At 47.1% G+C, this 115,343-nt stretch carries 104 protein-coding genes, 1 pseudogene and 1 riboswitch; of the genes and pseudogenes, 85 read left to right on the top strand and 20 right to left on the bottom strand.

The window, feature by feature from the left end:
- Window positions 1–145 precede the first annotated feature (145 nt).
- On the top strand, window positions 146–904 hold the full coding sequence (locus AC0YNT_RS15500; protein WP_475805421.1) for a cyclase family protein: 759 nt from the start codon (window positions 146–148) through the stop codon (window positions 902–904).
- A gap of 27 nt (window positions 905–931) precedes the next feature.
- The gene (locus AC0YNT_RS15495; protein WP_475805420.1) at window positions 932–2,143 is read left to right on the top strand and encodes a winged helix-turn-helix domain-containing protein; all 1,212 of its coding nucleotides are present in this window, start codon (window positions 932–934) and stop codon (window positions 2,141–2,143) included.
- 81 nt (window positions 2,144–2,224) lie between these two features.
- Here the strand turns inward: AC0YNT_RS15495 and AC0YNT_RS15490 are convergent, their stop codons facing one another.
- Entirely contained in the window at window positions 2,225–2,491 is a 267-nt protein-coding gene (locus tag AC0YNT_RS15490) for a hypothetical protein (RefSeq protein WP_475805419.1), read from the bottom strand.
- A 267-nt stretch (window positions 2,492–2,758) separates the two neighbouring features.
- Between AC0YNT_RS15490 and AC0YNT_RS15485 the strand changes: the two genes are divergently transcribed.
- From AC0YNT_RS15485 to AC0YNT_RS15460, 6 genes are all read left to right on the top strand, one after another.
- Window positions 2,759–5,830 carry an NHL repeat-containing protein gene (locus tag AC0YNT_RS15485; RefSeq protein ID WP_475805418.1) on the top strand — a complete coding sequence of 1,024 codons (3,072 nt, stop codon included), beginning with the start codon at window positions 2,759–2,761 and terminating at the stop codon, window positions 5,828–5,830.
- The gene (locus AC0YNT_RS15480) at window positions 5,827–7,743 is read left to right on the top strand and encodes a pentapeptide repeat-containing protein (RefSeq protein ID WP_475805417.1); all 1,917 of its coding nucleotides are present in this window, start codon (window positions 5,827–5,829) and stop codon (window positions 7,741–7,743) included. Before AC0YNT_RS15485 ends, AC0YNT_RS15480 begins: the two co-directional genes overlap by 4 nt.
- Before the next feature lie 191 nt (window positions 7,744–7,934).
- A complete protein-coding gene (locus AC0YNT_RS15475; protein ID WP_475805416.1) occupies window positions 7,935–8,735 on the top strand; it encodes a methyltransferase domain-containing protein in 801 nt (266 codons plus the stop codon).
- A 92-nt stretch (window positions 8,736–8,827) separates the two neighbouring features.
- On the top strand, window positions 8,828–9,898 hold the full coding sequence (gene splB / locus AC0YNT_RS15470) for a spore photoproduct lyase (protein ID WP_475805415.1): 1,071 nt from the start codon (window positions 8,828–8,830) through the stop codon (window positions 9,896–9,898).
- A gap of 227 nt (window positions 9,899–10,125) precedes the next feature.
- Window positions 10,126–12,768 carry an NPCBM/NEW2 domain-containing protein gene (locus AC0YNT_RS15465; protein ID WP_475805716.1) on the top strand — a complete coding sequence of 881 codons (2,643 nt, stop codon included), beginning with the start codon at window positions 10,126–10,128 and terminating at the stop codon, window positions 12,766–12,768.
- A gap of 203 nt (window positions 12,769–12,971) precedes the next feature.
- The gene (locus tag AC0YNT_RS15460) at window positions 12,972–16,172 is read left to right on the top strand and encodes a fibronectin type III domain-containing protein (RefSeq protein WP_475805414.1); all 3,201 of its coding nucleotides are present in this window, start codon (window positions 12,972–12,974) and stop codon (window positions 16,170–16,172) included.
- Between the two features lie 71 nt (window positions 16,173–16,243).
- Here AC0YNT_RS15460 and AC0YNT_RS15455 read toward each other — a convergent pair whose 3' ends face one another.
- From AC0YNT_RS15455 to AC0YNT_RS15445, 3 genes are read right to left on the bottom strand one after another with little or no spacing between them, the layout of a single operon-like run.
- Window positions 16,244–17,338 (bottom strand): GerAB/ArcD/ProY family transporter, encoded by a 1,095-nt coding sequence (locus AC0YNT_RS15455; RefSeq protein WP_475805413.1) that lies wholly within the window; start codon window positions 17,336–17,338, stop codon window positions 16,244–16,246.
- A 33-nt stretch (window positions 17,339–17,371) separates the two neighbouring features.
- Complete coding sequence (locus AC0YNT_RS15450) at window positions 17,372–18,523, bottom strand: Ger(x)C family spore germination protein (RefSeq protein ID WP_475805412.1); 1,152 nt, start codon at window positions 18,521–18,523, stop codon at window positions 17,372–17,374.
- A gap of 32 nt (window positions 18,524–18,555) precedes the next feature.
- On the bottom strand, window positions 18,556–20,022 hold the full coding sequence (locus AC0YNT_RS15445; protein WP_475805411.1) for a spore germination protein: 1,467 nt from the start codon (window positions 20,020–20,022) through the stop codon (window positions 18,556–18,558).
- A gap of 127 nt (window positions 20,023–20,149) precedes the next feature.
- On the opposite strand from AC0YNT_RS15445, the gene AC0YNT_RS15440 reads away from it, so the two are divergent.
- The 13 genes from AC0YNT_RS15440 to AC0YNT_RS15380 all read left to right on the top strand — a co-directional run bounded on the left by AC0YNT_RS15440 (window position 20,150) and on the right by AC0YNT_RS15380 (window position 33,524).
- Window positions 20,150–20,842, top strand: a complete 693-nt coding sequence (locus tag AC0YNT_RS15440; RefSeq protein WP_475805410.1) for a copper homeostasis protein CutC — start codon at window positions 20,150–20,152, stop codon at window positions 20,840–20,842.
- Window positions 20,843–20,914: 72 nt separating this feature from the next.
- Window positions 20,915–21,181: a hypothetical protein gene (locus AC0YNT_RS15435; RefSeq protein WP_475805409.1), complete on the top strand. Its 267-nt coding sequence runs from the start codon at window positions 20,915–20,917 to the stop codon at window positions 21,179–21,181.
- Window positions 21,182–21,299: 118 nt separating this feature from the next.
- Entirely contained in the window at window positions 21,300–22,358 is a 1,059-nt protein-coding gene (locus AC0YNT_RS15430; RefSeq protein ID WP_475805408.1) for a DUF3626 domain-containing protein, read from the top strand.
- Window positions 22,359–22,580: 222 nt separating this feature from the next.
- Complete coding sequence (locus AC0YNT_RS15425; RefSeq protein WP_475805407.1) at window positions 22,581–24,206, top strand: ATP-binding protein; 1,626 nt, start codon at window positions 22,581–22,583, stop codon at window positions 24,204–24,206.
- Between the two features lie 211 nt (window positions 24,207–24,417).
- Complete coding sequence (ppsA, locus tag AC0YNT_RS15420; protein ID WP_475805406.1) at window positions 24,418–27,015, top strand: phosphoenolpyruvate synthase; 2,598 nt, start codon at window positions 24,418–24,420, stop codon at window positions 27,013–27,015.
- Window positions 27,016–27,444: 429 nt separating this feature from the next.
- Window positions 27,445–28,710, top strand: a complete 1,266-nt coding sequence (gene nagZ / locus AC0YNT_RS15415; protein ID WP_475805405.1) for a beta-N-acetylhexosaminidase — start codon at window positions 27,445–27,447, stop codon at window positions 28,708–28,710.
- 128 nt (window positions 28,711–28,838) lie between these two features.
- The gene (locus AC0YNT_RS15410; RefSeq protein WP_475805404.1) at window positions 28,839–29,015 is read left to right on the top strand and encodes a TetR/AcrR family transcriptional regulator; all 177 of its coding nucleotides are present in this window, start codon (window positions 28,839–28,841) and stop codon (window positions 29,013–29,015) included.
- 35 nt (window positions 29,016–29,050) lie between these two features.
- Window positions 29,051–29,413, top strand: a complete 363-nt coding sequence (locus AC0YNT_RS15405; RefSeq protein ID WP_475805403.1) for a TetR family transcriptional regulator C-terminal domain-containing protein — start codon at window positions 29,051–29,053, stop codon at window positions 29,411–29,413.
- A 33-nt stretch (window positions 29,414–29,446) separates the two neighbouring features.
- Window positions 29,447–29,986: an NAD(P)H-dependent oxidoreductase gene (locus AC0YNT_RS15400; RefSeq protein ID WP_475805402.1), complete on the top strand. Its 540-nt coding sequence runs from the start codon at window positions 29,447–29,449 to the stop codon at window positions 29,984–29,986.
- A 41-nt stretch (window positions 29,987–30,027) separates the two neighbouring features.
- Window positions 30,028–30,540: a hypothetical protein gene (locus AC0YNT_RS15395; protein ID WP_475805401.1), complete on the top strand. Its 513-nt coding sequence runs from the start codon at window positions 30,028–30,030 to the stop codon at window positions 30,538–30,540.
- Window positions 30,541–30,642: 102 nt separating this feature from the next.
- Window positions 30,643–32,946 carry an ATP-dependent DNA helicase gene (locus AC0YNT_RS15390; RefSeq protein WP_475805400.1) on the top strand — a complete coding sequence of 768 codons (2,304 nt, stop codon included), beginning with the start codon at window positions 30,643–30,645 and terminating at the stop codon, window positions 32,944–32,946.
- A 163-nt stretch (window positions 32,947–33,109) separates the two neighbouring features.
- Window positions 33,110–33,307: a WYL domain-containing protein gene (locus tag AC0YNT_RS15385; RefSeq protein WP_441888535.1), complete on the top strand. Its 198-nt coding sequence runs from the start codon at window positions 33,110–33,112 to the stop codon at window positions 33,305–33,307.
- Between the two features lies 1 nt (window position 33,308).
- A complete protein-coding gene (locus AC0YNT_RS15380) occupies window positions 33,309–33,524 on the top strand; it encodes a hypothetical protein (RefSeq protein WP_475805399.1) in 216 nt (71 codons plus the stop codon).
- 26 nt (window positions 33,525–33,550) lie between these two features.
- On the opposite strand, the gene arsC is transcribed toward AC0YNT_RS15380, so the two are convergent.
- The 5 genes from arsC to AC0YNT_RS15355 form a co-directional block, all read right to left on the bottom strand.
- Window positions 33,551–33,976, bottom strand: coding sequence for an arsenate reductase (thioredoxin) (gene arsC / locus AC0YNT_RS15375; RefSeq protein WP_475805398.1), 426 nt, complete (start codon window positions 33,974–33,976; stop codon window positions 33,551–33,553).
- 36 nt (window positions 33,977–34,012) lie between these two features.
- A complete protein-coding gene (locus AC0YNT_RS15370; RefSeq protein WP_475805397.1) occupies window positions 34,013–35,305 on the bottom strand; it encodes an arsenic transporter in 1,293 nt (430 codons plus the stop codon).
- 14 nt (window positions 35,306–35,319) lie between these two features.
- The gene (locus AC0YNT_RS15365; RefSeq protein WP_167275884.1) at window positions 35,320–35,628 is read right to left on the bottom strand and encodes an ArsR/SmtB family transcription factor; all 309 of its coding nucleotides are present in this window, start codon (window positions 35,626–35,628) and stop codon (window positions 35,320–35,322) included.
- A gap of 186 nt (window positions 35,629–35,814) precedes the next feature.
- Window positions 35,815–37,212, bottom strand: coding sequence for an NAD(P)-binding domain-containing protein (locus tag AC0YNT_RS15360; protein ID WP_475805396.1), 1,398 nt, complete (start codon window positions 37,210–37,212; stop codon window positions 35,815–35,817).
- Between the two features lie 63 nt (window positions 37,213–37,275).
- Complete coding sequence (locus AC0YNT_RS15355) at window positions 37,276–37,725, bottom strand: MarR family winged helix-turn-helix transcriptional regulator (RefSeq protein ID WP_475805395.1); 450 nt, start codon at window positions 37,723–37,725, stop codon at window positions 37,276–37,278.
- Between the two features lie 95 nt (window positions 37,726–37,820).
- Here AC0YNT_RS15355 and AC0YNT_RS15350 point away from each other — a divergent pair, with 95 nt between their 5' ends.
- From AC0YNT_RS15350 to AC0YNT_RS15320, 7 genes are all read left to right on the top strand, one after another.
- Entirely contained in the window at window positions 37,821–38,315 is a 495-nt protein-coding gene (locus AC0YNT_RS15350; RefSeq protein WP_475805394.1) for an arsinothricin resistance N-acetyltransferase ArsN1 family A, read from the top strand.
- Between the two features lie 282 nt (window positions 38,316–38,597).
- Complete coding sequence (locus AC0YNT_RS15345; RefSeq protein ID WP_475805715.1) at window positions 38,598–39,374, top strand: SDR family oxidoreductase; 777 nt, start codon at window positions 38,598–38,600, stop codon at window positions 39,372–39,374.
- 187 nt (window positions 39,375–39,561) lie between these two features.
- Window positions 39,562–40,527 carry a hypothetical protein gene (locus AC0YNT_RS15340; RefSeq protein WP_475805393.1) on the top strand — a complete coding sequence of 322 codons (966 nt, stop codon included), beginning with the start codon at window positions 39,562–39,564 and terminating at the stop codon, window positions 40,525–40,527.
- A 269-nt stretch (window positions 40,528–40,796) separates the two neighbouring features.
- On the top strand, window positions 40,797–41,912 hold the full coding sequence (locus tag AC0YNT_RS15335) for an AI-2E family transporter (RefSeq protein WP_475805392.1): 1,116 nt from the start codon (window positions 40,797–40,799) through the stop codon (window positions 41,910–41,912).
- A 195-nt stretch (window positions 41,913–42,107) separates the two neighbouring features.
- Entirely contained in the window at window positions 42,108–42,794 is a 687-nt protein-coding gene (locus tag AC0YNT_RS15330; RefSeq protein WP_475805391.1) for a YetF domain-containing protein, read from the top strand.
- Window positions 42,795–42,877: 83 nt separating this feature from the next.
- A complete protein-coding gene (locus tag AC0YNT_RS15325) occupies window positions 42,878–43,102 on the top strand; it encodes a hypothetical protein (protein WP_475805390.1) in 225 nt (74 codons plus the stop codon).
- 166 nt (window positions 43,103–43,268) lie between these two features.
- Window positions 43,269–44,030 carry an SDR family NAD(P)-dependent oxidoreductase gene (locus tag AC0YNT_RS15320; protein ID WP_475805389.1) on the top strand — a complete coding sequence of 254 codons (762 nt, stop codon included), beginning with the start codon at window positions 43,269–43,271 and terminating at the stop codon, window positions 44,028–44,030.
- An 80-nt stretch (window positions 44,031–44,110) separates the two neighbouring features.
- On the opposite strand, the gene AC0YNT_RS15315 is transcribed toward AC0YNT_RS15320, so the two are convergent.
- A complete protein-coding gene (locus AC0YNT_RS15315) occupies window positions 44,111–44,662 on the bottom strand; it encodes a helix-turn-helix domain-containing protein (protein ID WP_475805388.1) in 552 nt (183 codons plus the stop codon).
- 144 nt (window positions 44,663–44,806) lie between these two features.
- Here AC0YNT_RS15315 and AC0YNT_RS15310 point away from each other — a divergent pair, with 144 nt between their 5' ends.
- The 15 genes from AC0YNT_RS15310 (at window position 44,807) to AC0YNT_RS15240 (ending at window position 58,913) form a co-directional block, all read left to right on the top strand.
- Complete coding sequence (locus tag AC0YNT_RS15310) at window positions 44,807–45,202, top strand: DoxX family protein (RefSeq protein WP_475805387.1); 396 nt, start codon at window positions 44,807–44,809, stop codon at window positions 45,200–45,202.
- Between the two features lie 24 nt (window positions 45,203–45,226).
- A complete protein-coding gene (locus AC0YNT_RS15305; RefSeq protein WP_475805386.1) occupies window positions 45,227–45,880 on the top strand; it encodes an alpha/beta hydrolase in 654 nt (217 codons plus the stop codon).
- Between the two features lie 5 nt (window positions 45,881–45,885).
- A complete protein-coding gene (locus tag AC0YNT_RS15300; RefSeq protein ID WP_475805385.1) occupies window positions 45,886–46,656 on the top strand; it encodes a dioxygenase family protein in 771 nt (256 codons plus the stop codon).
- Between the two features lie 131 nt (window positions 46,657–46,787).
- Window positions 46,788–47,237, top strand: a complete 450-nt coding sequence (locus AC0YNT_RS15295; protein WP_475805384.1) for a MarR family winged helix-turn-helix transcriptional regulator — start codon at window positions 46,788–46,790, stop codon at window positions 47,235–47,237.
- Between the two features lie 144 nt (window positions 47,238–47,381).
- Window positions 47,382–48,359 carry a ring-cleaving dioxygenase gene (locus AC0YNT_RS15290; RefSeq protein WP_475805383.1) on the top strand — a complete coding sequence of 326 codons (978 nt, stop codon included), beginning with the start codon at window positions 47,382–47,384 and terminating at the stop codon, window positions 48,357–48,359.
- 156 nt (window positions 48,360–48,515) lie between these two features.
- Complete coding sequence (locus AC0YNT_RS15285) at window positions 48,516–48,863, top strand: VOC family protein (protein WP_475805382.1); 348 nt, start codon at window positions 48,516–48,518, stop codon at window positions 48,861–48,863.
- Between the two features lie 35 nt (window positions 48,864–48,898).
- Complete coding sequence (locus tag AC0YNT_RS15280) at window positions 48,899–49,756, top strand: protein phosphatase 2C domain-containing protein (protein WP_475805381.1); 858 nt, start codon at window positions 48,899–48,901, stop codon at window positions 49,754–49,756.
- A 520-nt stretch (window positions 49,757–50,276) separates the two neighbouring features.
- On the top strand, window positions 50,277–51,461 hold the full coding sequence (locus AC0YNT_RS15275; protein ID WP_475805714.1) for a serine hydrolase domain-containing protein: 1,185 nt from the start codon (window positions 50,277–50,279) through the stop codon (window positions 51,459–51,461).
- Window positions 51,462–51,579: 118 nt separating this feature from the next.
- On the top strand, window positions 51,580–52,419 hold the full coding sequence (locus tag AC0YNT_RS15270; protein ID WP_475805380.1) for a helix-turn-helix domain-containing protein: 840 nt from the start codon (window positions 51,580–51,582) through the stop codon (window positions 52,417–52,419).
- Between the two features lie 256 nt (window positions 52,420–52,675).
- The gene (locus tag AC0YNT_RS15265; protein ID WP_475805379.1) at window positions 52,676–54,649 is read left to right on the top strand and encodes an ABC transporter substrate-binding protein; all 1,974 of its coding nucleotides are present in this window, start codon (window positions 52,676–52,678) and stop codon (window positions 54,647–54,649) included.
- Between the two features lie 39 nt (window positions 54,650–54,688).
- Window positions 54,689–55,690 (top strand): ABC transporter permease, encoded by a 1,002-nt coding sequence (locus tag AC0YNT_RS15260; RefSeq protein WP_475805378.1) that lies wholly within the window; start codon window positions 54,689–54,691, stop codon window positions 55,688–55,690.
- 3 nt (window positions 55,691–55,693) lie between these two features.
- A complete protein-coding gene (locus tag AC0YNT_RS15255) occupies window positions 55,694–56,548 on the top strand; it encodes an ABC transporter permease (protein WP_167275955.1) in 855 nt (284 codons plus the stop codon).
- A 9-nt stretch (window positions 56,549–56,557) separates the two neighbouring features.
- Entirely contained in the window at window positions 56,558–57,577 is a 1,020-nt protein-coding gene (locus tag AC0YNT_RS15250; RefSeq protein ID WP_475805377.1) for an ABC transporter ATP-binding protein, read from the top strand.
- A complete protein-coding gene (locus AC0YNT_RS15245; RefSeq protein WP_475805376.1) occupies window positions 57,574–58,686 on the top strand; it encodes an ABC transporter ATP-binding protein in 1,113 nt (370 codons plus the stop codon). Before AC0YNT_RS15250 ends, AC0YNT_RS15245 begins: the two co-directional genes overlap by 4 nt.
- A gap of 38 nt (window positions 58,687–58,724) precedes the next feature.
- On the top strand, window positions 58,725–58,913 hold the full coding sequence (locus AC0YNT_RS15240) for a hypothetical protein (RefSeq protein WP_475805375.1): 189 nt from the start codon (window positions 58,725–58,727) through the stop codon (window positions 58,911–58,913).
- A 57-nt stretch (window positions 58,914–58,970) separates the two neighbouring features.
- On the opposite strand, the gene AC0YNT_RS15235 is transcribed toward AC0YNT_RS15240, so the two are convergent.
- Window positions 58,971–60,152 carry an acyltransferase gene (locus AC0YNT_RS15235; RefSeq protein ID WP_475805374.1) on the bottom strand — a complete coding sequence of 394 codons (1,182 nt, stop codon included), beginning with the start codon at window positions 60,150–60,152 and terminating at the stop codon, window positions 58,971–58,973.
- 229 nt (window positions 60,153–60,381) lie between these two features.
- On the opposite strand from AC0YNT_RS15235, the gene AC0YNT_RS15230 reads away from it, so the two are divergent.
- The 14 genes from AC0YNT_RS15230 to AC0YNT_RS15165 all read left to right on the top strand — a co-directional run bounded on the left by AC0YNT_RS15230 (window position 60,382) and on the right by AC0YNT_RS15165 (window position 74,067).
- Entirely contained in the window at window positions 60,382–61,344 is a 963-nt protein-coding gene (locus AC0YNT_RS15230) for a phage baseplate protein (protein WP_475805713.1), read from the top strand.
- A gap of 231 nt (window positions 61,345–61,575) precedes the next feature.
- Complete coding sequence (locus AC0YNT_RS15225; RefSeq protein ID WP_475805373.1) at window positions 61,576–65,046, top strand: cadherin-like beta sandwich domain-containing protein; 3,471 nt, start codon at window positions 61,576–61,578, stop codon at window positions 65,044–65,046.
- A 119-nt stretch (window positions 65,047–65,165) separates the two neighbouring features.
- Window positions 65,166–65,606, top strand: a complete 441-nt coding sequence (locus AC0YNT_RS15220; protein ID WP_475805372.1) for a cell wall hydrolase — start codon at window positions 65,166–65,168, stop codon at window positions 65,604–65,606.
- 196 nt (window positions 65,607–65,802) lie between these two features.
- The gene (locus tag AC0YNT_RS15215) at window positions 65,803–66,108 is read left to right on the top strand and encodes a PadR family transcriptional regulator (protein WP_475805712.1); all 306 of its coding nucleotides are present in this window, start codon (window positions 65,803–65,805) and stop codon (window positions 66,106–66,108) included.
- Entirely contained in the window at window positions 66,108–66,455 is a 348-nt protein-coding gene (locus AC0YNT_RS15210) for a DUF1048 domain-containing protein (protein ID WP_475805371.1), read from the top strand. The genes AC0YNT_RS15215 and AC0YNT_RS15210 overlap by 1 nt, the downstream gene beginning before the upstream one ends.
- A gap of 163 nt (window positions 66,456–66,618) precedes the next feature.
- Window positions 66,619–66,969, top strand: coding sequence for a DUF1048 domain-containing protein (locus tag AC0YNT_RS15205; protein ID WP_475805370.1), 351 nt, complete (start codon window positions 66,619–66,621; stop codon window positions 66,967–66,969).
- 16 nt (window positions 66,970–66,985) lie between these two features.
- Window positions 66,986–67,744 carry an ABC transporter ATP-binding protein gene (locus AC0YNT_RS15200; RefSeq protein WP_475805369.1) on the top strand — a complete coding sequence of 253 codons (759 nt, stop codon included), beginning with the start codon at window positions 66,986–66,988 and terminating at the stop codon, window positions 67,742–67,744.
- Window positions 67,745–68,518 carry an ABC transporter permease gene (locus AC0YNT_RS15195; RefSeq protein ID WP_475805368.1) on the top strand — a complete coding sequence of 258 codons (774 nt, stop codon included), beginning with the start codon at window positions 67,745–67,747 and terminating at the stop codon, window positions 68,516–68,518. It abuts the gene before it with no gap.
- A 211-nt stretch (window positions 68,519–68,729) separates the two neighbouring features.
- Window positions 68,730–69,458, top strand: a complete 729-nt coding sequence (locus AC0YNT_RS15190) for an amino acid ABC transporter ATP-binding protein (protein WP_475805367.1) — start codon at window positions 68,730–68,732, stop codon at window positions 69,456–69,458.
- Between the two features lie 68 nt (window positions 69,459–69,526).
- Window positions 69,527–70,387, top strand: coding sequence for a transporter substrate-binding domain-containing protein (locus tag AC0YNT_RS15185; RefSeq protein ID WP_475805366.1), 861 nt, complete (start codon window positions 69,527–69,529; stop codon window positions 70,385–70,387).
- A gap of 75 nt (window positions 70,388–70,462) precedes the next feature.
- The gene (locus tag AC0YNT_RS15180; RefSeq protein WP_475805365.1) at window positions 70,463–71,116 is read left to right on the top strand and encodes an amino acid ABC transporter permease; all 654 of its coding nucleotides are present in this window, start codon (window positions 70,463–70,465) and stop codon (window positions 71,114–71,116) included.
- Window positions 71,117–71,177: 61 nt separating this feature from the next.
- On the top strand, window positions 71,178–71,828 hold the full coding sequence (locus AC0YNT_RS15175; protein WP_475805364.1) for an amino acid ABC transporter permease: 651 nt from the start codon (window positions 71,178–71,180) through the stop codon (window positions 71,826–71,828).
- An 80-nt stretch (window positions 71,829–71,908) separates the two neighbouring features.
- A complete protein-coding gene (locus tag AC0YNT_RS15170) occupies window positions 71,909–73,162 on the top strand; it encodes an ATP-binding protein (protein WP_475805363.1) in 1,254 nt (417 codons plus the stop codon).
- A gap of 5 nt (window positions 73,163–73,167) precedes the next feature.
- Window positions 73,168–74,067, top strand: coding sequence for a response regulator (locus AC0YNT_RS15165; RefSeq protein ID WP_475805362.1), 900 nt, complete (start codon window positions 73,168–73,170; stop codon window positions 74,065–74,067).
- Window positions 74,068–74,141: 74 nt separating this feature from the next.
- Here AC0YNT_RS15165 and AC0YNT_RS15160 read toward each other — a convergent pair whose 3' ends face one another.
- The 3 genes from AC0YNT_RS15160 to AC0YNT_RS15150 are packed head-to-tail and all read right to left on the bottom strand — an operon-like array spanning window position 74,142 to window position 77,239.
- Window positions 74,142–74,966, bottom strand: coding sequence for a carbohydrate ABC transporter permease (locus tag AC0YNT_RS15160; protein ID WP_441888582.1), 825 nt, complete (start codon window positions 74,964–74,966; stop codon window positions 74,142–74,144).
- A gap of 14 nt (window positions 74,967–74,980) precedes the next feature.
- The gene (locus AC0YNT_RS15155) at window positions 74,981–75,943 is read right to left on the bottom strand and encodes a carbohydrate ABC transporter permease (RefSeq protein ID WP_415639917.1); all 963 of its coding nucleotides are present in this window, start codon (window positions 75,941–75,943) and stop codon (window positions 74,981–74,983) included.
- A 36-nt stretch (window positions 75,944–75,979) separates the two neighbouring features.
- The gene (locus tag AC0YNT_RS15150) at window positions 75,980–77,239 is read right to left on the bottom strand and encodes an ABC transporter substrate-binding protein (RefSeq protein ID WP_475805361.1); all 1,260 of its coding nucleotides are present in this window, start codon (window positions 77,237–77,239) and stop codon (window positions 75,980–75,982) included.
- Window positions 77,240–77,557: 318 nt separating this feature from the next.
- A riboswitch (purine riboswitch) is annotated at window positions 77,558–77,662 on the top strand.
- Window positions 77,663–77,784: 122 nt separating this feature from the next.
- Between AC0YNT_RS15150 and AC0YNT_RS15145 the strand changes: the two genes are divergently transcribed.
- From AC0YNT_RS15145 to AC0YNT_RS15110, 8 genes are all read left to right on the top strand, one after another.
- The gene (locus AC0YNT_RS15145; protein WP_475805360.1) at window positions 77,785–78,738 is read left to right on the top strand and encodes an EamA family transporter; all 954 of its coding nucleotides are present in this window, start codon (window positions 77,785–77,787) and stop codon (window positions 78,736–78,738) included.
- Between the two features lie 180 nt (window positions 78,739–78,918).
- The gene (gene bioA / locus AC0YNT_RS15140) at window positions 78,919–80,271 is read left to right on the top strand and encodes an adenosylmethionine--8-amino-7-oxononanoate transaminase (RefSeq protein ID WP_475805359.1); all 1,353 of its coding nucleotides are present in this window, start codon (window positions 78,919–78,921) and stop codon (window positions 80,269–80,271) included.
- Between the two features lie 4 nt (window positions 80,272–80,275).
- Entirely contained in the window at window positions 80,276–81,025 is a 750-nt protein-coding gene (gene bioD, locus AC0YNT_RS15135; RefSeq protein WP_475805358.1) for a dethiobiotin synthase, read from the top strand.
- A gap of 5 nt (window positions 81,026–81,030) precedes the next feature.
- On the top strand, window positions 81,031–82,029 hold the full coding sequence (bioB, locus tag AC0YNT_RS15130; protein WP_475805357.1) for a biotin synthase BioB: 999 nt from the start codon (window positions 81,031–81,033) through the stop codon (window positions 82,027–82,029).
- Window positions 82,030–82,041: 12 nt separating this feature from the next.
- Window positions 82,042–83,214: an 8-amino-7-oxononanoate synthase gene (gene bioF, locus AC0YNT_RS15125; protein ID WP_475805356.1), complete on the top strand. Its 1,173-nt coding sequence runs from the start codon at window positions 82,042–82,044 to the stop codon at window positions 83,212–83,214.
- Window positions 83,215–83,219: 5 nt separating this feature from the next.
- Window positions 83,220–83,951: an alpha/beta fold hydrolase gene (locus AC0YNT_RS15120; protein WP_475805355.1), complete on the top strand. Its 732-nt coding sequence runs from the start codon at window positions 83,220–83,222 to the stop codon at window positions 83,949–83,951.
- Window positions 83,926–84,771: a malonyl-ACP O-methyltransferase BioC gene (gene bioC, locus AC0YNT_RS15115; RefSeq protein ID WP_475805354.1), complete on the top strand. Its 846-nt coding sequence runs from the start codon at window positions 83,926–83,928 to the stop codon at window positions 84,769–84,771. Before AC0YNT_RS15120 ends, bioC begins: the two co-directional genes overlap by 26 nt.
- Before the next feature lie 233 nt (window positions 84,772–85,004).
- Window positions 85,005–87,047 carry a hypothetical protein gene (locus AC0YNT_RS15110; protein WP_475805353.1) on the top strand — a complete coding sequence of 681 codons (2,043 nt, stop codon included), beginning with the start codon at window positions 85,005–85,007 and terminating at the stop codon, window positions 87,045–87,047.
- A gap of 180 nt (window positions 87,048–87,227) precedes the next feature.
- Here AC0YNT_RS15110 and pdxR read toward each other — a convergent pair whose 3' ends face one another.
- A complete protein-coding gene (gene pdxR, locus AC0YNT_RS15105; protein ID WP_475805352.1) occupies window positions 87,228–88,634 on the bottom strand; it encodes a MocR-like pyridoxine biosynthesis transcription factor PdxR in 1,407 nt (468 codons plus the stop codon).
- A gap of 126 nt (window positions 88,635–88,760) precedes the next feature.
- On the opposite strand from pdxR, the gene AC0YNT_RS15100 reads away from it, so the two are divergent.
- The 5 genes from AC0YNT_RS15100 (at window position 88,761) to AC0YNT_RS15080 (ending at window position 94,312) form a co-directional block, all read left to right on the top strand.
- Window positions 88,761–89,993, top strand: coding sequence for an MFS transporter (locus tag AC0YNT_RS15100; RefSeq protein ID WP_475805351.1), 1,233 nt, complete (start codon window positions 88,761–88,763; stop codon window positions 89,991–89,993).
- Window positions 89,994–90,015: 22 nt separating this feature from the next.
- Entirely contained in the window at window positions 90,016–90,870 is an 855-nt protein-coding gene (locus AC0YNT_RS15095) for an NAD-dependent epimerase/dehydratase family protein (protein WP_475805350.1), read from the top strand.
- A gap of 151 nt (window positions 90,871–91,021) precedes the next feature.
- Window positions 91,022–92,956, top strand: coding sequence for a PAS domain S-box protein (locus AC0YNT_RS15090; RefSeq protein WP_475805349.1), 1,935 nt, complete (start codon window positions 91,022–91,024; stop codon window positions 92,954–92,956).
- A gap of 92 nt (window positions 92,957–93,048) precedes the next feature.
- The gene (locus AC0YNT_RS15085) at window positions 93,049–93,729 is read left to right on the top strand and encodes a protein kinase family protein (RefSeq protein ID WP_475805348.1); all 681 of its coding nucleotides are present in this window, start codon (window positions 93,049–93,051) and stop codon (window positions 93,727–93,729) included.
- 40 nt (window positions 93,730–93,769) lie between these two features.
- Window positions 93,770–94,312: an SMI1/KNR4 family protein gene (locus tag AC0YNT_RS15080; RefSeq protein ID WP_475805347.1), complete on the top strand. Its 543-nt coding sequence runs from the start codon at window positions 93,770–93,772 to the stop codon at window positions 94,310–94,312.
- Window positions 94,313–94,606: 294 nt separating this feature from the next.
- On the opposite strand, the pseudogene AC0YNT_RS15075 reads toward AC0YNT_RS15080, so the two are convergent.
- Window positions 94,607–94,765: pseudogene (locus AC0YNT_RS15075) on the bottom strand (TetR/AcrR family transcriptional regulator); the annotation flags it as partial.
- A gap of 176 nt (window positions 94,766–94,941) precedes the next feature.
- Here AC0YNT_RS15075 and AC0YNT_RS15070 point away from each other — a divergent pair.
- On the top strand, window positions 94,942–95,931 hold the full coding sequence (locus tag AC0YNT_RS15070) for an SDR family NAD(P)-dependent oxidoreductase (RefSeq protein ID WP_475805346.1): 990 nt from the start codon (window positions 94,942–94,944) through the stop codon (window positions 95,929–95,931).
- 129 nt (window positions 95,932–96,060) lie between these two features.
- Here the strand turns inward: AC0YNT_RS15070 and AC0YNT_RS15065 are convergent, their stop codons facing one another.
- The 3 genes from AC0YNT_RS15065 to AC0YNT_RS15055 all read right to left on the bottom strand — a co-directional run bounded on the left by AC0YNT_RS15065 (window position 96,061) and on the right by AC0YNT_RS15055 (window position 98,488).
- Window positions 96,061–96,747 carry an MBL fold metallo-hydrolase gene (locus tag AC0YNT_RS15065; RefSeq protein WP_475805345.1) on the bottom strand — a complete coding sequence of 229 codons (687 nt, stop codon included), beginning with the start codon at window positions 96,745–96,747 and terminating at the stop codon, window positions 96,061–96,063.
- A gap of 171 nt (window positions 96,748–96,918) precedes the next feature.
- A complete protein-coding gene (locus AC0YNT_RS15060) occupies window positions 96,919–98,121 on the bottom strand; it encodes an MFS transporter (RefSeq protein WP_475805344.1) in 1,203 nt (400 codons plus the stop codon).
- An 85-nt stretch (window positions 98,122–98,206) separates the two neighbouring features.
- Complete coding sequence (locus AC0YNT_RS15055) at window positions 98,207–98,488, bottom strand: ArsR/SmtB family transcription factor (RefSeq protein WP_167276089.1); 282 nt, start codon at window positions 98,486–98,488, stop codon at window positions 98,207–98,209.
- A gap of 301 nt (window positions 98,489–98,789) precedes the next feature.
- Here AC0YNT_RS15055 and AC0YNT_RS15050 point away from each other — a divergent pair, with 301 nt between their 5' ends.
- The 8 genes from AC0YNT_RS15050 (at window position 98,790) to AC0YNT_RS15015 (ending at window position 108,251) form a co-directional block, all read left to right on the top strand.
- Window positions 98,790–98,987, top strand: coding sequence for a hypothetical protein (locus AC0YNT_RS15050; RefSeq protein WP_475805343.1), 198 nt, complete (start codon window positions 98,790–98,792; stop codon window positions 98,985–98,987).
- A gap of 37 nt (window positions 98,988–99,024) precedes the next feature.
- Complete coding sequence (locus tag AC0YNT_RS15045) at window positions 99,025–99,678, top strand: hypothetical protein (RefSeq protein ID WP_475805342.1); 654 nt, start codon at window positions 99,025–99,027, stop codon at window positions 99,676–99,678.
- A 237-nt stretch (window positions 99,679–99,915) separates the two neighbouring features.
- Window positions 99,916–101,646 carry an SWIM zinc finger family protein gene (locus tag AC0YNT_RS15040; protein WP_475805341.1) on the top strand — a complete coding sequence of 577 codons (1,731 nt, stop codon included), beginning with the start codon at window positions 99,916–99,918 and terminating at the stop codon, window positions 101,644–101,646.
- Window positions 101,643–104,690, top strand: coding sequence for a DEAD/DEAH box helicase (locus tag AC0YNT_RS15035; protein WP_475805340.1), 3,048 nt, complete (start codon window positions 101,643–101,645; stop codon window positions 104,688–104,690). The genes AC0YNT_RS15040 and AC0YNT_RS15035 overlap by 4 nt, the downstream gene beginning before the upstream one ends.
- A 493-nt stretch (window positions 104,691–105,183) precedes the next feature.
- Window positions 105,184–105,717: a hypothetical protein gene (locus AC0YNT_RS15030; RefSeq protein ID WP_475805339.1), complete on the top strand. Its 534-nt coding sequence runs from the start codon at window positions 105,184–105,186 to the stop codon at window positions 105,715–105,717.
- 157 nt (window positions 105,718–105,874) lie between these two features.
- Window positions 105,875–106,210 carry a DUF1801 domain-containing protein gene (locus AC0YNT_RS15025; protein ID WP_475805338.1) on the top strand — a complete coding sequence of 112 codons (336 nt, stop codon included), beginning with the start codon at window positions 105,875–105,877 and terminating at the stop codon, window positions 106,208–106,210.
- Window positions 106,211–106,382: 172 nt separating this feature from the next.
- Window positions 106,383–107,264, top strand: coding sequence for a phosphotransferase family protein (locus AC0YNT_RS15020; protein ID WP_475805337.1), 882 nt, complete (start codon window positions 106,383–106,385; stop codon window positions 107,262–107,264).
- A gap of 120 nt (window positions 107,265–107,384) precedes the next feature.
- Window positions 107,385–108,251, top strand: a complete 867-nt coding sequence (locus tag AC0YNT_RS15015) for an aldo/keto reductase (protein WP_475805336.1) — start codon at window positions 107,385–107,387, stop codon at window positions 108,249–108,251.
- 320 nt (window positions 108,252–108,571) lie between these two features.
- On the opposite strand, the gene AC0YNT_RS15010 is transcribed toward AC0YNT_RS15015, so the two are convergent.
- Entirely contained in the window at window positions 108,572–109,129 is a 558-nt protein-coding gene (locus AC0YNT_RS15010; protein WP_475805335.1) for a TetR/AcrR family transcriptional regulator, read from the bottom strand.
- Between the two features lie 241 nt (window positions 109,130–109,370).
- On the opposite strand from AC0YNT_RS15010, the gene AC0YNT_RS15005 reads away from it, so the two are divergent.
- The 6 genes from AC0YNT_RS15005 to AC0YNT_RS14980 all read left to right on the top strand — a co-directional run bounded on the left by AC0YNT_RS15005 (window position 109,371) and on the right by AC0YNT_RS14980 (window position 115,183).
- Window positions 109,371–110,378, top strand: a complete 1,008-nt coding sequence (locus tag AC0YNT_RS15005) for an oxidoreductase (protein WP_475805334.1) — start codon at window positions 109,371–109,373, stop codon at window positions 110,376–110,378.
- Between the two features lie 60 nt (window positions 110,379–110,438).
- Window positions 110,439–110,903: a cupin domain-containing protein gene (locus tag AC0YNT_RS15000; RefSeq protein WP_475805333.1), complete on the top strand. Its 465-nt coding sequence runs from the start codon at window positions 110,439–110,441 to the stop codon at window positions 110,901–110,903.
- 108 nt (window positions 110,904–111,011) lie between these two features.
- Entirely contained in the window at window positions 111,012–111,437 is a 426-nt protein-coding gene (locus AC0YNT_RS14995) for an ester cyclase (RefSeq protein WP_475805332.1), read from the top strand.
- Between the two features lie 514 nt (window positions 111,438–111,951).
- A complete protein-coding gene (locus tag AC0YNT_RS14990; RefSeq protein WP_475805331.1) occupies window positions 111,952–112,953 on the top strand; it encodes a Gfo/Idh/MocA family protein in 1,002 nt (333 codons plus the stop codon).
- Window positions 112,953–114,026, top strand: a complete 1,074-nt coding sequence (locus AC0YNT_RS14985) for a Gfo/Idh/MocA family protein (protein ID WP_475805330.1) — start codon at window positions 112,953–112,955, stop codon at window positions 114,024–114,026. Before AC0YNT_RS14990 ends, AC0YNT_RS14985 begins: the two co-directional genes overlap by 1 nt.
- A 695-nt stretch (window positions 114,027–114,721) precedes the next feature.
- Entirely contained in the window at window positions 114,722–115,183 is a 462-nt protein-coding gene (locus AC0YNT_RS14980) for a hypothetical protein (RefSeq protein ID WP_475805329.1), read from the top strand.
- The last annotated feature ends 160 nt before the right edge of the window (window positions 115,184–115,343 follow it).

The following is a 115,343-nucleotide window of genomic DNA, read 5'->3' as shown; positions in this document are numbered from 1 at the left end:
ACGAATTAAGGTCGCGTAAATCGCGGCTTTTTTTGTGTTTAGACAGAACCAATGATTGCAGTTCCGTTGTCCATCATATGATCTTGAAATTGGAGCAATATGGTATAATGGGTTTGAAATTCGGGAGACAAGGGAGAAATAAAAGATGAAGCTGATCGACTTAAGCGTACCTATTAGTCCACGTATTCAAGAACCACTTCCGGCAAAGATCGAGTATTCGAGCCATGAAGCAGGGGCACTGCAAGCCGCGACGATTCTCGGACTTAAGCAGGAGGATTTTCCAGAAAGCAAAGCATGGGCGACGGAAACCGTGACCCTTAATACACATGCCGGTACTCATATCGACGCACCATGGCACTACTGGCCAACATCGGAAGGGAAACAAGCAAGAACAATTGATGAAATGCCCCTCGAATGGTTTTATTCTGACGGTGTAGTGCTTGATTTCAGCACCAAGCCGCCGGGATACGAGATTACGACGGACGACCTGAAAGCTGAGTTACAACGAATAGACTACACATTGAAACCTTATGATATTGTTCTCATTCGTAGTGATGCGGACAAACGCTTGTACAACGAACATTACGCATTCCTACATGCCGGTGTATCAGCAGAAGCAACGGTGTGGCTGCTGGATCAAGGCATCAAGGTAGTTGGTACTGACGGCTGGGGCTGGGATATCCCGCTCAATCTGCAAGCTGAAGCATACAAAAAGCAGCCTAAGGAAGGCGTCCTATGGGCAGCGCATTATGTCGGTAAGGACCGGGAATATTGCCAGATTGAGAAGCTGGCCAATTTGGATCAGATCCCTAAACCGTTTGGGTTCAAAGTATCCTGCTTCCCGATTAAAGTGGAGAAGGCGAGTGCAGGCTGGGCACGTCCGGTCGCAATCGTGGAGGATTGAGACTGACAACAGGGGAGGAAACGATCTTTGATTCATACTACAAAACAAGGTCTCAGACGTTTTCTATTAGAAAAACAACTGCTGTTGCAACCACGGCTCAACGAAATGATCAGTAGGGAGCAGGTACTGGACGTCATACGTCAACTAGAATGCGTGCAAATCGATCCAGTTGCTGCTGTTCGAGCCAATCAGCATTTGGTGTTGTCTGCCCGAATAGCCAACTATGAACCCAGCCTAATGAATGAATTACTCAGTAATCATGAAGTGTTCGAGTACTTTGCTAATGCAGCATGCATGATCCCTATGGAGCATTACCCTATATTTCAGCCTACCCGGACACGAATTCGTGAGTATACGTTATCCGCGTTGGAAGCTTTGCAGCCTGTACCAGAGCAGGTAATGGACAAGCTTCAGGATGAAGGACCATTACCAGCTAGAGCTTTTGAATCGGAAATGCGGGTACATGGTTATTGGGAAAATTCAAATGCCAAAGCAAAAACAAAAGCAACCTCCCATGCGATAAACCTATTGACTGATGCGGCTCACATTCGCATTGTCGGAAGGGAAGGCAATCAGAGGCTATTTGATCTGGTAAGTCGCAGCGTTCCGAATGAGCTGCTCCAGACAGCTGAAGATCTAGATATGGAGGAAGCAGAGCGGTTAATGCTGCTTAAATATTTCCGTGCTTACCGTGTATTCGAGCCATCAGACTCTCGTTTTGGCTGGTTGAAGCTGAGTGCAGCTGAGCGCCGTGAAGCGATCAAGCAATTTATTCAATGCGGCATCATCACGGAGGTAGCGGTAGAAGATCTTAAGCACCCTTATTATGTATTGTCTTCAGATGTGGAACGGGTAATGGCACACCGTGAGGAAGCTGCTGATAAGGATAATAGCTATTTAGAAGCGAAAGCCGAACAGATTACTTTTTTACCACCATTGGATAATATGCTTTGGAGCCGTAAACGGCTTGAGGATTTATTTCATTTTGAATACCGTTGGGAGATCTACACGCCTGCGGACAAAAGAAAGTATGGCTATTATGCGATGCCAATACTAGCTGGAGATAGATTAATCGGCAGAATGGACCCGCGCCTCAACCGGAAAGAAAATTTGCTTAAGGTGGAACTGCTGCATTTTGAACCTGAAGCTCATATTACAGCACAGCTGCGCAAAAACGTGAAGAAAGCCATACAATTGTTTGCAAAAGCTAATGGTGTGGATCATGTTCAATATTCTTAGTTCTGTATAGGCGTTGTGAAGGGCTAAGGCAAGGCGATGCAAAGAAAAGGCTGCAGATTATGGATCTGCAGCCTTTTTGCGTTATACAAGCCTTTTAGTACGGTGGGGCGGAAGATGAACCGCAACTCCAATTACGATTACTTTGCTGCCTTTTGGGTACGTTTGAATAACGACTGGAAAAGTCTTTCCGCTTGCAGTGGTGTTGGTCAAAGTAATGACGGAATGATGGGAGGTGGCTGTGTAGATAGCTTTAGAACCTGAGAAAGACCTTTTCCAATTTTTATCAAAGTAGAGAATCTCGTCCCGCATATCATGTACCGTGTAATTTCGTTCCAACCTAGCAGCCATAATCGAACACTTCCTTGTCCTAATATGAAATGGATTCTCTTAAGGATATGCAAGATTAATAGATTGGATTGTTCTGCTGCCTAGAGGCTGCAAAATAGAGACAACCTGACATTAATTAAGGGCTCGAAAGGAAAGAAACTTAACGGAAAATGGAGGTTATTTTGGTAGGTCTAGAGACTTATTTCATATATTCATGGCATTGACTATACTATGCATGTTGGTATCTGGATAATGTTACCAAAAAATTTGATTTGAAAGGGGTAATTTATGTTAATTAGCCAACCGACAGTCAGAAATCTTAATGTACATTATGATCTCCGATTTCTGGGTGACACGGGACAAAATGAACCACTCATTCTAAGAGCAGGAGGCGTATCGTATCCACTTGTAAGACATAATTTCGATTCATTAAGCGCCAATGGTTTTGAGTACGAGTCCGAAGTCCTGCCTCCCACTCATTATGTTGTCTCCGTCCCCCACGACACTTCCAAGGTTCAATTCATTCGCGTCTACGGTCTACCAGACAATCAAGGTATCCCCACGCTGAAGGCAGCAGCCATCTCTACATCTACTATCGGGAAAGTATTCTCTGCGGCCGATACAGTCAAAGCCATCCTATTTCTTAATCCAAGCATAACGGTCCTAACGCCTGACCACACAGACACCGTGTTAAATCATATGGATGATTCCGACGAGCTTCGCCAAATGGTCATGATGCTCGAGCAGTTGAAGGACACCTGGAATACAGCAACGATCATAACGGACGATAAGGGCCAGCCCGTTATGGACAAGGCAGGAAAGCCGTTCTACACCTATGAGCTTCACCCGTACTTGTTGAATCTATCCGCAGGTGCTTCAGCTAGCATCAAGAGCAAGATTTATAGTGATCCTAGCTTGCGTGGGATCCGCTGGAATGTACAGGCAGGAATCAGCCACATTACGGAAAATCAGGAAAATCCATCAGCCTTAGCTGCAAGTCAGAGCGGATATCACTACAATTTGAAGGATGGCGGACCGCAATACGGCATTTCAGTAGCGGTTGAGAAGCTGTCCAATTCGTTCGAGCTTGATCTGAAGGTGACTAATTCGTTCATCCGGCATATGTCAGTCTACGCGACATTCTATAAGGGGGATGGTATTACTCCCATTGAGATGAATAGCGATGCTTTGCTTGCTCTGCTGAGGGGAGAAAATCTTCTCGAAGTAAAGGAATGGATGGATGCACTTGGTGAGGCGGAGCAGCTTCTTCTTGGTACCAAGTCGCTCAAGTTCATCGGCAACGTCAGCCCGGAGGGAACCTTCCTTGGTATACCTGTAACGGAATCTTCTTCGTTGTTCTCGTTCCAATTGCCTTCCGCTGACCCTATCGGCAAGCTCCGTTTATCCATCGGAAGTCTAGGCAACGGCAATTCACATTCCGATGCGGATCCGAGCGCGGCGTGGATTGGAATCGGGGCAACTTCACTGATGGAATTGGTCATCCCAACCGTCTCCCTGATCATGACGGTAGGTACTGAGAGCAGCAAGATGTTCGATACGCTCTTCAAAAAAGTGAAATTTATCGCTCCAACCGTCTATTCCATCTATACGGTCGTCAAGGATATCATCAACGACTCAAGTAATACAGGCAACGATGTGAAAAACATGATTACCTCGCTTGCGGACAGGATTGTCTCCACGATTCTCACTGGTTCAGAATTTGCAGCAGAGCTAGCTGCGATATTGTCTACCGAGGAGCTCGAAGAAGCGATTCCTGTCGTAGGTTGGGGACTAAAGGCGTTGGCACTGGAGGGAACTGTCGCTCAATTGGCTCAAACCGTTGGCGAGGTTATCGCTTCTCCCCGTGTGGTCGATTTTGAACTAACCGTTACAATGGATGCATCGATATCTCTCATTGCCGAAGCAGATGACGGGCAGCAGCCGGAATTCGCAGCTACCGCAGCCTATTATATCGTCACAGCGCAATATAGCGACAATACAACCCGTACATACAGAGGTGTTATTCCAGATCCGAAGGCAGCAAGTATATCATTCGAGCTAAAGAACGTCCCAGTCGGCGGGAAAGTAACTTTCCTGGCTGCTGTATATTCCAAGGAAGGATGGCTTGTTGGCGGAGGAAAATCTGACTTACTAGATAATCTGCTTACACCAGACAAAGACCAATTGGTCGTCTCCGTGAACGTAAAGCAGATGCTGTATCCGTTGAATGAACAGACGACCTACATGCATAACCAGCTGCTGGTCCAGCAGGATGGCCAATATTCGTGGCAGCAGACTGCTGCGCCTCCATCAGAAACAGCTGAAAACCTCGGAACAGGGGGGAGCGGACATGTGCTGGAGAATCTAGCGGGATTGACGCTGAATTCTAATATGGGGCTGCTAGGCTATGCTTGGCAAGCATCCGGGATGAATATTCCGCCTGTCGATGGTGACAACGGGGATAATCTGCAGCTGTATGCTTTCAAGAACATTGCATATGGTCCGAATCCTAATGCAGGGGTAATGAATACGCCGCAAGGCTTCAATAAAGCTCCGTTGCTTGCTTATCCTCAGTTGGGAGCGGAAACAGGAGCTGCCGAATATTTTTATCTGGATCCAACAGGTGACTCAGAGCACGGTTATCACCTGAGACGGATCAAACCAATCAATGATCCTTCGGTCCCGCAGAACAGTCCGGATCGAGAATTCGACCTTTCGGTAGGAGAAAGCTGGGGACGATTCAATCTGCTCCCCGCATCCATGGCCTATCATTCCAATGGATATGTTGTAGCCGTCAATCCCGCGTATCCCGTCATGCAGGTTCTTCAGTTACCTTCCAGCGGACAATCGGACGACCAAGCACCATGGGCGATGATCACGCTTGGGCCAGGTACGAGGGAGGGACTTTTGCTTCAGCCAGAGCTGGTGGCGGTAGCTCCAAATCAGACCGTGTATGTATTAGAGAAAGGTAACCAGCGAATTCAAGCTTTCAGCCGTGGTGGTCATCCAGTAGCCGCTTTTGCCGATCCCGCGTATCCGTATTGGATCAGCTTGGTGAACCACGATGCTGCTCAGGATGTGAAGTATCTCGCTATGAGCGTAGAAATTCAAGGCCACATCTATGTACTAAGCCAATATGGCAACGGTTATGAGGCTGATCAGTACTATCTGGATATTTACACGCCTGCCGGCAGCCATTTAGTTACACAGAGAGGATTGGTCGCTGCGTCAATGGCCGTTGACCTCTGGCGGAATCTGTATACCTTGAACTTCCAACAAATCAGCTCTCCAACAGGCCGTACGGAGCCCTCGGTCAGCGAATGGACGCCAAGCACGCCAAGAAAGGATGGGATCCAATGAATCCTATTACAAAGTGGACATTCAACACAGACACGCTTGGATATGTAGAATCCTTTTATGAAGAATATTACTATGCAGGTGGATTTGCTATCGTTGGTATAGGTGGAGGTGGAACGACTAGTGAATTTAACATTTATAACTTAGGCGGCAGCCTGGTTGCCATTCAGGACCCTTTCGCGAACTGGTATTGGAACAGCCACTACAGTGACACGATGATGCTGTGGAATAATATCGATCACAATTTTACGTCCGACCATATCGGGGATGAACAAAAGTTTAAGCTTATCAATCGAGGCCATGGACAGGTATCCTTACAATCCACAGCGGGACCAAATGCCGGGAAATATTTGCAATCCGTCAATGGCGGCTGGTACCCTGTCAACTTTGGCTTTGGGGATGGCACTTTAGTATTGAAGGAAGAAGGTTCTCTATTCAAGGTAGGGGGAAGTCTCTTACCTATTTTGATCATTACGAACTCTGCACGAGATTTGGATTTGTCCGGTGCAGATTTATCTGGACTGAACCTGGATAATGCAGATCTTACGAATGCCATCTTTACAGGGGCAGACTTCACCAAGGTAAAATCCTTTCATAACGCACAGTTCGTCTCTGCCAATCTGCAGCAAGCTAAATTTGATGGTCTATGCTTGAATGGTGCCAATTTCTCGTATGCCGATTTCAGTGGAACGGATTTAACGAAGATATTACCTTCACCATCCCAGCTCTCCCATGCCATGCTGATCAAAGCCAATTTGAGGGGAGTAGATTTGTCCAAGTCTAATCTGACGTACGCGAACCTGAGCGGCGCGATATTGGACGGAGCAAACTTGAACGGAGCGGACTTGACAGGCGCAGACTTAACCGGTGCATCCCTTATGAACACAAAGCTGGACGGCGCGATTATGCATAATACTCGGTTTGACCATTGTGATCTATCGCAAGTATCTTTCCAGTATCCGCCTGATTTCACCAGATCTGAGAAGGATCGCACCTCATTCGTCCAAGCAGTTGTACCGTATAAGCTTCTCGGCAGCGACTGGTCTTATCTGGATCTTTCCGAAGCCAACATCACAGATATCCCCGAAACCTTGGCCGATTTGAATGCAAACTATGCGCTGCTGCCGGATGGATTAGATTTCAGCAAAAAAGATCTGCACAGCGCTTCTTTCAATGGAAGCCGGATGTATGAGATTCAGCTTCAGAATGCCAACTTGGAGAAGGCACAGCTCACCCATGCACGGCTGAAAGGGGCCAAATTAACTGGCGCTAATCTATCGATGGCTAATTTGGACAGTGCCTACCTGATTTCTGAGAATGCCTCGTCTCCAGGAGACCCAGTTAAGCATGAAGCGGCAGTCGTAGATGATGCGTTCCTCATCAACACGAATCTGACTGGTTCTTTCTGCGATGGGGTAGACTTCTCGGGCTCGCTGTTTATGACGTATGCTGCTCTGGATCCGGATGGAATTGCAAGCGCAAAGAGTGCAACGATGAATCTTGCCAAATTCAATAAAGCCATATTGATTCAAGCTGAATTCGATAACGCGCAACTAGCTGGAAGTGATTTTAGCAATGCTATATTGGTCGGAGCAAGCTTCAAGCAAGCGCAATTGATTCCCGCTACACAGCCGCCTAACCCTGATGCCAGCTTCTACGAAGCGGATTTGCGTGGAGCAGACTGTACCGGCGCCAATATGGATGGGCTTGATATGCGGTCAGCGCAAGTATCGACCGGGCAGGGCGAATTTAATCAAGTGTACAAGGATTACTACGGGGTTCCTATACCTGTAATACTGTCGTATTCCGCTACAGTGCTAGGAAACACAACTACCGGCACAACATGCCCGGATGGCTCCAGGGGACCTTGCCATTTGAAGCTGATGACAACAGCCTTTTCCAGTGATGAGCAGTAAATAACTATAAGTAAGAACAGGCAAATGAGGAGGACTTATCCTCCTCATTTGCCTGTTCTTTTTAATTGGATTATTGAAAACTTACTTGATCTTCAACTATCTTAGCCATATACAGGCATACTGGAACGAGTTATCCGTATATCCTTGATACATCTAGTTCCACATGAATATAAGAGAGGAGAGGTTCATCTATGACTGATTATACAGAAAGCAACCGTATGCATTGGAATGCCCGCACCGCTGTCAATGCAGCCAGATATGACATAGAAGGATTCAAGGCAGGCAAATCCAACCTTACGCCAATTGAACTCGAGGAGTTACGCAATGTAGCAGGCAAGTCGTTGCTGCACCTCCAATGTCATTTTGGTCTGGATACACTCTCCTGGGCTCGACTTGGTGCACACGTTACCGGGGTGGATTTTTCGGAAGATGCGATTGTAATCGCTAATCAATTGAGTCAAGAAACAGGACTAGACGCTCGGTTTCTCTGCACGGACATCTACAAACTACCCGAAGTAATGGACGAAAAATTCGATATCATCTATACGTCAGGAGGTGTCTTGTTTTGGCTCTCCGATCTTGGTCAGTGGGCGAAGATCATCGCACATTTTCTCAAACCAGGTGGTATTTTTTACCTTCAGGATGAGCATCCGTTTCTAAATGTCTTTGATGATTCTTCCGATGTGACGGATTTGCAAACACGCTACCCTTACTTTCACACGGAGCAACCACTTCGAATTGAGGGCTTCTTGCCATATTCTGATCCTGCGACCAATCAACAGAGCGTCGAATATGTCTGGAGCTACAGCTTCAGCGATATCCTCAATGCTTTAATTGCTGCTGGCCTGCGGCTCGACTATCTTCATGAGTTCTCTCATGGAAGCAACCGACGTTACCCATTTATGGAACAGGGGAAGGACGGACAATGGCGATGGAAAGACTCAACCAACGATATTCCTCTCACGTTCTCGCTGCAAGCTACAAAGATTTGACACAGGCAGTTGTGGTACTTCTTTTTGAATGAAAATGAATGATTAGTCCACCCTAAAGATGAATGTAAAGTGATCTTTGAGGGGGATTCGCTTTGTCAAATTCATCAGGGTTAGTGTTAACTCCACCAGCACGTGATACCAAGGTATTTGTTCCGGAACTCGTATATTTTGAACCGGATGCACTAAACTATCCGAAAGGCCAAAGAATACATGAATGGGCTGTAGAGCAAGGACTTCCGATACGTATGACAACCTCTCATAACCGAATAACCAATTTACCGGGAGAGAGTGATCTTGAGAAGTATAGGATAGCCAAAAGAACTCTTGTCGTTGGCATCCGGAAAACCTTGAAATTCGACCAGTCCAAGCCTTCTGCTGAATATGCCATTCCAATAGCTACAGGATGTATGGGCCATTGCCATTATTGTTATCTTCAGACTACTCTTGGAGCAAAGCCTTATATCCGTGTCTACGTTAATACTGGAGATATTCTAGAGCAAGCTGAAAAGTATATCCAGGAACGCGCCCCGGAGATTACCCGATTCGAAGCAGCGTGTACTTCTGATCCAGTAGGTCTCGAGCATATCTCTGGTTCGCTGAAGGAATATATCGAATTTATGGGACAGCAGCCGCTTGGCCGCCTTCGTTTTGTTACGAAATATCACCATGTTGAGCCGCTGCTTGATGCGAAGCATAACAAGCACACTCGTTTTCGTTTCAGTGTCAATGCGGACTATGTCATTAAGCATTTCGAACCAGGAACTTCGAACTTTTACGAACGAATTACCGCAGCCGGTAAGGTTGCTCACGCTGGTTATCCACTTGGATTTATTATTGCCCCTATTATTTGGCATGAAGGCTGGGAAGATGGTTATGCCGAGCTTATAAGTCAATTAAGAAAAGCACTTCCACCTGAAGCAAGATCCGATTTAACTTTCGAATTAATTCAGCACCGGTTTACGAAAACGGCTAAAAACATTATTCAGCAACGGTATCCAAAATCCAAGCTGGAAATGGACGAAGAGAACCGCAAGTACAAGTGGGGTCGTTGGGGTCAAGGCAAATACGTATATCCTGATGATCAGGCTGCCGCACTTAAACAATTTTTATACAAACAGATCAATGATCATTTTCCAGAAGCGAAAATCGAATATTTTACGTGATTTGGTTCACGAGACGTTAGTCCGCAGGGTAAACCTGCGGGCTTTTCGTTTTTTGTACAGTATATACAAAACGATTAATACAGTAATTAACTCGAATCACACCATCGTTGTGCTGTTATTCGAGAATTGAACAGTTTCCATGATCCGTGGCTTCGTGCACGATGGTAGAGCGGAGACGGAATGACTGACTCCGCTCCCATTCCAAGCACGAAGGAGAGATAACAGTGATGAAATCCAAACGGACGGTGACCGGATTGTTCTTGTCGCTGGTTCTGTTGACCTCAGCATTCCCGTTGCCGGCAGCAGCAACAGCAGCGGCGCCAGCTGGAGGAAACATGATCTCAGCAGCAGATTACGGCGCAAACGGCCAGGATGGTCTGGACGATAGGGCAGCAATTCAAGCGGCTGTGGATGCGGCTTCAGCTGGCGATACCGTTCTTATTCCGAAGGGTACGTATCAGTTGTCAGGCACGGTGATGGGAAAGTCGGACGTTTCCATTAGAGGCGAGAAACGAGATAAGACGATCATTCAGTTCACCTCAGAAGCAGATACATACATGTTCTACCTGCATAATGTAACGAACGCTTCGGTATCAGACTTGACGTTGGATGCAGAGCAGAGCCAGATTGCAATGTCGGCTGTCGTGTCCGAAGGCGGAAGCAAAAACAAGATGAACAATCTTAAAGTTCAGAACTTTATTGCGACGGAAGGCTTTGGCCCGCATGCCTTGTACGTTGTAGGTTCGACTCATGTTAGCATTACGAATAATAAGATCACTAATATTGGAACCGCTTCCATTTGGGGCGCAGGCGTTCGAGCAGGCTGGGGTTCGTCGGATGTACTGGTGGAGAACAACGTCATCGCGGATACAGGTCGTGGCGGCATTCTTGTCAACGACGACAGTCCAGGTGCTGTCATTCGTTCCAACAAAATAACTGGCTCAGGATTGAAGGAGCACGGCTTGTCTATTGAGCTGCATACGAACGTGGATAACTCCATCATTGAGGACAATGTAGTTGATTTCTGGATCAGCGCAGTTCGTTCCGACACTGTGGCGGTTCGCCGTAACGTCGTGAAACCAACAGACGGCAGGGTAGGCAGTATCGGCCTTGAGGTAATGGCAGACAACGCTGTAACAACTGACAATATCGTAGACGGAGGCCAGCAAGTAGGCATACAACAATCTCCGGGTACCGGTCATCAGCTTTGGGGCTATAACGTCGTCAAAAATATGGTCATGTGGGGAATGCAGCTGCAGGGCGAAGGTACAGGGGAAATCGAACAGTTCCAATATTTCTACAAGAACAGCTTCATTAATACACAGGAGGGTAACCCTGCCGCTGCGTATCCGGGTTATGACGGGAACGGTGTACGGATTCATGGCAGCTCGCAAAACCTGACGTTCGACAGCAATATTATCTCGGGCAATGGGCGTAAAGGCATAGAATTCACAGGAGCAGCGGGCGTCGACCGGCTTAGCTTCATTAATAATATTGTTACGGGCAACAAAGGCGTCGCTGTTGATCCATATCCATCTGCGGCTGGACACCTGGAATGGAAAGGGAATATCGTACTCCGCAACGGCAGTAACGAGCAGCCGGTATCGCGCGGCTTTACCAATCCAAAGCCGACGGCGGATTTCGAAACACCAACTCTCGTACGTGTCGGTGAACCGGTTACATTTGTGAACAAATCGAAAGACAACGGCTCCATATCGCATCAGCTGTGGGACTTTGGTGCTGGACTTCCGAGTGCAAGCAAACAGCCTACCTACGTATACGACCGGCTTGGCTCATATCGAGTGACATTGGTCGTCTGGGATAACGAAGGTCGCGCTAGCCTTAAGGAACGTATCGTGCTCGTGCGTCCAGGTAAGCCGGATACACAAGCACCGTCTGTTCCAAGTGGTCTCGTCTCGCCATTGCAAACCGATGAGACGATTGCTCTGAGTTGGAATTCGGCAGCGGACAACATTGGGGTCGTCAGCTACGACGTGTATGTGGATGGGACGCTTGCTGGATCTACTGCTCCGGGAGAATTGACCTATCTCGTAAACGGGCTTTCCCCTTTGACAACATACAGCATTACGCTCCGTGCCAAAGATGCTGCGGGCAACATATCTCCTCCAAGTGCAGCGCTGGCGGTCGCGACCGAGGCACCCGATGCAGAGCCTCCAAGCAAGCCGGCTGGTCTGACCGCTGCTACAAGCGGCTTAACAAGCGTCAGCCTGAGCTGGATGGCGTCTACTGATAATAAGGCGGTTACGGGATATGAGGTCTATCGAGGCGATAATCTGATCGGGACGACAACGGGTTTAACCTATGAGGCAACAGGCTTGATGCCCGGAACATGGAATACGTTCACAGTCAAGGCTAAGGACGCTGCAGGTAACACTTCCGAAGTAAGTGATTTGGCTACGGCCGTTCAAGCCGCGCCTCTTGGCGATGTGTATTTGAGCGATTATAACTGGGACAGCGGAACCGCGGGCTGGGGCAGCATCATGCGAGACAAATCCTCTGACGGCAGGCCAATTACACTAAATGGCGTCGAATACCCTAAAGGGCTTGGTACGCATGCCGCTTCGGAAATCGTCTACACGGTAGGTGGAGCGTACAGCCGTTTCCTCGCTAAGGTAGGCGTGGACGACGAGACGTATGGCAACGGAGCAGTATCCTTTGAGGTATGGCTTGATGGCTTACTTGCTTACAACAGCGGCGTCTTGACCGCAGATTCGGAGACAGCATCGATCAATCTGGATATCAGTAGTGCGCAGGTTCTTAAGCTGGTCGTTACAGATGGCAGCAACGGCACCGATTGGGATCATGCGGATTGGGGAGATGCCCACATCGTATTCGACATTGGTGAATAGAGACGCGGTGAAAGTTATCTAAAAGACGGATGGAGCAAGTCAAGGAGGCCGTACCATTACGGACGGCTCCTTGGATCCATTTTATTGAATGAAGGGAGGTGAGTAATGAACCATAATGCCAAGCATCAGAGAGGAAGCTCTTTACGGGTTAGCCGTAAATGTCTGCATGTCATTATTCTTATGTAGAAAGCGAGAGTGAACTCATGAAACAAGCGAAGTCATTAAAGACATCTAAGCCGAACAAAAAAATTGTAAGTCTCTTATGCTCGGCGGCCTTGCTGCTTCCCCTCATACCGGCGACGACTGCTTACGCGGCATCTTTAGACGTTACGGCTTATGGTGCTAACGGCACTGACACCGGCGACGACAGTGCGGCCTTCCAAGCAGCTGTCAATGCAGCGTCCAGCGGCGACACGGTATTTATCCCGAACGGCACGTATTACTTGGGCAGTGCGGTGAGCGGAAAGTCAGGCGTCAAAATTACAGGCCAAAGCCGTGATAACACGATTATCGAATACTCTTCTTCGACCGCTAATACGTTCTTCTCACTCTACAACTTGTCCGGCGCTGAAGTGTCTTCGATGACTCTGGACGCAAACAACAGCGGGGTACCTCAATCTGCGGTTGTGTCGGAGAATGGCAGCGGCAACAAAATATTGAATCTCAAGGTAAAAGATTTTGGTATGTCCTCGGGCTTTGGTCCATTCGCGTTGTATGGGGTCAACACAGACAATTTGACAATCAAAGACAATGTGGTCACGAACATCGGCGTCAATTCAGACTGGGGCGGCGGCGTACGCGTAGGCTGGGGCTCGGATCATTCCCTGATCGAAAATAACTACGTCGCAGACACAGGCCGCGGCGGTATCTTCGTCAACGACGACAGCCCTTATGCCATCGTTCGTGGTAATACGATCACTGGCACCGGCCAGCAGATGGAAGGTCTCGGCATCGAGCTACATACCAATGTCGATTATTCCCTAGTCGAGAACAATACGGTCGACCACTGGATCAGCACGGTGCGCTCCGCCTATATCGCGGTCCGCAATAACTATGTAGGATCGAGCACAACAGTGGGCAATATGGGTCTCGAAGTCATGGTCGATCACGGCGTCACATCCGGCAACCTTGTCGACGGCGGCCAGCAGGTTGGCATGCAGCAATCACCGGGTACGGGATACCAGCTCTGGAACTATAACACGGTACAGAACATGGTCATGTGGGGGATGCAGCTGCAGGGTGAAGGAACGGGGCAGACAGAGCAGTTCCAGTATTTCTATAAAAACACGTTCAAAGACGGTGCGTCCGGTAATCCGGCTGCAGCTTATCAGGGGTATGACGGCAACGCAATCCGTATTCATGGCAATACGCAAAATATTACGTTCGACAGCAACACAATTACGAACAACGGCCGCAAAGCAATTGAAATTACGACTGCTGGCGGAACGGATCGCCTTAGCTTCATTAACAATACGATTACGAATAATGGCGGGCCATCTATTGACCAATATCCATCCTCCGCGTCGAATCTGGAGTGGAGCAACAATACCGTCAGCGGTAATGGTACGAATACGCAGCTTACAAGCAGAGGCTTCAGTGATCCGAAACCGGTCGCGAACTTCACAGCTCCTCTGACTGTACAGCTCGGTCAATCCGTGACCTTCACGAACACATCGACCGATAACGGCACAATCGTCGAGAATTTATGGGATTTAGGCGAAGGTCTGCCAGTCACAACTGCCAGCCCAACGTATACGTACCAGAAGCCTGGAACGTACCAAGTTATTCTCGGCGTATGGGATAATGGCGGTCGTGCCAGCGTGAAGGAACAGACGATTACGGTAAACGCAGGACCACCAGATACGACGGCGCCAACAACACCAACGAATTTGACGTCCCCATCGAAAACTGATACGACAGTTACATTGACGTGGACGGCTTCAACGGACAATATCGGCATTGCCGGTTATGACGTTTACAAAGATGGTGTATTGGCCGGTTCAACGGTAGGCTCGACAACAACTTCGTTTACAGTGAGCGGCTTAACCTCGAATACGGCTTACAGCTTCAAGGTGAGAGCGAAGGATGCCTCCGGCAACACATCTGCGCAGAGCAGCGCAATCAGCGTAACGACTAGCTCGATTCCGACACCGGTATGGGTGCCTTGTGCAGGCGAGAACAATCTATGCAGCTTCACCGGCACGAAGGACGTACGTTACGGTGCAGCAGGCAGCTACCATTACGGCACTTATACGAACGGGGTAATGTGCAGCAACAACACTTTTGGTGATCCGGCACCGGGTCAATATAAATCATGTGATGTAAACATGGCGGTTGGTGGTGGAGGCGGTGATACGCAGGCTCCTACGGCTCCAACAGGTCTTATATCGCCATCAAAAACATCAACCAGCGTCAATGTGTCATGGAGTGCTTCGACGGACAATGTTGGCGTAACAGGCTATGAGGTATATAACGGCTCTACGCTTGCAGGTTCAACAACCAGCACGACTTCGTTAAATGTAACGGGTCTGTCTCCAAGCACAGCATACAGCTTCACCGTGAAAGCGAAGGATGCAGCAGGTAATGTTTCGGCGGCTAGCACCGCGCTTAATGTAACGACGAATGCATCAGTTGGTGATACACAGGCTCCTACTGCTCCTACGGGACTTTCTTCGCCATCCAAAACATCATCCAGCGTCAGCCTGTCATGGACGGCCTCGACGGACAATGTAGGCGTAACCGGATATGAGGTGTATAACGGCACAACGCTTGCAGGCACAACAACCAGTACGACGTCGTTCAACGTAACAGGACTGTCGACAAGTACGGCGTACAGCTTCACCGTGAAAGCGAAGGACGCTGCAGGCAATGTTTCAGCTGCCAGCTCCGCGCTGAACGTGACGACGAACGCGTCGGGCGGTACAACAACTACCGGCTCCATTACGCGTGAATACTGGACGAATATCACGGGCAGCACAATTGCCAGCATCCCAACTAGCACAGCTCCAACGGGCACGAGCTCGCTTACTAGCTTCCAAGCACCTACGAACTGGGGCGACAATTACGGCACTCGCATCCGTGGCTATATCGTCCCTACAGTAACGGGTACGTACCAATTCTCGATCGCTGGTGACAACAACAGCGTGTTATACCTCAGCACGAACGACAATCCAGCGAATAAGACTCAAATCGGGGAAGTCGTCGACTGGGTGAACGAGCTGAGCTGGACGCAAAATTCTGGCCAGCAGTCTGGTCAGATCACACTGACAGCTGGTCAGCGTTACTACGTCGAAGTGCTGCATAAAGAAGAGGGCGGCGGGGATCATCTTGCGGTCGGCTGGAAGACACCTGGCAGCTCCACCTATTCCATCATCGACGGGGCTCATCTGGCGCCAATTCAGTAAGAAGAATGAGTGAGGATCGCAAGCGACGAGAGGTCGCTTGCGATTTTCTTTTTGTGCTTGGGCGATTAAATCTACCGATTATCTGTCTTTACCAGCTTTCTTTTCGTGGAAGTTACGATCCACAGGCATAATGGAATGGCTACCGCGCAAACGGGAATAACGATGGTTTCCCACAATTTCTGCAGTAGGATAATCGTTGCTTCATTGGGGATGCTGAGCGCAATGATAAAGATGACTGGAGCACTGAACCACATCATGCGTTTCCAATTCTTGATCCGAAACCACTGCCCCATTTCATAACTTGTCATGAACAAATACAAGGAGATTTTCGCGAACACGCCAAATATCCAAATAAATATGACGAGTATATCCAGGTTCTGAATGAAATTTAAAATGTTGATTGAACGAACCAGCATAAAATAGGGGAATCTGAGCTCCTGTGCAACCGCCGTGCCAAACACCATCAGCACCATAAGCGTTGCTATAATGAGCATGATTCCGGTTAACCAGACGCTTGCCATGGACTTCTTTAGGATGTGCTTGGAATTGGAGACAAACGACAGTAGAACCAGCAGCATAAACGATTCACCAAGAAATGAAGATGGGGCGAAGGAGGCACTCAGTATTTCTTTCAGACTCGTATCGCCCATGACCGGCAGCAAATTCCTCCATTTCGCATTAGATATATTAAGCAGGAAGCTGACCAGCAGCGTGATGATTGTCACAGGTCCTGCTATTTCGCAAAAGCGTCCGATTCCCGTAATCCCGCTGGTACCTGTTAAATAAACGGCTGCCCCCAAAATCATCACCATCAGCACCCATACTGGCGTCTGATCCAGCAGGACAAGATGAATGAAGTCTGCAAAAGAACGAAGCACATCCCCAGACAGAATAAACCACGCTGTATAATAGGGGATGGTGATTATTCTGCCAAGCCAAGTTCCCAGCAGCTCTTGACTAAATTGGGTTAGGCTCTGGCCGGGATGCTGCATCCCTACTTTGACTACCAGATAGGTGATAGCCCCGCCTAAGACACATGACAAGAGCATGGAAATCCAAGCATCTTGATTGGCTATTTCCACAGTAGGCGATATACGCAGCCAAACAGCCATCACCACTTCAGCAGTACCAACGATCCAGAATATTTGCCACCCCGTCAATTTCATATCCTCGGTCCTTTCCTATGTACCTGCTGAATCTCACATCGAAGAGTTCGTTTGTCCCGGATCTGTGTACCGAAGGTGAACCTCCGCCGTTATCGGCATTTTGCTGAAAGTATCGTTCCAATTCTTCTGTAAAGATTTCCATTCATGAGGATACTTCTGATGCACAAACACACCGAGCCCGAGAATATCTACCTTGTATTGCTTCTGAGCTTTCTGAATCAGCTTGACGACCTCTTGCTCAGCTTCTTGGCTCAGCTTCTTTTGAATGGTTCTGAGATCCTGAGCCTGTGAAGGATCAAGTGAAGAATTGTTTTCCACAATGTTTCCGGTTCCTTGTAATTGGATATGGATATGCATACCTGTTGCGTCCTTGTCCACCCGAATGTGCCTCTGAAGTGACTTAACCCTTAAGCTGATGCTGCCATCCTTATGACTATCAGAAGTTGTCACTGTAAGAGTTCTTTGTGTGCCCTTAATCCAGTTTGCATAATAGGATTCCTCAGGGTTCAAGAAACCGATTAAATGGAGTGCATGCTCTTTATCCAGTATCGCTGCCCCTGAGTAAATGAATTTCTTTTTGGAAGAGTTAGTACTAATGGCTGGAAGCAAGACGGCGCCTCCTTTCGATAACGATTCACACAAAAATTCCCTATAGTAATAAGGCTTCATCCCGAGTGCCATTTGAACACTATACAGAGTCGTACTAATCAAAGCATCGAAGGTAGGCTCAGTTGCAAGGATATCCTTTGCCGTTCCGCCTTTCACGATCCAAATCACGGATCTTATCTCCGATTTCGGGTTGCGTACGATCATATCCAGATATTTAAGAAATCCCTGTCCCGCTACACCTTGTTCCGCTATTCTCTGTCCGACTAGAATCGTTTGGCGATGGGCATAAAATAGGGTGCGAGAGAGCTGCATCTGCAGATTCTGACCCGCATCCATAAAATTTTTCCCGGTGGCGTTGATAACCACGAAGCTTCTTTTTTTACTGGCACCACTATTCTGACTGCTCAACGCAGCTGGAACTGCAATCTGGGAGCTTACTTCGAGCTGGCCATCCTGGCTCAAGTCGAGCCCTCCGCCGATAACAATTGCTAGTTGGTTGGGCTCCTTGAGATTCCAACAGCCGCTGGTTACGGCAGAGAAGACTAATAAGCAAATGATAATCATTGTTTTCTTCATCAATGGATCCCCCTAACAATCAGGTGTATCTGCTAGCTCGTACCCTTACGAGGCCGTCTCCAAAAAACATCCTTCAACTTGCTCTTCTTCGTCGGCGCGATCGGCTGAAGATATGGTGTTCCGAGTGGAGTTAAATGGATGAGGTGGATCATGATCAAAATCAAGCCAAGAGCCACACCAAACAGACCAAATACTCCAGATAAAATCAGCAGTGGAAACCTCAGCATTCTTAAGGGGTAACCGAAACGGTAACGCGGTATTACAAATGAGGAAATACCCGCCGCCGATACAACAATCACGATAGGCGCCGAAATAATTCCTGCCTCGACGGCAGCTTGACCGATTACCAATGCTCCCACAATGCTGACGAGCGGACCAATTTGCTGCGGAAGACGAATCCCAGCTTCCCTCAATCCTTCAAACATAAATTCCATCAAAAACACCTCAATGACCGTCGGAAAAGGGGATTGCTCCCTAAGACCCGTGATACTCATCATAAGTTTTGGCGGCATCATTTCGGGATGATACGTGGTCAACGCGATATAAATGGAAGGGAATAGGATTGAAAAAAGAGCGAACAAATAACGGATCCAACGGTTCATGGTTACATACAAAAAGCGTTCGTAGTAATCGTCCGGGGCTTGAAGTCCATCCCAGAACGTCATCGGTACGACCAGAACGATAGGAGAGCCGTTAACGAAGACAGCTATTCGTCCTTCCATAAGTCCCGCGGATACGACATCTGCCCGTTCGGTACTCATCATTTGCGGAAAAGGTGAATAGTTGGTGTCTTCAATATATTCTTCAATATAACCAGATTCCAAGACACCTTGGATATCAATCGTCTCGATTCTTGACCTTACTTCTTCGAGCAAATTGTCTGATGCAAGACCTCGGATATAAGCGAGAACAACATCGGTTTTCGTTAATTTGCCAATTTGAAAGGTTTCCATTTTAAGATCAGGCGTCACGATAATCCGTCTGAGCATGGTTGTATTCGTTCGCAGCTGCTCGGTAAAGCTTTCACGGGTGCCGCGCAGGGAAGCCTCCGTTGAAGGCTCTTCAATAGATCTGGTCTCGAACTGAGCGACATCAGCCAGAAGGATGGAAGTTTCACCATCAGCCAGGAACGCTACGCTGCCTTTTAAAATATGATCCGCGACTTCTTCGAAGGAGGTTACTCGTGTGGTCTGGAGAGCTGCAACAAATTCTTGATCACACATCTGGGCAAGGCTATCTAATGCCCCAAGTCCTTGAGGAACTCCTTCATATATCAACGGTTTAAGGATACTGGACTGAACAAAATCTTTATCAATCATACCGTCAATGTATACCAGCAGAAGTTTGGCATCATTGTGCAGGGTTAAACGACGGAAGATCACGTCCGAGCAGTGCTCAAATATGGCTATGAGTGTTTGTTCGTTCTCTTTGAGGTTAGAACTGACCGTCCGAGCATTATTCTCTTGTGAAGGGCTGCCTTCATTTGATGACGTTAACAATTATGGCACCTACCACTGGAAATGTTTTGTGTTTCTAGATACTATACCCAAACGTTGAAGAAGCATACTTTGCCGGGTATAGTAGAGCTAACACTGGCATATGTACATGCAATTAGGAGGTTTATACATGCGATTAGAAGTTATTGCAACTTGTATGGACGATGCTTTGACAGCTGAGGCGAATGGAGCAGACCGCCTGGAGCTTATCACGGCTATTACGGAAGGCGGCTTAACGCCAGGGATCGGCTTGGTAGAGCAAGTCGTTTGTGCAGTCCGCATTCCGGTATTCGTAATGGTGCGTCCACACAGCCGCTCATTCGTGTACTCAGAGCATGATATCGATACAATGGCTTTGGAAATAAAGGCGATTGTAAAAGCTGGCGCGGCAGGCATTGTGCTTGGCGCTTTAACACCGGAGGGGAATATTGACGAGCATGCGCTTGAGCGGCTGCTGCCGCTCACCGAAGGTCTGCAAGTGACGTTCCACCGTGCTTTCGATGAGCTGGAAGATCAGCTTGAGGGGTTGCACACACTTATGAAGTATCCACAAATTACACGTGTACTGACTTCTGCCGGGCAGCGGCCGGCGATTGAGTCGGCTCAGGAGATGGCGCGGCTTGTTGCCGCAGCCAGCGAAGGCGAACTGATCATATTGGCTGGCAGCGGTCTTACAACGGAAGACATTACGAGTTTTATTCAAGACACCGGTGTAAAGGAAGTGCATTTCGGATCGGCTGTTCGTCATGGTAAATCCAACTTGTCTCCGATTGATCCGCTGGTGCTTCGGATGCTAGCGGATAACGTGCACGTTTTCAAGTGAACCCATCTGGTTGGGAGTCAACTGCAGTGGAAAGCCTGTGTTGGCAATAAGCATCACGGATATTTTGGCCTAGTGGACCAGCCTGTATATGACGAGGCCTGGCAGTATTATTTCGGCGACCATAATTCAAAGGAACGCCACTCCGAGCAGCGGATCGGAGAAGTAATTAGCGATGCGCTTGCTTCCGCTGACAAGCTGGAGGAGATGGGCCTTCAAGGGCAAGCATGGGCTTGGTCAAATTTTCATATTCGCGATATAGCCCATCAGATGAAGCAGAGTGATAGAAATGCGAAAAGTGTTGTTTTTAGGTTGGATTGGCTTCAACAACCTTGGGGATGAGTGGATGTGGGAGATGTTCTAAGCCATGTCGGAGGCTCATCTGAAGGGGGATGAATATTTATCGAGGTAGCAAGCAATAGGATTTCAAGTTTAATTGATTCTTAAGGATGGTGATGACATGCCAACTGAACGTCGCCTTACGAACTCACAGACCATGGCTTATCTGTATATCAATCAATATGCTAGTACTAGAAGGGCGGCTGCAAAAGAATCAATTCGAGAAATTCTCCAGTTGTCGAATATCCCCTTCGAGATATTTGAGACTTATATCTCAAAATTGCATTCGCAAGCCAGAGTAGCGATGCATTTCCATCCAGACCGCCCAATTGCAGACATGAAAAGCGTAGCGGAAGCATTACTTGAGCAAGGAATCTATAAAAGTCAGTTTGAAACACAGATTTCTAATGGCAGCGTGTCTGCCTATCCTGGTGGTGCCCGGGATGTCTGGGAGAGGGATTTGTTTGGAGGAGCCTATCAGCTGGCGGACGTAACCCACAGTGAAAGACCGAAATACGGAGCGTTGGATGTCATGTTTCATTCTGATGGTCCATCTCCAAGATTTGGGTCATGTTATTTCCTTCTATCTCCTCAGGCATCTTATCGAACTACATTTACATATGGAGGATCCCAGGATTATCCTATTGTACAAGGAACCTATCAAGAATTTGATGATATTATAGCGGCTGTCCTTAAAGACGCATTCTTCCGAGAATATACCCTTGGAGAGAACAATCTCTCACCAAGAAAAGTACTCGAACGATTATTGAACGCCTCAGAAGCACTGATCACTACTCGCCTAAAACAGATGCCTAGTCGAAATCTTAATTATTTTATTGAAGCTCAGGTTCACGGTGATATTACTTTGCAAGATGATGTGGATATTCTTGTGGCAGACCCATCGTTTCAAGAAACTGCAGTAGGGAGAACTTTGGAGAAACTATGTATGAGTTATTCAATAGAGCTTCATTGGCATAAGGGATTTACAATACAAGCTGATGAAGTGCCATCAGATTTCAGGGGTCCAGCTATGCCGTCATTGGCACGAAGAATTGCAAGGGAAAATCTTATTGATGCTAGTATCGTTGGAGCTGCCGTTAATGATTTAAAGCGCAATGCGGATCATTGGAGTGATAGGGGAACCTATGAGGAGGTTCTTCAGGAATTAAAATACATGTGACACGTGTTAGTGCGGCATGGTAAACCTAATTTGCAACAGAAAAGCGCAACAAACTAGATTTTTATACGTCTAAATACTAGCAGGACTTGAAGAAAAAAACTTTTACTTCAAAATGACAAGGATTTCGAACTTAAATATAGTATTCATATACGCAGAAGGATTAAACGCAGCAGGTCAAGTCAACGTCGCTATAGCAAGACTACGAGGCGTAGGTGATATTTCTTGTTTCTTTTTGATTACATCGTGAATCTGGCGATTTTTTCTCTCTTAGTTAGTACACCATTAGTAATCCGTTCGTTTATCAATCTCAGGCCGTTAAAGCATCCGCTGATTTGGAGCGGTCTCTATGCTGGCGTCGTCTCCATTGTTCTCGTTCTATTAGCCGTGAAACAGCAAGGCTACGTTTATGATATCCGCTATGCCCCCGTCATTTTGACATTTGCTTATCTTGGCCCCGTTCCAGGCATAATCACAGGCTTATTCGCCTTGTCTATCCGATTGCTTTCAAGCGGAAATTGGTTCCCCGCCATAGGCGGCTGGTTATTTATTATGATCGTCTTCTCCATCTTACAATCTTACTTTTCCCGTTGGCAGCTGCCGCCCTTTAAGAGAAGCTTGGCGTTGTCAGGTGCTTACATCGTGCTTTACATGACAATCGTGTCTACTTTCCGTATTCTAGTGCATGAGCCACTCTTTCATATTCAGTATTTATTGTTCGTCATATTAGGAGTTCTATTAGGCGGTCTGCTGATTGAATCCCATGAACGTCTGCGTCGTACCATTGCCGAACGAAATGAAATGGAATTGTCGCTTAACGCAAGCGAGTATCAGTATCGCCTCATCGCAGAAAATACATCTGACCTCATCGTGGTGATGGATCCTGATCACTCGATACGGTATTTTTCTCCTTCTCATACGTTTGTGTTAGGATATCCCGGTCTTGCACAGGATCGCGCGGAGCTGGACCGGATCATATGCCCCGATGATGCGATGGTGTTTAACCAAACCGTAGGAAAGATATTGGAGAGGAAGACAACACAATCGATGGAAATTCGATTCCAGCATCAAGACGGGCGTTTAATACCATTTGATTCGCTCTGTAAACCGGTCGAGGGGAAGGGTGGCCGAATTGAGCATATCGTCATCATCAGCCGAGACATCTCCGAGCGTAAAAAAGCGGAGGAATTTCTTTTACAGTCCGAGAAACTGTCCATTGTTGGGGAATTAGCGGCAGGTGTAGCCCATGAAATTCGTAATCCACTGACCACCATCAAAGGGTTTCTCCAGTTGTATAACCTTGAAAATCCCACAATGAAGTACGGTGATTTGCTCCAAGACGAATTGGAACGTATTGAGATCATTACGAGCGAGCTTCTGTCGATGGCTAAACCGCAAGCTAATGCCTTTACCACTACGAATGTCAAAGAGGTCATCGAACAGACACTCGAGTTTTTGGCACCGCAGTTGTTAGTAAACAATATTGAGTTCAAACGCGAATACCAAGGGGAGTATTTCCCGGTTACATGTGTGAAGGATCAATTGAAGCAGGTGTTCCTTAATGTATTTAAGAATGCGATCGAATCCATGCCACATGGCGGAGAAATTCATATTGGCCTGCAAATAGATAACGGAGAATGCCTTATTACTATTCAAGACCATGGCTGCGGTATTCCCGAGGAGCACCTTCATCGATTGGGACAACCTTTCTATAGCTTGAAAGAGAAGGGGACGGGACTTGGTCTCATGATTAGTCATAAAATTATTAAACAGTATCATGGCCGCATCAACTATCAAAGCAAGGTCAACGAAGGCACGAGGATTGAGATCAGATTACCGGTCCACAAATGATGCAAGGAAGAGCGGACAATCAAAAAAAGAACCTGGGCAGCTGCCGAGGTTCTTTTGTATTGCCTATATGTAGACGCAATGTTATAATCAGACCAACACCGTCTTTTTGAGTTAGAGCAAAGTAAGTTCATCTTACAATTTTATTGTAGCATGCCGTTAAAACTCTTGTCAAATGGTTTTTCTCAATTTACTAGTAGTTAGGAGAGATTGAATGACCTCATTCGTAATGGGTTTTAAAGAAATGGAAAACACGGAGCTTTTACTCGTTGGAGGAAAAGGGTTAAATTTAGGGGAATTATCAACAATAGAAGGAATCCAAGTACCAGAAGGATTTTGTGTAACAACAGAGGGATATCAAATCGCCATCGAGCAAAACGAAACGTATCATACTTTACTGAATAGACTAACAGGCTTAAAAGCAGATGATCGTGCTCAAATCACGGAGATCTGCAGGGATATTCGACAACTCATTTTGGATATACAAATCCCATCCGAGGTTGTGGAAGCCGTCACTCATTATCTCTCTGAGTTTGGAGAGGAACATGCTTATGCCGTTCGTTCTAGTGCGACTGCTGAAGATTTGCCGAATGCCTCTTTTGCTGGTCAACAAGACACCTATTTGAATATCATCGGCAAAGAAGCAATCCTGCAGCATATCAGCAAATGCTGGGCTTCACTATTTACGGATCGAGCAGTCATTTACCGCATGCAAAATGGATTTGATCACAATCAAGTTTATTTAGCCGTTGTCATTCAACGGATGGTTTTCCCGCAGGCTTCAGGCATTTTGTTTACTGCTGATCCCATTACTTCTAATCGTAAGGTGCTTTCCATCGATGCGAGTTTTGGACTTGGGGAAGCACTGGTCTCTGGCTTGGTATCGGCTGATAGTTATAAAGTTCGCGATGGAGAAATCTTCGATAAGAGGATAGCAGCAAAAAAAATTGCTATCTATGGACGAAAAGAAGGCGGTACAGAGACAATACAGCTTGATCCCGATCAGCAGATGTCTCAAACACTTACAGAGCAACAAATTTTAGAGCTGGCACGCATCGGAAGACAGATCGAAGAACATTTTGGCTGCCCCCAAGACATCGAATGGTGTTTGGTTGATGATACCTTCTATATTGTCCAGAGCCGTCCGATCACTACATTATTCCCGATCCCTGAAGCAAATGATCAAGAAAATCACGTCTATCTATCTGTTGGTCATCAACAAATGATGACAGATCCCATAAAACCAATGGGATTGTCTTTTTACCTGTTAATTACTCCTGCACCTATGCGTAGAGCCGGTGGGAGATTGTTTATTGATGTTGCACCTAGGCTGGCAACATCTGTCAGTCGGGAAACATTATTAAATACCGTTGGGCCCGATCCGCTCACAAAAGGCGCACTCATGACTATAATAGAGCGAGATTTTATAAAATTGTTACCACCAACTGATCAAACAGCACCAAGTCTAGGTAGAAGTAACATAGATATGCAGGCACAAATTGAAAACAATCCGAACATCGTTGTCGAATTGATTCAAAGTAATCGCGCATCGGTAGAAGAGCTGAAACAGAACATACAGACGAAATCAGGATCGGATTTACTTGATTTTATTTTGGAAGATATCCAGCAATTAAAGAAGATCTTATTTGACCCACGAAGTACGGCTGTGTTTATGTCTGCTATTAATGCTTCATTATGGATCAATGAAAAAATGAATGAGTGGTTAGGTGAGAAAAACGCAGCCGATACGCTGTCTCAATCTGTGCCAAACAATATTACCTCGGAGATGGGTTTGGCGTTAATGGATGTTGCCGATGTCATTCGTCCTTATCCGGAAGTCATTGATTATTTACAACATGTTAAAGATGATAACTTTTTGTATGAATTAGTTAAGTTCGAAGGTGGGCAAGAAGCTCAATTTGCAATCAATGCTTATCTCAATAAATATGGAATGCGATGCGCCGGAGAAATCGATATTTCTAACACGCGTTGGAGTGAAAAACCAATTACACTTGTTCCCATGATTCTGGGTAACATCAAAGCCTTTGAGCCTAATGCCGGCCATCAAAATTTTGAGCAAGGACGCCAGGAAGCTTTGGAAAAAGAACAAGAGTTAATAGAACGATTGAAGCAATTACCGGATGGAGAACAGAAAGCCGCAGAAACAAAACAAAAGATCGACCTCATCCGGAACTTCATTGGTTATCGGGAATATCCCAAATACGGTTGGATTAGCCGCTATTTCGTTTATAAACAGGCTTTACTGAAAGAAGCGGAACAGCTCGTACAAGCGTCGGTCATTTTTGAAAAAGAAGATATATTCTACCTCTCTTTTGAAGAGCTTCACGAAGTCGTACGCACAAACAAACTGGATTATCAGGTTATCAGTGAGCGAAAAAGTGACTATAAATTATACGAAAAACTAACTCCCCCACGTGTTATCACATCTGATGGTGAAATTATTACAGGTGAGTACAAGCGAGAAAATCTCCCTGCCGAAGCTATTGCAGGTCTGCCTGTTTCTTCAGGTGTAATTGAAGGACGAGCACGAGTCATCTTAAATATGGACGATGCTTATCTAGAAGATGGAGATATTCTGGTCACTAAATTCACTGATCCCGGCTGGACACCATTGTTTGTATCCATCAGTGGCCTCGTTACAGAAGTTGGTGGATTGATGACTCATGGAGCTGTAATCGCACGTGAATATGGCTTACCAGCCGTTGTCGGAGTGGAAAATGTCACCAAACTAATACAGGATGGACAGCGAATTCGTGTACATGGGACAGATGGTTATATTGAAATTTTGTAGTTGTTGAAATGGAATGAATACGATAGTTGAATCCAGAAACAAAGGCAGCCGGCCATCTCGACCGGTTGCCTTTGTTTTTTATAAAGCACAAGATCGCAAGAAAGTGGTACAATTTGGTGGTCATTTTGAAATTTATCTTACTAGAGGTGAGAATAGGTTGCTTAGTTTTAGAAACAACTGGATGGAAACATTGTCGCATCTTAATTCGTCATTATTAGTAATCTGTTTGAGGCTTGAGGCACTGCCTTGCTTGTAGACACTGTTAATAGTGGTCAAGGCTATGAAATTCCGAAAGCCCAGACAAATGAGCTGAGAAAGATTATTTATAAAGGTTGAAGCCGTGCATGTCTTTACGGGCATGCCAACGTATAAGCTCGCTTCTTGCAGGTGTATAATACTACCAAATAGTAGCTTAAACAGGAGGTTCAAATGCGATTTCATCGATTCTCTTTTGTGTACGCAGCGGCATTGTTCCTCATATTACTTTCCGGATGTAGTACTGCGCACTCAGATTCAAATGCTTCCGAGGCGCCGCCTTCATCAACAAATAGTTCGGTATCAACAGCTCCGCAGCCTGTAGTCCACGAACAGCCAGCTGCTGATCAGATAACCGACTTGGTTGCTAATATGAGTTTGTCTGAGAAGATAGGTCAAATGGTGTTGGTTGGGATGGACGGTACGGAAGTGCAGCCCGAGATTAGTTCGCTAATAAAGGAACGCCAAGTGGGCGGAATCATTTTATATAGCAATAATATAGTATCCGCATCACAAACGAATAAGCTTGTAAATGAACTAAAGCAGATCAATCATGATGCTGGCGGAAAGCTGCCGCTTCTCTTGAGCGCGGATCAGGAGGGAGGGCGAGTTTCTCGTTTACCAAAGGAAATAACGTCGTTCCCCGCGAGTAAGACCGTTGGCAGCACGAATGACACAAAATATGCTTATCAAGTTGGTGCTGCACTAGGTGAAGCGATGAATGCCGTCGGCCTTAATACCGATTTTGCACCGGTGCTTGATGTAAATACGAATGCCAACAATCCAGTCATCGGCGACCGAGCTTTTGGAACTACTGTAAAAGTGGTCAGCAGCATGGGTGTGAATGAGATGCTTGGAATAAAGTCGCAGGGAGTTATACCCGCTGTTAAGCATTTTCCCGGCCATGGCGATACTTCCGTTGACTCTCACTTCGGGTTGCCAGTAGTCAATCACGATCTTCAGCGACTTCGCTCCATAGAATTCGTGCCGTTTGGTTCAGCAATTAAGGAAGGCGCTCCTATAGTGATGGTCGGCCATATTCTAATGTCTAAACTTGATCCCAATACTCCCGCTTCGATGTCCCGCACTGTCATTCAAAACTACCTTAGAGGTGAGCTGAAATTTGACGGTGTTGTTATCACTGACGACATGACGATGGGGGCTGTAGAAAAGTTTAAGGCGATAGGTCCCGCTTCTGTGCAAGCTGTGTTGGCAGGTTCAGATATTATTCTTGTCGGACATGATTTGACACAGCAACAAGCAGTACTAAATGCTCTAATGACTGCAGCGAAAAGCGGTAAAATTCCGCAATCGGTTATTGATGCCAGCGTATATCGCATCGCAAAGCTTAAGCAAAGCTTCAACTTATCGGATCAACCAACTTCGCTTGCCAATGTGTCTGCGTTGAATCAGCATATCCAAGCTGCCCTGAAAAAATAAAGTGATCGTACTATATGTGAATACCTGAAGGTGCTCGATATTTGTGCGCAAGACGGTATTCACTTTTTTGAAACAGTTATGGACTGATCGTTCCAAAACAAATATAATGCTCTTGAGAGGTGAAAAATATGGCCCGGCCTAGAGAATTCGACCGTGAGCATGTGCTCCAGCAAGCAATGCATTTATTTTGGTCCAGAGGATATGAAGCGGTTGCGATTCCGGATCTACTGAAGCAGACCGGTCTTAGCAGATCTAGTCTTTACGAGTTTTCGTTGATAAGCAATCGCTGTTTATCGAAACTTTAAACCACTACAAGCATATCGGGGACCGTAAACGAGATGTGCTAAGAAACGCGCAGTCGGTTAAGGAAGGGATTCAGAACTATTTTACTCAGCATATCGATATGTCTGTAGACGAAGCTCTTCCTCGCGGGTGCTTTATCACCAATACCGCTGTTTCGCTCGATCAAGCGGACGAACAAGTACGCCGGTTAATTGAGGAAAGATTCGAAGGTCTGGAGAAAGAGTTTTATCTATTGCTCGAGAAGGGTCAACAATCAGGGGAAATAACGCAGGATAAAAATATTGTAGAGTTAGCGCGCTTATTCAATGGCTTAAATCACGGTATTAGTATCATGGCTAGAGTGAACCAAGACCGCCTTGTCCTATTGGATATGGTGAACGCAGCTCTTAAGCTATTGTGATTGAATCGTATTCGAAAGGAGGTAGAATGACTTATGAAAATACTTGTTATTGCATCGCACCCGAACTTGGCGTCATCGCGTGCCAACAAACGAAGATTGACCGAGATACTGAAGGTTCCTGATATAACGGTTCGTCACTTGGACACTGAATATCCGGATTACCAGATTGATGTCGCGAAGGAGCAGAGCCTATTACTCGAGCACGATCGTATCATCTTACAATTTCCGTTCTATTGGTACAGTTGTCCAGCCTTGCTGAAAAAATGGCTTGAGGACGTGTTGATGCGGGGATGGGCTTACGGCCCCGGAGGAGATAAGCTGAAAGGCAAGACGTTCGTGCTTGCCATTACGACTGGCGGCTCGGAAGAAGGATATCAGGCAGGCGGCTACAACTGGTCGTCAATCAGTGAATACACGAAACCACTACAAGCGACAATAACGCGTTGCAACGGTATTTTTGCTCCATCATTCGTGTTGCATGATGTGAGGAACGCTTCGGATGAAGACCTTGAACGGGATGCCCGGCAATATATTGCCTATATTACGGGTCCGCAGGGCAGTGTGTTTCACTAACATGAACGTTCGAGTAATTGAGAAATAGAGGTGATTTGTGATTGAGCATTAAAACTAAAATACTATTAATAGGTGTACTCTTATTCGATATAATTGGTTTGGGTTGGTTTGCTCATTTTTATTTAACTAGAGAATATTCTTTTTGGCACACGAAAAACACTGATTTATCTATAGCTAAGCCATATGGATATTATTTGGGCGAAAGTCTAGACGATGAGGCTTTCAAAGGAAAACCAATGACTAAAATTAATAATGCTATGTATGATTATTTCCAAGTAGATCAAGGCATTGATGTGGCTGTTAATAAAGAGCATAAACTTATTCGCATTGTTCTAAATAGTGATGGTTTGGAAGTTGCTAAAGGAATTAAGGTTGGTTCTCAATTATCCGATGCGATGGAAGTGTTTGGCGGATCTTATTACAAACGGAGAGAAGAGCAGATGTCTGATCCTGTAATAGGCTATGTTGATTGGAAAAAGGACATGACAATAGAGTTTTGGTCAAAGAATGGTTTAATTACCGAAATTCGAATGGATCGTTCATTCGTACAATAAGAAGTTTTTATGATCCTGTTCACCAGTCTTTACTACCGAACATCCGTTTGGTATAGTCGAGTTAATACTAATAATGGACCGGATAAGGGCGAGGAGAGCGGTATGACGAAAACTGTGCATTTATCCGTACGATCGCTGGTCGAATATGCCTATCAAAGTGGAGATATCGAATCAGGCTTTAGATCTGCCACATCACTTCAGGAAGGGACCCGCACACATCGGCAGATCCAACAGCAGTATGGCGAGCAGGATGCAAAAGAGGTCTACGTATCGGCGGAGATTACTCGCGAGGACCTGTTGTTTGTTATAGACGGCCGTTGCGACGGGCTGCTTCAGACGGATGACGGGCTGACCATTGACGAAATTAAATCCTTTTCCGGGCGAGTGCCCGTCCTTATGGAGGAGACGTACCCCGTTCACTGGGCACAGGCGCAGTGTTATGCCTATATGGTTGCGAAGGATCGAGAGCTCGAATCGATGCGCGTTCAGTTGACTTACGTACAAATAGACAGCGGGGAAAGCCATCAATTCGTACGTACGATGACATTTATGGAGCTCGAGGAGTTCCTCCACGATATGGTTAATCGATATTATCCTTACGCCTCGTTAAAAAGCCAACATGCCGAAAAGCGAAATGCCAGCATTAAGGAACTGGGCTTCCCGTTTCCATCGTATAGGGAGGGGCAGCGCAAGCTAGCAGCTTCCGTATATCAGACGGTATCGGATGGGCGCAAGCTGTTTGCAAAGGCACCAACTGGCATTGGCAAGACCATGTCAACTTTGTTTCCGGCAGTGAAAGCGATTGGTGAAGGACTACTGCAGCGTCTCTTTTATTTGACAGCCAGGACGACAACGCGGGCTGCTGCGGAAGAGGCACTTGAGATGCTGCATGAAGGCGGTCTGCATCTACATACCGTTACGCTCACTGCAAAGGATAAGGTGTGCTTTAAAGACGAGGTACGCTGTAGTGCCGAATTTTGCGAATATGCAAAAGGGTATTATGACCGCGTTGGCCCTGCGCTTCTTGATATGCTTGGTAACGAAACAAAGATGACGCGCGAAGTCATCGAGCGTTATGCCCGTAAACACCAGGTCTGTCCATTTGAATTCTCGCTCGATGCTGCCTATGCGGCTGATGCGGTTGTCTGTGACTACAATTATATTTTCGATCCCCGAGTCAACCTGAAGCGGCTGTTCGAGGAGCAGAAACGGCAAACAGCTCTACTCGTAGATGAAGCACACAACCTCGTCGACCGGGCGCGCGAGATGTATTCGGCCGAGCTGCAAAAAGCGGATTTTCTCGAGCTGCAACGCGCAAGCAAAAACATCCGCCCGCTTGTGTATCAATCGGCGAAGGCAGTGAACAAATACTTCATCGCGCTTCGTAAATCGATCGAAGAGAATGACAGTAGCGCAGAAGACGTAGCTGCGGAGCGTGAATTTCCCGATGAGCTGCTTGATCTATTAGAGTCGCTGGTTGGTGCTGTAGAACAACAACTGGCGGTGGGAGATACAGATCCGCTGCTGTCGGACGTCTATTTCGGCTGCCAGCATTTTTTACGCATAGCCAAGCTATACGACGAGCGATATATCACCTACGCTGAAAAAGAACGCAGCGACATCCGGTTGAAGCTGTTTTGCCTCGATCCGTCGCATTTGCTGCGGCAGTATGCTAAAGGCTACCGGGCACAAATTTTGTTCTCCGCGACGCTGTCGCCGCTTCATTATTTCATAGACATGCTGGGCGGAGACGCGGAGACGGATTACTCTGTCGTCATTCCATCGCCGTTCTCACCGGAGCAGCTCGATGTCCGGATTGAACGGCTGTCGACCCGCTATCAGGACCGGGAGCGGACGATGGATCAAGTCGTTCGTTTACTTCACGAGATGGCCAGCCGTCACCAGGGCAATATTCTCGTGTTCTTCCCATCTTACGCGTATTTAAACGGTGTATATGAGCGGTTTATGGATTTGTGGGATAACGAAAAGATAGAGGGTCGTACACTCGTCCAGAGGTCAAATATGTCTGAGGATGAGCGAGAGACTTTTTTGGCCTCATTCGCAACAGGTAATAAAGGCACACTGATCGGGTTCGCCGTCATGGGCGGCATCTTCTCGGAGGGTATCGATTTGGTTGGGGACCGATTGACCGGCGTTGCTATCGTCGGCGTTGGCCTGCCGCAGGTTGGGCCGGAGCGGAATATTATCAAAAATTACTTCGACCACCAAGGGAAAAACGGTTTCGAATATGCCTATGTATTTCCCGGCATGAACAAGGTACTGCAGGCGGGAGGCCGGCTTATCCGCTCGGAACAAGACCATGGAACGCTATTACTCATCGACGACCGATACACACAACCGCAGTATGCCAGACTTCTGCCTCCTGAGTGGCGGAGTATGTTCTGAAAATTGGAAGTTGAAATACGATAGTTAATTGTCGCATGAAAGTCGCATATTCTGCGGCTTTTTTCTTTTCAGTCCAGCGGTGGTGCTGGATTTTTTTATACCTTGCAACAAGAACGTATGTTTGGTGTATAATAAGAACAAACGTTCTTGCGAGGTGGAGCGAATGGAGAAGTTTATTGGCAAAGTTGTGCAGCTTATTTATATCGATCGGAAACGTGAGGTTAGTATTCGGAACGTGCGTGTTATCTCGGTTAAAGGTGGCCAGCTAAAGGCATATTGCTACCAGGCACTAGCCATTCGTATTTTTAATCTTGATCGCATTGTGGACGTTGAAATAGCACGAAGAATAGAGGGGGCTTAAAATGTTAAACGACACGGAGCGTAAGCTGCTGCGGATCCTTTTCAACCGGAACGGCCATCAGAATACACGTATACTTATCCCTGAATTGGCACGTTTAGCTGGCCGGGAAACCGGCCAGATTCGAAAGGCGCTGGAGCGTTTGCATGAGGAACGATTTATTGAATGGGAAAGTGATTATGCAAAGGTCGTCCCAGGATGGCAGCTTTATGCAAAATGAGCACTGTCCACTGATAATGGAGTCGCTTACTCACCATTGATCACAAATTTTTTAATACGTGCTTTAATGGAATCTCTGACGGTGCGGAATTGTTCCATGATTTCTTCTTCCGTACCTGTTGCTTTGGCAGGGTCATCAAATCCCCAGTGCCATTTGATAACATTAGGGTTCATAATGGCAGGGCAGTGTTCATCAGCATGTCCGCAAAGTGTGATGACATACGTAGCACGATTCAATATTTCTGGATTAATAACGTCAGAGCTATTACCGCTAATATCTATACCGGCTTCTTCCATTACTTGAATCGCTCTAGGATTCAATCCATGAGCCTCAAGACCAGCGCTTTTTACTTCGAATTCATCTCCACCAATATCATTCAAAAAGCCATCAGCGATTTGGCTGCGGCATGAATTACCTGTACATAGAAAATAAACGAGTGGTTTGTTAGACATTTTTAAAACTCCTTTAGAATGTAATTTTGATTTGATTTAACCTACAACTTTAAGCCAGAGATAGAGCCCAGATAAAGTAATAAACAGGACTGGTACCGTTAGGAAAATACCCGTTTTAAAGTAAGCTCCCCAGGAAATCTTAACACCTTTACTGGACAGTACATGCAGCCAGAGCAGGGTAGCGAGCGAACCAATAGGAGTGATTTTTGGACCTAAGTCAGAGCCAATCACATTCGCATACACGAATGCTTCATGAAGCACGCCTGTAGAATTCGTATTATCAATTGCAAGTGCATTTATCATTACTGTTGGCATATTGTTCATGATCGAAGAGAGGACAGCGGCTATGAATCCAGATCCAACTGTGGCTACAAATAAGCCTTGATCGCCGACCCATTTAAATACATCGCCTAGTTCATCTGTCAATCCAACATTTCGGAGACCGTATACAACGACATACATCCCGATAGAGAAGGTGACAACTGCCCATGGCGCACCTTTTACGAGCTTCCAGGTATGGATCTCACGACTTTGGCGGGCAAGCAGCAAGAAGATGATAGCTGCAACTCCAGCGATAACAGAAACCGGTACGTTAATGAACTCACTTGTTAAATAAGCGATTAGAAGAACAGCAAGGATAATCCAGGAGATTTTGAATAGTCGCATATCCTTGATCGCATCAACCGGTTTCTTTAATTGTGCCAAGTCATATTGCTTCGGTATGCTTTTCCGGTAGAAGAGAAAGAGCACAAGTAAACTCGCCGCAACAGAGAAGAGGGTAGGAACGATCATACGACTAGCATATTCCGCGAATCCTACGTCAAAAAAGTCTGATGACACGATATTCACCAAGTTACTAACGACAAGTGGAAGGGAAGCTGTATCTGAAATAAATCCACCTGCCATAATAAACGGAAGAATCATGCGTTCATCAAATTTCAACGCGCGGACCATGGCCAGGACAATAGGTGTTAAGATAAGAGCTGCGCCATCGTTTGCGAAAAAAGCAGCAACTGCCGCACCCAATAAAATGACATACACGAACATCAAATGACCGTTACCTTTGGCGGCTCTAGCCATGTGAAGTGCTGCCCATTCAAAGAAACCAATCTCATCAAGAATGAGTGAGATTAGAATAACTGCAACGAACGCTAGAGTAGCGTTCCATACCATTTGAGTTACATCCCACACATCATGAAAATTGACAACCCCAAAAAGGAGTGCGACTACAGCACCGCCACATGCAGACCAACCAATATTGAGACCTTTTGGCTGCCAAATGACGAAAACTAACGTAACTAAAAAAATGATTGATGCGATAGCCAGCATAAAAGCCTCCTGGTTTAAGTACAGCCTTTAACTGCGTTAATTTTCTCTTGCATAGATGGAAGCTGATCGATAAGCTGCTTCAAATAATCTTTATCATCTAAGTTCAAAGAATAGTAAATCCATTGGCTTCGACGCTCCTCGTTAATTAGACCGCCCATTCTAAGTTTTTTCAAATGTTGGCTAATATTAGGTTGAGTAGTTTCTAAAATTTCAACGATATCACAGACACACATCTCCCGATGCCGCAGAAGCGCCATAATGGTCAACCGGGTTTTATCAGAGAGAAGCTTAAGAGTATCGGAGAGTTCCTCAATCGTTTGCAAATTCTTGCCCCCTTTCAGTAACTAGCTTGCTGATCATAGGGTTATTATATACGCGGTTAATTATATAAGTAAATGATTATATTAGTGAATACTAATTTAATCATGAGTTAACAAACGTTAACATTGTGAAAACAAAGAGGGGATACAATAAAAGGCTTCTGCATTGTGCAGAAGCCTCTCTATTCCTTAACATTCTGTATTCGATTCACTTGATCCCGATGTATTTTTTGTGCTGCAGCAATTACTCTTAACAGTTGTTATTGCGATTGGTCTAATAGTTATCTTCTTAGGGGATGGAGTGCAGCAACTGCTGTTTTCATTCATTTCTAGTGACTTGGATACAGAACAGACGCCTGTCTCCGGTAGATGAAGTTTCACTTCACGTGCAGCCTCAAAATCGCCAGCTAATGCTGCCACAACACTGCGAACTTGTTCATATCCTGTAGCCAATAAGAATGTTGGGGCACGGCCGTAACTTTTCGAACCGACAATATAAAAATCTTTTTCAGGCTGACGAAGTTCCGCTTCACCATGTGGACGAACGGTGCCACAACTGTGAATATTAGGATCAATTAAATCAGCCAATTGCGGAACGGATTCAACAGCCGTATCTGCTGCATAACGTAACTCAGAAAGGAAGCTAAAGTCTGGCCTAGCTCCCGTAGCTACAATGATCTCATCAATTTTACCAATAGCATAAGCCTTATCTAATTTTGTTCCATGCAGAGACAAGGTATGAAGGTCTTTCTTTACCTGATCGATAAGAAATGGGGTGTGTACTTGTACATTACCTGATTGTACATAGTGGTTAGCGAGCGTGCCTAGTGCCCCGCGTGCCGGAAGACCATCGTTTTCTCCTCCGCCAAAGGCATCCGCGACTTTATGCTTCCTTAGCACCCAATGTATTGTTGTTTCAGGGATCTCTATTTTCAATTCATTCAATAAGGTAAGTGCTTGTATAGCGGAGTGGCCACTACCAACAACAACGATGTTTCTCCCTGCATAACGTTCTTTATACACACCTAAAATATCTGGAATACCATACTGAATGTGATCTTTATAATCGATTTCACCGTCTGCAGGAAGACCACTCGTGCTCATCGGGTTAGGTGTAAGCCATGTTCCCGTGGCATCTATAACTGAAGAAGCCTCTATACGGAATAATTTGCCTTTTTGCTTATATTTAATAATAAAAGCGGAAAGATTCCGGCCGGCTGTCTTCATTTTATCAAATCCTTTTCGATAAATGGCTTTAACCGTTGCATTAAGATAAATATGGGGGTGTAATTGCTTCAATTGTGCTAGTGGTAACAGATACTCATTTACTAATTCTTGCCCAGTAGGCATATAATCTTTAGCTGGAGATTGCCAACCAGTCTCTTGAAGAAGCTCCTTTGCAGCTGAATCCATGTTAAACTCCCAAGGGGAAAACATTTTTACATGTTTCCAACTTAGTACAGAGGATGCGATCTGAGTACCTTTTTCGAATAAAATAAAAGGCATGTTTCTCTTTACCAGCTGAGCAGCAGCAGCTAACGCTACTGGACCTCCACCTATAATAGCTGTAGGCAATTGTTTATTCATGTTTCAATTCCTCCTCAATATTTATTTGCATTTTGCAAGTATAACCCAAAATGTAAGCCTCCATTATTTTGGAGGCACACAACATTCTGGTGATTTTTGCATTGCATCATTAAACAATTCAATGGAGCGTAGTACCGTTTCTCGTTCAAATTCACTCATTGTTGAAAGGACACCATTAAGCTGAGCATTTACGGTAAGATTAATAGCATTTTCAACATTTAATCCTTCAGGCGTTAGTGACAAAATATTAATACGATTATCAGAAGGATGGGGGGTTTTCTTTAATAATCCTTTTTCAGACAATGTTTTAACCTGCCTGCTGAAAGTTGTGATGTCCATTCCTAGAGCACCTGCAACATCCTGCATGGAGGGATTATGCTGTCGATTAACTTCATATAGGATGTGACTTTGTACTAGCGATACCTCTTGACCGCAACAGGAATCACAGCATTGTTCATTTAACAAACCGAAATTTCGGGACATGATCTGAAACATATTCCTCACATTTTCCATTTGCATGACCTCCTGAGTTATTTATAACATTATTATTTGCAGTTTACAAGTATATATGTATAATCGATTTTATAACACAAGCAGGAGGGAAACTAATGTCTGAGATACTCGTGAGGTGCGCAACTCCATCGGATTTACAGAGGATTCTAACCATATACAATCAAGGTATTGACGATCGTATTGCTACTCTAGAAGTTGAACCCAAAGACACAGTCTACATGGAAGGTTGGTTCAATAATCGTAGTGAACGGTATTCTGTACTTGTTGCTATTAAAGAAGATGCAATTGTGGGTTGGGCATCCTTAAATAAGTATTCTCCACGTTCCGCATATGATGGTGTAGCTGAATTGTCGATCTATATTGAAAGAGAACATAGAGGACAGGGTGTTGGAAGTATATTACTAACTGAACTTGAAGAAACTGCTTTACGTAATAGTTTTTATAAGATTGTTCTTTTTACTTTTTCATTCAACTGTAAAGGACAAGGATTATACCGTAAACAAGGATATCGAGAAGTTGGAATCTTTTATAAACATGGTATTATAGACGGTAATTTTGTTGATGTCATGGTAATGGAAAAGATACTGTGACAAGAATTTCTTTACAATCACTTGGTTACCTTCGTTTAAACAATCTTGTAACATTTATCGGCGATGCCGCGCATTTGGCACCTCCTGCTGAGGATGGAGTTAATCTTGCCATGCTCGATGCTATGCGATAACCAAGGTTTATCATCTCCTTAAGCAATTCTTTGATTAGTCCTTTTTAATGCCGGTTATACAATAAATGACAATACCCAAGGTTGAAAGGAGAGATTCGTAATGAGTCAAAGATTAGATAATGAGGAACAAAGAGGAACGCCAACCGAAGGAATGCTACTCGCGGGTAAGACGGCGCTAGTAACGGGAGCAGGATCGGGAATTGGCAGGGCAGCCGCACTAAAACTCGCTCAGGCAGGTGCGAATGTCTGCCTTTTCGATTTGGTCGACGAGCGTACTGAGGACGTCGAGGAAGAGATTCGAGCCATGGGCCGGGAAGCCGAATTTTATGACGTTGATGTGTCCGATCCTGGCAGAATGGAGAGTGCTATTCGTGCCGCGGCAGAGCGCTTCGGCTGTTTTGATGTCATATTCGCCAACGCTGGGGTCAACGGCACGCTCGCTCCGATCGAGGATTTAACGCCTGAGTCATGGAACGAGACGCTCGGGATCAACCTGAGGGGGACGTTCCTAACGGTCAAATATGCAGTTCCTCATATGAAAACAAAGGGGGGCAGCATTGTCATAACAAGCTCAATCAATGGTAACCGGAAATTTTCTGGCTTCGGCATGTCTGCCTACAGTGCCTCTAAAGCCGGGCAAGTAGCCTTCGCCAAGATGGCCGCACTAGAGTTAGCCCGTTACCGTATTCGCGTTAACGCAATCTGCCCTGGGGCAATCGAGACGAATATCGGTGAGAACACCAATAGTACGAAGGCGGTAGACAAAATCCGAATCCCGGTTGAGTATCCGGAAGGAGCACAACCACTTGAGCACGGCCCGGGGAAGCCAGAGCAGGTGGCCGATTTGGTTCTGTTCCTCGCTTCCGCTCAGTCCAGTCACATTACTGGCACGGAGATTTACATCGACGGAGCTGAGACACTCCTGTAGGTTATGGCTAATATTTCGAACATCATAATGGCAGCTGATCCTCTTGATCAGCTGCCATTTTTTATTGCAGTAAAGTGCAGCTATGCTCACTGATAAATACATTTTTCAAAATAACTGATTGAATGATATCGGAGTTAGGTTAATAATTTATATTTAATATACAAATTATGATGGAGGTGTCTTTTAAATGAAAAGCCTGTTTCCAAGGAAATCCAGAATGATGAAAGGGTTAACCCTATTTCTAGGCGTTCTCCTCTGTACTGCGATGCTATTTCCCATCACAGCAAGTGCAGCCTATTACAACACATACAGCACAGTCGCAACACTCAACAATGCAAATGGATGTTACGCCACACAAGGATTTGCTGTAGGATCTTCGTATGTTTATTCGGTAAAAGTGAACAGCAGTAATATGAAAGCGGTTATTTACCGTACCAAGATGAGTGACGGATCCACTACACTCATGAAGAACGGGGATAACGGAACAACGTATGCTACATACCTCGGCCATGCTAATGATGTAGTTCTCAGTTCCATTGGCGGAAAATTTTATATGTTTGTTGTCACGATGAACGCCGGCAGTATGAGTCTTGTGAAGCTGAAATATGTGGGCACAACCTTTTACAAAGTTGGTCAATACACGATCAAATACAATGGGGCCAACAAAGCTATGTCAGGTGTGAAAATTTCGAGCAAAGACGCGAATAAAATTAACTTTCTCTTCAAATCCGGCCTGGGACTTTACAGGGGATCGATCCCATTGACTGCAAACAGCGGGACCATTAAAGTAACCAACAGCTTCAACCTAAATATTAAAGAGGCAAAGGTTAATGGAAGTACAATATCCAACATCACCTCATATGCATCTCAAGGTCTCGGCTACAGTAACAATACCATTTATGTTCCATTAACTTATAAAAACGTCAGCGTCGTACTCGTTTATCGAAATGTATCTAAGGCCGCAGGTACAATAAAGGCAGATAGCAATCTATCTTTCCGCATTACTTCAGCTGCTTATTCTGACCTGTTTGAGATCGAAGGTGTCGGTATCGCAAATGGGGGTAAACTTTGGTTCAGCACCAATCGAAGAACCAAGCCAGGTGATACCGCTCACGATGGTGTGCACTATTTTAACGGTTACAGCCTAAGTTAAATCTTGTAAGATTCCTTATAGTTTGAGATGATTGCATTAACTTAAGATCTGAAAATACATATGCAATGAAATGGAGGGCATTACGTTGCACCACGTAGTTTGGGAAAATCTTATTATTCAAGTTTTAATAGCAGGTGTTATTCTGTCTTTACTCATTTGGGGTCTAGTTAACATGATAAAGCTAGTAACGAAGTAATAACATGTGGCGTATGTGGCTAAGATGGTAAGGGATTTAGGAGAAAATATTATTACGAAGGAGACTTGTCCGTATGCCACAAGGCAAGTGGTTTCGCATTGGTTATGGTATTATCGTTGTCTTATTGATTGCTTTTTTGGCTTCCAAAGTCAATTTCGTGTTCGATCCGATTGGTAAAGTGCTGGCCGCGTTGTTCGTGCCATTGCTCATCTCGGGCATGTTCTATTATTTGTTCCGCCCGTTCGTGAGGGTCCTCTCGAAAAAGCTGCCGAAGACACTCGCCATTCTACTGGTCTACATCGGCGCGATTGGCGTCTGTTACTTGTTCTTCTGGATGATCTGGCCTCCAATTCGGAACCAGTCCATTACACTAGTAAACAACTTTCCGCAGATCGTTGATTCCGTACGAACTTGGCTAGAGTCCGTGCAGCAGCACGAGTGGATAAAGGAAATCGGGCAGAAGGACGCTCTTTCCTCGGAAAATCTGACGAACAAGCTGACCGGATCGCTGGATGAACTGCTTAATTCCGTCGTCGGAAGTGTACGTGGTATCTTTAATCTGATTATGAATTTCTTCTTCTTGCTTGGTCTTGTTCCTTTCATGATTTATTATTTGCTGAGCGAAGGAGATAAGCTCCCCGGCCACATTCTGCGAATGCTGCCGGAGCGTTATCATCGTGAGGTGAGTGGTGCACTGAAGGATATTGATGCGTCGATCGGCCAATTCATCCTGGGTAAAGTGCTCACGTCGCTGCTTATCGGCGTACTGACCTTCATCGGGTACCTGCTGATTGATATGCCTTATCCGCTGCTGCTGGGCTTAATTGCCGCCATTACGAACTTTATTCCATATATTGGTCCGTTGATTGCCTTTATTCCAACGGCTGTCGTAGCGCTTACTGTCTCTCCAATGACGGTACTGCTGGTCGGCATCGTGCTTGTCGTCTCTAACCAGATTGAAGCGAACTTAATCGGCCCACGGATTATTGGCAAGCAAATGAACGTTCATCCGTTCACCGTCATGCTGCTTGTCATTGGTGCCAGCTCAATTATTGGAGCTTTCGGGATGATCATTGTTGTTCCTGTCTATGCAATCATCAAGATCATTGCTGTAAGGACTTATGGTTTCCGCAGGAATAACCGCATCCCGCCGAAAGATCCGCTAGCGGAGGTTACCAAGCACCAATAGTGGTCATATAACTGCATTAGGTTTATAGCTGTCCGCTTGCCGGATGGCTATTTTTATTTCCGAACAAAATTCCTCTACTTCATCTTTTCCATCTCACTGAGCATGATATCGTCAACGAATAGGTTTCCCGTTTCACCATGACACGAGCAGGGTATATTTCTATAAAATTGACGAGGAATGCGAGTGTGAGTATCTATGGATTACGCATTAATTTCGTTGAAGCTCATCACGGGTTTCTTCGGTCTATGGTTCATGACAAAGCTGCTCGGGAAGAAAGAAATCTCCCAACTAACGCCGTTCGACTTCGTTTCATCGCTTATGCTAAGTGAACTCGTCGGCAATACGATTTACGATCGTGAGATACATTTTGTGAAGCTCGTTTACGCCCTTGTATTGTGGACGGCGTTGTCGCTTGCTTTGGAAAAGGCTGTTCAGCTTATGCCGCGGTTGTCGGTTCCGCTAAGCGGCAGACCGGATATCATCATCCGCAGCGGTGAGATCGACGTTAAAGCGATGAAGCGAAATCGGCTGGATATGCATCAGGTCAGCATGCTGCTTAGAGAGCAGGGGGTATTCACCGTGCGCGAAGTCGCATTTGCGGTACTAGAACCAAACGGCAGTCTTAGTGTGATGAAAAATCCCAGCCAAGAACCTCCAACTCGAGCAGAGCTGCGGGTGCAGGAGCCGGCAGCCGGGCTTCCGCGCATTCTTATTGAGCAGGGCACGCTGCAGCGTGACGAGCTTCGTGAGATCGGCCGCAGTAAGGAATGGTTGCTTTCGCAGCTCCAGGAACAAGGCGTCGATCTCATCAAGTCCGTCTATTATGCCGAATGGTCGGAGGAAGATGGCCTGCATATTCAACTGAATGAGGCAACAGGTTAAGGCGATTTATACCAGTATTGATGACGAACCTGTACATTGTCCCAACGCACACCGCCGCATATAATGTGGTGGAGGTGGAATCGATGGAGATAAAATCGATTGCCGAAGTCGTGCTAGAGCGTCATATTGAGCGAATAATGCGCCGATGTGACACCGAACGGGCGATGCTGACTCTAATCGATAAAATGCAGCCAAGTGAATATGTGGAGGGCTTGAGGCTTAAACATACAGAAAACCTGGTAAAACACTCAGCAGCACTTGCACAATTACAGGATGAAATGCGAGAGAAGTTTGGACGCGTCTTTTAATGAGTCATTGAATAGGGAACAAACATAAAGGTTCTAATTCTCCGTTATGGAGAGTTAGAACCTTTTTAAATGGTGTTGCCTTCCAGGCGAAGAACTTGATATATTTGATTCGTTATATGAGTTTGATTGTCAGATTACATCCTAACTGGACAAGGAGCACTGATATATGAATATTGACCTTTCTGGAAAAGTAGCCTTGGTGACGGGAGCGACGGGAGAACTCGGCCGTGTCATCGCTCGTTCGCTCGCCGAAAGCGGAGCAGATATCGCTTTGCATTACCATAGCAACGAAGCCAAAGCAGCTGAATTAAAGAGCGAGATAGAGGCGTTTGGGAGACGCGCCATTGCCGTCAAAGCCGACGTAACGAAGCAGGATTCCATTGAAGCGTTGAAGCAAACCGTCGAAGCAAGCCTGGGTCATGTGGATATCGTCGTAGCGAATGCGGTTGTGCAATACAAGTGGACTTCTGTACTGGAACAGCCGGCAGAAGACTATGCGAGCCAATTCGAGTCCTGCGTCATGCAAAGCGTTTACCTGGCTAAAGCCTTCATTCCGGCTATGATTGAGAAGAAGGGTGGACGCTTTATCGGTATCAACACGGAGTGCTCGATGCAGAACTTCCCGAATCAATCGGCTTACGTGGCAGGCAAAAGAGGTATGGACGGCGTATATCGCGTGCTCGCGAAGGAAGTCGGAGAACATCAAATTACCGTCAATCAGATCGCACCAGGATGGACGATCAGCGAACGCGAGCGCACGAATGGCATGGATGAAAGCAAAGATTATATCAAGAACGTTCCACTCAAGAGACGCGGCACCGATCAAGAGATCGCGAATGCAGTCGCTTTCCTAGCTTCGGATTTAGCCAGCTTTATCACAGGAGCTTATATACCCGTCAACGGTGGGAACGTTATGCCAACGATTTAATTTAGCTACATAGATCTGTTTGAAATAAACGAAACAGCCGATCGAATCGATCGGCTGTTCTATTTTGAGCATTTTCAAGTTTAAATAAGGTCCTGTCCGTTCTCATTCTCTGTATAGATAGAGATCAGCACAATTGCCGTTTCTTCACCAATATTTCGTACTAAATGAGGCGTACAAGCATTCCAACTAAAGGAATCGCCTTCTCCGAATTCAGCTCCGTCTTCTCCTTGCTCCGCATATATTCTCCCTTTAATAACGACATGGACTTCCTCGCCTTCATGCGCATGGGGGGAAGCTCCAGTCGAAGCACCCGGAGGGAAATTTACGATATTCATCCGTACGTTCTTAGTGGAGCTTAAGTGTTCCACCATTAGATGCTCTGAACCACTTGTTGTAATGGTACGTTCGTCTTTCCGAACAATCTGCATCCGCTCTTCTTTCTTTAAAAGCAAATAGGCGAGTGGAACCTTCAAAGCTTGTGCGATATTTTCCAGTGTTGCAATCGAAGGGGAAGTTTTATTCGTTTCAACCTGACTCATAAATCCTTGGGACAGGCCCGTTGTTTCGCATATTTGAGCGATTGTAATATTCTTTCGCTTCCGAATCGCTCGGATTGTAGAGCCAATGTCCATCCTGATCACACCTCTAAAATATTTGTAATATAAATGTTAATTTCATATTATCAATTTTCCTGTTGACAAGTCAATGAAACTCAAGTTAAATTACACATACGGAAATTATATTCTTATTACTAATATTTTAGAGGAGTGAACTGAATGATTAAAGTGGTTTCCATTATTATGCGAGTGGTGCTGGGCATCATATTTGTATTTCACGGTGTAGATAAGTTTCAAATGGGACTTAGTAATGTAGAAGCGTGGTTTAGCTCAATAGGTATCCCGGGGTTTTTGGCTTATGTCGTAGCACCAGTTGAACTCGTTGGTGGCATCATGTTGATTGTAGGGTTGTTTACTCGTTATGTATCGGGTTTGCTTGTTGTGATACTCCTCGGTGCTATTATTACGGCAAAATTATCGGTCGGGCTTCTTGGTAACGGTCAAATGGCCGGCTATGAGTTGGATCTTGGATTTATCTTAGTTTTGCTGTATTTGGTGGTTGCCGAAACGCCGCTCTCGATCGACCGGCTATTTATGAACAAACGAAATGCCTAATTCATAAGAGACGGAGGGGTTAGAATGAGTTATTCGTATGACATTCACATGCCGGCTAATTTGGAGCCAGGCAAGAAATATCCAACTATTTTCACTTTGCACGGCAAAGGGTCAAATGAACGTAATATGTTTGGTTTAGTCGCACCGTTAGCTGAAGAGTTCATTATTATTGGAATCAGAGGAAATTTGCCGCTTGGTGCTGGGTATCAGTATTACGATTTGAAAAGCTTAGGAAACCCGATTCGGGAAATGTTCGACCAGGCGGTTAAAGATCTCGAAACATTCATTCATTATGCGACGGAGACCTATCCGATCGATTCTGACAAACGTTATATGCTCGGCTTTAGCCAAGGGGCAATCCTATCCATTACGCTTGCGCTTACGATGGGGAAACAGTTAAAGGGCATAGTAGCGTTGAACGGTTATATTCCTGAATTTGTGAAAACGGAATATATACTTCGAAGTTTGAAGGACGTTTCCGTATTTGTCTCACATGGAGAATATGACTCCGTGTTCCCGGTTCGTATCGGGCACGAGACAGCAGCCTACTTAAACGACCAAACGAATCGATTAACTTTCAATTTATATCCAACGGATCACGGCGTTTCGGAAGAGAACCAAAGTGATTTTATACAGTGGATTAAGACCGATTCCGATTTAAACCTAATTAAGGAGTGAGAACTATGATGCCATCGTATTTTTTCGCACACGGAGCACCATCAATCGTACTTGAGGATAACGAATACACAAAGCTGCTTAAGCAATTTAAAGACCATATGCCAAGACCAAAAGCGATTGTTCTTTTCTCCGCTCATTGGGAAGAATCGATACAGATGGTTAGCGCTGCAAGTACGTATGAAACGATTTATGATTTTGGAGGTTTCCAAGACGAGCTTTATCAGATGACTTATCCTGCCCAAAGTGACCAATCCTTAGTGGAGCAGATTCAAAAATTATTTTCTAAGCATGGTATTGAGAACGTTCGAAATGAAGAAAGAGGCTTGGATCATGGGGCATGGGCTGTCCTAAAATTACTATATCCCGATGCAGATATTCCGGTCGTAGCTCTATCCGTAAATCGTTATCTGCCTAATGAGCAGCAGTATCAAATTGGCAAGGCTTTGGCTGAGCTTCGAGAGCAGGATGTACTTATTATCGGAAGCGGAGGAACCGTTCATAATTTAAGAAATTTAAACTGGCGGTCTGAGGGAATTGACGAGTGGGCGGAGCAATTCGACAACTGGATTCAGAATAAGTTGGAATCTTGGGATACGGAAGCTTTGTTTAAATACCGTGACCTCGCTCCTCATGCTCAAGAGGCTGTCCCAACAAGTGAACATTTCATTCCGCTGCTTCTTGCCATGGGAACGGGTGACACCAACCGTAATGCGAAGCTTCTTCACCGAAGCTACCAGTACGGTAATCTAGGCTTGAGCTGCTGGCAATTTAATTAAGATCTAAAATCAGAAGCCGCATAAATTGCGGCTTTTTTTATAACGAATAAAGTTGACAACCCATTATCCTAGTGTTAGGATAATAATATCCTTAATTGAGGATATCGAGAAAGATCGTAAGGAGTGATTAAATGGGGGATCAAGAGGATCAAAGCCAATTGGACTTACGACTATTCCGTATCTGGATGAAAGCTAATACAGCATTATCTGAGAATATTCTGAAGGATATCGAAAGTTATAACTTAAATCATGAGTACTTTATGATTCTTGAATTTCTGTATAGTAAGGGTCCACATCCTGTTCAAAAAATCAGCGAAACACTCTCCATACCTAGTGGAAGCATTACCTACGTGGTAAATAAGTTGGAAAGACTCGGCTTGGTGGAGAAACAACAAAACCCTAATGATCGAAGAGCTTTTCATGTGATACTAACTCAAAAAGGCGAAGAGCAATTTAATGAAATCTTCCCTAAACACGTATCCACGATCTCTCATAATTTATCTTTTATCAGTAATGAAGAAAAAACAGTGCTCATTGATTTGTTAAAGAAAATTGGCCTTGGAGCACAAGGCTTAAAGTAATCGTGAGCTGTTGGCTCTCAATGAGGCAACAAGCTCTTTTTACAGGCTAATAATCTTAAATTAAAGATTGTTAATTTAAAGATATATAAACTAATAGTTTCGATTGGGTATGAGAAAGCTAAAATTGAATTGGAGGAACGGTCAATGAATGAATTAAAAGGAATCCACCATGTAACGGCGATTACGAGCAGTGCAGAGAAAAATTATGAATTTTTCACTTATGTTTTAGGAATGCGATTAGTTAAGAAAACAGTCAACCAAGATGACATTCAAACTTATCACTTGTTCTTCGCAGATGATAAAGGCAGCGCCGGTACGGATATGACCTTTTTCGATTTTCCGAACATACCAAAGGGTGTTCATGGCAATAATGAGATCTATAAAACTTCATTCCGAGTACCAACTGATGCAGCACTGGACTATTGGGAAAAGCGCTTTGATCGTCTAGCTGTTAAGCATACTGGAACTCAAGAGCTGTTTGGTAAAAAAGTATTATCATTCGTCGACTTTGATGATCAGCACTATCAGTTGATTTCCGATGAAAACAATGTAGGTATCGCATCCGGAATACCGTGGCAGAAGGGACCTATTCCATTAGAATTTGCAATTACTGGCCTCGGCCCTGTCTTTGTTCGAATCGCTCAATTTGATTATTTGAAAGAAATGTTGGAGAAAGTTCTGTTATTTAGAGAAATAGCCAAAGAAGGATCTTTTCATTTGTTCGAAATGGGCGAAGGTGGTAATGGAGCTCAAGTCGTGGTGGAGCATAATGTTGTGCTTCCTCCAGCCAAACAAGGCTTCGGCACTGTTCACCACACCGCATTTCGCGTAGCAGATCGCAGCGTGCTGGAGGAATGGATCAATCGTCTAGAAACCTTCAGAATTCCATCCTCGGGCTATGTTGATCGCCACTTTTTCGAATCATTGTACGCCAGAGTAGCTCCTCAAATTTTGTTCGAGTTTGCGACAGATGGCCCAGGGTTTATGGGTGATGAATCTTACGAAACACTTGGCGAAAAATTATCACTGCCTCCATTCTTAGAACCGCAGCGTGAGCAAATTGAACAGTTAGTTCGCCCGATTGATACGGTAAGAAGTACACGGGATTTGGTGAAGGAATAAGATTCAGTTATTAAGAGTACGGCAGCCGTTCACTATGAACGGCTGCCGTTTTCTCTACTATAAGGAGTATAGTTGAAAAAGGAACCTATATCTAAATCTCGAATATCTAAAGTAATCGGAAACTAAAAATGTGATGAAAGATAGGAGTTAGATACGATGATAAAAGGTTTCGGAGGCATTTTTTGGAGAACGAACAATCTTGAGGTTACAAAAAAATGGTACAGTGAAGTGTTGAAGCTTGAAATCGACAATTGGAATGGGACTATCATTAAAACTCAATCAGAAAATGAAACGATCTTTTCTTTCTTTACCGAGGAGGACAGTTATTTTCCAACAGATCAACAAGTGATGTTAAATTTCCAAGTACATAATCTAGACGAGACTATTCAGCATCTTGAACATATTGGTGTACCTCTTGCAAAGAAAATGGAGATTAGTGAATTTGGTAAGTTTGTTTGGATTGAAGATCCTGACGGTCGACTGGTCGAGCTTTGGGAGAAATAAGAAGTAAGAAATAAGAAGTTATCAAACAGAATGGAGTGGGAGATTTGATTGTAACTTATGAGGAGATCACCAGGAAAGGCGTTGGGATACGAAATGAGGATGCTATCATTTCTCATCCCCGTGCTAATATGTATGGAGCATTGGACGGAGTATCTTCCTTGGTCCCTTATGTGAATGCCGAAAAGGAAACCGGTGGCTTTATTGCTGTTAATCTTGCCAAAAGCTATTTCGAATCCCTTACTGAGCCCGGAAGTTTAAAGGATCATTTGGCTGAGGTGAATGATCTGCTCAGGGAACAAATGAGACTCGCAAATATTGATCTCCATAAAAAAGAAAAACTTTGGGGAACAGCTGTGGCAATCATTCGTATTCTGGATGATGGTGTGGAGTTTATACAGACTGGGGATTGCATGATTCTAGCGGTGTATGAGAATGAGGAGGTTCGCCCATTAACTTGGAAGCAAGTATCTCACTTAGAAGCTCCAGTATTGGCTAAATGGCAGGACGGAATAGATAAAGGTATAAATAACCAGAAAGATCTTCATGAAACCGTTATTGATAGGATTAAAAACAATCGCTATCAATCAAATACGGATGGAGGCTACGGCGTATTAAATGGGGAAAAGGCAGCCGTTCGCTTTTTCGAATACGGGAAAATTAATCTGACTTGCTTAAAACATATTATTTTATTGACGGATGGGATGTTCTTGCCTACAACAATCGTGCCCGAACAAACCTCGTATTGGAGCTTTGTTGCGCATACAATATTGAACAAGGGTTTAACGCTTTATACGCAAGAGTTAATAGATCTTGAAGAAAGTGATCCCGAATGTATGGATCATGTCCGATTTAAGAAATCGGATGACAAAACCGCAATTGTTATTCATTTCTAATTGGATAAGCTTGTATTCTATTTTCTCATCAACCTGAATAACCTTATATAGAACAGAATACTCCTCATGGGAGAGGAAGGTCCGGATGAAGAGTCATCTTATCAGGATCGGAGGAGATAGCATGAGCTTCCTGGAGATTGTCGCCTTGCTCACGCTTCTAATAAAGATCATTGAGTTGACTCAAAAAAAGGACTAATGTTTTGTTCAGAAAAGGGAGGAGCTTATTAAGCTTCCTCCTTTTTAGTTTGTCTTGAGTGAAATCGACATATCCTGCCAAACGAATAAGCCTTTACTCACATTGCTGGATTTAGTAAATCCTGCTAGCATTTTATAGAATGGGCTTGGATGAAGTGACGATGAAAGGAGATGATTACACAATTTGACATTGAACTTACAACCACGAATAGCAAAGGAGAATTGGTAGCACATAAGACTAATAAATAAGTAAAGTGAGGGAATTTACTTGGAAAAGAGAATAGGACAAATCAACAGCGGTTTCTCCGAAACAGGGCTGCGCAAAATGCGTGACGTGCTGGCAAGACATGTCGAATCCGGGAAGATCCCAGGGCTCGTTGCCTTGGTCAGCCGGTACGGTGAAACGCACGTCGAAGCAATCGGTACGATGAGCCACGATGGCAGTTCGCCAATGGTTCGGGATACGATTTTCCGGATGGCCTCAACATCCAAGCCGGTATCGATCGCGGCCGCGATGATCCTGCTCGACGAGTGCAGGATGCGGCTGGATGACCTGGTACAGACCTGGCTGCCGGAACTCGCCGACCGGCAGGTTCTGAAGAAGATCGACGGCCCGCTGGACGACACTGTGCCTGCGCGGCGCCCAATCACTGTAAGGGATGTGTTGACCTCTACATTTGGGCTTGGCATGGATATGACATCACTGGGTACTCCAATCATGGGCAAGATCTTTGAACAAGGGCTTACGCCCGATCTGCCGGTTCCAATGCCCGAGCCGGATGAGTGGATGCGCCGCCTTGGCACACTTCCGCTTATGCATCAGCCCGGAGAGCGCTGGCAGTACCACATCAGTAACGATTTACTCGGCGTACTCGTCGCCAGAGTCACGGGCCAGTCGTTCGAGACGTTCCTGCGAGAACGCATTTTCGAACCTCTGGGCATGAAAGATACTGGTTTCCATGTGCCCGCCAACAAGATCGACAGGCTGCCGCCCCTCTATGCACCCAACCCGCAGAACGGAGAGTTCCTCGTGTGGGACGAAGCCGAAGGAGGTCGTTACAGCCAACCTCCAGCATTCCAAGGCGGAGGTGGCGGTCTGGTCTCTACCGTTGATGATTACCATGCCTATTACCGGATGCTGCTCAATCAAGGGATGCATGGAGGCGAACGAATCTTGTCTCGTCCTGCTGTCGAGCTGATGACCACCAACCGCCTCACGCCAGAGCAACAAGCCGCCCGGCACGCTATGGCCACTAACAATGTTCATATCTCATTCGGCCAAGGTCAGCACGGCGGCTGGGGCATGGGGATGGCGGTGCGCACCTACCGCGGTGACTACGCCTCCATCGGTCAGTTCGGTTGGGATGGGGGAAGCGGAACTTCAACTTACGCCGATCCGGACAAACAGCTCACCGGAATCCTGCTTACTCAAGTCGGGATGTCCACGCCGGATTCAGCACGGCTTATTCACGACTTCTGGACCACGGTCTATCAGGCAATCGAAGACTGATAGACTCGCGGGGGCCATTCGTCCCCATACCTCCGACTGACTTACAAACAGTAGTAGTTGTGATATCCTAATAATTACCAATAAAAACCAATCTTATTGAAAAGGAAAGGAAGCCCTGATGGATATCGGATTTATGGACTGCATCGCGAACTTTCATACAAATCCGAGAGACACGGAGAACAAGGAAGGACTATTTCAATGCCATTCCCATCAATCCGCAGAGCTCACCCTCCTAATTAAAGGAGAAGGCTATTATGCCGCTGGGGAACAGAACGTTGAAACGCTTCCCGGAGATCTTCTGTTAATTCCAGCGAATTTGAAGCACAGCTACGTTTGCATCAACGCGTGGGAAGGTTATTCACTGCACATCTACGATCAGAACATCCCCGCTTACTGCCAGTATTTGATGTCGCATGCTTTCACTCAGCGGCAAGGTCCGATCCTGAAAGCGTCTTTGACTCCTGGAGCAGTCGAGCGAGCCTTAGCCGCCATGCATCAGATTGAGGAAACGTGCAAGCGGAAAGAGCAGACTGAATATTCCTATGATTTGCTTCGCAATGCGCTGGAAACGCTTCTGCTGACTTACCATACTGGAGCCTGTGACAAGGCAGTAAAAGTCTCCTCGGAACATCCAGAGGAGCAATTGATTGAGGAAGCGCTGAAAGAAATCCACCAAAACTACCATATGTCTCTGAAAGTATCGGAATTAGCAGCGAGCCATTACTTGTCTGAAAGTATTTTCCGCAAAAAATTTATTAAACATGTCGGCGTGTTGCCTAAACAGTACATTATTACTTTGAGAATTGATGAGGCCAAGCGGCTGCTGCTCACCTCTCGTAAACCCGTTGAGTTTATTGCTTCCGAAGTCGGCTTCAGCTCTTCCAGCCGTTTTCACGACTTGTTCGTCAAACATGTCGGCATGACGCCGATGGAGTGGAGGCGAAGTGGAGAACGCTGATGCACACAAATAGGCATGAAAGGTCCTAGTTAATAGGGCCTTTTTTTTGTTTATTAAAGCTGCCCAAGGCCTCCTGACATTAGGTGGAAAATGAATATAACTGTTTTCAACCGTCGAATAGGAAACGATTCCATCCGCTTTCAGAAGTGTTTGAAAGCGTTTTTATGAACTTGGTTCTGGAATCGTTCGCTATAATAGGGAATACTCCGGAAGCGATTCATTGTCCGGAGAAGATACCCTAGACGGGAGGAACTGCATGAACCTCTTGAGTAGACGCAGAAGAATATCAGGTCTTTGTATAAGCACTGTGCTAGGAGCCGTTATGCTCGTCTCAGGCTGCGGCACCTCAACTCCCGGCCTGGTGGACCGGCTGAGCGCCGGAGATGTGCAGGATATGCAGCAACTGATACCAGATGCGCAGATCAAGTACAATAAGGACAAAATTTTCCACGTTTTAGGCGGATGGCCTAAACCCCCGCTGTATCAAGGTAATCCGTTTGGTTCCGGAGGAATCGGGGATACCAACAACCGCTACATGTATGAAGGACTATTCTACTTTATCCGGTCGATGAACAATGTGTACAACCGTCTAGCGGAATCCTCCGAGGATACTGATCTTACGACAACCGTACATCTGCAGCGAAACGTAAAATGGCATGACGGAGAACCTTTTACGAGCAAGGATGTGTGGGGGTATTACCGGCTAAACAACGGGGCTGAGGTGACGAAGTATTTGACCTCAATTGATACTCCGGACGATTATACCATCGTTTTTCACTGGATGAACCCTGCACCGTATCCAGAATTGAGAAAGCTGCTTCTCGCCCAAGACCTTCAAGGCCAAATTCCTTATCACATCTACAAGAAATACGTGGATAAGGCTGACGCTTTGCTGCAAGAAGCGAAACCGCTTACAGACAAATCCAAGGACGGACCCTTCAACCTTGATATTACAGAGGAGCTTAGTAAAAAAATTGCTCTGAACTGGAATGAGTTCACCCGTTCAGGCCCGGCGATACCAGTAGGCACCGGACCGTATAAGTTCGAAAAAGTGACTACCACCGATATGCTGATCGATAAATTCGAAGATTACTGGAGGCCGGATGCGGTTCATTTCGATAAGATCTGGATCAAAAACGTGCCGGAGCTGTCGGCCCAATACGCGCTCGTAAAAGCTGGAAAACTGGACTGGTATGACGGTACGCCACCTAAGGACATTTTGGAATCACTGCTGAAACAGAACAAGAATCTGCTGCACTACCGAATGTATGATCCGGCGAGTGTGGGACTAATGTACAACATCCGTAACAAACCGTTTGACAACGTGAAATTCCGGCAAGCGATGACCTATGTGATGGATAAGTCAAAGCTGCGGGAAATCGGCAACTATTACGGAAAGGAATATCCGAAAATTTCGATGACAGGCGTCATGCCTTCTTCACTCGACAAAGAAATCGACGCTTCCGTGCTTGATCAGATGACCGATTACACGACAAACCTGGAAAAGGCGGCCGAGTTGCTGAAGGAAATCGGATGGAAGAAAGGTTCCGATGGAGAGTGGCGTGATCCGGACGGCAAGGTGCCATCCTTCATCATTGGTGCGCCGAACAACTGGGCGCCTGGAGTGAACTCAGCGCAGATCGCCGCCGAGCAGTTCACCAAGTTCGGCATTCCGACCAAGCTGAAAGCAGTCGACAGTACCATCTATTTTGCGAACGCCGATAAAGGACAATACGACATGTCCATGGACTGGGTAGACATCTCATGGGGCTTCCAGAATCCGTGGAGCTCAATGCGAGTACTGTTCTGGCAAGGTACTAAAACAAAGGTCGGCTTCTCTAACATCAAGAAGAAGGACGAGAACGGGAACGAAATCGATACGGGCAAGCTTGATCTGAAGCTTCCGGGCGTCGACGGCAAGATATACGATATCGATAAGGAAATGAAACGGTTCCCTTATGTTCAGGATGAACAGGAACGTCGCCAAATTATTGATAACCTAGCCTGGATCGCCAACGAAAACTGCTGGGGTGTAAACTTCTTCCAAAATGCTACAGGCGCTTGGATAAACACCAAGATGATGTCAGGGGATTTCCCAATGATGGAACAGATCGTTCAATATAACCGGGATATGCCGCTTGCGACTGATCCGGTTGAACAGCTTGCCATTACACACTTGAACCACGGATTTAACTCGTCTTATATGCCGGAAGAATATTGGCCGCGATAACGGCTGTACGAGCTGGATAAACACTTGGAGGTGACCGGAATGAGCCTGAAAGGGGTTTTGAAAAGAATTGCCGTATCCCTAATTACGGTCTTCCTCGCGATGCTGCTTACGTTTTTCCTGCTGAGGATGACGCCAGGCAGCGCGATTGATACGTGGGCAAGGGATTATGCCACTCAGCGAGGGATGAGCCTCGACGAAGCTTACCGACAGATCACAGCTATGATCAACTATAATCCGAAAGAGCCGATCTTAGCTCAGCTGGGAAGGTACTTGGGAGGACTGATGCATGGCAATCTGGGCATGTCCATGATTTATCAGAACGTCTCGGTGAACGAAATTATCGCTAATGCACTGCCATGGACGCTGTTCGTGCTCAGCGTGTCACTCATCATCAGCTTCCTGATCGGTATTAATCTAGGTGCCATGATGGCGTTCAAGCGTAAGACCATTCTAGATCCGATCATTTCGATCTATGCGATTCTGACGTCTTCCGTACCCAACTTCATCGTTGGCATCCTGTTGCTTGTCATCTTTTCTTTCCAGTTCGGCTGGTTTCCGGTTAACGGGGCGTATGACCCGATCGTGGACCCAGGCTTCAACTTTCCATTCATTCTTAACGTGCTCTATCACGGCGCGCTGCCGATACTAACCTATGTCATTACGACGATCGGCACATGGGCGCTGACGATGAAGGGAAGTGCGGTCAACGTGCTGGGTGAGGATTATATCATCGCAGCCAGTATCCGCGGGGTGTCCGAACGGACGCTTATGAACCGTTATGTAAAGCGCAACGCCATGCTGCCGCTTATTACGACACTGGCTGTCAGCTTCGGGTTTATGCTTGGCGGATCCCCGCTGATCGAAAATGTGTTCAGTTATCCCGGTATGGGATATTACATCGGGCAGGCAACACAGCAGCGAGATTATACTTTGATGCAAGGCTTGCTGCTCGTGACCAGTTTAGCGGTCATTCTGGCCAATCTGGCCTCGGACCTTATCTACGCCAAGCTGGATCCGCGCGTTAAGCTGGAGGAGGGGTGACGGATGAGTCAAGGCTTTATCGAATTCTGGCAGACGATGTATCGCAATAAGAAAGCGTTCTCAGGTTTGATCATATTGGCATTATTTATCTTTATGGCCATCTTCGGACCGATGATGAAGGCGCTGGACATGACGGTCAACTTCGAAGGCCGATACATGAGTCCGTCCTTTGCCCACTGGCTGGGTACTGACTACGGCGGCAGGGATACGTTCCTGCAGCTGGTATACGGTTCGCGGGACGTGCTGTCGATTGGATTAATCGCCGCTTTGTTTACACTAGTACTTGGTTTCGTAATCGGAGCGCTGTCGGGCTTTGCCGGAGGGAAGACCGACACGGTGCTGATGTTTATCACCAATCTGTTCCTGACGGTCCCAAGCTTTCCTGTGCTGATGATCGTGGCCGCGCTCGTGCAGATCAAAAATCCGGTTATGTTCTCCTTTATACTGGCGGCTTGGTCCTGGGCGCCGCTCGCCAGAGCAATCCGTTCGCAGCTGCTGTCTCTGAAAAATCGCGAGTTTATTATAGCCTGCAGAATCATGGGTCTCAAAACGCCTTATATTCTGTTTCGGGAAATTCTTCCGAACCTGACGCCATACCTGGCGATTAATTTTATAATGGCGGCCCAAGGAGCTATCGTTGCCAGCGTTGGTTTAATGATGCTTGGTCTCGCCCCATATTCCCCAACAAACTGGGGGATGATGATCCAGCTTGCTGTTCAGAACACAGGCGGCATCTTTAACCCAAAAGGCTATATTTATCTGATCTCTCCGATTATGTGCCTGGGTCTGTTCCAAATGGCATGCATCTTTTTCAGCAACGGGCTGGAAGAGGCGCTTAATCCGAGACTGAGATCGTAAAGGCTGACGATGAAGGAGGGGAACATTATTGAACCATTGGTAGAGGTGAAAGGGCTTACGATCGAATTCCCTGTCCGCTCAGGACTGCTGCGGGCCGTCAATGAAGCAGATTTTGTCATCCCCAAGGGGAAGATTACCGCGCTGGTCGGGGAAAGCGGCAGCGGAAAATCTACGATGGCATCCGCCATAATGCGCGCGATTACGGTTCCCGGACGTGTGTCGGGAGGATCGATAACGTTTGATGGCCGTGATGTGATGAACCTCGGAAAAAAAGAGCTGCAGACGTATAAATGGGAGCAGGTATCGATGGTGTTTCAGGCAGCGCAAAATGCGCTTAATCCCGTCGTGCGCATCAAGGAACAGATCATGGAGACGTTCCATGCCCATGCCCGATCCAAACCGTATACAGAGAAACAAATGACAGAAAGAGCGAGGAATCTGCTCGATTATGTCCGGCTTGATCCAGACAGAGTGCTGAATTCGTTCCCTCATGAGCTATCGGGCGGTATGAAACAGCGGGTCATGATTGCCTTCAGCCTGCTGCTTGATCCCAAGCTCGTTATTCTTGATGAGCCAACGACTGCGCTGGATGTCATTACACAGGCTTATATTTTCGATATTTTGAAAAAAATCCACAAAGAAATGAATATCACTATGCTGCTCTTGACCCACGATATCGGCGTCGTAGCCAAAACGGCCGACCGGGTTGGAGTCATGTATGCCGGCAACGTCGTTGAAGCCGGCGATGTCTTCGATATGTTCAAGCGGCCGAAGCATCCCTATACCGCGAAGCTCATGAAAGCCGTTCCCAGCCTGTATGAAGATGTTTCGGAACGAAAGGGAATACCCGGATCCCCTCCGGATCTGCTCGACATGCCGCCGGGATGTCCTTTTCACCCGCGATGTGATTATGCGCATGATAAGTGCAGGAAGCATAATCCAATTAAAGTGTATACGCCTGCTGGGCATGAAGTCGCTTGCCATTTATACCCGAATCCCGAGTCTGTAGCGGAGGTGCGTACCTCATGAATGCTAGAAATTTAGATTATGAAGCAGAGCTCAGACAACGGACGCAAGGAGCCGCCAGAACGACGAGTTCCGAGGTGCTCATGCGGCTTGATCACGTAAGCATGTATTTCGAACGGGGCCAGAGCATGTTTGGTTCCGGCCAGAAAGTTGGCGCAGTGGTCGATGTCAACCTGGATATCCACCCCGGCGAGATTATTGCTTTGGTTGGCGAGAGCGGATGCGGCAAAACGACGCTCGGCAACATCATCACGGGTCTGCAAAAGCCATCATCAGGAAAGTTGCTGTACAAAGGGGAAGAGGTGCCGAAACTTAGCCGTGACAAAGCAAACCAGTTCCGCGGCGAGGTTCAGATGGTACAGCAGGATTCCTACGCCGCGCTTAACCCGATGCGGACCATTTACCAGTCGCTGTCCGCTCCCATTCTGCAGCGCAAAATCGTCCGTGGCCGCAAAGCAGCCAAGGCGCGGGTTATCGAGTTGCTGCAGACTGTTGGCCTGACACCACCGGAACGGTTCCTTGATAAATATCCGCATCAGCTGTCAGGCGGACAACGTCAGCGAATTCTTATGGCACGTGCCATCTCGTTAAATCCGAAGATCATTGTGGCTGACGAGCCAGTCTCCATGATCGACGTGTCGCTGCGCATCTCGATCCTTAACTTGATGGCGGAATTGAATCGCAAGCTAGACATCGCCATCATTTATATTACGCATGATCTGGCTACAGCCCGCTATATCGCTGGCAGAGGACGAATGGCCGTCATGTACCTTGGACGCGTGATGGAGCTAGGCGGAGTCAATGATGTCCTCAGTCAGCCGAAGCATCCTTACCTGCAGGCACTGCTGTCAGCTGTTCCGACACCAGATCCCGAAATCGCCAGGGCGATGACGGAGCTGCCGCTGCGCAGCCTGGAGATGCCGAACGTGGCTAAACCGCCGTCCGGCTGCCGTTTTCACCCGCGCTGCCCAATGGCCTCAGCCCGGTGTACCTCGGAAGAACCCCAGCTCCGTTTAGTAGGCTCAGAGCTAACCGCTTGTCATTATGCGGAGGAGGCGCATGAGCTCTGGCAGCGTAAGATGGCTGACATTAGCGCCATCAAACACGTTTGATGGGTGATTTCAGAGCACTTTCTAAGATCGTTCTCTCGATGTCGATAGTCCTGCTGCTGCTTTCTTTCTTATCCCTTACTGCTGTCCAGCCAGGCAGTGGTCAATATGTGGTGACTATTTTATCGATCTGGATGAACAGTATACTCTCAGGATGTATTATTCTTGTAACCGTATGGCGCAAAATGCGGGAATCCAAGCGTAGCAGAAAAAGTGATGATGTGCTGTAACCGACAAAAAGTGCCGTTTGACAACTTGTCAAAACGGCACTTTTCGATTTATTTAGGCTATATAGATTCTTGCCTGATGAAAGCTGTATGAGAAGCTTTCCTAATATGGTTTGGCTTTTGACCAAAGATCATCCAAGCAAAAGGCAGATACCGAAGTACGAACTTCACAACAATCCATGAGCACACAAGAGCCGTCACAAGCCCACCGGCGTACCAGAAATGAAGCAGAAGGGAGTTGCCTGAATGCAGTGGGTAACGGCGGTACACAAACAGGAAGAACGGATGGATCAAGTAGATGCCAAACGACACATTACCAATGCTGGCAAGCGGCTTGACTAGCAAACGGGGAGCGGCTCGATAAAGCAATCCCGAAAGCTGAAGGAGCGCTAACGCACAAGCATAAGTGTGTACATTCCATAGCAATTCATAAAGCAAGGAGTTGTACGAAACGCCGTTTGCTCTTGTTTGATACCAGATATACACATGTGAAATACCAGCGGTGAGCCATATGAGCCAGAGCAGCGACCATCCTGTAAGACGGCCCGCACTCATGGTAGCCCGGTTGATTGTAAGCCAGTTTTTCAGCTTTGGATAATAGACGCCAAGGAATACCCCTAGCATAAAATAGGAAAAATACGAGAAGCACCAGCTTCCTTTATTCGGCACCTGGAATTGGTATTTATTCAGTAATACAAACCCCCATTGAACGGCGAGTCCAACTGGAACAACCCATTTGACAAGGATCGGCCATTTTTTAATGGACCACAAGACAATAGGAAACAAAATGTAAAATTGCATATTAATAAAGACAAAATACAAATGGGTGTACGCTTTTCCAGTCAAGAGCTGTTCCGTAAATGTATAGATCGTTTCCCCCAGCGTGCGATCCGGATAATAGGCAACTTGCTGCAGCGTGAAATAAAAAATCGAAAACAGCAAATACGGAAGTAGAATATACAGCAGTCTTTTACGGTAAAAGGAGACCACTAAAGACCGGTCAATCGGCCGCTCACTGTAATTGTAAAATAATACAAAGCTGCTTAGAAAAATAAAAGTTGGTGTCCCGTATTTCATAAAAATATTGAAAAAATTGTAGATGAAATAATAGTGGGATTGGACCATGTCCACTGTAGCAAACGATGTCGAGTGTACAGATAAAACACCTAATATCGCCAAACCTCGCAGAAGACCAAGCTCTGGAAGCAGCGGACGTTTTCCAACAGAACCGCCATTATTCAATTGGAGTACCCCCTCAGCTGTTAAAAGATTTCTTAATTAAACAACCCACACCTTAAATGAAACTTAAACACAAGTTTAATCGTGAGCGCAAACGTTTAAATAACATTAACATTTTATGATTCTTGCAGACTATTCAAATCGATAACCGATTATTTGATAATCAGGTAGTGCTCAAATACTTGTAAAATATAGTAATGGAGGTATTCGAATGCTTAGTGTTAAGATACTTATGAAAAAGAAATTGAAACTATTTACTTCAGTCAGTCTTGCAGTTCTTATCTTCGGCATGAACGTCTTGCCCGCTTTCGCGGCAACTCCCGGTAAAACAGTAAACGCATCGGCAACGCTCGCCTACAATCTCAAGGGACTCAATCACAATCTGGCCGTCCAGAAAGCCTATATCGCATCCACGTATCTTTATGTCACTCAGCGGTCAGGAGGAACGGTCTATCTGTCCAGATTGCTCATGAACGGAACAAACGCTACTTACGTTGACGAAATGACCATTACCAATGCAGGCCATGGACAAACGCTCGATATGTACACTTATAATGGAATTAATTACTTTTATTTCAGTTCGAAAGCAGATCCTTCTACAACAAATAACTGGTCGTTACAGGTAGCGAGACTTCAATACTCGGCTGGCGCGACTTACGATTATACGGATCTTCATCGGTTCACCTATATGAATTACGCGGATGAGACCGGTACGAGTCTTGGCGAAACTTACCGTGTCGATGGCGGGGGCAACAGCGATTACACGATTTTTCGGGTACAAACCGTTGAAGGAAGCGTGACCTGGTCCATCTATGACACGGTTGCCTTAAACAAGCTTCTCGACGCCAACGAACAGGTGAGAATGGACAGCTCGGCAGCGGTAAACGCAAATGTTGCGAGTATTACCCAGTCGGGCAGCGCTATCGTCAGACCAAACAATTCTTTCCAGGGCTTTGATATGCTGGGCAGTACGGAAATCTACACCTCGGGTGGCGCGGAAGGCGAAACACCGCAGATTGCATTGCTGTCGAACACAGGCGCATACAAAACCCTCGTGAAAATAACGAATGTAGGCACCCATGAAATTGAAGGAGTCCAAACGAAGGACGGTAACGTGTATTTTAATATCGTTACAGATACAGTAAATAAGAAAGACTCGCAGAAAATTTATTATGTTGCGGACAGCGTATTTTAAATAAACGTCGAATCAGTTGAGCAAAGAATATAAGCCATCTCCCCATCATCTTTAATGGGGGGATGGCTGTTTGCATTTTGTCGAAAAGGCGCTAACAATATTTTCTATATATTCAAGAAGGAGGTGCAACTTGTGAGGATGCTGATTCGTCTAGAGTGAACACTTCAAGTGTTTAGTTAGCACCTGACCTTTCGATGATTTGTTTTCACAAATTTCAGGAGGTGGTAATGTTTGGCGACGAGTACCAAACGATGGATGGCTACATTTTTGGCTGTTTTACTGGCAATCGGTTTGATTCCACTGTATAGATCGGATGCTGCTTATGCGGCTGCGCATCCAAGGGAAATCTCAACGATTGCCGGCACTGGGAAATCCGGTTTCTCTGGTGATGGAGGAGCTGCAACGGCGGCAAGTTTTTACAATCCTAATGGAATAGCAGCAGATGATCATGGCAATGTATACATCGCAGATACTTATAATTATAGGGTACGCAAGATTGATTCCAGTGGAAAAATCACGACTTACGCAGGCAGTGGAGAGAGAGGAAGAGTAAATACGACTTATACGGGGCCTGCGACATCAGCGGCATTAGCACGCCCAAGCGGGCTGGCGGTTGACAAGAGCGGGAATCTGTATATCGCAGATGCGTATACGTCAACCATACGCAAGGTAAATACGGACGGCCAGATCAGTACAGTAGTAAAAGACTTGAATCGTCCGGTCGATGTTGCGGTGGATGATGCGGGCAATTTATTCATTGCCGATTCCGCAGCTAACAAGGTGTATAAGGTTGATAAGTCAGAAACGAAGACGATCATAGCAGGGAAAGGGAACAGGGGATATTCTGGTGATGGCGGTCCGGCCACAGCGGCACAATTAAGAGGTCCAACCGGAGTCGCCGTAGATAGCAACGGTAACGTATTTATCGCAGATACAGGAAATTCTAGAATCCGTAAAGTTGACAGCTCTGGAACGATTAATACAGTGGTTGGCACCGGAAAGTCGGGCTATTCCGGTGATGGAGGATCAGCGACATCAGCAAATGTATCACATCCTAAGAACATCTCGGTAGGAAGTGACGGCAATCTGTATATCGCCGATACAGAAAGCAATGCCATACGCAAAGTAGATGCTTCCGGAACAATCAGTACAGTGGCCGGCATTGGAACGCCTGGTTTCTCAGGTGATGGAGGACCTGCTGGTTCTGCCCGATTAAGTAATCCGCTTGATGTCATTAGGGATCATTCAGGAAATCTCTATATCCTTGACGGAAGTTTGAGAGTCAGACGGGTACAGGGTGTTCAAGCGGAGTTGAATGGATTAAGTCTGTCAGCGGGTACGCTAAGTCCAGTCTTTACTGCTGGAACTACAACCTATACGGCTCATGTCGCTTATAGTGTGAACAGCATAACCATAAAACCAACACTGGCAGACAGCACATCTGTCGTGAAAGTAAATGATACAGCGGTTGCGAATGGAACGGATTCAGCGCCAATAAATTTGAAGCCGGGCAGCAATCCGATCACCATTGTTGTCACTGCCAAAGACAGCTCTACCCAAACGTATACGGTAACGGTGACTCGTGATGATGGTTTTAATACCGATCTGAGTCACCTTAGCCTGTCGAGCGGTACGCTTAGTCCGGTTTTTGCAGGGGGAACGACGCGCTATACGGCAATTGTGGGCAATAGTGTCAACAGTATAACGGTTACGCCTACTGTTGTGGATGCAGCTGCAAAGGTAACGGTGGATGGAAAATCCGTAACAAGTGGTTCTGCATCCGGCGCTATCAATCTGGAGATAGGAAATAACACTATTCCTGTTGTTGTGATCGCGGAGAGCGGCAGCACCAAATCGTACACGATCATCGTTACACGAGCGGCACCACTATCCAGTAATGCTAATTTGAGCGCTCTTCGTCTATCGAACGGCTCGCTTAGTCCAGCATTTGCAGCTGGGACAACAAGCTACACAGCGAGTGTAGATAAATACGTCGACAGGATAACGGTTACTCCTACAGTTGCAGATGGAGCGGCAAAGGTGACGGTGAATGGAAAATCAGCAGTAAGCGGAACGGCATCCGGCGCTATCAATCTGAAAGTTGGAAGCAACGAGATTCCGATCGTTGTTATTGCGGAGAACGGCAGCACCAAGTCCTATACGATTACAGTTACCCGGTCAACTCAGTCGAGCAACGCCGACCTTAGCGGCCTACGCTTATCAATAGGGAGTCTAAGTCCGGCCTTTGCATCCGGCACCGTAAAATACAGCTCTAGTGTTTCTTACAGCTACAGCAATATAAAAGTAACACCAGTCGTTGCAGATTCCAAAGCAACCGTGAAGGTGAACGGCACTGAGGTGACAAGCGGTAAAGAATCAGGCAGCCTGCAACTAAATGTAGGCAGCAATACAATATCTATCGTTGTAACTGCCGAGAATGGAACTGCAAAAACGTATACCATTACGGTAAGTAGAACATCAGCTCCAAATCCACCTGTTGTTAAGCCTGTCATTAACAACAATGGTACGACACTTGATCCATCCATTATTAATACCGGCAAAAAGTTTTATACCATTGAGACCAATTCAAGGGACGGCAAAGCTTACGTCAGTATCCCGGCAAGTATCCTGTCCGAGATCACCAGCAGGAATAGCGCCTTTTATTTCGAGATTAAGGCACCTTATGGCACCTATAATATTCCTGTAAAGCTGGCCTCGCTTGTTCCGGATCTGAACAGTATGCTTAACCGTAATAATGTTAATAGCAGTGAAATCAGCTTTAGGATTATGCTGTCTGACAAGTCGGCAGACCGAAGCATTAAACAGGCTTTTGCCAGCAACTTGCCGGAAGGCTGGGTATTAGGTTCAATTGTTGACTTCAACGTTGAGGTTGTGGAGACGAAGACAGGGAAAACGATTGGAACAGCTGATGAATTCAGTCAAGCGATGACACGAATTATTCCAATGCCAGCAAGCATGAAGAGTATGCCGGAGTATTGGGGGGCATTCCGTTATAACGAATCCGAGAACAATTTCGAGTTCGTCGCTGCGACCAAGACGCAGATTAACGGCATTTGGTATGTGACGATCCGCTCCAATACGAACAGTGTCTATGTCGTGGCACAGAATGATGTCGTATTCTCCGATGTCTACCGGCATTGGGGGCGGCCGTATATCGAGCTTGCAGCTGCGAAGGGACTTGTCGAAGGGGTTGGCGGATACAGGTACGCTCCTGAACAATCTGTCACAAGAGCGGAATTTACCGCCATGCTCGTTCGGGCACTTGGAAGAGGAACGGCAACAAGCGGCATGAAGCCATACAATGATGTGAATACCAGCTATTGGTATTTCGATGTTATTGCAGAAGCTAAAGTGCTTGGATTGCTTGATTTTGTGAGCAGCAGCAGCTTCAGGCCGAATCAACCGATTACCCGTGAGGAAATGGCAAGCATGCTAGCTGCTGTTATTGCCCTGGAAAAACCGGAGTGGATAGTACAGAGAGCCATAAGTTTGGATAACTTCAAGGATATTGACAGAATAAATATTAAATATCTATCGGACATCAATCTCGTCGTCAGATTGGGGCTGATGAATGGCACAAGTAACACCGTCTTTAGCCCTCAAGGAATTACGACACGTGCGCAAGCGGCAACCGTACTCGTTAGAACGCTGCAGGTGCTTGACATGATTGATTCGTACTAGGGCGAAGCCGAGTCTTTCCAATAGACTCGGCTTCCTCTTTTGGAGATGTACACACCGTTAAGTAACACATCCGCCTCACCTACAATATGATGAGTCTAGAAATCTAAAGAGGTGAGCCAATGGCAGTCGTTAAATCCAGGAGTCAGGATATTGATATGTTGGCAAGGTTGCTCCGTGCTGAAGCTGAGACTGAAGGCGAAATGGGCATGCTCCTTGTTGGCAATGTTGGCATTAATCGTATAAGAGGGAATTGCTCCGATTTTAAAAATATCCGGACCATTCCGCAAATGATCGAACAGCCGCATGCGTTCGAAGCACTGCAACATGGTATGTACTATCAAAGCTCAAGAGAGAGGGAACGCCGTCTAGCGCAACGGGCTGTGAATGGCGAGCGGAATTGGCCAGGCGAGTACTCGCTATGGTATTTCCGTCCAGGTTCGTTTGATAATCCCGGACCATGTCCGCCAACTTGGTATAATCAACCGTTCGTTGGACGCTGGAAGAAGCACTGTTTTTATCAACCAACCGTAAAAGAATGTGAAAATATATATAATACGTAAACGAACATTAGGATCTCTAAACTAGACAAGAATTTAGTAAATGCCGCGATTTTTGCGGCATTTTTTATTTATGATGCAAGAGCAATCACCATTGACAACGCCTCTACTACGTGTTACTTTATAGCTGTAGTAAGTAATACTGCATACCAGTCGTACAGAATAGCAAGGAGTGATTGCTCTGGAAAACCTAACAGAAATGCTCAAAGGCGTGCTTGAGGGCTGTGTCCTTGAAATTATAAGCCGCAAAGAAACCTACGGCTATGAAATCACGCGGCAACTGAACGCACTTGGTTTCACAGATGTTGTGGAGGGGACGGTGTACACTATTCTGATCCGGCTTGAAAAAAACAAGTTGGTGGAGATCACCAAGAAGCCCTCCGATATTGGACCGCCACGAAAGTTTTTCGCGATCAACGATGCTGGGCGCGAGGAGCTGCAACGGTTCTGGGAAAAATTTGAGTTTGTATCATCAAAAATTAACGAGTTAAAGGAGAGAAAATAATGAATTTTTGGGAGAAAATCACCGGCAGCGACATGACTAAAGAATTTAAAAGCTTTGAATCGCGAGTCAAAAAGCTGCCTGCTGATTATCAGGCGGCATGGGGGAAAATTAATGCTAATCTTTGGCATCACTCGGATTTCACCGGTCGTAACCTCATGCCAATTCTTGACGGTGTGCTTGGCCTGCTCGAAGAAACGGCAGCAGACGGTCAGAGTGTCCAGGAGGTTTTGGGTGATGATATCAAAGGCTTCTGTTCAGCGCTGGCCGGCGAAGAAGGGGTAAAGTCTTATCGCGACAAGTGGCGTGAGCAACTAAACAATAATATCGCTAAAAAATTAGGCAAATAAATTCTTTATAGCTAATGCTTACGATGCAAGAATCATCACGTTAAGCCGATGTCAGGCTTATTAGGTAATAATTCTTTTTAGTTAATGCTTACGATGCAAGAATCATCACGATTAGCCGATGTCCGGCTTATTAGGTAATAATTCTTTTTAGGAGGATGAAACGATGAGTATACAAGACATGATCAAAGGCAAAAAAGAGTGGCGAGCACATGTGGCGCGTGTCAAAGCGCTGCCGCAAGATTATCAGTTTGTTTATAAAGAGATTCAAAAATATTTCTTTAAGGTTGGCCCTGTAGAGCTAACCGAAGGGATGGGCTTACTCTCGGGGATTGTCGATCTTTTCGAAGAAGGTGCGGCCTTGGGGAAAGGCGTGCTCGAAGTGACGGGCCATGACGTAGCTGTTTTCTGCGATGATCTCATTAAAGATTCAAAAACTTATGCCGACATGTATCAGGAATCTATTGACGATGCAGTTAACAAGTCCATTAAAAAGGTTACGGATAAAAAAAAGTAAAAGGGGGGAGATCGGGTTGAAAAATACGATTGAAGTAAGAGGTCTGCGAAAGTCTTTCAAGGACACAGAAGTCCTAAAAGGTGTCGATTTTGAAGTGAAGCGAAGTGAGATCTTCGCCCTGCTTGGCTCCAATGGCGCAGGCAAGACAACGGTTGTCAGAATCCTCACGACGCTGCTCCAGTCGGATGGTGGAACCGCCGCCGTCAACGGATTCGATGTCGCATCCAAACCTGATCAAGTGCGGCAGACGATTAGTCTGACTGGGCAATTTGCCGCCGTGGATGAAATTTTGACTGGACGCGAAAATCTGATCATGATCGCCAAGCTGAGATACCTCAAAAACCCACGTCAGGTTGCAGACGATATGTTACAACGCTTCGGCCTGACTGAGGCAGCAGACCGCAGAGTGTCTACTTACTCCGGTGGGATGCGCCGCAGACTCGACATTGCTTTAAGCATTGTTGGAAAACCACAGATTATTTTTCTAGATGAGCCAACCACCGGGCTTGATCCCGAGGCTCGGATCGAGGTATGGAAGATCGTCAAGGAACTTGCCGATGGCGGAACGACAGTACTTCTTACTACACAATATTTGGAGGAAGCTGAGCAGCTTGCTGACCGGATTGCCATTTTGCACGAAGGCAGAATTATCGCAAGCGGAACACTCCAGGAGCTTAAGAAGATGTTTCCGACGACTAAAGTAGAGTATGTGGAGAAGCAGCTTTCATTAGAGGAGATCTTCCTTGCAATCGTCGGCAAAAAGGAGGCCATATAAATGGAAACAGAAATAGTAAAGAAGCATTTCTTTATCGATATTAGCGTCATGCTAGGACGTTCCATGCGTCACATTATGAGAAGTATGGATACGATCATCACGGTAACCATCACGCCAATCGCAATGATGCTGCTGTTTGTTTATGTGTTAGGTGGTGCGATTGAAACCGGTACGGATAGTTATGTGAATTACCTATTGCCCGGCATACTCCTTATGGCTATCGCCAGCGGAATATCCTACACGGCTTTCCGTTTGTTTATGGATGTGCAAAAGGGCATCTTCGAACGTTTTCAAACGATGCCGATTTCACGTTCCGCTTTGCTTTGGGGGCATGTATTGACTTCGCTAGTCTCTAACGCCATATCGGTTCTCGTCATCATCCTCGTAGCGCTCCTCATGGGTTTTCGTTCGACTGCTGGAGTCCTTCCATGGCTTGCTGTAGCTGGAATACTTGCTCTATTTACACTTTCCTTAACATGGGTCGCAGCAATAGCTGGACTTACCGCAAAAACGGTCGATGGCGCGAGCGCCTTTTCCTACCCTCTAATCTTCCTGCCATTTATCAGTTCCGCATTTGTGCCAACCGATTCGATGCCTACCGCCGTTCGCGTCTTTGCTGAAAACCAGCCAGTAACCTCTATTGTAGAAACCATCCGCGCATTGCTGTCGGGTCAACCGGTGGGTAATGACATCTGGATCGCGCTTGCATGGTGCGTCGGCATTATGCTTGTGGCTTATCTGTTTGCAATGAGAGCCTATAAAAAGAGAGTATAGTATCAGTTCGTATAAGAAGCCCTCAGCAATGGGGGCTTTTTGACGTTTTTATTAAGAAAAAATCGCACTCGTTGATAAAAAAATCCTATGTTTGATGTCGGATTCGTTAGGATTGCGTAGGTTTCCGTTATAGTTGTCTACACAGTATGTGATCTAACATAACATAATCTGTCCAATAAACAGGAGTAAGAAAAGGGAAAGGGGGATTGCGATGATTGAATTTCAGCAAGTGGAGAAGCATTATGGCGATTTTCATGTACTTAAAGGCATCGATCTTCAAATCGCGCAAGGTGAAGTCGTCGTTGTGGTCGGGCCTTCCGGCTCGGGGAAGAGCACTCTCCTCCGCTGCATCAACCGGCTGGAGGCGATTACGAGCGGCAGTCTGATTGTTAATGAAGTCGATGTCACCGATAAGAAAGCCGATATCAATAAGCTGCGGCGAGAAATCGGCATGGTGTTTCAGCACTTTAATCTCTATCCCCATATGAAAGTGATCGACAATATTACGCTCGCTCCAATGAAGGCGCTTGGCGTCCCGAAGCCGCAAGCGGCGGATACAGCCAGGATGTATTTGGACAAAGTTGGCATCGTTGATAAGGCTGGTGCATTTCCTTCGCAGCTGTCCGGCGGACAACAACAGCGCGTGGCAATCGCCAGGGCGCTGGCCATGAAGCCGAAGATCATGCTCTTTGACGAGCCAACCTCAGCGCTCGATCCGGAAATGGTTGGCGAAGTGCTGGACGTCATGAAGGCCTTGGTGCACGAAGGGATGACGATGGTCGTCGTTACGCACGAGATGGGTTTCGCGCGGGAAGTGGCGGACCGCGTCGTCTTTATGGACAAAGGGCAAATCGTCGAAATCTCTCCACCGGAGGAATTCTTCGAGCAGCCTCGAGAAGATAGGGCGCGTCTGTTTCTTAATCGCGTACTGCGCCATTAGAGGCATGCATGCGATCGAACCATCTTACCAAAACCATGCAATTCCATAATGGAGAGGGGTTTTAAGCGATGAAAAAAAGAAGTTGGATGACGCTTGGTATAATACTTACATTTCTTGCAACGGTCTTATTAACCGGATGCGGCAACAAAGAAGAAGGTTCGAACAACGGAGCAAACGGCAGTGCAAACGGGGATACGCCGTCTGAAGCGGCGTCGGCGCTTGGCGACATTAAGAGTCGAGGAAAGCTTGTTGTCGGCGTCAAATACGACACAAAGCTGTTCGGCTTGAAGGATCCGGCGAGTGGCAACGTTGAAGGCTTCGACGTCGACATTGCCAAGGCGCTCGCCAAGGAAATTCTCGGCGACGAGACCAAGGTCGAGCTTAAGGAAGTGACTTCCAAAACGCGCATTCCAATGTTGAATAACAACGATATCGATATGATCGTCGCCACGATGACGATTACGGAAGAGCGCAAGAAAGAAGTCGATTTCTCCGATGTGTACTTCAAGGCAGGCCAGTCTCTTCTGGTGAAGAAGGGAAGTCCGATTAAGAGCATCGACGACATCAAGAAAGGTACGAAGGTATTGGCCGTGAAAGGCTCAACCTCGGTCGACAACATTAAAGCGAAGGTGCCAGACGTAAACGTCCTGGAATTCGACAACTACCAGGACGCGTTTAGCGCACTCAAAGCTGGTCAGGGAGATACGTTGACAACTGACAACGCGATTTTGTACGGTATGGCCGTTCAGGACCCGAACTACGAGGTTGTCGGGGAGCCATTCACCGACGAGCCGTACGGAATCGCGATTAAGAAGGGTGCTACCGATCTTCTGAACAGTGTCAACGAAGCATTGAAGAAGCTGCATGACAATGGCGAATACGACAAGATTTACGAGAAATGGATTGGCAAAGCCCCGTCCGGGGAATAGAGGTCTGCAAGTAACAGGATGGGTGGCCAATCGCCACCCATCTTCTGCATATCGGGAATAACAGGAGGGGATAGCATGCTGGACATATCGATTTTTACGGATCATTTCGGAATCTATATGAAAGGGTTTGGCAACACGATCTGGGCGAGCGTTATTGCTTTACTCGGCAGCTTCGCTCTTGGGACGATTATCGCCGTATTCCGTATTTCGTCCGTCAAGCCGCTCCGATGGGTCGGAACGGCTTACGTCGAGTTCGTTCGGAATATACCGCTGCTGCTGGTCGTTTTTGTGTTTTATTACGGCTTGCCTTCGCTTGGCGTGACGTTAAGCGGATTCATCTGCGGCACTGTTGGGCTGATGGTATATACCGCTTCCTTCGTTGCAGAAGCAATCCGGGCGGGCATCATGAGCGTTCCGTCCGGACAGACGGAAGCAGCCAGAGCGTCTGGATTAACGTACATGCAGACGATGCGCCATGTCGTACTTCCGCAGGCGATTAAAATCGTCATTCCGCCGCTCAGCAACCAATTCATCAACCTCGTGAAAAATTCGTCGATTCTCGGCGTCTTCGCCGGATTCGACCTGATGTATTATGGCGATCAGGTGGCCAGCAAGACGTACGCAACCTTCGACACGTATATCTTCGTCGCTGCGTTGTATCTCGTTCTAACCCTTCCTTTAAGCTTCGCGGCGCTGCAGCTCGAACGAAAGTTGGCCAAGAACGGATAGTTAATCAATAGAAATGCCGCGAAGCGCAAAATTCGCAAATAACTTTTAGGAGGATCGGCGGATGGACATTGCTGGCGCTTTCTCTTACCATAATCTCATCTTCATCATGAAAGGCTTTGGCATTACGCTCTGGATTGCTTTTGTCGCGATCGTGTTAAGCTTCGTGCTGGGCAGCGTCACCGGAACACTGCGTTATATGAGAATTCCTGTCGTATCCCAGATTCTCGGCGTGCTCGTCGAGTTTATCCGTAATTTGCCGCTGCTGCTGATCTTGTTTTTCACCTACTTCGCGATGCCGGACGTCGGACTCAAGCTAGGGGTTATGAGCTCTGCCATCGTTGGTCTGGCGGTATTCGAAGCCGCTATGATCTCGGAAATCGTACGCAGCGGACTAAGCTCCATCCCAAAAGGTCAGGTCGAAGCAGCCCGTTCGTCGGGCCTCACTTATATGCAGACGGTGTGGCATATCGTGCTCCCGCAGGGACTAAGGCGCATGGTGCCGCCGATTGTAAGCCAGTTCATTTCCCTGCTCAAGGACACGTCACTCGCCATAGTCATCTCGCTCCCTGAGCTGATGCACAATTCAAAGATCGTCATCGCGCAAGATTTCAAGTATACTCTTCCAATTCTTGCACTAGTTGCCGTCTTGTATTTCGTGGTCAATTACGCGCTGTCGCTTGCGGCAAGGCGCCTGGAAAATAAATGGGGCTAAGTATCTTCTAATGACTTAGAATCCCGATAGGAGTCATTCCTATAGCCATACAAAATTGGTCCAAATCCGAAAGCATGCAAATGACCATCGTCGCAATTGTCGTAGCCGTTGCTGGGGAATTCAAGATCAACCCGTTTATCGGTGAGGTTTTTCGTATAGGTCTTGGCAGCAGCGCTTTTCTGTTCCTGCTTCTGTTGATGAGCCATCTGCCTTATTGGCGGACGGGGATCGCCGTAGGCGTAACGGTGCTGCTGTTTCGGGTATCGCTCGACGGAGCCGCCGAGGCAGGCACGTTCTATCTTATTGACAGTGTGAAGACACACTTCTCCGCCATGCTTTATTACCTCATCTTTGGGGCTGGAATGGCCCTTATTCAACGCAGATTACATCAATTAAATCCACTTATTCTTGGCGCATGTGTGTCGCTAATCGACGTTGTCTCCAATGAAGCGGAGCTGCTGATGCGCAGCGCCACTTTCGGACTTCCGTATTTTCAACCCAATCAATGGTTTCTGATTTCGGTTATCGCCGTGGTGCGCAGTTATTTTACGACGGGAATCTACAGCAGCATCGCCGTGAACCAAATGCGTAGCGTTCATGCCGAACAGCAGAAACGGATCGAACAAATGATCAACGTAGGCAGTGGGCTCTATGGCGAGGTCTTCTATTTGCGCAAATCGATGGATGTAATCGAACAGATTACCGCCAAGAGCCACGATCTTTACGGTCAATTGAACAAGGACGGGCTTCATGACTATGGCAGGTCCGTTCTCGGGATTACTCAGCAGATACACGAGGTGAAGAAGGATTCGCAGCGCATCCTGGCGGGACTGATGAAGCTTGTCGACCTGGAGAGCGCCCCGGAAATGACCTTGTCGGAGATCGTCGAGCTTGTGGAGAAATCGAATGGCGAATACAGTCAAATGCTCAAAAAAGAGGTGCGAATCGTGAAAGACGTCGATATCGATTACTCGACCGCACACTACATCCCGCTTATCACCGTGCTTAATAACCTGGCAGCCAACTCAGTTGAAGCGATCGAGCGTCACGGAGTGATACACATCAATGTACGAGAACGCGAAGGTGAAACCTTTTTTATTGTCAGTGATACGGGGACGGGGATCGCCGAACAGGATATAGATATGGTGTTCGAGCCCGGGTTTACAACCAAATTCAATCAGGAAGGCGTCGCAGCAACCGGCATTGGCCTTTCGCATGTTCGCGATATCGTCGGCTCATTCACGGGCAGACTCCTCCTGACTGAACCGGGGCGGGACGCTGAAACCACGTTCGCCGCGGCTTTTCCGACTGTTAAGTTGAAGAAGGGAGTGTAGGCATAATGCTATCGTTCTGTATTGTGGATGACGATGTGGTAAGCAGGCGGATGCTGCAGACGATTATCGAGAAAGGCGGCGTAGGCGAGGTTATCGGAATGGCGGCGGGCGGCATTGAAGGGAAGCGGCTTGTACTGGACGAGAATCCCGATGTCGTGCTCATCGATCTATTGATGCCGGATCAGGACGGAATCGAAACGATCACGCGGCTGAAACAGGAAGGGTACGAGGGCAAGTATGTAATGATTTCCCAGATCGAGAACAAAACAATGATCAGTAAAGCATATCAAGCAGGCATTGAATTTTATATTCAGAAGCCGATTAACCGGGTGGAGGTCAAAGCCGTGCTTGGCAAAGTAAGCGAGCAATGGCGAATGGCCCGTTATCTGAAGGAAATCAAACAATCGATCGCGAAGCTGGATGACCTGAGTTCGGAGCCCGCAGGCGTACGGAAGAAACACGATGCCAAGGAAATCATTCGGATGATCTTAATGGACATGGGCATTATCGGGGAGAGTGGAAGCCATGACATCATCGAGATGATCGATCAGCTGATTGGGCGGCATCAAGGCGGAGGCTTCCCACCACTGAAAGTACTGTATGATATCGGAGCACGGGCAAGCAAGCCGGAAAGCGGCGATATGGAGAAGGAGGGTAAGGCGGTTGAGCAGCGTGTTCGACGGACCGTCATCACGGCTTTATCCAACTTGGCGAGCATTGGGCTTACGGACTACAGCCACCCGAAGTTCGAGCATTACGCGCCGCTTTATTTCGACTTCGAGGACGTGCGACTCAAAATGCGAGAAATCGACGAGAAATGCCCGCAGGAGAAGCGCAAAGTCAATATTAAGAAGTTTCTTCAAGTGCTTTACCTGGAGACACTTGATAAAATGAAAAATAAATAAACAAAAAAGAAATCCAGGCGTCTTGATAGGAGACCTGGATTTCTTAAGCATTAGAATTGGTTTTACAGCCATGTTCAGCTTTTTATTGCGCCGGCAGCAATATCAGAAATAAACTGCTTGCTGACGAACAAGAACAGTATGATGAGCGGAATAACCGCAAGCATTGTGCCCGCAACAACCATTGCATAATCGGTCACATAAATACCGTTCAGGGACGAGAGCGCCACCTGCAGCGTAAATTTGCTTTCATCGTTCAGGATAATCAATGGCCAGAGATAATCGTTCCAAGAACCGATGAAAGTAAATGCTCCTAGGAAAGACAACGCTGGACGAAGGATAGGGATGGCGACATTCCAGTAGAGCCGGAAGAAGCTGCAGCCATCGATACGTCCGGCATCCAGCAGCTCGGATGGAACGGATTCCTGCGCGTATTGGCGAATCCAGAAAATGCCGAATGCATTGGCCATGCCAGGAATGATCAGCGCCTTGAAGGAGCCTACCCATCCGAACTTCGCCATGATGACGAAGGAAGGAACGAGCGAAAGCTGAGACGGCGCCATCATTGTGGCGAGCAGCAGGACAAACAACCACTTTTTGCCCGGAAACTTGAATTTTGCGAACGTAAAGCCAGCCAGGGAATCGAAGAACAAGACCAGCAAGGTGCTGCAGGATGCCACAAACAACGAGTTGAGAAACGCGCCGAAGAAATCGACGTTATCGAACACCCGCGTCACATTGCTAATAAGATGCGTCCCGAACCAAAACTTTGGCGGGAAGCTGTAAATTTCCGCCGTCGTACGCGTGGCCATGACGGCAAGCCAGTAAAAAGGAAAGATGGAAATAACAAGTCCGATAATCAGTCCGATATAGAGCAGGATGGCAGACTTCCTCTTAACCATGCGTATCACCCCGTTTATTCATCTTTGGCACCGCCGCCCTGAACCACCAGCCAGTTAAAGAGCGAGAAAAGAGCAATCAATATGAACATGCCCCAGCCGACAGCGGAACCGTAGCCGAAGTAATTGTTCACGAATGCCTCTCGGTACAGGTAGAGAACGATGGTCAGACCACCGCCGCTGACGCCGCCGTCGTTGCCGACGAGCACCTGCGATTCGGTGAAGATCTGCATGCCTCCGATGGTAGAAGTAATGACGGTAAAAAGAATGATCGGCCTTAAATTCGGGATCGTAATGCGGAAGAAGGACTGAATGCCGGTGGCTCCGTCAATTTTGGCTGCCTCATACAGGACGGTAGGAATACTCTGGAGTCCCGCCAAATAGATGATGGCATTGTATCCGACCCAGCGCCAGATGACCATAATGGACACCGCCAGCTGGATTCCCCAGGTCTTGTTCAACCATTCCACGGGGGAAACTCCGAAGACGGACAAGAAATAGTTCAGCAGGCCATAATTGTTGGAGAATACAGTGCTGAACACAATAGCAACCGCAACGAGTGAAGTGACGTTCGGTACGAAGAAACCGATTCGGAAGAAAGTGCGGAACTTAATAAACGATGCATTCAGCAAAAACGCGATGATGAGCGCGAAGAACAGCATCGGTATGGTTGAATAAATCCAAATCAAGAGCGTATTTCTTACCGCTTTCCAAAATTCGGGATCGGTGACCATGAATTGATAATTGTTAATGCCGTTAAAGGTCATCACGCCAATGCCGTCCCATCTCTGGAAAGAAAGATACATAGAGAACAAAATAGGGAATAAGCCGAAGACGGCAAACAAGATATAAAAGGGAGAAATGGCCAGGTATTCTCTTCGGTGCTTCCATATTTCAGATGCTAATCCTCGCTTCCGCTCCGAGACTTGCATGGAGCTTCCGGGATCGAATTGCGTTCGGTTCTGTAATGGTTGTCCCATAAGTCTCTACCTCCATTGCCGGAATAGTGTGACTATTTAACGCAGCAGCTCCTTTTTCACTCTGGATAACGCATCCTTCCAAGCTTTATCCGAGTTTTTCCCTTCAAGAGCAACCGATGACAGCTCACGGTTCACGATTCCGTTTAGGTTGGAGTATTTCGTCCCGAAATAGGAAGGCTTCACGTTGCGCGCTGACTCCGTAAAAATCTCACCAGTAGCTTGGCCGCCGAAAAACTCCTCTTTCATCTTCATAAGATCCGAATCGAGCGCCTTGGAGGCGGAAGGGAACAGATTGAGATCCTTAAAGCTGGTCACCTGGTTCTCGGAATTCAGGAGCCATTTCATCACCTCGAAGGATTCCTTCGGGTATTTACTTGTTTTCATAATGGCTAGGAAAGAGCCGCCGTTATTGCCGTCTCCGCCTGGAGCTCTTGCGACGCGCCACTTGCCTGCCGTATCTGGAGCCGCATCCATAAGGATTTGTTTACTCCACACGGCACCAACGAAGGATGCGATCTTACCGTTGTTCATGGCCGCGTTCCACTCGGTGGAGAACGTACCTGCATTAGCGAGAAGGTCCATTTCCGAAGCTTTTACTGCCAAGTCCCACGCCTTCTTCATGGAAGAGGAGGGATCATCACCAATGAAATTTTCGTTTTTATCAAAATAAACTTTATCCGACTGCGAATTGACCTGGTTATATACTTGTCCAATATTATCAAGCAGCTTCACCTTGCCGCCTAACGCCTTCTGAAGCTTCTCGCCTGCGGCGAAGTAATCTTCCCATGTGCCCATCATAAGGTGAACCTCTTCGGGGTCGGTCGGAAGTCCTGCTTGTTTGAACAAGTCCTCGCGGTAAAATAAGGCGGTCGGGCCAGTATCGATCGGCATGGCGATCATTTCATCCTTCGGCGTCACCCCAAGCTGCCATTTCCAATCGAGGTAGTCTTTCTCGATGTCCTTTGCGCCTAAGTCGTATAAATTGTAGAAGCGGTCGGCGCTTGGGAACAGTTCAGTGACCCAGTCGTTAAAGGCCACGATATCCGGTCCGCCGCTGCCGGCTGCGAGAGTCGTTTTCAGCTTAGATTTGAAGTCGCCCCCGATTTTTTGGGCGTTGATGCGAATGCCCGGAAACTGCTTCTGGACCTCGTTAATTAAGTTATCGTCCAGACTCCGGTTCCAATACCAAAGGGTAAGCGTTTTCACCTCACTCTTAGATGAAGAACCGCTTGAACATCCGCTAACCATGAAAGCTAGAAGCAATAGACACATTAATAACGCTCGGTATTTTGCCATCGTTATCGGCCTCCCATCGCGGCATTTTGGCACTGCAGCAGCATCACCACCTCCTAATTTCTTGAAGTTGTGTTCGACCTTGAACAACATTATAGACGCAACCCGTTCATATTGAAACTCGCTTTCGTGAAATGAGGCAATGGTAGGACATGGACCAGGAGCCATTTTATTAAGTATGGGTTTATGGTCTTAAGGGGAGATGGCGGGTTGGGATCTAGCCCAGGTATGAAGATATGGAAGACAGATTTGCCGGTCTAAAAGTTGACAGGATCTTACCTGGCATGTAATATATGTAGCGTTGTCACATGAACATCAGTTGCGAAAATTCTATATTCTTATCGTATAACCTCGCAGGACATACACAGGGCGAGGGTTTCTACAGGGAGCCTTTACTTCCTAACTACGACGCTATGAATGAGCTTAATGCTCGTTTAAGGCGACGGAGTTAGGATTTTTTGCGTCCGTGGGCTGTCATGAGACCTAGAACGTGGACGACATGCTAAATATGTCGACGTATTTCTTGCAAGCAGGGGGTTATTATAGGAATGAAATATTATGTTGCCGTGCTCATGGGAGCTATGAGCTATGGTGTATTATCTACAATTGTGGTATTGGCTTACGGAGAGGGCTATCAACTTGGCGAGGTTGTCGGAAGTCAACTTATGACGGGATTTATTCTATCTTGGTTACTTGCATTATTCACCAAATTCAAACAAAAGCGCAAGGCACTCAAAACAGACCATAGTCAAGGTTCAACTGCTTCTGCTCAGGTATTTCAAAAGCTTACGTGGAAGCAATGTCTGCTACTGATGGCTGCGGGCACACCAACGGTCATCACAGGACTCGTATATTATCAATCGCTGCGTTATATTCCCGCATCACTCTCAATTATTCTGTTATTCCAATTTACATGGATTAGTGTACTGATTCCGGCGGTAATGAAACGCCAGCGGCCCAATAAATTAATGCTGCTTACGTTGCTGATCCTGTTCGGCGGCACACTAATTGCAGCAGGCTTCCTGGAGCAAGGGCATGGCGAGATTAATGTACGTGGTATCGCATTAGGTCTGATGTCCGCAGTTAGTTACTCATTGTTCGTCCTGTTTAATGGTAAGGCCGTACCAACAGCGCATCCTGCATACCGGAGCGCCTGGATGGTAACTGGCGGCTTAATTCTGCTATGCATTTTGTTCCCGCCAATGTTCCTTATTAATGGGTTGATCTGGAGCCAACTGCTTGTGTTCGGCCTACTGCTAGGCGTCTTTGGAGCATTCATTCCATCCGTACTATTTGCAACTGGCGTACCTCACATCGGCGGGGATATGGCAGGCATCATCGGGGCGGCGGAACTACCGGTAGCGGTACTTATGTCCTCCATTGTACTCCACGAACATGTAAGCGGAATGCAGTGGATAGGTGTGATTATCGTGCTTATCGGCGTGGCGCTTCCCGAACTATACAAATACCAAATATCGCGGTCAAAATCGATCTATTCTTAATCATGCATAGAAGTCAAAAGAGATAATGAAGGGGCTAGCCTGCCTATTCATTATCTTTTTTTATGTTCAAAAATGTCCCTTGTACTATCTTTACATCGAAGTATCGATCTGCTAGTATAGCTAATTGTTAACCAAGAAACATAAAACTAGGTTAACAATTAAAAGTGGATGGTGAACATTATGCAAACAGATTACGAACGGCTTACTAACCTGAATAAGGATTATCTATGGAATCCCTTTACTCAAATGAAAGACTACGTAACCTCTGATCCACTTATCATTGAACATGGTGAGGGAATTAAACTCTATGACGTGCAAGGACGGGCTTATTATGACGGCTTCTCATCGGTCTGGCTTAATGTACATGGCCATAATGTACCGGAGTTAAATCAGGCAATTACGGATCAGTTAAGCCGAGTTGCTCATTCAACCTTACTCGGAATGGCTAATAGACCAGCGATTGAACTAGCAGAGAAGCTGGCAGGGATTACACCGCGAGGATTAAATAAAGTATTTTACTCTGATTCAGGAGCAACCGGCGTAGAGATCGCGATCAAAATGGCGTTTCAATACTGGCAAAATAAAGGCGTTAAAAGTAAAAAGTCTTTCATCACAATGAATCAAGCGTATCACGGGGATACAATCGGGGCTGTGAGTGTTGGTGCGATTCCACTCTATCATGACATTTTCCGTCCGATGTTATTCCCTTCGCACGTCATACCCTATCCTTACGCTTATCGTCATGAAGGTGGCGAGATGTCGGCATTGGATGCAACGTTAACCGCTCTTCGTGATCTTCTTGAGACACGCTCAGATGAGATTGCAGCACTTATCGTCGAGCCGATTGTCCAAGGTGCCAGTGGCATCGTTACGATGCCGCCAAACTGTTTGCGTGAGATGGCGGCCATATGTCGAAAGTATGATGTTCTCTTGATAGCCGACGAGGTAGCAACCGGTTTTGGCCGGACAGGCGCTATGTTTGCCTGTGAACTCGAAGATGTAAGTCCGGACTTGATGGTAATTGGAAAAGGACTTACTGGAGGCTATTTACCTGTAGCAGCGACGCTTGCAAATGACGAAATATATCATGCATTTTACGCCGATTACGAAGAACAAAAGACCTTTTTCCATGGACATTCTTTTACGGGTAACCCGCTTGGCTGCGCGGTTGCTTTAGCTAGCTTAAAGCTCATGGAAGAGCGCAACATGATAGAAGGGGTAGAGGCAAAAGCAGCATTTGTCGAGAAAAAACTCTCAAACCTAAAGGACCGACCGCATGTTGGCGATATCCGGCAAAAGGGACTAATGGTCGGAATTGAACTCGTCCGAAATAAGGATTCACGTGAGCCCTACGAGTGGATAGAACGGGTAGGCGTTCGTGCAACACAAAGAGCTAGGGAACTCGGGATGTTAACAAGGCCGCTTGGCAATGTGATGGTTTTCATTCCTCCGCTTGCTAGTACAGAAACGGAGCTAGATGCTATGACGGATATTTTGGCGAAATCCATAATTGACATCACCGAAGGCGGTTAAGGGGATGAACAAAGCGATTACAAATACAACTATACCTGGTTTATTTGTAACGGGTACGGATACGGGGATCGGAAAAACAATTGTGGCTGCCGCCATTGCCGCTGTTCTTCGCGCAGAAGGGATGAACATTGGTGTCTGGAAGCCCGTACAATCAGGCGAAAAGATCGGTAACGGCATGACCGATGCGGAAAGACTACTGCATCTTTCGGGAATCCAGGACCTACCCGAAGTTGTTGCTCCTTTTACATTCGAAGCCCCGTTAACTCCGATGCTCGCTGCCAAACAGTCTGGGGTAACGCTAACGTTAAAGGAGCTTATCGCTGCAGGAGCACCGCTCGTTGATCGTTACCAAGCTCTGATTGTCGAAGGTGCCGGTGGGGTCGCTGTACCGCTGACCGAAGACGCCTTCGTGGCAGATTTCATTTCGGAACTCCGGATGCCTACGGTGATTGTAGCTCGATCTGGACTAGGTACGATTAACCATACGCTTTTAACCGTTTCCTATCTTAAGCAACTCGGTGTACATATCATTGGTGTCATTATGAACGACATCGAACAAATTGAGACGATTGATGATCCGAGTAAAACTAATAACTCAGAACTGATTGAACGATACAGCGGACTTAAAGTCCTGGGTAGATTACCCCGTTTGGATAACGCAGGTGATTCGGAAACGTTGATCCCAATTTTTCGAGAAAAAATAGAGCTCGCACCTATTAGAGACGCAATAGCTGCTCAAATCATGGGAGGATGATGGAGATGGAAAGCACTATGACAAATACGAAGTGGCAATTTCTTGCCGAGAAATCACTGAGCGGCGAACGCCTAACTTTAGAGGAAGGGCTCTCGGTACTTGAAGCCGACAATGATGAAGTGCTTCTAATCATGAATGCCGCATTTAAGGTGAGAAAACATTTCTACGGCAAAAAAGTGAAGCTGAACATGATCATTAACGCTAAGAGCGGCCTTTGCCCTGAGGACTGTGGCTATTGTTCGCAATCTATCGTTTCAACTGCGCCAGTAAGCAAATATACTTTGCTGGATAAAGAAACGCTGCTCGCTGGTGCTCGAGAAGCGATGGCTCGCAAGGCCGGAACTTATTGCATCGTAGCAGCCGGGAAAGGACCTACGGATAATGAGCTAAATCAAGTAGTTAACGCCGTTAAAGAAATTCGGGAGACGATGCCGCTGAAGATTTGTGCATGCCTAGGCATTCTCAAGGAAGATCAAGCTAAGCGACTTGCCGAGGCAGGCGTTCATCGTTATAACCACAACTTAAATACTAGTAGAGCCAATTATCCTTCCATCACGACGACCCACACCTATGATCAACGCGTTGAAACCGTAGAGAAGGTAAAGTCGCACGGCATGTCTCCTTGCTCTGGCGTTATTATCGGCATGGGCGAGACCCATCAAGAAATCGTGGAAATGGCCTTTGCACTCCACGAACTCGATGCAGATTCAATCCCAATCAATTTCCTGAATGCGATACCGGGAACACCTTTAGAGCATGCAGGTCGAACTCCATCAATGAAAGCATTAAAGGTACTAGCCTTATTCCGATTTGTTTGTCCATCTAAAGAAATTCGTGTGGCCGGCGGTCGCGAAGTTAACCTCCGTACGCTGCAGCCCTTGTCCTTATACGCCGCAAACTCATTATTCGTAGGAGATTATTTAACGACTGCTGGCCAAGATGTATCGGCCGATCATCAAATTATCGAAGATTTGGGATTCGAAATCGAGTTGAACGCTTTGTAAGGCGGTGACAACATGGAATGGATGGAAAAAGAACTTGAATTATTGTCAGGAGCCTCTTTGGAACGCTCTTTGCGTGAAAGTGGAGTCGCCCAAGAAACTCCCGGTTACGTCTTACTCAACGAACGAGCGCTGCTCAACCTTTCTTCCAATAACTATCTCGGACTCGCCGACCATCCTGCCATCATCGAAGCGATGAGGGGCGCCCTCTTATCTGAAGGAGCTGGAGCCGGCGCTTCCCGTCTAGTAACAGGCAATCGTTTCCCTTACGCTCAATTAGAGCAGGCGCTGGCCGAATGGCAAAGATGCGAAGCTGCACTCGTAATCGCAAACGGTTATATGGCTAATTCAGGTGTAATTGGAGCGCTTGTTGGGAGAGGGGATGTTGTTTTTAGTGATCGTTTGAACCATGCAAGTATCGTAGACGGAGTCGTACTCAGTCGTGCGGAGCATGCCAGGTACCGTCATAACGACATGGAGCATTTGCGGACATTATTGAAAAAGTACCGCAATCGTCGGCGAAAATTAATTGTAACGGATGCCGTATTTTCCATGGATGGCGACCAAGCTTGCTTACGCGAACTCGTTGCCTTAAAACAAGAGTTTGGAGCGATGCTTATGATAGACGAAGCGCATAGCGGGGGGATTTACGGAAGGCGAGGCGAGGGATTATGTCATGAACTCGGACTGCATGATCAAGTCGATATTCATATGGGGACGTTTAGTAAAGCATTTGGCGTTTATGGAGCGTATATTTGCGGCAGCCGTACATTGATTCGGTGGCTAGTTAATGAAGCAAGACCGCTCATTTATTCGACGGCTTTGCCGCCATCTCTCGTCGTGGGTATTTCAAAGGCATTAGAGCTCATCATTTCGGATCATTGGCGCCGGGAGAAATTGCTCGCAGTAAGCCAATTATTTCGTTCTACACTTAAACATTCTGGTTTTATAATCGGTGACGGTGACTCTCCAATTGTACCGTTAATCGTGGGTAATAATGGAGCAGCTTTGCGGTTTAGCCAAGCCCTTGAAGAAAAAGGGATCGCAGCGGTTGCGATTCGTCCGCCAACCGTTCCTGACGGAACAGCTCGCATTCGATTTTCGTTATCAGCCGTACATTCGGAAAAAGAACTACTGGATGCAGCCGATTGCATCCGTACCATCGGATATCAAATGGGGGTGCTGTGACTGTGATGACTGTATCTGAAAAGAACGGCACTATCCTATGGTTGACCGGTTGGAGTATATCGGATTCCGTATTCGACAGGTTACGCGAATCGTTGCCAGACTATCATCATGTAACCGTTGACTATAGTCAAGCTGATACGCAAGAGCAAATGATACATGTTACTCAGATAGCAGCAAAAAACATACAACCTCCTTTGTTAATCGGGGGCTGGTCCCTCGGTGGGTTGTTGGCACTAAGAGTCGCAGACTTAGCAGACGGCCTTGTGCTATTTGCGGCAAATGCTCAATTTACTCGTCCCAAAGAGGAGTCCGACCGCGGCTGGGCAGATGCCTATGTGAGGCAGATGATTGCTGGTCTTTCGAAAGATCGAGAAGCGGTAGAAACAAAATTTCGACGAATGATGTTTACAGAAGCGGAGCTTGAGATGAGGATAGATCAGAATCTTCCTCCTCACGGTGTTTGGTCGGTCCAAGCATTAATAGCTGGGCTTCAAATTTTACGTGAAGAGGAAGTCTTGTTTCAATTAAAAAATATCCGTTGTCCGGTTTTTCTAGTGCATGGCACCGAAGATACAATTTGTCCATTTGGCGCTGCAATGGAGCTTGTTTCATTAGTACCTCAAGCCAATTTACATACAATCCCTTTTGGTGGTCATGCGCCGTTTCTGGGAAGGGAAGTGGAGATCGCAAAACGATTCAGGAGTTGGTGGCATGAACAATCGAACAACAGCAATTAGGCGACAATTTAATCGTAGTGCTGAGGGCTTGTATGATAATCACGCTGATGTACAGCGTACGATGGCAGAGCAACTTGCTAATTCACTCATGAGGTGGTTTAGCACAAGAGACTCTGACCCGTTAAAAATACTGGAAATTGGCTGTGGTACGGGTACTTTGACCGAACTTTTGTTACAACAATTGCCTCAGGCTTCGATTACGGCGCTAGATCTTACACCCACAATGATCAAAGTTGCCGAACAACGCATTCAATCAAATCAATCAGCAGATTTACGTTTTATCCAAGCCGATGTGGAGATATGGGCTGCCGAAGCCCCATCTGATTCCTTCGACCTCATTGTTTCTAGTGCCTGTTTTCAATGGCTAAGTCATCCGAGGCAAACGATAAGTGATCTTAGGAGAATCCTTCGACCGGGAGGCTTGCTGGTGTTCACGACATTCGGACCGGAAACGTTTCGCGAGCTCCATCAATCTTTTGATGCAGTATATTATGCAAACAAGATGGAGCCGCAGCGGCACGGATTATCGGTTCTATCACCAGAACAATGGAAAGTTGTTCTTATAGAAGCTGGATTTTCAGTTATTCATAGCAAACAGGAAATTCAAAAGGAGACGTATGCTTCCCCAAGAGATTTCCTTCAATCCGTAAAGGCGATAGGCGCAAGTTCTTCTGAAGCAACTAAGATAGAGGGACTAGGCCCTCGGCGCCTGTTCACCGAAATGTATAAGGTATACGAGGAGAAGTACAGTATTCAGGGAGGCGTCATTGCCACATACGAGTTACTTTTAATTGAAGCAGGAGGGAGCGAGTCATCATAATGTCGGATCTTGTCACTCGCTTGTGCATCCGAAAGTCCCGTTACCGTGACGATCTAGGCCCTGTAAAATGGTCCCTCCATATAGGGGCATCTCCCTATATACGCTCCCCGTTCGGACAGGCATAATAGTCTTGCATAGTCAAAAGGGAATGTTTACCTGTTTTTTCAGGACTTTGTTTGTGACGCTTTTCATGCAAGACAATATTCCGAACGACATGGAGGAGAAGTCAAAGAATGGAGAATTCGAACACTAGGATCAATCATAGACGACAACTCGCTAATGCGGTGTTGGCCGTCATGCTGCTTCTCGGCCTCTTCAGTATTCAAGTCCAGCCGGCACACGCCGCTTCGGTACCGCGACTGGTGGTAGCAACTCCGACGGCGAATTCCTTCGTGCCTGATCGCATCTTTGTCCGAGTTACAGTAAATTCCCAGGTGCCCATCGCTGAAACAAAGGCCACGGCTGGCAGCATGCCTGCGGTCAGCTTAACGAAACAGGCCGCCACTTGCGTATCTTCCTGTGAATACACTGGCTGGGTCGACGTTTCCTCACTCCCTTGGGGGGATTTTACCTTGACGCTTGACGCGATTGACGTCGATGGCATCTCTAGCGCTCCTCTTGCCATCGCGCTCAAGCACAACAAGACGCCGGTGATTCATCCTGATGCACCGCTTCCATTTGAAGTCGCTGACCCGAATCTGGCGGTCAACGTTTCTTGCACTGACGATAATCCTGGTTCAGACTGCAGCAGCCTGAAGCTTAGCATTAACGGAAAGCTGCTGGCATCCGGCACGAACGCAATCGTGGAGACGCTTTCCGCGGAGCAGTGGCTAGGCCAGGCAGCTACTGTTCAGCTTAGCGCCTCCGATGCAAGTGGATTGACCAGCACGCAGTCGTATCCGATCTATGTCGAGGATGTCTCGAACCTGACAACCATCTCGAAGGAAGCAGGCCTTGTGCTTGACACAGACGATTCGCGCACGCTGCTATGGAATGCCTATGATCATCGTCTGCGCATTCACCACCGGAATACGAACGAAGTGGAGACGCTGCCGCTGCTCGTACCGGAACAGACTCAGCTTAACGTTCGACTCATTCCCGGTGGCGCAATGGGCAGCGCATTCGATGCAACCGGCTTCGACTTTCCCGACGGCTACTATCGGAAAGGTCTTGACCCGCTAGGGAAATATTCGTCTTTCGTATGGCGGAACGGTCAGTTGCAATCCCTTGCCGCGGACGATATTCGAGTGAATGGAGATTGGGCTGCCTACCATGCTCCCGGTGGAGGACTTCGTGAACTGACGCTTGAGAACACCGCTTCCGGCGTAGCGGTCTCAGTCGGCTTCACCGACCGGTTCGATTATGCGCTGGACGATCAAGGCACGCTCGTGTTCGGACGAGATGGCAAGCTATTCCGATTTGCGGACGGCGCCACTGCGCAAATTACGCCTAATGACGGGTTCGCCTACCGCTCACCGGTTATGGACGGCAGCGTACTGCTCTACGCACGGAATGACACTTCGACGAACAGCTCCACTCTCGTCATCGATCGGGACGGTGCTGCGCTGGCTCTTGCCGGAGCATCTGCCGTGCAGGGGGATTATCTGACGGCAGGCGGTTGGATTGCCTATACTCTGTATACGGAGGCCGGGCAAAAGCAGCTGTGGCTGCGTTCGCCTTCCGGAGAGGATGAGCGGTTGACGCCGACCAGCACCGCCGACAGCCATTTTGTTGCACTTTCGGATGCAGGCGAAGCCGCCTACACCTACGACAGCGGTATCTGGCTGAGCCGTCTTCAAGAGGATGGCAGGCTGCCATCCGATCGGATCGTTACGGATAAAGCGAAGGTGTATTGGAAGGACGGGTGGCAAGTTTACCTTGGTACCACATGGTACGAGGTGCCAGGTACGGACCCTGGTACGGATCCAGGAACAGACCCAGGCACGGATCCTGGAACAGATCCGGGAACAGATCCTGGTACAGATCCTGGTACAGATCCAGGAACGGATCCTGTACCAACGGCCGACCTCGACGGCAATGGCCAGGTCAATCGGCAGGATGCTATTGAATTCCTGCGCACCTTCGGGACGAAACGAGGGCAGTTCCATTATGATCCCAAAGCCGATTTCGATGCGGACGGCGTTATATGGAAGCCGGATCTGATCGCATTCGTGAAAGCAGGACATTTTGGACCCGGATTGAAAATAGCCTTAAAAAAAGGCGCCGCCGACATCGCGAGAGGAATCGACCTGACTTCGATTTTCCCCCGTAAGTAGTCCGTTTACCGGCAGCCAACGAAGAGCTATCCTCGAAGCGCCTGCTTCATGGATAGCTCTTTGTTTTCTTCAAGCCAATATAAATACGAAGGATAACACGGCAGCAAAATACTTCTACCAGAATGTGCTCGATGATGTTGATGCTATATTTAGAAGGCATGAAGAGAGCTGGATTTCTTATTAACTCCTCAGAATCTCGGCAATGGTTTTGATTCCCTGGGAGATCTGAGACTCCGTTACATTCCCAAACCCCATAATTAATCGATCTTCAAACTTTCCTTTAACAATAGAGTACTTTTCAGCAGGGTATATCTTAATATTCCGCTCCTCAAGCTGCGATGTCAGAAGAGGGTCAAACCGATGTCTGGATAATTCGGCAATCAAGTGTAACCCTGCAGCATCACCTGATATTTTGACTTGGTTGCCGAACGTTTCGGATAAGCTGGTAATGAGACGATTTCGTCTTTTGCCGTAAATACGCTTCATTTGGGAGATGTGGCGTTCCAAGTGATGACTGGCAATAAATCTAGCAAGGATGACTTGGGAAAATGTTGGGCAATGCATGTCTGTTACCCGCTTTAACTGAAGAAGAGAAGAAACTAAATCATGCGGTACCACCATATAGCCCAGTCTAAGCGCGGGGAACATATTTTTACTGAAAGTCCCTACATAAATAACTCTCTCCGAGTCCAGCTCCCTTAGAGCATGAAGCGGCATTCCGGCGTAGCGGAATTCACTGTCGTAATCGTCCTCGAAGATGTAACAGCCGGTTTGGCGGGCATAATCTAAAAGTTGCAAACGGCGTCCAATGGACAAAATACTGCCGAAGGGAAATTGATGGGATGGAGTAACAAAGATGCACTTCGGATGCAAATGAGTTGGCAGATTATCAACACTCAGGCCATGATCATCTACGGAAACAGGGATTATGTTGGCGCCAGTTGATGCAAAAATATCGTGGATGAAGGTAGCGGTCGGGTCTTCTGTCACTATGGCATCATTAGGTTGTAATAAAAGCTTGCACAACAAAGCAATAGCTTGGGTAGCGCCGGCCGTCACGATTACCTGCGATGGGGCACATTGAATCCCTTTGGTGTGCTGTAAAAGCCGGCATATGCTTGTGCGAAGTTCCATATTGCCTGCGGGATCATCATAACCAAAATCCCATGAATGAGCACTTTCGTATACGCCAAGGGCGGTTTCCTTCCACTTTTTACGCGGAATGTGATCCAGAGCAGGGAAGCTCGGACGGAAGTCAATGCCATCGAAGCGATTTGGATATTCCGCAGACTTGGATGATTCAAAAACTTCGCTTACGTGAGACTGGCTCGTAAACGAATTGCGTCTCCCCAAATCTACCACGTAAGTACCTGAGCCTTGGCGGCCTACCAAATAACCTTCGGCTATTAGCTGCTCATAGACTTCTACAATCAGTGCGCGAGACACTCCGAACTCACTTGCAAGATCTCGGGTGGAGGGGAGCCTGCTTCCCGATGTATAGAAGCCCTGAAACATCCGATCACGCAGCAAAGTATAAATATGTTTGGTTTTAGTAGCAAAAACATTTGGTTTGGGGTTGAGCGGCATTGATAGTGCCCCCTTATAAAAATTGGTATGTTAAATTTGAACTCAAAGTGGTACTTATTGATACCAATCTATCATGATAACATAGGAGTTACAAATTCAAGATTCAGTAGCAGGGAGGTGAAGCCGATGAATCAAGAGATTACCTCAAAGAGAAAAGCCAAACATAAGGCGGCTGGGGGTCTCATGGTCACAGCCCTTTTCTTGGCCTCTCTGAATTTACGCCCGGCGATAAGCTCTATTTCTCCCGTACTTGAAATCATTCGTAGCGATTTGGGTATGAATGCTTCAGTAGCCAGCTTGTTAACTTCTATCCCCGTCCTATGCATGGGCTTCTTCTCGCCAATATCCGTCCGGATCGGCAGGAGCTTGGGAATCGAGAGGGTCATTAGCTGGTCCTTGGTTCTACTAAGTGTAAGTACACTTTTGCGTATCGTTACTCATTCCGCTTTCTTTTTACTTCTAACCGCTCTGCTGGCCGGCATAGGCATTGCTGCAATGGGGCCTTTGCTTTCCGGATTTATCAAAAGGCATTTCGCAAGTAACATTCCAATGATGATCGCTGTGTACTCTATGGCTTTGTCACTCGGAGCCGCTCTAGGTTCCAGTTTATCCGCTCCCTTGCAATTCAGGGTACATTCTTGGCAAACGACACTTGCTTTTTGGGCTGTACTTGCTATAGCAGCTGTTCCAATTTGGTTTAGAGTCGTCAGACGGGGGATAGACACTCTAATGGATTCAGCAACCATCTCGCAGAGCTCGAAGCTGCCTTGGGGGAATAAGAAGGTCTGGTTATTAACCGTTCATTTTGGTCTTATGGCTATGGTTTTTTATTCTTTATTGGCATGGCTGCCGCCTATAATGGAAAGCTTGGGCTATTCACGCCTCTATGCGGGGAATTTACTTACAATCTTTGCAATAGTACAAATACCAAGTGGATTAGTGCTCCAATTCCTGCTGAAGTGGTTTCCATCCCGCCTACTATGGCTGCTTGCTGCATCTTTCCTGCAGCTAATTGGACTTATTCTCATCTTTGGTTCCATTCTTCCTTGGTTAGCTGCTGTCTTATGCGGATTTGGCTCAGGGATGTTGTTTGCTCTCGGAACGTTGTTGCCTATTGATGCTGCTTCATCTCCGCAGGAAGCGGCTTCCTTGGCGGCAATGACGCAATCGGGAGGATACATTATTGGCGCGGTTGGTCCAATTCTCATTGGTTGGATCAATGATTTGACCTATCAATTCAGATTGACCATATTGGGATTGATCATCATTACACTCATGTTAATGACGGTTCAAGTGCTCATAATCCCGCGTAAAGTGAAAAGTCATTCGAAACTACCATGTGAAATTGACACAAGATGAGAACAATATTGGAGGTCATTATATGAAAATATTCGTTGCTGGATCTACAGGTGTAATTGGCCGTTTGCTACTTCCCAAATTGGTGCGGGCTGGCCATGAAGTCATTGGAATGACCCATTGCGTGGAACGTAAGGCATTCATTCAAGCTTTAGGGGCAAAGCCTATCGTTGTCGATGCGTTTGATCGGGACGATATCCTAGGAGTAATCAGGGAATTACGACCGGATGTAATCATTCATCAGCTTACTTCTCTGAGCAATTGGAATCTCGAGGACAATGCCAGGATCAGAATAGAAGGGACTCGGAATCTTGTAGATGCCGCCAAGGCTGCAGGTGTTAGGCGATTCATCGCACAAAGTATTTCTTGGGCTTATGAACCAGGTGATCATCCTGCTTCGGAAGAGGTTCCCTTGGACTTACAGGCACCATTGCCGCGGAAATCGACTATAAATGGTATTATTGCACTGGAAAGGGCAGTAGCGGAGGTGCCGAATCACGTTATTTTGCGTTATGGGATGCTCTACGGACCTGAAACCTGGTACGATAAAAGAGGGGTCATGGCGGAAAAAGTGTTGCAAAGGCAGCTGCATGCAAACGACGGAATCACTTCCTTCCTTCATGTGGAGGATGCTGCAAATGCAGCTATGCTGGCATTGGATTGGCCTACGGGCTGGGTTAATATAGTAGATAACGAGCCTGCTGCTGGAACACAGTGGCTGCCTGTTTATGCTGATGCGCTGCAAGCCCCTGAGCCGGAATATCAACCTGGCAGCAATAGGGGGGAGCGCGGCGCATCGAATACCAAAGCACAAAACGAATACGGATGGGTACCGTTGTATCCGACATGGAGATCAGGATTCGGGCAAAGCTTAAGATGAGGTTTTACCTCTTAATTGATCCGAAGTCCCTTAAATAACATTAAAAGAAAGGAGCCGCTCATTGACGGCTCCTTTCTTGATTTTTATACAGAAATAAGTATTTATAGTATAATTACGGATACATCTGAATTCGCAATGAGGGGGCAAGGAAGTGGAAGAGCTAACGTTCAATCAACAGAATCTATTTGCACATGTATTCAATTATACTCCTGTCGGGATTGTGCTGATCTCGTTAGATGGCCAATGGATTGATGTGAATCCAGCCGCTTGCCAGCTGCTCGGATACGAGAGAAACGAATTAATGAAATGCGATCCTAAAAAATTGATTTTTTCATCTGTAGAAAGCAATCATGACATCTACTTTAAACAATTACTGCAAGGCGAAATACCGACATTCAGCTTTGAAAAAAGACATGTTCATCAAAACGACACTGTCGTGTGGACATCCGTACATGTCTCCTTTGTCAGAGAAGGGGCAGAGGGCGAGTCTTGGTATTTTATCGCTCAAATCGTCGATATTACTTCTAATAAAATGATCGAGCAAAAGCTGCAAGAAACGGTGGAGAGATACACTTCACTTAAGAAATATAATCATGACACCATTATTTCCTTTGACCTGCAGGGCAAGATTATGAACGGAAACGTAATGGCAGAGCATCTTATTGGACAAAAGATATCGGACCTGATTGGCACAAGTATCGCGGCCATTATCGGTGAGGATACGCTTGTGCGTATATTAGCCGACAACGAGCCTTACACCGATATTGAAGGATCTATCAATCATGTTCCCCATGTCAATGGGCATCTTGTAGAAGTTCTGGTCACGATCGCGCCGATTATCGTTAACAATCGCAGTATCGGATTTTATCTGCTAATCAAGGATATTACTGAACAAAAGAAGCTGCTGATTGAAAAAGAGGCTGCAGAACGGACAAATGAAGTCAAAAGCGAGTTTATGGCGATCATGAGCCATGAAATTCGCACTCCAATGAACGGCGTAATCGGCATGACCGATTTGCTGCTGGATACGCCATTGGAAGAGGAGCAGCAGGAATATGTCTCCATCATCCGGAAGAGTGGGGATACTTTACTGGCCATTATCAACGATATTCTCGACTTTTCTAAGGTGGAATCAGGTAATACCGAACTGTCGGAGGAGCCATTCAAGCTGAGCGAAGCGATTGCGGAGACTTTCGACACACTAATGCCTAAAGCACTGGAGAAAAAGCTGACGCTTAACGTATCCATTCATCCAGACATTCCGCATAAAGTAATCGGCGACCCGCTCAAAATCCGTCAAATCCTAATGAACCTGATCGGCAACGCCATTAAATTTACGCCAGAAGGCTCCATAACTGTCAGTATCGATAAAGCCGAAATCGCAGGAGATAAGATCCAGTTCTACTTCTCAGTGGAGGATACGGGAATAGGAGTGCCGGCGGATAAAAGAGCCTTTCTCTTTGAGCCATTTTATCAAGCCGATCATTTCATGGTGCGACAGGCAGGAGGTACCGGACTTGGACTTGCTATTACGCGAAAGCTGATTGAGCTGATGGATGGTGAGATCTATTGCGAACCAAATCCAGGAGGAGGCACAATCTTTAAATTCAACATTGCTTTGAAGGTCGAATCTCTCCCGGATGTAATGCATCTGGAAGCGGATCACGGGCAGCTGCCCAATCCTAATGATAAGTTGAACATATTAATCGCTGAAGACAATCATATTAATCAGCTTGTCTTAATTCGTATGGTGGAAAAGCTTGGTTTTCGTCCGGATGCCGTATCCAACGGATCTGAAGTCCTGGAAGCCGTTCAGAAGAAGAAATACGATATTCTATTTATGGATATTCAAATGCCTGTGATGAATGGTTTGGAAGCAACTAAACATCTGCGGCAAATGATGCGTTCGGACGAGTTGCCACATATTGTTGCTGTTACGGCAAACGCACTGGTCGGCGACCGGGAGCGATTCATAAGCGCGGGCATGCACGAATATATCAGCAAGCCGTTGCATAACGCAGCAGTATCATCGGTCATACAACGATTTATAGACATTAAAGCATTTCAGCCAAAGACTCTAAAATAGGTAATAGAATAAACATAGAAACCTCGTAAATGTGGCTCAACAGGATAGCAATTATGAACCAGCTTCTATTAAACAAGAAGGAGACGATGTTTATGATTGAAGACTGGAAACAAGTAGAGGAAGCATTAAAAAATATTGAGGTCATTGGACATGAAAACAATAAGCCTGTTTCCGTCATCGGTTTTACAGAAGATTTGCGTTGTATCGGTATCGGAACAGATGCCGCGGTTTTTTATTACCCTGACACCCCTAATTACGCATATAAAGTGTATTCCGCTCAGTCATTAGAAAAGAAGGACGTGGAAGCGGATATATACAAACGTTTAGAAGGATCACCGTATTTTGCCCAATGTTATGGAGCCGGATCCAACTATTTAGTATTAAGCTTCGAACAAGGGATTACCTTATATGATTGTCTTCTACAGGGTGTCCGTGTTCCAGAGCAAGTGATGCAAGATGTTGAAAATGCCCGGGATTTTGTCCGTAGTCAGGGACTGAACCCAAGGGATATTCATCTAAAAAATGTGCTTTTACAAGAGGGTAGAGGAAAGGTTCTTGATGTATCGGAATATATCAAAGAAGGAAACGATAACCGATGGGAACATTTGGTATGGACATACAAACATTTTTATCCTCTGATAAACGAGATACAGGTACCTTTATGGATCTTGGAGACGATAACGAACTGGTATAACCGAATTGATACGTCCAGTTTTGGAATAGAAGACTTCTCTAAACGAGTGAGTCAGCTTTTCTTAGGGAAACGCAAATGAAGTGGGACTATTGCACAACACGGTATTTGAGGGGGATACATTGAATAATATTCTGTTGTTAACTCTAACCAGCTTAAAAGAACGTTTAATAAAAACGCCAATCATAAAAGTCCAAAGAGAACTAGGATATACGTTTGAATGTTCCTTTGTCTTCTATAATGCATGCACAGAAGATAGAATCAATGAATTTACAGAAGAAACTGCATTCAAAATTCCACAAGATTATCGTGAATTTTTACTTATTCATGATGGTGCTATTCTTTTTCAAGATGAATCTGGTCAATCTAATCCCTCATGGATAATCTTTGGTATTGATGACATAATTGATTATTTGAATATTTATCCTGTACCTAAAAACCTATATCCAATAGCTAAATATGATCAAACTGTTGTTTTTGTAAATGGAGATCGGGTAAGCGAGGGTAGGGAAGACTATTTATTTGACCGTTCAATTTATGATTCAATTGATAGTGAAGGTGAAGATATTAAATTAAATTTCGAACTGTTCTTTGAGCGCCTTATAGTTTCACAAGGATCCAATTTTTGGTTTTGGAATGAAATTAACGCTACAAATTATTCATGATAAATAGGAATGGCAGTTTTTATAAAGAGTAAGCCCACCAAAAAAGGTGGGCTTTTTTCTTGGGGTCTAGTCTTTACATCACGAGTTGGAATAAATCTCGAATGAACTGCCTAAGCTCATTAGAGTTCTTGGCGACGCTTTTATAACCGCGAAGCGCTCCTGTTAGCAGATGTGCCAACCGCTCTGGTGGAATACTTGTCGAGCTGTCCCTGGATGTTGCTTAAGCAAGACGGCCAGCAATGTATCCATTTTCTCATAACTCGTATTGAGCGCTTCTTGTGCATACGGTACGAACTATCCGTGATGTCGCGAAAGCCCTCGATGAATCTCCTCGATAAGCGTATCACCGTGGTGTACGATCGCAGCGTTGAATATTTCCTCCTTATTTTTGAAATACAAATAAAGACTCGCGAGCGAGATTCCCGCTGCCTCCGCAATTTCATTCATTGCTACTCGTTTGTAACCGTATTAAAAAAACACTTCTAACGCCGTTTCAACAATTTGCTGTTTCTTTTTATCATTCATAGTTCCATTTTATACACTTTACAAACTTTGTCCACTCGTCTATTATACACACATAGACATTTTATGTTTTTTTGTCTAATTTCACTTCGAAGGAGCAAACAACAATGAAAACCGAACAAAAACCGTTACTGTCTGGATACGGACCTGAAACAACCGCAAAAGAAATCATAGCGGGTATAGAACTCCGTGGTAAGACGGCCATCGTGACAGGCGGGCACGGGGGCATCGGTCTCGAAACGACCTACGCACTTGCCGAAGCAGGCGCAACCGTTATTGTCGGTGCCCGCAATGTCGAGCATGCGCGGAAAATTCTCGCTCCTCTGCCTAATGTTGAGGTGATTCAGTTAGATCTTATGGATCCGAATTCGGTTGATGAGTTTGCATCCGAATTTATGAAATCTGACCGAGCGCTCGACTTGCTCATACTAAACGCAGGAGTAAGCTTTCCGCCTGAAATAAAAGATGCACGGGGATATGATACCCATTTCGCGACGAATTATCTGGGACACTTTCAATTGACGAATCGCTTATGGGAGACACTGAAGCGCTCAGGTAACGCTCGGGTCATCTCACTTTCATCGATTGGCCATATGACTGGGCCCATTGACTTTGAAGACCTGCATTTCACCAATAGACCCTATGACAAAAATATCTCTTATGGTGAGTCCAAGACCGCGTGCTCATTATTTGCCATAGAGCTTGACCAACGAGGACAAGCATTTGGCATTCGCGCCTTTGCCGTTCATCCCGGCGCGATCCTTTCGGGCTTAGTTCGACATTTGAGCAACGAGGATTTGGCTGCATGGGGTGTAACTCGCAAGGAAGATGGCACTTATTCGTCATCCGGGGGTTTCAAAACCGTCGAGCAAGGAGCCGCCACATCGGTTTGGTGCGCGGTAAGTCCGATGCTAAATGGCAAAGGAGGCGTTTACTGCGAAGACTGCGATATCGCTGAAGCTGTTTCGGCAGACAGCCAGCTCCAGCGCGGCGTTCGTCCGTGGGCCATTGATCCGGCGTCAGCCAAAAAGCTTTGGGCTATTAGTGAAGAGCTCCTGAATATTCCACATGACATGATTCCCAACAACCGGAAATAACCGACACGATAAAAAACTTCCCGCAGTCCGAATAACCGACACGATAAAAAACTTCCCGCAGTCCGAATAACGGACTGCGGGAAGTTTTTATTTACTTATGGTTTACGTCGGCATAGAGCAGGGGAGCGGTTACTTGTTCTCGACCGGACCCGCGTCCAAAATATCCTGCAGGTGATCCTGCAAGTTATCCGTGCATTCGCCGCCATGGTAAGCGATTACCTTGGAGATATCCATCGTCTGAAATTTAGCGATAGATTGCAGCGCCGTGACTTGATCCGGCGTATAGATTGGACTGTACGACTGTAGGATGCCATCTTGTGCCCTTAAGACATCGCCGGCAATTAACGTCTTGCTCGGAATGTGGTAGAAGGACGTGTGATCCGGCGTATGGCCGGGTGTAAACACTGCGCGGATTCCGCCGGCGAAAGGCAGGATAACGCCGTCTTGCAAGGTGACATCGACTTTGATAGGCGTTCTGACTAGTTTCTTGCTCTTGTCGAGAGGGATTATACCGGCTAAGTAAGGAACAGCGATTTCATGAGCATACACTTGAACCTGGTCTCCGAAGGCTTCTACCAACTCAGGCAAGCTGCCGATATGATCCGAATCTTGATGGGAAATGAGAATTTTGGTCAGCTTCTCGAAAGGTATTCCGGCATCTAGGAACGCGGTGCGAATAAGCTCCATTTGACCAGGAAGTCCGGTATCGATGAGAACGACGTCTTGAGCATCCCATAGGACGGTCAGAAAGAAAGGATTGTTACGATTTTCCATGGTAAGTTTAATGGTCTTGATGCCTGCTTCCGATTGAACCAAGTCGAACACCGCCTAATTAAATAATGGAAGATAAGAAATACTAATCTACAATTACTCCACGAAGAGTGAAGCATATTTGCGAAAAGAAGCCAGCAGCCTGCTTGTTGGAGGCGCGGGCTTCTTTCTCGCGATGCCTGGGTCAGGAGCATTTGACTCTGCCCAGATAATTACTTAGTTGCCGATCTTACCTGCGCGAGCCTCCTTATGCGCTGACCGGGATGCCGCGCCAACGCGGAAGTAACCGAAGGCCGCGGCCGACATGAGCGCTGCGATGGCAACACCGGCGGCACCGATCCAGGTGATTGCTGTCAACGAAGCGCCTTCCACGACGACGCCGCCGATCCCCGCACCGGCAGCCATGGCCAGCTGTATGACGGAGCTGTTAAGGCTAAGCATAATACTGGTTGCTTCAGGCGCGAGCGAGATCAGATGGTACTGCTGTGTTGGACCGGACGACCAGGCGGAGAAGGACCAAAGCATCAGCAGCGGGAACATCAGCCCCGGTGAATGGGCAGCGATCGAAATCACAATCAACCATGTCGCGTGGAACAGCATACCAGTTACTAGCGTACGCTTGAATCCCCAACGGTCGGTGCCAAAACCACCTAGCTTCGAGCCAATCAGACTGGCGATGCCAAACGCGAGCAGCGCGATGCTGACGAATTTCTCGCTCATGCCTGTAATATCGAGCAGAAAGGGAGAAATATACGTATAAGTGATGGAATAGCCGCCGAGCCAGAAGAACGTAATGCCAAGCGCGATGACGATTTTCGGATTCTTGAGCAGCTTCAACTGGTCCCGCAGCGGTACCGGCTGTTCGCCATCCGTCTTCGGAATCGCGAAAGCGATGAGCAGCAGAGCAAGCAGTCCAAGTATTCCGATGCCACCGAATACCACATTCCAATCATAGGCGGAAGCGACTAGCCGTCCCAGTGGTACGCCGACGATTAGGGCTGTACTGAAGCCCATGACTAGCGTGGCGATGGCGCTGCCTTGCTTCTCAGCAGGTGCGAGCTTCGCGGCGACCGTGAGCGCCGTGACGACAAACACACCGCTGCTAAGCGCTACGATAACACGGGAAACGATGAGGGCGCCAAAGCCAGAGAAGAAATAGGCCGCGACGTTGCCGACGATGAATATTGAGAGCGCGTATAGCATCAGCTTTTTGCGGTCGACTTTGGCAGCGGCAGCCATCAGGAAAGGTGTCCCAAATCCGTAAGCAAGGGAGAACACGGTGATCAGCTGGCCTGCGGCTGCGACTGAGACGCCGATATCGTCGGATACTTTATCCAAAATGCCGGCAATAATGAATTCGGATGTGCCGACGAGAAAGCTGACTAAAGCCAGCATATATATTTTTACATTGTATGACAAACGTTCCAGCTCCTTATCCGTATCTCTTTTTATGATAGTTTCATATTTCTAAATTTATCGAAATATAGGGCAAAAAAAAACGGGGCTACCCCAGTAAATAAGGGGCATACTTTCGCGCGACTTCTTTATTGACGCTGTAATAAATGTACGTGCCGTCTTTGCGTAGCGTGAGCAGGCCGCATTCTGTAAGCTGCTTCAAGTGATGCGACAGCGTGGAACCGGCAACGGACTCGAGCTTGCTGCCGATGTCGGAGCAGCAGAGATTCATCTCTTCCGTAAGAAGCATCGCTATTTTGATCCGGGTCGGCTCCCCGAGTGCTTTGTAGACTTTCACTGCTTGTTTGACTTCCTCGTTGTCCTCGACCATGGATTCTCACCGCCTTTGCTCATATATTTCGAAAACTATGGAAACAAGAATAACACAACCGGCTGCCGGTGTAAATGGGCGATTCGAGTCAACATTCGAACGGATAGCGATAGATCCGTCGTTAGTTGCAACTAACATCCATCTACTTACGTTTGTTATACATGGAAGATACCAGATCGCGAATGTCTTGATTTTTTATAACTATGAAGGTTCCAATACCCCTAAAGATAAACGAGTTGAAATGGTTGTAAAGGACTTGAAGACTCTTGTCAAATGATTTGCTTTTACTAGGGGGGAAACGATGAAGAAATGTAAGCTTCAACTCTCCATACTTGGTGTCTTTACTTTAGTGTTTATATCTATAATGACTTATATTTGGATACAAAACACTCGTTCAATCAATGAACCAATTACTATTCAAACTTTTGATAAAGATGGTAAAAAGCTATATGAAACTGGAGATATTAACTACTGGAATGAAATTAACCAAAAAAACTGAGGCTAGGTAATGAAAATGATTCTTTTGGGTGAAGGAAATGGCTAAAAAAGGTTGGATTGTCACTGTTACGCTTACTGCCGTTCTAATAGTCATATTCTTGGCACAAAATAAAAAAATCGAAACCCTACGATTACAATTAGCTGAAACGAACCAGGAATTAAAAGAGAAAAAAAATGAAATCAACACAACTAAGAGCGAAATAAATGCTCAGAAGAAAGAACTTCTTAAGGTAACATACAATCTGGAATTGGAAAGAAAGGCATATGAAGAAAAAAATAAGGTGTTAACCGAAGAATTAAAACAAGCAGATTCAATGGTGTTTACTAATGAATCGCGGTTATTCGGGGAAAGAGCACCTGTGGTTGACAGTACCATCCCATCAGATCTCTCTTCAACAATTACGGAGTTGTTTGAGGCTATGCAGAAGAACGATGCGGCAAAATTCGCTGATCTGGATAAGAAGGGAGTTCTAACATCTTTTTACAAGAAGCGAGATATGGTTGAAAAAATATTATGGATACAAAACGATCCGGATCATAGAGCCGAGGCCGTAAAAGAGTGGTTAGAAATCAACAAATCTGAATTGAAATTATTAAAGGTGTTCTACTTTATGAAGGACGGCAACATTCTTGACCCTAACTATGCCATGGTGCGAGAGAACGGTAAATGGGTCATCCTCCGAGAAGATTAACTACTAACGTTAGCCATTCGTAGCCAATAACCAGAAACACTAATTGTTGTAGGACAACAACAACAACAACTATACAATGGAAGTCGCAAAAACTGCGGCTTTTTTTTATTTTTTGTATAGAAGTACGTTAAGCCGAATTATAAGAGGCGTTCAGGTCCCGCTGGCGGAAGAGATGATGGTATAATAGAGAGCGAAGTTTTAAGAATACATGACGATGTAAACGGGAGTCAAAGGATAATGGATATGGACTACATACTGGATGACGGAGCGTGGCGGGAGCTGCTGGAGGGCGTCGCCGCGTGCTTCGACGAACTGACGATCATACGGGGGTTTCAATATTATAAACAGGGACGGGTCGAGGAGCTGGTGCTCCGCGACGACGGCGTTCACGTGGATGCGCGCGTCAAGGATAACCGGATGTACGATGTCGCCGTCGATCTGGACGATCTCGCGGCGAGTGAATGTGCCTGCTCGAAAAGCGCCTGCACGCACATGGCATCCACCTTGATGCGTTACGCGGAGCTGTGCGGCCGGCCGATCCAGGCGCTCGCCAACGCGCGCAGCGCCTTGAAAAGCGCGGCCGTCAGCTCCAAGCCTGGCGCGGCGCCGGACGGCAGACGCTTCGGTGCCCGCGCGGACGTTGAAGGAGGAGCAGCCGCGGAATCGACGTCCCGGGCTGGCAACGGAAGCGAAGGCGCAAACCGCAGTGCCGTGCCGGAGGCCTCTCGGCCAGTCCGGCCGACCTTGACGGAGGCGGAGCTGACCGAGCTCCCCGTGGCCAAGTGGCACGAGCGGTTCCAGGCGCGCCGCGGACCGATGCACCTGCACATCCGCACGGCACAGGAGGCCAGCGAGCTGCTCGCCGACCTGCAGGCGATGCGGCCCGTGCTGCCTTGGGCGCTGGAGCAATTATTCACCCTTAATACTCTGCTTTTCGTGCTGGAGCGGATGATCAAGCCAGCCCAGGCGGACACGCGCCAATCGGGCTTATTCATGGGCTACCATACAAAGCTCGCGATGGAGGGGTTGCGCGGCCATGCGCGAAGCCTGCTCGAAGACAAGTTGGCGCTGGCGGACGATAGCTCGGCGTATTGGGACCGGTTGATGGAGACGGCAGATTTCCTCCGGGAGAGCATGCTGACCGAGGATAAAACCCTCGGCTGCTTCGCTGAGCTTTATGCTTCGCTGTGGCTGCGCTGGCTCGGTCCCGGATCGGCAGGAACTGCACCTTTGTACGAGAAGGAGCTGCGCAAGCTGCAGGTGGCGGAAGCGGAGCTCGGCCCGGCCCTGTCGCGATTGCCGTGGACGCTCGCGCAGTGCCTGCTCCTGCTCTACCTGGCGCGCGACGCGGAAGCGCTGACTTTAATCGCCCGGGACGGAAGCAAGCTGATGCTGAAGCCGGAGCATCTCGCGCCGCTGCTTGGATACCTCGAGCGCGCGGAGCAATGGGTTCGGCTGCGTGACTGGCTCGAGGTGTCCGGTCCGTTGCTCATCGGTGTTCGTAGCGAGGATCTTACACTCTACGGCGACTATTGGGCGTCGGTCGTGGCGCAGCTGCCGGAGGCGGAGACGGAGATGTGGCGCACGCTCCAGGCGATGCTGCCGTTCTCGCGCACCGTCTACGAGGATGCGTTGGCGGCACACGGCAGGTGGGACCGCTGGATCGACCTGCAAATGTGCATGGGCCAGGATCCGCTGTCGTTCCGAGTGACCCTGCTGAAGCCGGTCGAGAAGGACGCGCCGGAGCTGCTGCTGCCCTTCTACCATCAGGCGGTGGAACGGTACGTGCTGCAGAAGAACCGAGACGGCTACAAAGCAGCGGCGAAGCTGCTGAAGCGGCTCGCCAAGCTGTACGCGCGCCTGAAGAAAGGCGAGCGATGGGAGCAGTTCATCGTTGCGTTCGCGAGTCGAAACAGCCGGTTGCGGGCGCTGCAGGAAGAACTGCGTAAAGGAGGACTGTTGTCATGAACACATACGCTGATACACTTACGATTCAAGCGAGCCTGACCGAACAGGGCGACGCGTTGATTTTTGGCGCGGACGCGTCCGGCTACGCGCCGGGGCTGCTCGTCAAGCAGCGGCTGTTCGCACGGCACGAGCCGTCTTTCTATGGCACGGAGCTCGAAACCGAGAAGCTGCATGACGAGCTGGAGCTCGTCGTGCTGCCGGCGGAGATGGTCTTGCCGTTCTTCGCCAACCCCGAATTGCTGCCGATGCACATGACCTGGCGGCTCGAAGGCGACGCCGCGCGGATCACCGCGCTCGCGCCGGCGCTGGAGCGCGGCGTCGAGGAGCGGAAATTCATCCCGAGCTTCGAGGCTTACAAGACCGGCAAGCTGAGGTGGACATGGGACGCGGTGGCGCTCGACGCGAAGACGCGCCGGTTGCTTCGCGCACTCGAGCACAGCGGACCGGTCGAGGAAGGCGATTGGGACGAAGAAGTCCAGGGCACGGAAGAGGCAGATGCGGCCTTTCTGGCCGGCCTCGGCGCCGCCTTCTCCGCGGCAGTGTTTCAGCGCCATTACGGCACGGAGGAAGCCGCAGGCGACCTACGCCGCGACTTCCCTCTACTATTCGACCGCGCCGGGGCGGCAACAGGCCTCGACGAGCGCGGCTGGCTTGTTGCCGCCGGCTGGAAGGCAGACACGCTGCCGTTCCGGCCGCTCCTGCAGCTGCTAGAGCCGGAGCCGGAGGATATCGAAGCCGGCTGGCGCCTCGCGCTCCTGCTGCAAGATAAGCTCGATCAGGCGAAGCTCGTGCCGGTTCGGCTGGCCGCGGACGGCGAAGCCTCCGGGACGTGGCCCTCAGGATGGACGCCGCACGTGCGCGAGCGCTCCGCTGCCTGGCTCGCGCATCTGCGCGCGAGCCTGCCGGCGGACCGGCTGGCCGGCAGTTCGGTGGACATGTTGAATGCTCCACTGACGGACGAGGACGCATGGCAGTTCCTGACCGTGGACAGCCAGCGCCTCCTGGCCGCAGGCTGGCAGGTGCTGCTGCCCGCCTGGTGGGAGGAGGCGAGCCGCAAGAAGCCGCGACTGCGCGCGAAGGTGCGCCCAGGTGAAGGCGAAGGGGAGCGTGCGGGCGGCAACCGGTCCTTCTTCGGTCTCAATGCGCTGATTGAATTCGACTGGCATGTCTCTATCGGTGACGCCGACCTCAGCGAGGCGGAGTTCCGGGAGCTGGTCGCCCGCGGCGAGCGGCTCGTGCAGTTTCGTGGCCAATGGGTGCCACTTGATCCAGCCCTGCTTGCGCAGATCCGCAAAGCGATGGCGGGTGCCGATCCGCAGCAAGGCTTGTCCTTCCAGTACGTCCTGCAGCTGCATCTGCGCCGCAACCGCGACTTCTTTATACCGGCGGCTGCGGGCAAGGGCAGCGAAAATGGCGGCGAGGAGGACGACGAGAACGAAGGCGAACTGGAGATGGACGTCGAGCTGAACGCCCACTTGACGACCGTCATGGCGCAGCTGACGCAGCAGACGGACTGGCCGTCTGTCCCAGTGCCGTCGACACTGCATGCGGAGCTGCGCAGCTACCAGCAGGGCGGCTTCTCCTGGCTCGCGTTTCTGCGAAGGTTCGGGCTCGGCGCCGTCCTGGCAGACGACATGGGCCTTGGCAAGACGATTCAGTTCATCACGTACCTGCTGCACGTCGCGGAGGAAGCGTCCGCGAACGGAGGACGCCGTCCCGCCTTGCTGATCTGCCCGACCTCGGTGCTAGGCAACTGGCAGAAGGAGGTGCGCCGCTTCGCGCCATCGCTGCGCATCCTGCTCCATTACGGCAGCAAGCGGCTGAGCGGCGACGCGTTCTACGCGGAAGCGGCGGAGGTCGACCTCGTACTGACCTCGTACGCAACATCGACGTTGGACCAGGAGCTGCTCGGCGGATATACGTGGTCGGCGATCTGCCTCGACGAAGCGCAGAACATCAAGAACGCCGGCACGAAGCAGGCAATAGCGGTCAAGAGCTTCCCCGCGCGGCACCGCATCGCGTTGACGGGTACGCCGATCGAGAACAAGCTCGCGGAGCTGTGGTCTATTTACGATTTTACCAATCCGGGCTATCTCGGGACCGCCCGCGCCTTTGCTGAGCGGTTCGGCCAGGCAATCGAGCGCGAACGCGACGAGACGCGGACGCAAGAGCTTCAGCGGCTCGTGAAGCCGTTCATGCTCCGACGTAAGAAAAAGGATCCGAACATTATGCTGGACCTGCCGGAGAAGAACGAAATGAAGACGTACATCCATCTCACCGGCGAACAGAGTGCACTCTACGAACAGACCGTAAAGGAGCTGATGGACGAGGTCAAAAAGCTGGAGGGCATTCAGCGAAAAGGCGCGATCCTCTCTGCGCTGACACGGCTGAAGCAACTGTGCGACCACCCTGTGCTGCTGACGAAGGAGGCCGTGCCGGTGCCGGAGGACGAGCGCGAGGAAGCCGCCGAATCGGCGATGCTCATCAGCCGTTCCGCCAAGCTCGAACGGCTGCTTGATCTCGTAAAAGAGCTTCGCGAGGAGGGCGAGCGCTGCCTTATCTTCACGCAGTACATCGGGATGGGCGAAATGCTGCAGCGAGTGCTCGGCCGGGAGCTTGGCGAGCCCGTCCTATACCTGCACGGCGGTTCGTCTAAGACGGCACGTGATCGGATGATCGAGCAGTTCCAGTCCCAGGAGCTGCCGGACGCAGAACAGCCAAACGTGTTCATTCTATCGATCAAGGCCGGCGGCGTCGGGCTCAACCTGACCGCAGCGAACCATGTGTTTCATTTCGACCGCTGGTGGAACCCCGCTGTGGAGAACCAAGCGACGGACCGCGCCTACCGGATGGGCCAAACGCGTGACGTACAGGTGCACAAGTTCATCTCGCTCGGTACGTTGGAGGAGCGGATCGACGAGATGCTCGAGAGCAAGCAGCAGCTGAGCGACGACGTCATCACAAGCTCGGAAGGCTGGATCACAGAGCTGTCGACGGACGCGCTGCGTGACTTGTTCACGCTGCGGCGCGACTGGTCGGAATAGGGGCTGACGCGGAAAGCGAGAGCTGTAAGCGATGACCGATAGTTGAAAACATTTTGGAGCAGTTTGCCACCGGCAACTGCTCCTTTTTTATTACACTAAAGGGATGATGCCAGATGGAACCCTAGGTATTTGGCTTAAGTGTGGTATATGATAATTGTAAGGAGGCACTGTATCTAAATGGAGTCTATAGAAACAGGGCTAAAACTATTTTTGCTTATAATAGTTATTTCAGTATTCTTTTCTATGGTAAGGTTCCTAGTCGAAAAACCTACGAGATACCCCTTAATTGAAATTAGAGAGGGTATCTTTTTTTTGTTAAAACGAAAAAACGGTGATGAGTTGAGATTAAGAGGTTGGAGGGAATCAGTTGGGCGCTATGACCGGATGCTTTTTCTAGACTAATGGTCAAGATAGCGTAATAAAATATAGTTGAATCAACAGCCGCCATCATCGTCAACAGGCAGGTAAGTTTAAGGAGAGGGTGATCATTCACATGGATGAAATATTAGAAGCGCTTCTCAGAGGATTTAAGAAGCAATATTCGAAATCAAAAGCAATTATTCCGCCAAAAGTATATGATGTATCCCCTCAAAGTATCAATGAAATATTCGACATGAAGTTTCCCGGCCTTTATATTTTTTATGGCCAGACGAGTTATTGCTCCAAAAATAAGATACTTTATATAGGAATATCCGGAGCAAATGGTGGCGTAGGGAAAAGAGTTCAAAATCAAATCAACAAACGTAAATCGGATTCTGATTTTCAAAAAAACATGAAGGAATTGGGGTATGATGGAGTTATTCACTATGACACAGCTAGTTTTCTAGACAGTGCTAAAGCGACAGTCGTATTAGAAGAGATACATATCGTCGAGTTTGAGGGGGCAGAAAACCTGAGGCTTGTAGAGAAGTTCCTTTGTATCGAAGAAGAACCTCTTTTTTGTAAAGAGCACATTTCAGAACCGATGAAAGATCGGCATAAACGCTACATAGAAGAGTGTGGAGACGAGGTGCTCCAAGCCGATTAGACTGAATATGAAAGATGTCCTAACGGATAGGACTACGTGAGGTTCAGGTTGAATCGATATAAATAAGCGAAAATTTATATCACTTTACAGTCATATTCCAGAAGTAGTATATTTTCTTCATAACCAATGGACCATCCAAATAGGAGGGAATAACAAATTGAATCAGGAAGTTACGGCCTACATTGAAAATCTGTCTAAATGGCAGGGTGAGATCAGTTCGACCCTGCGGGACATTATTCATAAGACGATCCCCGAAGTCGAAGAACGAATTCAGTACAAGAAACCGCATTTTCTGAAAAATGGACATTATGCAGCGGTTATTTCGCCTTCAAAGGACGCCATTGCGTTTATGATCATGAATGCAAACGGCATCGACTTTCCGAAGGGATTCGAAGGCCCAAGCGAGCGAAAATGGATCAAATTGCGTGAAGGGGATACACCGGATCTTGTCCTGCTGTCTGGTCTTCTAGAGCAAGCCTCCAGCACACTGTAACAGAGATCAACGGGAATACGACAACCCAATTGTGACACAACACAAGTGTCGGACGACAAGAACATCTGTACAAAGGAAGTCGCATAAACTGCGGCTTTTTTATTTTATGTATATTAGGCTTTCGGAGAAACGAATCGAACTATCAATTGCTAGCTAAAACAGGAGGTACCCTATGATCTCAATTCTTACCGTTATAGAAAAGCTAAAGTTGAGCGTTACGAATATAGATGATGTTCCAGAGTCATTTAGTTCAGATGTATACAAACTTACTCTTGTCGGTGGAGAAAACGTTTTTGTGAAAATTCCATTTAACAAGGATAAACTATTTCGTGAATTTCAGATGCTTGAAACATTAAAGGATATTATACCTGTTCCTAAGGTACTGGACATTTGGTACGGGGATGACAGTACTACTGGAGCATTACTTCTTTCGGCAATTCAAGGTACGCCTTGTACAGAAGATATTGATGAGAAACTTTCTTTTCAAATTGGCGTGTATCATGCTATGCTCCATGAGGTTAAAACTCCCGGTTATGGTTACCATGTAACCGATGGTTATAAATTACTAGACCAAAATAATTGGAGATTACATATCAAAAGTAATTTTGAAAAGTGGAAAGAGCCATGCAAAGAGATTCTCGACTCAAAATTGTATGAAAGATGTATTCTTCACTTTGATAGAGTTTTCTCTACTTTACCGGATCCTGACGATCCATGCATTGTTCACATGGATTTTAGACCAGGTAATATATTGGTGAATGGTAACGAGGTTACTGGCGTTATTGATTTCGAGAGTGCCCGTGATGGATCATCGGAAATAGATTTCACAAAAGTCAATCGATATATTTGGGAAGTCAATCCGAGAACAAAGACACCGTACATCGAAGGTTATCAATCGATTCGACCTATGTTGGCTCTGGAAAGAGTGCTGCCATTTTATAATATTTATGATGCTTTCAGCGCAGTTGTTTGGTGTAAAAACAGAGGAATTGAAAAAAACCAAGCGTTCCTTCTGGAAAATATTCTTACTTTAAGGAAATCGGTGGGTTATTAAGAGTAACTAGATGAACTTTTTTTCAGTACTATTGGTGAAAAAGCTGAACTGGTATACTAAAGCAGAATATTTCGTCACTACTCTTGGAAGCTTCATAACTATCTCTAAGGAGGTTGTACTATGACAATGCAACAACGTAAGCTAGGTTCGACGGGAATAATCGTAGGGGAAATAGGAATGGGTGGAATGCCGTTGTCCGTTAATGGACGCCCTACAGAGGAAGATGGCATCAGAACGGTGCATGCCGCATTGGAGCAAGGCATTACCCTGTTCGATACGGCCGATTCGTACTGCTTGAATTCGACCGAAAACGGTCATAACGAACGTCTGTTGGCGAAAGCATTACATAATCGTCCCGAAGCGATCATTGCGACAAAAGGCGGCCACGTTCGTCCGGATGGACGTTGGGAAACTGATGGCCGTCCTGAACACTTGCGTCAAGCGTGCGAGGACAGCTTGCGTGCGCTCCGCGCGGAAGCAATCACGCTCTATCAGTTCCACCGTCCGGATCCTAAGGTTCCGTTTGCGGAATCCGTGGGGGCAGTCGCGGAATTGCAGCGGGAAGGGAAGATCGTTCACGTGGGGCTGTCGAACGTTTCTGTTGCACAGCTGGAAGAAGCCCGCGAAATTGTAACGGTTGCCTCTGTTCAAAACCGTATGAATTTGTTTGACCATTCGTCCATGGCAGTGCTGAAGCGCTGCGAAGAGCTCGGTATCGCCTTCCTACCGTACAGCCCTCTAAACGGTATGGGTAACGCGCAAGGCATCGGCAGCAACGAGATGCTTTCACGGATCGCCAAGAGTTATGATGCGTCGCCGCAACAGATCGCGATTGCATGGCTGCTTCAATTGTCGCCAATCATTCTGCCGATTCCCGGCGCCAGCAAACCGGTAAACATCGTTAACTGTGCCGGTGCATCCAACTTGAAGCTATCTGACGAAGACGTAGCCGATTTGAACGGCATTGCTGCTCAAATAACGGCATAGTGCTAATAAAAAAACCATCACCAAGCCTGGTGATGGTTTTTTTATCTAGTGAACCGGAGAATGCAGCTGAAAATGGAGAGTTCACCTTCAACTAACAAATTTAGTTATGACACTTCGCTTAAACAACCCTCAGAAACGGTAGAAGAAGTCATTAAAAACGCTCGTTTTTATGTGGCTATTGACCAGTGATAACAATCAATTTAAAAAATACGCAGACCAGTATGCAGCTCGATTAAAATATAAAACAAAAATCAGCGTTACCGGATTATTCCGGTTACGCTGATTTTATTTCGGCCGCCAGTTATTTATAGAAGTTCTTGTCATTTGCTTAAAAGCATTCGAAGCAAGTCTTCAATCATTTCGCGTAGTTCCGAAGAGTTTCTGGCGACAATTTTAAACCCTCGAGATGCACTTGTTAAAAGATGTGCCAATCTCTCTGGAGATAGGCTATTTAGGTTGCTGGCTGATGTCGACTTGGATTCCAAGATAGAGATTAAAACGACCTCAAGCTTATTGTAGCTCTCATGGAGTGCCTCTTGAGCGAATGTATACGAGCTGTCAGTCATTTCTTTTACTTCCGGTGAGTTCAACGATTGATCGAAATTGTTTATAGACCATACCTCGAACACATATAAAATTTTGTCTTCAGGCGTTTTCTTGGAAGAGAGACCTTCCTTTATTTCTTCAATAAGAAGGTCGCCATAGTGAAGAATCGTCGCGTTAAAAACTTCCTCCTTGTTTTTAAAGTACAAATACAGACCCGCTCGTGATATGCCGGCGGCTTCTGCTATTTCATTCATTGACACACGCTTATAGCCATACTTGAAAAACACGTCCAAAGCTACGGTTAGTATATGAAGCCTCTTTTTGTCGTCCATGATGTTATTATTATACACTTTACAAACTTTGTCCAGTTGTATAGTATAGGCGCATAGACATTAAACGTTTTTTGTCTAAGTAACTAGTAGAGGGGGTTGTAATGATGATCAAAGTATAAATCAAAAAAGTTACGATAGGATTGCCAATTATATTAGCTGAACATTGCGGCTATCGTTTCGCTACAGATAGCAAGGCATGATAAGTCATTTATTATACTAACCTTTAAAGGAGAACTTTATTATGACAACAAAGCAAACACCAATCGGCTCTGGGTTTGGAGCTTCTGTAACAGCCGAAGACGTTATTAACGGAATTGACCTTTCCGATAAAACGGCCATCGTCACCGGGGGCTATTCCGGACTTGGTCTTGAGACCGTGCGGGTACTGCGTTCTGCAGGCGCCAAGGTTATTGTTCCAACGAGAGACTACAATAGAGCAGTGAACGCCCTTGCAAACATCGACGGCGTTGATATTGAAGTGATGGATCTGATGGACCCTGCTTCTATTAATGCCTTTGCAGACAAGTTTCTTGCCACCGGGCAAGCACTGCATATCTTGGTAAACAGCGCTGGCATTATGGCGTCTCCGCTGTCCCGCGATTCGAGGGGATATGAATCGCAATTCGCGACGAACCATCTAGGCCATTTCCAGCTTGTATCACGGCTATGGCCAGCGCTGCGCAAGGCGAACGGCGCGCGGGTGGTGTCAGTATCGTCTTGGGGGCATCACTTTTCGCCGGTCGTGTTTGATGATCCCAACTTCGACCGACGCGACTATGATCGTTGGGCAGCCTATGGCCAGTCCAAGACGGCCAACATTCTCTTCGCGGTAGCGCTGGACAAACGCGGTCAAGCCGACGGAGTGCGAGCTTTCTCCCTTCATCCGGGCAGCATCGTCGGCACCGGCCTCGAAAAACATCTTTCGGAGGAGGAACTGCGAGCGGCCGGTGTCATTGACGAGCACGGACAGCCGGTTCTCGACCCCGCGAAAAATCTCAAGACGATAGGGCAAGGGGCTGCTACCAGCGTATGGTGTGCGACAAGCCCAGAGCTTAACAATATGGGCGGCGTCTATTGTGAGAATTGTGATATCGCTCCTCTGGGGCATGACGCTGAGTCAGACTTTGATTTAGACAATGAATCGACTTTAACGGATTCCGGCGTGATGCCGTATGCGGTTGATTCGGAAGCAGCCGATCGGCTCTGGAGTCTTAGTGAACAACTGATAGGTCAAAAGTTTGCGATATAAGAAGATAGGCGTTTATGCAGTGGATAGATGATAAAGACTTGAAATGCGAGGAGATAAAAAATGGAACAGACAAATAAAGTCTTAACCAAAGCAGCTGTTACTTTCGCCAAGGATCTCGAATGGTTCGATACGATGCCAGGGGAACAAATGGCTATTCGTATTCACAGCAGTCAAGTTGGCGGAGCGATTACCGTCATTGAAGCGCGTGTACCAGCTTTGATTGGTCCACCGAAGCATATTCATAAAGAAAGGGAAGAGGTATTCGAGATTCTAGAAGGCACTTTCCTTTTCCAAGTGGGAGAAGAGGAATTTGAAGCTACTCCGGGAACGAGTGTTGTGGTTCCCCGTGGCGTACCACATGCGTGGGCAAATATCGGACTAGATAGTGGACGTATTCTTTTCACCTTTGCGCCAGGCGGAATTGATGATTTCTTCCCTGAAATTGGCCGACATTCAATCGAGGAAATTGGGCGACTGGCCGAGCAAAATGATACCCTGATTATAGGGCCTCCATTGCTCCCGTAATCCCTTAAATCACTTAGAATTTGACAAAATGGACTTCATAAAATAATCAAAGCGGGACAGTCTAGGACTAATTTTGGCTGTCCCGTTTAATGGGCATGAGGTGATCAGATGAATTTACCCAGCAACATCGGTGAAGAGCTTCTCAGGGAATTATGGGCTAAAGTTTATAACCTTCCACAGAATCTTGATGTCATCGACCGTCTCTGTACGGATGACTTTGTTCTCTCGAACTCGGATGGCGACGTTGTGGGTCGCGCTGCCTTTAAGGAGTGGGCACGGACATTCACTTCGAAGATCCGCGACATCAAGTTAAAGAGCCTCGATATGTTCAGCGGCGACGATGGCAAGCGCGTTGTTTCGCGATGGGTAGTCACGGGATATAACCAAGGTGTACTTGGTTCTCAGCCCGACGATCGCCCAATTCAGCTTACAGGCATCGCGGTATGGGAGGTTCGTAATGGTAAACTCGCCCACAACTGGGTAGAGCGAAGCGCATATGAACTTTCGCAGCAACTTTTGAACCCCATAACGTAACAAGGCTGCAGCATCAATCAAATTATGAAAAACCAGCGAAAGTCTGCATACGCGGTTTTCGTAATAATAGGTTAACCAAATATATTGGTTAGCCTATTTTTTATAGGCATTTTATGATGGCGGCAACCATGAAAATTAAAAACACAGTTGTCGAAGGATCCTCTTCTTCGTCGCGATCTCATGGTTTTTCTGTCCTAATGTAATATTGTTTCATATTTAATATATATGATATATTCTAGTTGAATTGACGCGTTGGAGGTGAAGCTGCTGCACAAAGAGCAATGCTGCATTTCAAGCTCGCGCTGATATAGACTCACTAAGACGATTAACCGCCCCTACCGCTGATTGACAGCTCACTGTCTGATTGCCCTCATTGACCTGACTGCTCCCATTAATTGACCACTTCCACCATGACTGCTCGCATGATTAACCTAACCTTTGCAAGACGCATACACCTAAAGTCGAATAAGCAGCGAGCCACCTTTTTATAATATGGACTTGGAGGGATTCTCGAATGCTAAATGTTGCCATGCTCAGCAAGTGGCATGTTCATTCCGATGGGTACGCCAAACATCTACAATCTCTTGAGAACGCTAACATTACGGCCGTATGGGATGAAAACAAGGAAAGGGGTAGCGCCTGGGCGAAAGAGCTCGGAGCCGGATTCGAATCCGACCTTGATGCTCTGCTCCGCAGGGAAGACGTGGACGCCGTTGTCGTCGACGCTCCGACGAGCATGCACGCCGATGTGATGATCGCCGCAGCGAACGCGGGCAAGCATATTTTCACCGAGAAAGCGATGGCGCTTACCGTCGCGGAATGCGACCTTATCTCGACTGCCGTCCGGCAGGCAGGCGTCAAGTTCTGCATTTCGTTCCCCGCCCGGACCAGACCGCATCATCTGTTCGCTAAGCAACTGCTGGACGAAGGCCAACTCGGTGAAATAACACTATTGCGCATTCGAAACGGCCATGACGGCGCGCTCCGCAATTGGCTACCCGACTATTGGTACGACGAAAAACTAGCGGGCGGTGGCGCCATGATGGATCTCGGCTGCCACCCGATGTACCTGGCCAGCTGGCTGCTCGGCCAGCCGAAGCGCATCACGTCGATGTTCAGCCATTTCACGGGCCGAGCAGTCGAAGACAACGCACAATGCTCGATCGAGTTCGCAAGCAATGCGATCGCGCTGCTGGAAACCAGTCTGGTCACTTACCGGACGCCGCCGGCGTTCGAGCTGTACGGAACGGAAGGAACGCTCATCATCTCCGGAGACAGCGTGCAAGTCGCATCCAAAAATGCCGATTCTCCGCTACAGGGTTGGATTTCTCCTTACCGGTTGCCCGAAGCGCAGCCGCTGCCGTTGACTCAATGGGTGAACGGCGTCCTGAACGACGGGCTGATGCCCTTTGGGCTGGAGGATGGCACGAAGCTAACGGAGCTGCTGGAAACGGCCTATATTGCGCATCACGAGCGAAGAACGGTCGAATTCAAGCAGTCGGGAGGATGTAAGTAATGCGTACAGTCAAGATAGGAATCATCGGATGCGGCATGATCGCCAACGGCAAGCATTTGCCTAGCCTAGCCAAAGTTGAACAGGCAGAGATGGTTGCTTTCTGCGATCTAATCGAGGAACGCGCGCACGAAGCCGCCGAGAAGTACGGCGCGCCAGGCGCCCGGGTATTCACGGATTACAACCAGCTGCTCGCCATGGAAGAAATCGAAGTCATTCATGTTCTGACGCCGAATATCTCTCATGCTGAGATTTCAATTGCGGCACTGGAGGCTGGGAAGCATGTCATGTGCGAGAAGCCGATGGCAAAGACCGGAGCCGAAGCGAAAGCCATGTATGACGCTCATGTCCGGACCGGGAAGAAGCTGACGGTCGGCTACCAAAACCGGAGCAAGGCGCAGTCCCAACTGCTGAAGAAAATGATCGAGAACGACGAGCTTGGCGATATCTATTATGCCAAAGCAGTCGCGACCAGACGGAGGGGCGTTCCCACATGGGGCGTGTTTCTGGATAAGGAGAAGCAGGGTGGAGGTCCGATGATCGATATCGGCACCCACTCTCTGGATCTCATCCTCTGGCTGATGAACAATTACGAGCCGGAAAGCGTCGTGGGCAACGTATTCCACAAGTTAAAGTATACGGAGAACGCGGCGAACGAGTGGGGTTCCTGGAATCCAAAGGAATTCGAAGTGGAGGATTCGGCCTTCGGCTATGTGAAATTCAAAAACGGCGCCGTCGTTTCGATCGAAACCAGCTGGGCACTCAATGTCGCCAAGACGGAAGGGTCGTATTTGTGCGGCACGAAAGGTGGAGCGGATTTCAACGGTGGCCTGAGAATCAACGGCGAACGGGACGGCAGCTTGTTCCTGAACGTCATCGACGTGGATCCGAAGGCAAGGGAACGCTTCAGAGGCGAGAATCTAACGGATTTCGAGTACGAAGCCAAGCAGTGGATCGACTGCATCGTGAACGATGCAGAGCCGCTCGTTAAGCCTGAAGAGGCGATGGTTGTTTCGGCGATTCTGGAGGCGGTCTATATCTCCGCCGAAACCGGGAAACCGGTTTACTTCGACTGACCGAAAGGATCGGGAAGGGGAGGACGGGAGACCGCCTCCCTTTCTTTCGCTCGGACGGCTGTAGGATGACAAGAACATCTTTACAATCGAAGTCGCATATACTGCGGCTTTTTTATTTTATGTTGGAGGCACACCACTGCAATAAGACTTATAAAAGCAGCCGGCTTTTAAAAAGCTCGGCTGCTGTCGTGTTGAAATAGGATTTTAATGCAACAAAACATAATTTATAACGTCTAAGTAGTACTTCTAAAGATTGGGAATGAAAAATTAAACACACGAAGGAGGTTTGATTTCTGAAGCATTCTGTTCTAGTTATTATCGTACCAAAACCAGTAAATGAGCAAAACAAAAAAAGACCCAAAAAAGCACTTTTAAAAAAAGGCCTGAGCCTATGATATTAACTATTATATAGTTGAAGAGGTAGTAGCGACTTTCTTCTAAAAGCAAAGATAAGGCTGGTGCAACCAGTCAAAAAGGATTAATCTCCCATAAGTGCTACCCGTAAAGGGTGCGACATTCTGTGATGCACCGTGATGGTTGGAGTCAGACTAACGGTTGGGCTCTAATGGCACACCATAGTTTATAGACCTTCTTCTCCCAGCCCCATTAGAAGTATTGACAGATTTTAAACATTTTCATCCTCTGTGGTGCAGCGCTGATCTTGCGCTGCATGTATGGCTAACGGGGAACATTAGTTGAACGAATCAAGTGAGCAGACGGTCACAGCAGCTGCTCTTTTTTTATCCATCGAGGAAAAGACCTACCCCTTTAATCTTTACATTGTGGAGGATAGCATGAATAGTAAAAGAAAATATCCATTAAAATTATTTATTTTTGGAGTAATTGGTAATATGATAAGAACATTTTATATTGGTGCTCTTATATTTTTATTCTTAATTATTGGTGTCTTTAATAACAACTTTACAATATTATCAGGTGTAACATTTTGTATATGGGTTATCTATGCTATTGTAGACCAAATGAAGCTTAGAAAAGTATCATTAAATAAAAGCTCGAATGAGCAATATAATCAGATTATGGATATTATGCTGGGTGAAAATGGTCCATTTAGTAAAAGTGAAAATAAAGTAGATATAAACACAGTGGTAAATGACATCATTAAAAACAATACTAATTCAAATGATGAAAATAAATGATTATAATAATTGAAATGAATATATGTGATATTATCACCAAGTACATTGCGCTAAACAATCCTGTAGAGCTTAAGAAATAGGCTTTGTAAAAAAAGGAGCTCCTCGGTATGATGGGTTTGTCGAGAACACATCAGGGAGGAGCTCTTACTATGAAGTTTAA

The organism is Paenibacillus sp. J22R56 (genome assembly GCF_056269375.1).
The sequence above is the reverse complement of the archived record's forward strand: the minus strand, read 5'-3'. Positions and strand labels throughout refer to the sequence as shown.

Excerpts from the sequence above, each read along its gene's own strand:
- AC0YNT_RS15035 (WP_475805340.1), top strand. The coding sequence starts at position 101,643 with ATGAACACATACGCTGATACACTTACGATTCAAGCGAGCCTGACCGAA.
- AC0YNT_RS15000 (WP_475805333.1), top strand. The coding sequence starts at position 110,439 with ATGGAACAGACAAATAAAGTCTTAACCAAAGCAGCTGTTACTTTCGCC.
- bioC (WP_475805354.1), top strand. The coding sequence starts at position 83,926 with ATGAACAATCGAACAACAGCAATTAGGCGACAATTTAATCGTAGTGCT.
- bioF (WP_475805356.1), top strand. The coding sequence starts at position 82,042 with ATGGAATGGATGGAAAAAGAACTTGAATTATTGTCAGGAGCCTCTTTG.
- bioB (WP_475805357.1), top strand. The coding sequence starts at position 81,031 with ATGGAAAGCACTATGACAAATACGAAGTGGCAATTTCTTGCCGAGAAA.
- AC0YNT_RS15180 (WP_475805365.1), top strand. The coding sequence starts at position 70,463 with ATGCTGGACATATCGATTTTTACGGATCATTTCGGAATCTATATGAAA.
- AC0YNT_RS15475 (WP_475805416.1), top strand. The coding sequence starts at position 7,935 with ATGACTGATTATACAGAAAGCAACCGTATGCATTGGAATGCCCGCACC.
- AC0YNT_RS15110 (WP_475805353.1), top strand. The coding sequence starts at position 85,005 with ATGGAGAATTCGAACACTAGGATCAATCATAGACGACAACTCGCTAAT.
- AC0YNT_RS15310 (WP_475805387.1), top strand. The coding sequence starts at position 44,807 with ATGATTAAAGTGGTTTCCATTATTATGCGAGTGGTGCTGGGCATCATA.
- AC0YNT_RS15465 (WP_475805716.1), top strand. The coding sequence starts at position 10,126 with ATGAAATCCAAACGGACGGTGACCGGATTGTTCTTGTCGCTGGTTCTG.
- AC0YNT_RS15195 (WP_475805368.1), top strand. The coding sequence starts at position 67,745 with ATGGAAACAGAAATAGTAAAGAAGCATTTCTTTATCGATATTAGCGTC.
- AC0YNT_RS15165 (WP_475805362.1), top strand. The coding sequence starts at position 73,168 with ATGCTATCGTTCTGTATTGTGGATGACGATGTGGTAAGCAGGCGGATG.
- AC0YNT_RS15390 (WP_475805400.1), top strand. The coding sequence starts at position 30,643 with ATGACGAAAACTGTGCATTTATCCGTACGATCGCTGGTCGAATATGCC.
- AC0YNT_RS15275 (WP_475805714.1), top strand. The coding sequence starts at position 50,277 with ATGCGTGACGTGCTGGCAAGACATGTCGAATCCGGGAAGATCCCAGGG.
- AC0YNT_RS15270 (WP_475805380.1), top strand. The coding sequence starts at position 51,580 with ATGGATATCGGATTTATGGACTGCATCGCGAACTTTCATACAAATCCG.
- AC0YNT_RS15440 (WP_475805410.1), top strand. The coding sequence starts at position 20,150 with ATGCGATTAGAAGTTATTGCAACTTGTATGGACGATGCTTTGACAGCT.
- AC0YNT_RS15215 (WP_475805712.1), top strand. The coding sequence starts at position 65,803 with ATGCTCAAAGGCGTGCTTGAGGGCTGTGTCCTTGAAATTATAAGCCGC.
- AC0YNT_RS15095 (WP_475805350.1), top strand. The coding sequence starts at position 90,016 with ATGAAAATATTCGTTGCTGGATCTACAGGTGTAATTGGCCGTTTGCTA.
- AC0YNT_RS15040 (WP_475805341.1), top strand. The coding sequence starts at position 99,916 with ATGGATATGGACTACATACTGGATGACGGAGCGTGGCGGGAGCTGCTG.
- AC0YNT_RS15175 (WP_475805364.1), top strand. The coding sequence starts at position 71,178 with ATGGACATTGCTGGCGCTTTCTCTTACCATAATCTCATCTTCATCATG.
- AC0YNT_RS14985 (WP_475805330.1), top strand. The coding sequence starts at position 112,953 with ATGCGTACAGTCAAGATAGGAATCATCGGATGCGGCATGATCGCCAAC.
- AC0YNT_RS15050 (WP_475805343.1), top strand. The coding sequence starts at position 98,790 with ATGAAGAAATGTAAGCTTCAACTCTCCATACTTGGTGTCTTTACTTTA.
- AC0YNT_RS15335 (WP_475805392.1), top strand. The coding sequence starts at position 40,797 with ATGCCACAAGGCAAGTGGTTTCGCATTGGTTATGGTATTATCGTTGTC.
- AC0YNT_RS15160 (WP_441888582.1), bottom strand. The coding sequence starts at position 74,966 with ATGGTTAAGAGGAAGTCTGCCATCCTGCTCTATATCGGACTGATTATC.
- bioA (WP_475805359.1), top strand. The coding sequence starts at position 78,919 with ATGCAAACAGATTACGAACGGCTTACTAACCTGAATAAGGATTATCTA.
- nagZ (WP_475805405.1), top strand. The coding sequence starts at position 27,445 with ATGCGATTTCATCGATTCTCTTTTGTGTACGCAGCGGCATTGTTCCTC.
- AC0YNT_RS15210 (WP_475805371.1), top strand. The coding sequence starts at position 66,108 with ATGAATTTTTGGGAGAAAATCACCGGCAGCGACATGACTAAAGAATTT.
- AC0YNT_RS15085 (WP_475805348.1), top strand. The coding sequence starts at position 93,049 with ATGATTGAAGACTGGAAACAAGTAGAGGAAGCATTAAAAAATATTGAG.
- bioD (WP_475805358.1), top strand. The coding sequence starts at position 80,276 with ATGAACAAAGCGATTACAAATACAACTATACCTGGTTTATTTGTAACG.
- AC0YNT_RS15300 (WP_475805385.1), top strand. The coding sequence starts at position 45,886 with ATGATGCCATCGTATTTTTTCGCACACGGAGCACCATCAATCGTACTT.
- AC0YNT_RS15245 (WP_475805376.1), top strand. The coding sequence starts at position 57,574 with ATGAATGCTAGAAATTTAGATTATGAAGCAGAGCTCAGACAACGGACG.
- AC0YNT_RS15360 (WP_475805396.1), bottom strand. The coding sequence starts at position 37,212 with ATGAATAAACAATTGCCTACAGCTATTATAGGTGGAGGTCCAGTAGCG.
- AC0YNT_RS15355 (WP_475805395.1), bottom strand. The coding sequence starts at position 37,725 with ATGGAAAATGTGAGGAATATGTTTCAGATCATGTCCCGAAATTTCGGT.
- AC0YNT_RS15250 (WP_475805377.1), top strand. The coding sequence starts at position 56,558 with ATGAAGGAGGGGAACATTATTGAACCATTGGTAGAGGTGAAAGGGCTT.
- AC0YNT_RS15220 (WP_475805372.1), top strand. The coding sequence starts at position 65,166 with ATGGCAGTCGTTAAATCCAGGAGTCAGGATATTGATATGTTGGCAAGG.
- AC0YNT_RS15350 (WP_475805394.1), top strand. The coding sequence starts at position 37,821 with ATGTCTGAGATACTCGTGAGGTGCGCAACTCCATCGGATTTACAGAGG.
- AC0YNT_RS15315 (WP_475805388.1), bottom strand. The coding sequence starts at position 44,662 with ATGGACATTGGCTCTACAATCCGAGCGATTCGGAAGCGAAAGAATATT.
- AC0YNT_RS15455 (WP_475805413.1), bottom strand. The coding sequence starts at position 17,338 with ATGAAATTGACGGGGTGGCAAATATTCTGGATCGTTGGTACTGCTGAA.
- AC0YNT_RS15410 (WP_475805404.1), top strand. The coding sequence starts at position 28,839 with ATGGCCCGGCCTAGAGAATTCGACCGTGAGCATGTGCTCCAGCAAGCA.
- AC0YNT_RS15010 (WP_475805335.1), bottom strand. The coding sequence starts at position 109,129 with ATGGACGACAAAAAGAGGCTTCATATACTAACCGTAGCTTTGGACGTG.
- AC0YNT_RS15020 (WP_475805337.1), top strand. The coding sequence starts at position 106,383 with ATGATCTCAATTCTTACCGTTATAGAAAAGCTAAAGTTGAGCGTTACG.
- AC0YNT_RS14995 (WP_475805332.1), top strand. The coding sequence starts at position 111,012 with ATGAATTTACCCAGCAACATCGGTGAAGAGCTTCTCAGGGAATTATGG.
- AC0YNT_RS15055 (WP_167276089.1), bottom strand. The coding sequence starts at position 98,488 with ATGGTCGAGGACAACGAGGAAGTCAAACAAGCAGTGAAAGTCTACAAA.
- AC0YNT_RS15380 (WP_475805399.1), top strand. The coding sequence starts at position 33,309 with ATGTTAAACGACACGGAGCGTAAGCTGCTGCGGATCCTTTTCAACCGG.
- arsC (WP_475805398.1), bottom strand. The coding sequence starts at position 33,976 with ATGTCTAACAAACCACTCGTTTATTTTCTATGTACAGGTAATTCATGC.
- AC0YNT_RS15345 (WP_475805715.1), top strand. The coding sequence starts at position 38,598 with ATGCTACTCGCGGGTAAGACGGCGCTAGTAACGGGAGCAGGATCGGGA.
- AC0YNT_RS15265 (WP_475805379.1), top strand. The coding sequence starts at position 52,676 with ATGAACCTCTTGAGTAGACGCAGAAGAATATCAGGTCTTTGTATAAGC.
- AC0YNT_RS15285 (WP_475805382.1), top strand. The coding sequence starts at position 48,516 with ATGATAAAAGGTTTCGGAGGCATTTTTTGGAGAACGAACAATCTTGAG.
- AC0YNT_RS15500 (WP_475805421.1), top strand. The coding sequence starts at position 146 with ATGAAGCTGATCGACTTAAGCGTACCTATTAGTCCACGTATTCAAGAA.
- AC0YNT_RS15260 (WP_475805378.1), top strand. The coding sequence starts at position 54,689 with ATGAGCCTGAAAGGGGTTTTGAAAAGAATTGCCGTATCCCTAATTACG.
- AC0YNT_RS15070 (WP_475805346.1), top strand. The coding sequence starts at position 94,942 with ATGAAAACCGAACAAAAACCGTTACTGTCTGGATACGGACCTGAAACA.
- AC0YNT_RS15015 (WP_475805336.1), top strand. The coding sequence starts at position 107,385 with ATGACAATGCAACAACGTAAGCTAGGTTCGACGGGAATAATCGTAGGG.
- AC0YNT_RS15205 (WP_475805370.1), top strand. The coding sequence starts at position 66,619 with ATGAGTATACAAGACATGATCAAAGGCAAAAAAGAGTGGCGAGCACAT.
- pdxR (WP_475805352.1), bottom strand. The coding sequence starts at position 88,634 with ATGCCGCTCAACCCCAAACCAAATGTTTTTGCTACTAAAACCAAACAT.
- AC0YNT_RS15255 (WP_167275955.1), top strand. The coding sequence starts at position 55,694 with ATGAGTCAAGGCTTTATCGAATTCTGGCAGACGATGTATCGCAATAAG.
- AC0YNT_RS15490 (WP_475805419.1), bottom strand. The coding sequence starts at position 2,491 with ATGGCTGCTAGGTTGGAACGAAATTACACGGTACATGATATGCGGGAC.
- AC0YNT_RS15485 (WP_475805418.1), top strand. The coding sequence starts at position 2,759 with ATGTTAATTAGCCAACCGACAGTCAGAAATCTTAATGTACATTATGAT.
- AC0YNT_RS15450 (WP_475805412.1), bottom strand. The coding sequence starts at position 18,523 with ATGAAGAAAACAATGATTATCATTTGCTTATTAGTCTTCTCTGCCGTA.
- ppsA (WP_475805406.1), top strand. The coding sequence starts at position 24,418 with ATGACCTCATTCGTAATGGGTTTTAAAGAAATGGAAAACACGGAGCTT.
- AC0YNT_RS15145 (WP_475805360.1), top strand. The coding sequence starts at position 77,785 with ATGAAATATTATGTTGCCGTGCTCATGGGAGCTATGAGCTATGGTGTA.
- AC0YNT_RS15155 (WP_415639917.1), bottom strand. The coding sequence starts at position 75,943 with ATGGGACAACCATTACAGAACCGAACGCAATTCGATCCCGGAAGCTCC.
- AC0YNT_RS15030 (WP_475805339.1), top strand. The coding sequence starts at position 105,184 with ATGGATGAAATATTAGAAGCGCTTCTCAGAGGATTTAAGAAGCAATAT.
- AC0YNT_RS15370 (WP_475805397.1), bottom strand. The coding sequence starts at position 35,305 with ATGCTGGCTATCGCATCAATCATTTTTTTAGTTACGTTAGTTTTCGTC.
- AC0YNT_RS15320 (WP_475805389.1), top strand. The coding sequence starts at position 43,269 with ATGAATATTGACCTTTCTGGAAAAGTAGCCTTGGTGACGGGAGCGACG.
- AC0YNT_RS15120 (WP_475805355.1), top strand. The coding sequence starts at position 83,220 with ATGACTGTATCTGAAAAGAACGGCACTATCCTATGGTTGACCGGTTGG.
- AC0YNT_RS15100 (WP_475805351.1), top strand. The coding sequence starts at position 88,761 with ATGAATCAAGAGATTACCTCAAAGAGAAAAGCCAAACATAAGGCGGCT.
- AC0YNT_RS15400 (WP_475805402.1), top strand. The coding sequence starts at position 29,447 with ATGAAAATACTTGTTATTGCATCGCACCCGAACTTGGCGTCATCGCGT.
- AC0YNT_RS15460 (WP_475805414.1), top strand. The coding sequence starts at position 12,972 with ATGAAACAAGCGAAGTCATTAAAGACATCTAAGCCGAACAAAAAAATT.
- AC0YNT_RS15340 (WP_475805393.1), top strand. The coding sequence starts at position 39,562 with ATGAAAAGCCTGTTTCCAAGGAAATCCAGAATGATGAAAGGGTTAACC.
- AC0YNT_RS15150 (WP_475805361.1), bottom strand. The coding sequence starts at position 77,239 with ATGGCAAAATACCGAGCGTTATTAATGTGTCTATTGCTTCTAGCTTTC.
- AC0YNT_RS15190 (WP_475805367.1), top strand. The coding sequence starts at position 68,730 with ATGATTGAATTTCAGCAAGTGGAGAAGCATTATGGCGATTTTCATGTA.
- AC0YNT_RS15005 (WP_475805334.1), top strand. The coding sequence starts at position 109,371 with ATGACAACAAAGCAAACACCAATCGGCTCTGGGTTTGGAGCTTCTGTA.
- AC0YNT_RS15305 (WP_475805386.1), top strand. The coding sequence starts at position 45,227 with ATGAGTTATTCGTATGACATTCACATGCCGGCTAATTTGGAGCCAGGC.
- AC0YNT_RS14990 (WP_475805331.1), top strand. The coding sequence starts at position 111,952 with ATGCTAAATGTTGCCATGCTCAGCAAGTGGCATGTTCATTCCGATGGG.
- AC0YNT_RS15330 (WP_475805391.1), top strand. The coding sequence starts at position 42,108 with ATGGATTACGCATTAATTTCGTTGAAGCTCATCACGGGTTTCTTCGGT.
- AC0YNT_RS15385 (WP_441888535.1), top strand. The coding sequence starts at position 33,110 with ATGGAGAAGTTTATTGGCAAAGTTGTGCAGCTTATTTATATCGATCGG.
- AC0YNT_RS15185 (WP_475805366.1), top strand. The coding sequence starts at position 69,527 with ATGAAAAAAAGAAGTTGGATGACGCTTGGTATAATACTTACATTTCTT.
- AC0YNT_RS15325 (WP_475805390.1), top strand. The coding sequence starts at position 42,878 with ATGGAGATAAAATCGATTGCCGAAGTCGTGCTAGAGCGTCATATTGAG.
- AC0YNT_RS15480 (WP_475805417.1), top strand. The coding sequence starts at position 5,827 with ATGAATCCTATTACAAAGTGGACATTCAACACAGACACGCTTGGATAT.
- AC0YNT_RS15295 (WP_475805384.1), top strand. The coding sequence starts at position 46,788 with ATGGGGGATCAAGAGGATCAAAGCCAATTGGACTTACGACTATTCCGT.
- AC0YNT_RS15430 (WP_475805408.1), top strand. The coding sequence starts at position 21,300 with ATGCCAACTGAACGTCGCCTTACGAACTCACAGACCATGGCTTATCTG.
- AC0YNT_RS15240 (WP_475805375.1), top strand. The coding sequence starts at position 58,725 with ATGTCGATAGTCCTGCTGCTGCTTTCTTTCTTATCCCTTACTGCTGTC.
- AC0YNT_RS15045 (WP_475805342.1), top strand. The coding sequence starts at position 99,025 with ATGGCTAAAAAAGGTTGGATTGTCACTGTTACGCTTACTGCCGTTCTA.
- AC0YNT_RS15170 (WP_475805363.1), top strand. The coding sequence starts at position 71,909 with ATGACCATCGTCGCAATTGTCGTAGCCGTTGCTGGGGAATTCAAGATC.
- AC0YNT_RS15290 (WP_475805383.1), top strand. The coding sequence starts at position 47,382 with ATGAATGAATTAAAAGGAATCCACCATGTAACGGCGATTACGAGCAGT.
- AC0YNT_RS15230 (WP_475805713.1), top strand. The coding sequence starts at position 60,382 with ATGAAAAAGAAATTGAAACTATTTACTTCAGTCAGTCTTGCAGTTCTT.